Annotated in this window: 109 protein-coding genes and 1 pseudogene (1 of these 110 only partly in view); 51 read left to right on the top strand and 59 right to left on the bottom strand. The window is 67.3% G+C overall.

Annotated elements, in window-relative coordinates; all coding sequences use genetic code 11:
* Positions 1-562, top strand: the 3' portion of a protein-coding gene (locus LC066_RS09625) for a glycosyl transferase family protein (protein ID WP_224898298.1). It extends 407 nt beyond the left edge of the window; 562 of the gene's 969 nt are visible here — the last part of the coding sequence; its start codon lies beyond the left edge, outside the window; its stop codon occupies positions 560-562.
* 4 nt (positions 563-566) lie between these two features.
* Here the strand turns inward: LC066_RS09625 and glmM are convergent, their stop codons facing one another.
* Positions 567-1,907, bottom strand: coding sequence for a phosphoglucosamine mutase (glmM, locus tag LC066_RS09620; protein ID WP_224898296.1), 1,341 nt, complete (start codon positions 1,905-1,907; stop codon positions 567-569).
* A 293-nt stretch (positions 1,908-2,200) separates the two neighbouring features.
* Here glmM and LC066_RS09615 point away from each other — a divergent pair, with 293 nt between their 5' ends.
* Positions 2,201-3,697 (top strand): phosphomannomutase/phosphoglucomutase, encoded by a 1,497-nt coding sequence (locus LC066_RS09615; protein WP_222475597.1) that lies wholly within the window; start codon positions 2,201-2,203, stop codon positions 3,695-3,697.
* Between the two features lie 444 nt (positions 3,698-4,141).
* Here LC066_RS09615 and LC066_RS09610 read toward each other — a convergent pair whose 3' ends face one another.
* The 5 genes from LC066_RS09610 to LC066_RS09590 all read right to left on the bottom strand — a co-directional run bounded on the left by LC066_RS09610 (position 4,142) and on the right by LC066_RS09590 (position 10,169).
* Positions 4,142-5,248 carry a flagellar basal body P-ring protein FlgI gene (locus LC066_RS09610; RefSeq protein WP_224898294.1) on the bottom strand — a complete coding sequence of 369 codons (1,107 nt, stop codon included), beginning with the start codon at positions 5,246-5,248 and terminating at the stop codon, positions 4,142-4,144.
* Positions 5,245-6,255, bottom strand: coding sequence for a flagellin (locus LC066_RS09605; protein WP_224898292.1), 1,011 nt, complete (start codon positions 6,253-6,255; stop codon positions 5,245-5,247). Before LC066_RS09605 ends, LC066_RS09610 begins: the two co-directional genes overlap by 4 nt.
* A 3-nt stretch (positions 6,256-6,258) precedes the next feature.
* Complete coding sequence (gene flgK / locus LC066_RS09600; RefSeq protein ID WP_224898290.1) at positions 6,259-7,716, bottom strand: flagellar hook-associated protein FlgK; 1,458 nt, start codon at positions 7,714-7,716, stop codon at positions 6,259-6,261.
* Positions 7,717-7,793: 77 nt separating this feature from the next.
* Complete coding sequence (locus LC066_RS09595) at positions 7,794-9,095, bottom strand: flagellar hook protein FlgE (protein ID WP_224898288.1); 1,302 nt, start codon at positions 9,093-9,095, stop codon at positions 7,794-7,796.
* Between the two features lie 117 nt (positions 9,096-9,212).
* Positions 9,213-10,169: a GlxA family transcriptional regulator gene (locus LC066_RS09590; protein ID WP_224898286.1), complete on the bottom strand. Its 957-nt coding sequence runs from the start codon at positions 10,167-10,169 to the stop codon at positions 9,213-9,215.
* A gap of 94 nt (positions 10,170-10,263) precedes the next feature.
* Here LC066_RS09590 and LC066_RS09585 point away from each other — a divergent pair, with 94 nt between their 5' ends.
* From LC066_RS09585 to LC066_RS09565, 5 genes are all read left to right on the top strand, one after another.
* Positions 10,264-11,514, top strand: a complete 1,251-nt coding sequence (locus LC066_RS09585) for a sarcosine oxidase subunit beta family protein (protein ID WP_224898284.1) — start codon at positions 10,264-10,266, stop codon at positions 11,512-11,514.
* A gap of 7 nt (positions 11,515-11,521) precedes the next feature.
* The gene (locus LC066_RS09580) at positions 11,522-11,797 is read left to right on the top strand and encodes a sarcosine oxidase subunit delta (RefSeq protein WP_224898282.1); all 276 of its coding nucleotides are present in this window, start codon (positions 11,522-11,524) and stop codon (positions 11,795-11,797) included.
* Complete coding sequence (locus LC066_RS09575; RefSeq protein ID WP_224898280.1) at positions 11,794-14,757, top strand: sarcosine oxidase subunit alpha family protein; 2,964 nt, start codon at positions 11,794-11,796, stop codon at positions 14,755-14,757. Before LC066_RS09580 ends, LC066_RS09575 begins: the two co-directional genes overlap by 4 nt.
* On the top strand, positions 14,750-15,319 hold the full coding sequence (locus LC066_RS09570) for a sarcosine oxidase subunit gamma (protein ID WP_224898278.1): 570 nt from the start codon (positions 14,750-14,752) through the stop codon (positions 15,317-15,319). Before LC066_RS09575 ends, LC066_RS09570 begins: the two co-directional genes overlap by 8 nt.
* Before the next feature lie 65 nt (positions 15,320-15,384).
* Positions 15,385-16,446, top strand: coding sequence for a dipeptidase (locus LC066_RS09565; protein WP_224898276.1), 1,062 nt, complete (start codon positions 15,385-15,387; stop codon positions 16,444-16,446).
* Between the two features lie 275 nt (positions 16,447-16,721).
* On the opposite strand, the gene LC066_RS09560 is transcribed toward LC066_RS09565, so the two are convergent.
* From LC066_RS09560 to LC066_RS09550, 3 genes are all read right to left on the bottom strand, one after another.
* Positions 16,722-18,653, bottom strand: coding sequence for a polysaccharide biosynthesis protein (locus tag LC066_RS09560; protein WP_224898274.1), 1,932 nt, complete (start codon positions 18,651-18,653; stop codon positions 16,722-16,724).
* Positions 18,650-19,270 carry a sugar transferase gene (locus tag LC066_RS09555; RefSeq protein WP_224898699.1) on the bottom strand — a complete coding sequence of 207 codons (621 nt, stop codon included), beginning with the start codon at positions 19,268-19,270 and terminating at the stop codon, positions 18,650-18,652. Before LC066_RS09555 ends, LC066_RS09560 begins: the two co-directional genes overlap by 4 nt.
* 92 nt (positions 19,271-19,362) lie before the next feature.
* Positions 19,363-20,283 carry an NAD-dependent epimerase/dehydratase family protein gene (locus LC066_RS09550; protein ID WP_224898272.1) on the bottom strand — a complete coding sequence of 307 codons (921 nt, stop codon included), beginning with the start codon at positions 20,281-20,283 and terminating at the stop codon, positions 19,363-19,365.
* 172 nt (positions 20,284-20,455) lie between these two features.
* On the opposite strand from LC066_RS09550, the gene LC066_RS09545 reads away from it, so the two are divergent.
* Positions 20,456-21,292 (top strand): flagellar motor protein MotB, encoded by an 837-nt coding sequence (locus tag LC066_RS09545; protein ID WP_222475556.1) that lies wholly within the window; start codon positions 20,456-20,458, stop codon positions 21,290-21,292.
* Positions 21,293-21,442: 150 nt separating this feature from the next.
* Here LC066_RS09545 and glnT read toward each other — a convergent pair whose 3' ends face one another.
* The 8 genes from glnT to LC066_RS09505 form a co-directional block, all read right to left on the bottom strand.
* The gene (gene glnT / locus LC066_RS09540) at positions 21,443-22,759 is read right to left on the bottom strand and encodes a type III glutamate--ammonia ligase (RefSeq protein ID WP_224898270.1); all 1,317 of its coding nucleotides are present in this window, start codon (positions 22,757-22,759) and stop codon (positions 21,443-21,445) included.
* 133 nt (positions 22,760-22,892) lie between these two features.
* Positions 22,893-24,218, bottom strand: coding sequence for an FMN-binding glutamate synthase family protein (locus tag LC066_RS09535; protein ID WP_224898269.1), 1,326 nt, complete (start codon positions 24,216-24,218; stop codon positions 22,893-22,895).
* A 10-nt stretch (positions 24,219-24,228) separates the two neighbouring features.
* Positions 24,229-24,912 (bottom strand): GXGXG domain-containing protein, encoded by a 684-nt coding sequence (locus tag LC066_RS09530; RefSeq protein ID WP_224898267.1) that lies wholly within the window; start codon positions 24,910-24,912, stop codon positions 24,229-24,231.
* Between the two features lie 3 nt (positions 24,913-24,915).
* Positions 24,916-25,800, bottom strand: a complete 885-nt coding sequence (locus tag LC066_RS09525) for a class II glutamine amidotransferase (RefSeq protein ID WP_224898264.1) — start codon at positions 25,798-25,800, stop codon at positions 24,916-24,918.
* A 164-nt stretch (positions 25,801-25,964) separates the two neighbouring features.
* The gene (locus tag LC066_RS09520; RefSeq protein WP_085888884.1) at positions 25,965-26,612 is read right to left on the bottom strand and encodes a helix-turn-helix domain-containing protein; all 648 of its coding nucleotides are present in this window, start codon (positions 26,610-26,612) and stop codon (positions 25,965-25,967) included.
* A 348-nt stretch (positions 26,613-26,960) separates the two neighbouring features.
* Positions 26,961-27,845, bottom strand: a complete 885-nt coding sequence (gene purU, locus LC066_RS09515; protein WP_224898262.1) for a formyltetrahydrofolate deformylase — start codon at positions 27,843-27,845, stop codon at positions 26,961-26,963.
* A gap of 24 nt (positions 27,846-27,869) precedes the next feature.
* Positions 27,870-28,772: a bifunctional methylenetetrahydrofolate dehydrogenase/methenyltetrahydrofolate cyclohydrolase FolD gene (folD, locus tag LC066_RS09510; protein WP_222475543.1), complete on the bottom strand. Its 903-nt coding sequence runs from the start codon at positions 28,770-28,772 to the stop codon at positions 27,870-27,872.
* Positions 28,773-29,271: 499 nt separating this feature from the next.
* Positions 29,272-30,426 carry a CaiB/BaiF CoA transferase family protein gene (locus LC066_RS09505; RefSeq protein ID WP_224898260.1) on the bottom strand — a complete coding sequence of 385 codons (1,155 nt, stop codon included), beginning with the start codon at positions 30,424-30,426 and terminating at the stop codon, positions 29,272-29,274.
* A gap of 181 nt (positions 30,427-30,607) precedes the next feature.
* On the opposite strand from LC066_RS09505, the gene lhgO reads away from it, so the two are divergent.
* Positions 30,608-31,801, top strand: a complete 1,194-nt coding sequence (lhgO, locus tag LC066_RS09500; protein WP_224898258.1) for an L-2-hydroxyglutarate oxidase — start codon at positions 30,608-30,610, stop codon at positions 31,799-31,801.
* Between the two features lie 250 nt (positions 31,802-32,051).
* Positions 32,052-33,053 carry an Ldh family oxidoreductase gene (locus tag LC066_RS09495; RefSeq protein WP_224898256.1) on the top strand — a complete coding sequence of 334 codons (1,002 nt, stop codon included), beginning with the start codon at positions 32,052-32,054 and terminating at the stop codon, positions 33,051-33,053.
* Here the strand turns inward: LC066_RS09495 and LC066_RS09490 are convergent.
* Complete coding sequence (locus tag LC066_RS09490) at positions 33,050-33,745, bottom strand: sulfite exporter TauE/SafE family protein (RefSeq protein WP_224898254.1); 696 nt, start codon at positions 33,743-33,745, stop codon at positions 33,050-33,052. The genes LC066_RS09495 and LC066_RS09490 overlap by 4 nt on opposite strands.
* A 98-nt stretch (positions 33,746-33,843) precedes the next feature.
* Here LC066_RS09490 and rraA point away from each other — a divergent pair, with 98 nt between their 5' ends.
* Positions 33,844-34,332: a ribonuclease E activity regulator RraA gene (gene rraA, locus LC066_RS09485; protein ID WP_222475526.1), complete on the top strand. Its 489-nt coding sequence runs from the start codon at positions 33,844-33,846 to the stop codon at positions 34,330-34,332.
* 20 nt (positions 34,333-34,352) lie between these two features.
* On the opposite strand, the gene LC066_RS09480 is transcribed toward rraA, so the two are convergent.
* The 4 genes from LC066_RS09480 to LC066_RS09465 form a co-directional block, all read right to left on the bottom strand.
* Positions 34,353-35,417, bottom strand: coding sequence for a 4-oxalomesaconate tautomerase (locus LC066_RS09480; protein ID WP_224898252.1), 1,065 nt, complete (start codon positions 35,415-35,417; stop codon positions 34,353-34,355).
* Between the two features lie 107 nt (positions 35,418-35,524).
* Positions 35,525-36,199 (bottom strand): 4-carboxy-4-hydroxy-2-oxoadipate aldolase/oxaloacetate decarboxylase, encoded by a 675-nt coding sequence (locus tag LC066_RS09475; RefSeq protein WP_224898250.1) that lies wholly within the window; start codon positions 36,197-36,199, stop codon positions 35,525-35,527.
* A 3-nt stretch (positions 36,200-36,202) separates the two neighbouring features.
* Positions 36,203-37,180 carry a VOC family protein gene (locus LC066_RS09470; RefSeq protein ID WP_224898248.1) on the bottom strand — a complete coding sequence of 326 codons (978 nt, stop codon included), beginning with the start codon at positions 37,178-37,180 and terminating at the stop codon, positions 36,203-36,205.
* A gap of 21 nt (positions 37,181-37,201) precedes the next feature.
* Positions 37,202-37,933: a PIG-L deacetylase family protein gene (locus tag LC066_RS09465; RefSeq protein ID WP_222475505.1), complete on the bottom strand. Its 732-nt coding sequence runs from the start codon at positions 37,931-37,933 to the stop codon at positions 37,202-37,204.
* Between the two features lie 238 nt (positions 37,934-38,171).
* On the opposite strand from LC066_RS09465, the gene LC066_RS09460 reads away from it, so the two are divergent.
* On the top strand, positions 38,172-39,344 hold the full coding sequence (locus LC066_RS09460) for a LysR family transcriptional regulator (protein ID WP_224898246.1): 1,173 nt from the start codon (positions 38,172-38,174) through the stop codon (positions 39,342-39,344).
* 128 nt (positions 39,345-39,472) lie between these two features.
* Positions 39,473-39,967, top strand: coding sequence for a MarR family winged helix-turn-helix transcriptional regulator (locus tag LC066_RS09455; protein WP_224898244.1), 495 nt, complete (start codon positions 39,473-39,475; stop codon positions 39,965-39,967).
* 65 nt (positions 39,968-40,032) lie between these two features.
* Here LC066_RS09455 and LC066_RS09450 read toward each other — a convergent pair whose 3' ends face one another.
* The 6 genes from LC066_RS09450 to LC066_RS09425 all read right to left on the bottom strand — a co-directional run bounded on the left by LC066_RS09450 (position 40,033) and on the right by LC066_RS09425 (position 44,340).
* Positions 40,033-41,466, bottom strand: coding sequence for an NAD-dependent succinate-semialdehyde dehydrogenase (locus LC066_RS09450; RefSeq protein ID WP_222475500.1), 1,434 nt, complete (start codon positions 41,464-41,466; stop codon positions 40,033-40,035).
* 287 nt (positions 41,467-41,753) lie between these two features.
* Positions 41,754-42,140 (bottom strand): dihydroneopterin aldolase, encoded by a 387-nt coding sequence (locus LC066_RS09445; RefSeq protein ID WP_224898242.1) that lies wholly within the window; start codon positions 42,138-42,140, stop codon positions 41,754-41,756.
* Positions 42,133-42,465, bottom strand: coding sequence for a YciI family protein (locus tag LC066_RS09440; protein ID WP_222475496.1), 333 nt, complete (start codon positions 42,463-42,465; stop codon positions 42,133-42,135). Before LC066_RS09440 ends, LC066_RS09445 begins: the two co-directional genes overlap by 8 nt.
* Positions 42,465-43,304 carry a class III extradiol dioxygenase family protein gene (locus LC066_RS09435; RefSeq protein WP_222475495.1) on the bottom strand — a complete coding sequence of 280 codons (840 nt, stop codon included), beginning with the start codon at positions 43,302-43,304 and terminating at the stop codon, positions 42,465-42,467. The genes LC066_RS09440 and LC066_RS09435 overlap by 1 nt, the downstream gene beginning before the upstream one ends.
* Positions 43,304-43,642 (bottom strand): extradiol ring-cleavage dioxygenase, encoded by a 339-nt coding sequence (locus LC066_RS09430; protein ID WP_085888867.1) that lies wholly within the window; start codon positions 43,640-43,642, stop codon positions 43,304-43,306. The genes LC066_RS09435 and LC066_RS09430 overlap by 1 nt, the downstream gene beginning before the upstream one ends.
* Positions 43,642-44,340 carry an alpha/beta fold hydrolase gene (locus LC066_RS09425; RefSeq protein ID WP_224898240.1) on the bottom strand — a complete coding sequence of 233 codons (699 nt, stop codon included), beginning with the start codon at positions 44,338-44,340 and terminating at the stop codon, positions 43,642-43,644. Before LC066_RS09425 ends, LC066_RS09430 begins: the two co-directional genes overlap by 1 nt.
* A 195-nt stretch (positions 44,341-44,535) precedes the next feature.
* Here LC066_RS09425 and LC066_RS09420 point away from each other — a divergent pair, with 195 nt between their 5' ends.
* The 6 genes from LC066_RS09420 to LC066_RS09395 all read left to right on the top strand — a co-directional run bounded on the left by LC066_RS09420 (position 44,536) and on the right by LC066_RS09395 (position 50,902).
* Positions 44,536-45,282: a GntR family transcriptional regulator gene (locus tag LC066_RS09420; RefSeq protein WP_224898238.1), complete on the top strand. Its 747-nt coding sequence runs from the start codon at positions 44,536-44,538 to the stop codon at positions 45,280-45,282.
* Between the two features lie 144 nt (positions 45,283-45,426).
* Positions 45,427-46,833, top strand: coding sequence for a vanillate/3-O-methylgallate O-demethylase (gene ligM, locus LC066_RS09415; RefSeq protein ID WP_224898236.1), 1,407 nt, complete (start codon positions 45,427-45,429; stop codon positions 46,831-46,833).
* A 178-nt stretch (positions 46,834-47,011) separates the two neighbouring features.
* Positions 47,012-47,998: a TRAP transporter substrate-binding protein gene (locus LC066_RS09410; RefSeq protein ID WP_222475487.1), complete on the top strand. Its 987-nt coding sequence runs from the start codon at positions 47,012-47,014 to the stop codon at positions 47,996-47,998.
* 9 nt (positions 47,999-48,007) lie between these two features.
* Positions 48,008-48,520: a TRAP transporter small permease gene (locus LC066_RS09405; protein ID WP_222475485.1), complete on the top strand. Its 513-nt coding sequence runs from the start codon at positions 48,008-48,010 to the stop codon at positions 48,518-48,520.
* On the top strand, positions 48,517-49,821 hold the full coding sequence (locus tag LC066_RS09400; RefSeq protein WP_222475483.1) for a TRAP transporter large permease: 1,305 nt from the start codon (positions 48,517-48,519) through the stop codon (positions 49,819-49,821). Before LC066_RS09405 ends, LC066_RS09400 begins: the two co-directional genes overlap by 4 nt.
* A 166-nt stretch (positions 49,822-49,987) precedes the next feature.
* Positions 49,988-50,902, top strand: a complete 915-nt coding sequence (locus LC066_RS09395; protein WP_224898234.1) for a methylenetetrahydrofolate reductase — start codon at positions 49,988-49,990, stop codon at positions 50,900-50,902.
* Positions 50,903-50,928: 26 nt separating this feature from the next.
* Here LC066_RS09395 and LC066_RS09390 read toward each other — a convergent pair whose 3' ends face one another.
* From LC066_RS09390 to LC066_RS09380, 3 genes are read right to left on the bottom strand one after another with little or no spacing between them, the layout of a single operon-like run.
* Entirely contained in the window at positions 50,929-51,420 is a 492-nt protein-coding gene (locus tag LC066_RS09390) for a permease (RefSeq protein ID WP_224898232.1), read from the bottom strand.
* A complete protein-coding gene (locus LC066_RS09385; protein WP_222475477.1) occupies positions 51,417-51,989 on the bottom strand; it encodes a hypothetical protein in 573 nt (190 codons plus the stop codon). Before LC066_RS09385 ends, LC066_RS09390 begins: the two co-directional genes overlap by 4 nt.
* 8 nt (positions 51,990-51,997) lie before the next feature.
* Positions 51,998-52,816, bottom strand: coding sequence for a sugar phosphate isomerase/epimerase family protein (locus tag LC066_RS09380; protein WP_224898230.1), 819 nt, complete (start codon positions 52,814-52,816; stop codon positions 51,998-52,000).
* A 244-nt stretch (positions 52,817-53,060) separates the two neighbouring features.
* Here LC066_RS09380 and LC066_RS09375 point away from each other — a divergent pair, with 244 nt between their 5' ends.
* The 7 genes from LC066_RS09375 (at position 53,061) to LC066_RS09345 (ending at position 59,351) form a co-directional block, all read left to right on the top strand.
* Complete coding sequence (locus LC066_RS09375) at positions 53,061-53,681, top strand: TetR/AcrR family transcriptional regulator (protein ID WP_222475473.1); 621 nt, start codon at positions 53,061-53,063, stop codon at positions 53,679-53,681.
* A 98-nt stretch (positions 53,682-53,779) separates the two neighbouring features.
* Complete coding sequence (locus LC066_RS09370) at positions 53,780-54,958, top strand: ABC transporter substrate-binding protein (RefSeq protein WP_222475471.1); 1,179 nt, start codon at positions 53,780-53,782, stop codon at positions 54,956-54,958.
* Positions 54,959-55,042: 84 nt separating this feature from the next.
* Entirely contained in the window at positions 55,043-55,912 is an 870-nt protein-coding gene (locus tag LC066_RS09365) for a branched-chain amino acid ABC transporter permease (RefSeq protein ID WP_224898229.1), read from the top strand.
* A 4-nt stretch (positions 55,913-55,916) separates the two neighbouring features.
* Positions 55,917-56,903 (top strand): branched-chain amino acid ABC transporter permease, encoded by a 987-nt coding sequence (locus LC066_RS09360; RefSeq protein ID WP_224898227.1) that lies wholly within the window; start codon positions 55,917-55,919, stop codon positions 56,901-56,903.
* Positions 56,900-57,661, top strand: a complete 762-nt coding sequence (locus LC066_RS09355) for an ABC transporter ATP-binding protein (RefSeq protein WP_224898225.1) — start codon at positions 56,900-56,902, stop codon at positions 57,659-57,661. Before LC066_RS09360 ends, LC066_RS09355 begins: the two co-directional genes overlap by 4 nt.
* A complete protein-coding gene (locus LC066_RS09350) occupies positions 57,654-58,367 on the top strand; it encodes an ABC transporter ATP-binding protein (RefSeq protein WP_224898224.1) in 714 nt (237 codons plus the stop codon). The genes LC066_RS09355 and LC066_RS09350 overlap by 8 nt, the downstream gene beginning before the upstream one ends.
* A gap of 15 nt (positions 58,368-58,382) precedes the next feature.
* Positions 58,383-59,351 carry a dipeptidase gene (locus LC066_RS09345; RefSeq protein ID WP_224898222.1) on the top strand — a complete coding sequence of 323 codons (969 nt, stop codon included), beginning with the start codon at positions 58,383-58,385 and terminating at the stop codon, positions 59,349-59,351.
* 90 nt (positions 59,352-59,441) lie between these two features.
* Here the strand turns inward: LC066_RS09345 and LC066_RS09340 are convergent, their stop codons facing one another.
* Positions 59,442-60,773: an NAD(P)/FAD-dependent oxidoreductase gene (locus LC066_RS09340; protein WP_222475459.1), complete on the bottom strand. Its 1,332-nt coding sequence runs from the start codon at positions 60,771-60,773 to the stop codon at positions 59,442-59,444.
* A gap of 494 nt (positions 60,774-61,267) precedes the next feature.
* Here LC066_RS09340 and LC066_RS09335 point away from each other — a divergent pair, with 494 nt between their 5' ends.
* Positions 61,268-62,068 (top strand): DeoR/GlpR family DNA-binding transcription regulator, encoded by an 801-nt coding sequence (locus tag LC066_RS09335; protein ID WP_224898220.1) that lies wholly within the window; start codon positions 61,268-61,270, stop codon positions 62,066-62,068.
* Positions 62,069-62,161: 93 nt separating this feature from the next.
* On the opposite strand, the gene gyrB is transcribed toward LC066_RS09335, so the two are convergent.
* The 9 genes from gyrB to rpsT form a co-directional block, all read right to left on the bottom strand.
* Positions 62,162-64,579 (bottom strand): DNA topoisomerase (ATP-hydrolyzing) subunit B, encoded by a 2,418-nt coding sequence (gene gyrB, locus LC066_RS09330; RefSeq protein WP_222475455.1) that lies wholly within the window; start codon positions 64,577-64,579, stop codon positions 62,162-62,164.
* Between the two features lie 192 nt (positions 64,580-64,771).
* The gene (locus LC066_RS09325) at positions 64,772-65,377 is read right to left on the bottom strand and encodes a glutathione S-transferase family protein (protein ID WP_224898218.1); all 606 of its coding nucleotides are present in this window, start codon (positions 65,375-65,377) and stop codon (positions 64,772-64,774) included.
* Between the two features lie 79 nt (positions 65,378-65,456).
* The gene (locus LC066_RS09320) at positions 65,457-66,077 is read right to left on the bottom strand and encodes a LysE family translocator (protein ID WP_224898216.1); all 621 of its coding nucleotides are present in this window, start codon (positions 66,075-66,077) and stop codon (positions 65,457-65,459) included.
* Positions 66,074-66,508, bottom strand: coding sequence for a VOC family protein (locus tag LC066_RS09315; protein ID WP_224898214.1), 435 nt, complete (start codon positions 66,506-66,508; stop codon positions 66,074-66,076). The genes LC066_RS09320 and LC066_RS09315 overlap by 4 nt, the downstream gene beginning before the upstream one ends.
* Complete coding sequence (gene recF, locus LC066_RS09310; protein ID WP_224898212.1) at positions 66,505-67,617, bottom strand: DNA replication/repair protein RecF; 1,113 nt, start codon at positions 67,615-67,617, stop codon at positions 66,505-66,507. The genes LC066_RS09315 and recF overlap by 4 nt, the downstream gene beginning before the upstream one ends.
* 79 nt (positions 67,618-67,696) lie before the next feature.
* Complete coding sequence (gene dnaN / locus LC066_RS09305; RefSeq protein ID WP_222475424.1) at positions 67,697-68,815, bottom strand: DNA polymerase III subunit beta; 1,119 nt, start codon at positions 68,813-68,815, stop codon at positions 67,697-67,699.
* Between the two features lie 305 nt (positions 68,816-69,120).
* Entirely contained in the window at positions 69,121-70,221 is a 1,101-nt protein-coding gene (locus tag LC066_RS09300) for an NAD(P)-dependent alcohol dehydrogenase (protein ID WP_224898210.1), read from the bottom strand.
* A 188-nt stretch (positions 70,222-70,409) separates the two neighbouring features.
* The gene (dnaA, locus tag LC066_RS09295; protein ID WP_224898208.1) at positions 70,410-71,864 is read right to left on the bottom strand and encodes a chromosomal replication initiator protein DnaA; all 1,455 of its coding nucleotides are present in this window, start codon (positions 71,862-71,864) and stop codon (positions 70,410-70,412) included.
* A gap of 539 nt (positions 71,865-72,403) precedes the next feature.
* On the bottom strand, positions 72,404-72,667 hold the full coding sequence (rpsT, locus tag LC066_RS09290; protein WP_085888847.1) for a 30S ribosomal protein S20: 264 nt from the start codon (positions 72,665-72,667) through the stop codon (positions 72,404-72,406).
* 404 nt (positions 72,668-73,071) lie between these two features.
* Between rpsT and LC066_RS09285 the strand changes: the two genes are divergently transcribed.
* A complete protein-coding gene (locus LC066_RS09285; protein ID WP_224898206.1) occupies positions 73,072-74,184 on the top strand; it encodes an NAD(P)/FAD-dependent oxidoreductase in 1,113 nt (370 codons plus the stop codon).
* 83 nt (positions 74,185-74,267) lie between these two features.
* On the opposite strand, the gene LC066_RS09280 is transcribed toward LC066_RS09285, so the two are convergent.
* Both LC066_RS09280 and mutM read right to left on the bottom strand, forming a co-directional pair.
* Positions 74,268-75,044, bottom strand: a complete 777-nt coding sequence (locus LC066_RS09280) for an enoyl-CoA hydratase (protein ID WP_222475410.1) — start codon at positions 75,042-75,044, stop codon at positions 74,268-74,270.
* 66 nt (positions 75,045-75,110) lie between these two features.
* Positions 75,111-75,962 (bottom strand): bifunctional DNA-formamidopyrimidine glycosylase/DNA-(apurinic or apyrimidinic site) lyase, encoded by an 852-nt coding sequence (gene mutM / locus LC066_RS09275; protein ID WP_224898204.1) that lies wholly within the window; start codon positions 75,960-75,962, stop codon positions 75,111-75,113.
* Between the two features lie 165 nt (positions 75,963-76,127).
* On the opposite strand from mutM, the gene ubiE reads away from it, so the two are divergent.
* Both ubiE and ubiB read left to right on the top strand, forming a co-directional pair.
* A complete protein-coding gene (gene ubiE / locus LC066_RS09270; protein WP_222475406.1) occupies positions 76,128-76,868 on the top strand; it encodes a bifunctional demethylmenaquinone methyltransferase/2-methoxy-6-polyprenyl-1,4-benzoquinol methylase UbiE in 741 nt (246 codons plus the stop codon).
* 3 nt (positions 76,869-76,871) lie between these two features.
* Entirely contained in the window at positions 76,872-78,404 is a 1,533-nt protein-coding gene (gene ubiB, locus LC066_RS09265; RefSeq protein ID WP_222475404.1) for a 2-polyprenylphenol 6-hydroxylase, read from the top strand.
* 70 nt (positions 78,405-78,474) lie between these two features.
* Here the strand turns inward: ubiB and LC066_RS09260 are convergent, their stop codons facing one another.
* The 3 genes from LC066_RS09260 to LC066_RS09250 form a co-directional block, all read right to left on the bottom strand.
* Complete coding sequence (locus tag LC066_RS09260) at positions 78,475-79,323, bottom strand: phosphotransferase family protein (protein ID WP_224898202.1); 849 nt, start codon at positions 79,321-79,323, stop codon at positions 78,475-78,477.
* A gap of 376 nt (positions 79,324-79,699) precedes the next feature.
* Complete coding sequence (locus tag LC066_RS09255; protein ID WP_224898200.1) at positions 79,700-80,371, bottom strand: flagellar hook capping FlgD N-terminal domain-containing protein; 672 nt, start codon at positions 80,369-80,371, stop codon at positions 79,700-79,702.
* Between the two features lie 38 nt (positions 80,372-80,409).
* Positions 80,410-80,988, bottom strand: a complete 579-nt coding sequence (locus tag LC066_RS09250; RefSeq protein ID WP_224898198.1) for a flagellar hook-length control protein FliK — start codon at positions 80,986-80,988, stop codon at positions 80,410-80,412.
* A gap of 2,305 nt (positions 80,989-83,293) precedes the next feature.
* On the opposite strand from LC066_RS09250, the gene LC066_RS09245 reads away from it, so the two are divergent.
* The 6 genes from LC066_RS09245 (at position 83,294) to LC066_RS09220 (ending at position 87,307) form a co-directional block, all read left to right on the top strand.
* Positions 83,294-83,641: a rod-binding protein gene (locus LC066_RS09245; RefSeq protein WP_224898196.1), complete on the top strand. Its 348-nt coding sequence runs from the start codon at positions 83,294-83,296 to the stop codon at positions 83,639-83,641.
* The gene (locus tag LC066_RS09240; protein WP_224898194.1) at positions 83,638-83,997 is read left to right on the top strand and encodes a flagellar protein FlgN; all 360 of its coding nucleotides are present in this window, start codon (positions 83,638-83,640) and stop codon (positions 83,995-83,997) included. Before LC066_RS09245 ends, LC066_RS09240 begins: the two co-directional genes overlap by 4 nt.
* Positions 83,998-84,344: 347 nt before the next feature.
* Positions 84,345-85,628: a flagellin gene (locus LC066_RS09235; RefSeq protein ID WP_222475385.1), complete on the top strand. Its 1,284-nt coding sequence runs from the start codon at positions 84,345-84,347 to the stop codon at positions 85,626-85,628.
* Between the two features lie 82 nt (positions 85,629-85,710).
* Positions 85,711-86,091: a flagellar biosynthesis regulator FlaF gene (flaF, locus tag LC066_RS09230; RefSeq protein ID WP_222475377.1), complete on the top strand. Its 381-nt coding sequence runs from the start codon at positions 85,711-85,713 to the stop codon at positions 86,089-86,091.
* The gene (flbT, locus tag LC066_RS09225; protein WP_222475369.1) at positions 86,088-86,492 is read left to right on the top strand and encodes a flagellar biosynthesis repressor FlbT; all 405 of its coding nucleotides are present in this window, start codon (positions 86,088-86,090) and stop codon (positions 86,490-86,492) included. Before flaF ends, flbT begins: the two co-directional genes overlap by 4 nt.
* The gene (locus LC066_RS09220; protein WP_224898192.1) at positions 86,492-87,307 is read left to right on the top strand and encodes a DUF1217 domain-containing protein; all 816 of its coding nucleotides are present in this window, start codon (positions 86,492-86,494) and stop codon (positions 87,305-87,307) included. Before flbT ends, LC066_RS09220 begins: the two co-directional genes overlap by 1 nt.
* A gap of 62 nt (positions 87,308-87,369) precedes the next feature.
* On the opposite strand, the gene LC066_RS09215 is transcribed toward LC066_RS09220, so the two are convergent.
* Positions 87,370-88,779: a FliI/YscN family ATPase gene (locus LC066_RS09215; RefSeq protein WP_224898190.1), complete on the bottom strand. Its 1,410-nt coding sequence runs from the start codon at positions 88,777-88,779 to the stop codon at positions 87,370-87,372.
* A gap of 85 nt (positions 88,780-88,864) precedes the next feature.
* On the opposite strand from LC066_RS09215, the gene LC066_RS09210 reads away from it, so the two are divergent.
* The 9 genes from LC066_RS09210 to LC066_RS09170 are packed head-to-tail and all read left to right on the top strand — an operon-like array spanning position 88,865 to position 93,474.
* Positions 88,865-89,254, top strand: a complete 390-nt coding sequence (locus tag LC066_RS09210) for a FlgB family protein (protein ID WP_224898188.1) — start codon at positions 88,865-88,867, stop codon at positions 89,252-89,254.
* A gap of 2 nt (positions 89,255-89,256) precedes the next feature.
* Positions 89,257-89,646 carry a flagellar basal body rod protein FlgC gene (gene flgC / locus LC066_RS09205; protein ID WP_085888830.1) on the top strand — a complete coding sequence of 130 codons (390 nt, stop codon included), beginning with the start codon at positions 89,257-89,259 and terminating at the stop codon, positions 89,644-89,646.
* A 23-nt stretch (positions 89,647-89,669) separates the two neighbouring features.
* Entirely contained in the window at positions 89,670-89,975 is a 306-nt protein-coding gene (gene fliE, locus LC066_RS09200; RefSeq protein ID WP_085888829.1) for a flagellar hook-basal body complex protein FliE, read from the top strand.
* Between the two features lie 18 nt (positions 89,976-89,993).
* Entirely contained in the window at positions 89,994-90,260 is a 267-nt protein-coding gene (locus LC066_RS09195) for a flagellar biosynthetic protein FliQ (protein WP_222475353.1), read from the top strand.
* Between the two features lie 2 nt (positions 90,261-90,262).
* Entirely contained in the window at positions 90,263-90,973 is a 711-nt protein-coding gene (locus LC066_RS09190) for a flagellar hook-basal body complex protein (protein WP_085888827.1), read from the top strand.
* 31 nt (positions 90,974-91,004) lie between these two features.
* The gene (gene flgG / locus LC066_RS09185; RefSeq protein ID WP_222475349.1) at positions 91,005-91,790 is read left to right on the top strand and encodes a flagellar basal-body rod protein FlgG; all 786 of its coding nucleotides are present in this window, start codon (positions 91,005-91,007) and stop codon (positions 91,788-91,790) included.
* 20 nt (positions 91,791-91,810) lie between these two features.
* Positions 91,811-92,224, top strand: a complete 414-nt coding sequence (gene flgA / locus LC066_RS09180; RefSeq protein WP_224898186.1) for a flagellar basal body P-ring formation chaperone FlgA — start codon at positions 91,811-91,813, stop codon at positions 92,222-92,224.
* The gene (flgH, locus tag LC066_RS09175) at positions 92,221-92,964 is read left to right on the top strand and encodes a flagellar basal body L-ring protein FlgH (RefSeq protein ID WP_222475345.1); all 744 of its coding nucleotides are present in this window, start codon (positions 92,221-92,223) and stop codon (positions 92,962-92,964) included. Before flgA ends, flgH begins: the two co-directional genes overlap by 4 nt.
* 9 nt (positions 92,965-92,973) lie before the next feature.
* Positions 92,974-93,474, top strand: coding sequence for a flagellar basal body-associated FliL family protein (locus tag LC066_RS09170; protein WP_222475343.1), 501 nt, complete (start codon positions 92,974-92,976; stop codon positions 93,472-93,474).
* A gap of 322 nt (positions 93,475-93,796) precedes the next feature.
* On the opposite strand, the gene LC066_RS09165 is transcribed toward LC066_RS09170, so the two are convergent.
* The 9 genes from LC066_RS09165 to fliL all read right to left on the bottom strand — a co-directional run bounded on the left by LC066_RS09165 (position 93,797) and on the right by fliL (position 103,435).
* Positions 93,797-94,261 (bottom strand): hypothetical protein, encoded by a 465-nt coding sequence (locus tag LC066_RS09165; protein ID WP_224898184.1) that lies wholly within the window; start codon positions 94,259-94,261, stop codon positions 93,797-93,799.
* A complete protein-coding gene (locus tag LC066_RS09160) occupies positions 94,261-95,349 on the bottom strand; it encodes a flagellar biosynthesis protein FlhB (protein ID WP_222475333.1) in 1,089 nt (362 codons plus the stop codon). Before LC066_RS09160 ends, LC066_RS09165 begins: the two co-directional genes overlap by 1 nt.
* 11 nt (positions 95,350-95,360) lie before the next feature.
* A complete protein-coding gene (locus tag LC066_RS09155) occupies positions 95,361-96,125 on the bottom strand; it encodes a flagellar biosynthetic protein FliR (protein WP_224898183.1) in 765 nt (254 codons plus the stop codon).
* Complete coding sequence (gene flhA / locus LC066_RS09150) at positions 96,118-98,211, bottom strand: flagellar biosynthesis protein FlhA (RefSeq protein WP_224898182.1); 2,094 nt, start codon at positions 98,209-98,211, stop codon at positions 96,118-96,120. Before flhA ends, LC066_RS09155 begins: the two co-directional genes overlap by 8 nt.
* Positions 98,212-98,515: 304 nt before the next feature.
* Positions 98,516-100,687 (bottom strand): hypothetical protein, encoded by a 2,172-nt coding sequence (locus LC066_RS09145; RefSeq protein WP_224898181.1) that lies wholly within the window; start codon positions 100,685-100,687, stop codon positions 98,516-98,518.
* 287 nt (positions 100,688-100,974) lie between these two features.
* On the bottom strand, positions 100,975-101,847 hold the full coding sequence (gene motA / locus LC066_RS09140; protein WP_085888817.1) for a flagellar motor stator protein MotA: 873 nt from the start codon (positions 101,845-101,847) through the stop codon (positions 100,975-100,977).
* Positions 101,848-101,889: 42 nt separating this feature from the next.
* Entirely contained in the window at positions 101,890-102,555 is a 666-nt protein-coding gene (locus LC066_RS09135) for a MotE family protein (RefSeq protein WP_224898180.1), read from the bottom strand.
* A gap of 7 nt (positions 102,556-102,562) precedes the next feature.
* A complete protein-coding gene (locus LC066_RS09130) occupies positions 102,563-102,913 on the bottom strand; it encodes a hypothetical protein (RefSeq protein WP_085888816.1) in 351 nt (116 codons plus the stop codon).
* A gap of 24 nt (positions 102,914-102,937) precedes the next feature.
* Positions 102,938-103,435, bottom strand: coding sequence for a flagellar basal body-associated protein FliL (gene fliL / locus LC066_RS09125; protein ID WP_224898179.1), 498 nt, complete (start codon positions 103,433-103,435; stop codon positions 102,938-102,940).
* A 131-nt stretch (positions 103,436-103,566) separates the two neighbouring features.
* Between fliL and fliF the strand changes: the two genes are divergently transcribed.
* From fliF to fliP, 4 genes are all read left to right on the top strand, one after another.
* A complete protein-coding gene (gene fliF, locus LC066_RS09120) occupies positions 103,567-105,171 on the top strand; it encodes a flagellar basal-body MS-ring/collar protein FliF (RefSeq protein ID WP_224898178.1) in 1,605 nt (534 codons plus the stop codon).
* Positions 105,168-105,764: an ABC transporter ATP-binding protein gene (locus LC066_RS09115; protein WP_224898177.1), complete on the top strand. Its 597-nt coding sequence runs from the start codon at positions 105,168-105,170 to the stop codon at positions 105,762-105,764. The genes fliF and LC066_RS09115 overlap by 4 nt, the downstream gene beginning before the upstream one ends.
* Entirely contained in the window at positions 105,757-106,038 is a 282-nt protein-coding gene (locus LC066_RS09110; protein ID WP_085888812.1) for a FliM/FliN family flagellar motor switch protein, read from the top strand. The genes LC066_RS09115 and LC066_RS09110 overlap by 8 nt, the downstream gene beginning before the upstream one ends.
* Before the next feature lie 300 nt (positions 106,039-106,338).
* Entirely contained in the window at positions 106,339-107,025 is a 687-nt protein-coding gene (gene fliP / locus LC066_RS09105; protein ID WP_224898696.1) for a flagellar type III secretion system pore protein FliP, read from the top strand.
* A 252-nt stretch (positions 107,026-107,277) separates the two neighbouring features.
* Here fliP and LC066_RS09100 read toward each other — a convergent pair whose 3' ends face one another.
* Positions 107,278-108,189, bottom strand: a complete 912-nt coding sequence (locus LC066_RS09100) for a rhodanese-related sulfurtransferase (protein WP_224898176.1) — start codon at positions 108,187-108,189, stop codon at positions 107,278-107,280.
* A gap of 204 nt (positions 108,190-108,393) precedes the next feature.
* Between LC066_RS09100 and pncA the strand changes: the two genes are divergently transcribed.
* A complete protein-coding gene (gene pncA / locus LC066_RS09095; RefSeq protein ID WP_224898174.1) occupies positions 108,394-108,990 on the top strand; it encodes a bifunctional nicotinamidase/pyrazinamidase in 597 nt (198 codons plus the stop codon).
* A gap of 73 nt (positions 108,991-109,063) precedes the next feature.
* Here pncA and LC066_RS09090 read toward each other — a convergent pair whose 3' ends face one another.
* Complete coding sequence (locus LC066_RS09090; RefSeq protein ID WP_224898172.1) at positions 109,064-109,762, bottom strand: hypothetical protein; 699 nt, start codon at positions 109,760-109,762, stop codon at positions 109,064-109,066.
* Positions 109,763-110,090: 328 nt separating this feature from the next.
* Between LC066_RS09090 and pncB the strand changes: the two genes are divergently transcribed.
* A complete protein-coding gene (gene pncB, locus LC066_RS09085) occupies positions 110,091-111,383 on the top strand; it encodes a nicotinate phosphoribosyltransferase (RefSeq protein ID WP_224898170.1) in 1,293 nt (430 codons plus the stop codon).
* Between the two features lie 293 nt (positions 111,384-111,676).
* Here pncB and LC066_RS09080 read toward each other — a convergent pair.
* A pseudogene (locus LC066_RS09080) lies at positions 111,677-111,783 on the bottom strand (IS5/IS1182 family transposase); the annotation flags it as partial.

The following is a 111,783-nucleotide window of genomic DNA, read 5'->3' as shown; positions in this document are numbered from 1 at the left end:
CGCGGCTTCGGTGACGGACGCAGGCGCCCTGCTGGCCGACCACGGCATCGCCTACCTGCCGCTGGAGCAGTTTCAGCCCGGCCTGCTGGCGCTGATGCAATTGCGGGACAAGCTTGGCGTGCGCAGCTGCGTGAACACGGTGCTGCGGGTGCTGAATCCGGCGCGCGCGCCGGCCTCCGTCCAGGGGGTCTTCCATCCGCCCTACCGGGAGCTGCAGGCCGACGCGGGCCGTCTGCTGGGGCAGGACAACCTGACCGTCATCAAGGGCGGCGGCGGCGAGTTTGAACGCAACCCGGGCAAGGAGATTGCCCTCTTCGGCCTGCGCGAGGGCGCGCCGCTGGACCGGCTGGCGCCCGCGCGGATGGCGGAGACGGGCAAGCTGAACCGGGGCTGGACCGATCCGACGCTGCTGGCGCGGCTGTGGTCCGGCGACTGGGCGGATGATTTCGCCACCGAGATCGTGCTGGGCACCGCCGAACTGGCGCTGGATACGCTGGGGGTGCCCGACCCGAGTGGCGAGGCGCGGCGCCTCTGGGCCGCCCGCGCGCAGGTCCCGGCCTGAGCGGTCAGCTCGCCGCGCGGACCTCGTCCACGATGCTGTTCAGAACGCGGTCCAGTAGCTGCATGTCCTCGGCCTCCCCCATGACGCGGATCAGGGGTTCGGTGCCCGACTTGCGGATCAGCAGGCGCCCGCCCTTGCCCAGGGCCTTCTCGCCCTGGGCAATGGCCTCCTGCACCGGGTCGGTGTCCAGCGGCGCCTTGCCATCGGCATAGCGCACGTTGATGAGCTTCTGCGGCACCGGCTGGAACACGTTGGACAGGTCACTGGCGGACCGGCCCGTCTCGACCATGGCCGACAGGAATTGCAGCGCGGCCAGCAGCCCGTCGCCGGTGGTCGAATGGTCGGTCATCACGATATGGCCAGACTGTTCGCCGCCGAGGTTGAAGCCGCCCTGCTGCATCCGCTCGACCACGTAGCGGTCACCGACGGCGGTGCGTTCCAGACCGATACCGCGGCCTTCCAGATAGCGTTCCAGCCCGAGGTTCGACATCACCGTGGCCACTAGGCTGTCGCCCGCCAGGATGCCGGCCTCTTTCCAGCGGGCGGCGATCAGGCCCATGATCTGGTCGCCATCGGCCACGCGGCCGGTCTCGTCGATCAGGATCACCCGGTCGGCGTCACCATCCAGGCAGACCCCCAGATCGGCACGGGTTTCGCGCACGCGGCGCGCGGCCTGCTCGGGATGGGTGGAGCCGCAATCCTCGTTGATGTTGAACCCGTTGGGTTCGACGCCCATGGGGATGACCTCGGCGCCCAGCTCCCACAGGACGGCGGGGGCGGTGCGGTAGGCCGCGCCATTGGCACAATCCAGCACCACGCGCAGCCCGTCCAGGCGCGTGCGGCGCGGCAGGGTAGCCTTGGCATATTCCACATAGCGCCCGCGCGCGTCCTCGTAGCGCTTGGCGCGACCGATGTTTTGCGGTTGTGCGGGGGGCACGCCCTCGGCCATCAGCCGCTCGATCGCATCCTCCGCCTCATCCGACAGCTTGAACCCGTCAGGGCCGAAGAACTTGATCCCGTTGTCCTCGGCCGGGTTGTGGCTGGCGGAGATCATCACGCCCACGTCGGCGCGCAGGCTGCGGGTCAGGTAGCCGATGGCGGGCGTCGGCACCGGGCCCAGCAGGAAGACGTTCATGCCGGTCGAGGTGAAGCCCGCGGTCAGCGCGTTTTCCAGCATGTAGCCCGACAGCCGCGTGTCCTTGCCGATCACCACCCGGTGGTCCTGCTTGTCGGTACGGAAATACCGCCCCGCCGCCGCCGCCAGTTGCAGCGCCACATCGGCCGTCATCGGCCACTTGTTCGCCTGTCCGCGCACCCCGTCGGTGCCGAAGAGCCTGCCTGCCATCTGCTGCCCCACTTCCGTTCAGTCCCGCGCCTGTCCCCGGCGCGCCTCGCGCACGGGCCGGGCCCGCCGCATTTCGCTTGTTTTGCAGCTATAGGCGCCGGGGCGGGGGGTGTCCAATCGCGCGGGGCCTGAAATTCCGCCGCTGCGCCCCCTTTCCCGGCGGTCATCCGCCGCTAGTTTTTCGTTTCGGTAACAAACCACCGGTCGCCCGGGATCTGCGTTGATCCCCCCGCCGGCCCTCGCTACCACTTTGAGGCGACCTCTTTCGTCTCTTTTCAAACGGATGACTTGGCATGACCAAACCCCTTTCCACCGTCACCCCCAATACCTGGGAATTCCTGCGCGATCCGATGATCAAGCCGACCGGCTTCCGGGAATACGACGCCCGCTGGAAATACCCCGAAGAGATCAACCTGCCCGGCATGACGGCCCTCGGCCTGGGCCTGGGCACGCAGATGATGAAGCGCGGCCTGCCGCCGGTGATCGCCGTCGGCAACGACTACCGCGACTATTCGCTGACCATCAAGAACGCCCTGATCCTGGGCCTCGTGCAGGCCGGGATCACGGTGAAGGACATCGGCCCCTGCATCACGCCCATGGCCTATTTCAGCAGCTTCCACCTGGGCGGCTGCGCCGTGGCCATGGTCACCGCCTCGCACAACCCGAACGGCTGGACCGGGGTGAAGATGGGCTTCGACATGCCCCTGACCCACGGCCCCGACGAGATGGCCGAGCTGAAGGACATCGTGCTGGAAGGCAAGGGTGAGGCCCGCGAGGGCGGCAAGGTGGAATTCGTCGACGGCGTCTGGGACGCCTACATGGACGATCTGCTGGGCGATTTCAAAATGTCCCGCAAGCTGAAGGTGGTCTGCGCCACCGGCAACGGCACCGCCTGCGCCTATGCGCCCGAGCTGTTCCGCCGCATGGGCGTCGAGGTGGTCGAGAGTCACAACACGCTCGACTATACCTTCCCCAACTACAACCCGAACCCCGAAGCCATGGAAATGCTGCATGACATGGCCGACAGCGTGAAGGCCTCCGGCGCCGATTTCGCCCTCGGCTTCGACGGAGACGGCGACCGCTGCGGCGTGGTGGACGACGAGGGCGAGGAGATCTTTGCCGACAAGGTGGGCGTCATCATGGCCCGCGATCTGGTGAAGCTCTACCCCGGTTCGACCTTCGTGGCGGACGTGAAGTCCACCGGCCTCTTTGCCAGCGATCCCGAGCTGGTCGCGGGCGACGCCAAGGCGGATTACTGGAAGACCGGCCACAGCCACATGAAGCGCCGGGTGCACGAGCTGGGCGCGCTGGCGGGCTTCGAGAAGTCGGGCCACTACTTCCTGGCTGAACCCATCGGGCGCGGCTACGACGACGGCATGCGCGTGGCGGTCGAGATTTGCAAGCTGATGGATCGCAACCCGGACATGAAGATGTCGGACCTGCGCAAGGCCCTGCCGGTGACCTATTCCACGCCCACCATGTCGCCCTATGCGGCGGATGAGGAGAAATACGACATCCTCGACCGGATCGTGCAGAAGCTGGTGGCCAAGGCCGAGGCCGGCGACAGCTTCGCCGGCAAGGCGATCAAGGAAGTGGTGACGGTGAACGGCGCTCGCGTGATCCTCGAAAACGGCTCCTGGGGGCTGGTGCGCGCCTCTTCGAACACGCCGAACCTGGTGGTGGTCTGCGAAAGCTCCGACAGCGCGGAGGAGTTGCGCGCGATCTTCGAAGAGGTCGATGCGGTGATCCGCACCGAGCCGGGCGTGGGTGACTACGACCAGACCTTCTGAGGTCCGGGTGACCGGGGCATCTGCGGATCCCCGGCACATTCATTGGCCCCTGGCGGTGGGCCCTGGGGTCGGACCGATGGTCCGGCCCCTATTTCGTTGCCGCCCCGGCGGGAGACGACGAAAGGACCATGGAGGTAGTCCCCCCATGCCACCCTTCGGCTATCCAGATGATCGGGGGTCACCGGGAATTGGGCTGCTGCCGGGGGTGATCTCGATGTCACCCGTGCCAGGTTCCCTAAGCCCTAAGCCCTAAGCCCTAAGCCCTGCGTGCCTTGCGTTTCGCAGGGCATGGCCATGACGTCAGAGGATGGGGGAGGGCGCATGGACCACCCCGGATCGTCTTGTCGCCGCAGTGCGCTCTGCTGGGCGGTCGCGCGACGTCGACCTCAAGTCGGTCGCAAGCGTCCCGGGCCTCCTTCACCGCTCTGCCTCAGTGCGGCCTGGCTATCGCACAATGAACTCCGCATGCAGGGCCCCGGCGGCCTTGATGCTTTTGAGGATGTCGATCATGTCCCGTGGCGCCACGCCGAGCGCGTTCAGACCCGCAACCACTTCCGACAGGGAGGTGCCCTCGTCGATCTCCGCCAGGCCGATGCCCGGCTCCTCGATGATGTCGGCATTGGTGCGTGGCACGACCACGGTTTCCCCTTCGGCGAAGGGGTTGGGTTGAACCACCACCGGGTCCTCCTCGATCCGCAGGGTCAGGTTGCCCTGGCTGACGGCGACGCGGCTGATGCGGACGTCATCGCCCATGACGATCGTCCCGGATCGCTGGTCGACGACCACGCGGGCCTTGCGCTCGGGTTCCACCAGGATGTTTTCCACCTGGCCCAGGGCATGGGCGGGAGAGGGGAGCCCGGTGGCCAGAATATCGAGGCGCACCGTGCCCGAATCCAGCATGCGCGCCGCGCCGGTGCCGAAGGCGCTGTTGATCGCCGTCTCGATCCGGGCGGCCGTGGTGAAGTCAGGCTCGCGCAGGGCCAGGCGCAGGGAGGACAGGGCCGAGAGCTCGAAATCGACCTCCCGCTCCACCCGGGCGCCGGCCGGGATGACCCCGGCGGTGGGCACGCCTTGGACCACCTGCGCCGCCTCGCCCTCGGCGGCGGCGCCGCCGGCGATGATCGTGCCCTGGGCCACCGCGTAGATCTGCCCGTCGGCCGCGTTCAGGGGCGTCATGATCAATGTCCCGCCCAGCAGGGAGGAGGCATCGCCGATGGCCGAGACGGTCACGTCGATCTGTGACCCGGCGCGGGAGAAAGGGGGCAGTTCCGCGGTGGCGAAGACGGCGGCCACGTTCTTTGGCCGAAACTGTTCGCCGGTGATGTTCACCCCCAGCCGTTCGAGGATGTTCGACATGATTTCTTCGGTGAAGGGGGCGTTGCGGATCCCGTCACCGGTGCCGTTCAGCCCGACGACCAGCCCGTAGCCGACAAGGTCGTTGCCCCGCACCCCGTCGAATTCGACCAGGTCCTTGATGCGGATCGGCCCGGCGGCGAGGGGGGCGGCCAGCAGGGCGAGGCACAGGGTCAGGGCGGCGCCGAGGCGGATCATCGCAGGTAATCCGTCAGCGACAGGCGCGAGAGCTTCACCGTCAACGCATAGAGCGCTTCCAGCTGGAACTGAACGTCCTCCAGCTGTGTCGCCGTTTCATAGGGGTCGACCGCCAGCAGTTCGGACTGGGCGATCAGGTAACCGGCGCGTTCCGACACCACCCGGGCCGAGGCCTCCTCCGCGCGGGTCTGGGCATAGCCGAGATCGGCGCGCAACTGCACGATGCCTTCCTGCTGGAAGGAGAGGCCCTCCCCCGCGGCCTTCATCATCTCGACCTGCAGGGCGCTGTCGAAGCCAAGGGCCGGATCCGAGGCCAGCGCGGCCATGGCGGTGTGTTTCATCAGCTCGCGCAGGCCTGGATCGTCGGCGCGCAGGTCCAGGTCGACGGTTTCGCCCTCTCCCAGCAGGAAGGGGCGCAGCGAGGTGGTGCTGCCCTGGTAGGCCACCGTCTCGAAATCGCCGCCGGGGCCGAACCAGGTGTCCAGCACGCCCTGGACCCCTGCCAGGTCGGTCTGACCGGCCAATGCCGTGCGCAGCTCGTCCAGGATCTGTTCGGAGGAGATCAGCGGTGAGGTGTCGCTGTCGATGCCGGAGAAGATCGCGCGCCCGGCCACGGTGGTGTTCAGCGCGTTGACCATGCTTTCCATGTCTTCCGTCGCGCGGGTCGAGGCACCGATCACCGCCTCGTCCAGGAAGGAGCCGGCCGCGGTCAGGGCGGCGGAGCCGAGGTCCGTGGCCAGGGTCTGGTAGCGGTCCAGCACCTCCTGCATCGTGCCGGTGAAGAGGATCGCCTCGCTGGCGGCGGAATCGTATCCCTCGATCAGGGTGAGGTTGCGTTCGACGTCGGCCAGGTAGGAATAGCTGCCGGAAAGATGGCGGGCGACATCGGCGGTGCGCCCCGAGGCCAGTTCCTGGCTGAGCTGGTTCATCCGGCTCTTCAGGTCGGTGTTCTGCTGGCGCAGCATGAAGCTCTGCGCGAGGTCGCCTATGGTGATGGGGCTTGGCATGGCTCAGATACTCATCAGTCGGTCGAGGAGGTCCTCGATGGTTTGCACCAGGCGGGCATTGGCGCCGTAGGTCTGTTCGATCAGCAACAGGCGCTGCATTTCCTCATCGGTGTCGACGCCGTCGGAGAGCAGTCGCGCCTTCAGCTCCGCCTCGCGGGTGGTGGCGAAACTGAGGCTCTGTTCGGCGAGGTGCCGTTCCGTTCCGGCCATGGAGATCAGCGAGGAGGCCAGGTCCGGCGCGGAAAGGCCCGAGGTGGCGAAGGGGCCGGAGGCGGGGGTGCGTTTCACCGCCAGGGCCGAGAGCATGTCCTGCAGCAGGGCCGCGTCGGAGACCGGTCCCTGGGCGCCCGCATTGATCCCGTCGCGCAGCCGCCAGGTTTCGCCCCCCTGGGTCGGATCGACGGCGGCGTTGATCTGCAGCCGGCCGGCAAGCCCCACTTCGTCGGCGGGCAGGAAGGCCCCGCCGCCATCGGTGAAGAGACCGGCATCGCCAGGCAGAAGCGTCGGATCCAGTGCCGGGTCCTGGAAGCGTTCGACCAGGTCGCGAGCGGTGGAATCGATCCGGGCCTGGGCCTCTTCCGCCAGGCTGTCGCGGGCGCGGAACAGGGCGGCAAGACGACCGCCGAGGATCGGGCTGCGGTCGTCCTCGGTGTCGATGGCGACACCGTTGATCGTCAGCCCCGACAGCAGGCCAGCGTCCTGGGTCATGTTGGCGGTGATCATGTTGGTGCGGGTGAAGCCGAACTCCACCGCTGAGGAGCCGTCGAGCAGGATCGCCCCGCCGGCGGAATAAAGCGCCACGGTGTCATTGGCGCGCGCGACCTCGATGACGGGGATGTACTCCGACAGCTCGTCGATGACCGCCTGGCGATGGTCGATCAGGGAATTCGGATCGCCGCCGGTCATCCGGGCCTTGTTGATGCCGGTGTTCAGATCGGCCACCTGATCGAGCAGGGTATTCATTCGGGTGACGGAACTGTCGATTTCCGCATCCGCCTCCATCCGGATGTCCTGGATGCCGTCGCTGATGCGGCGGAAGACATCCACGACGTCCTGGGCGGCGTAGAGCGTGGTTGTCAGCCGTTCCGACAGGTCCGGGCGCGAGGCCGAGGCGATGAGCGCGCTTTCGAAGTTGGTCAGCCGGCCGGAGAGGGAGGCCCCATCCTCTGGCGTGCCCAGCAGATCCTCGACGCGGGTGTAGAACTGGCTGATCGTGTCGCTTTGCTGCAGGGCGGAATTCGCCTCCCGCCGGTCAGCCACCAGACCGTGATCGACGTGGCGCACCACGCCGTCCACCTGCACGCCGCCGTAGGACCCGGTGGAGCGGGCGGAGGTTTCCAGCGTGCGGCGGGCGTAGCCCTCGGTCATCGCATTCGAGATGTTCGAGGCGGTGACGGAGGAATTGCGCGCGGTCGCGGTCAGGCCGGACAGGGCGTTGGACAGGGCGCCGGAGAGGGACATGGATCAGACCTTCCTGTTTAGTGGGCCTTCCTGTTCACGAGCCGCCGCCTGGGCGACGACCCGGGGTCAAGCTGCTGTTATCGCTTGATGTTGGTGGTTTCCTGCAGCATCTCGTCGACGGTCTGGAAGACCTTAGCGTTGGAGGAATAGGCGCGTTGGGTGCGGATCATGTCGGTCAGTTCACCGGCGACATCGGTGCCCGATTCCTCGCGGGCGTAGGCGACGATGTCGCCGGTCGGACCGTCACCGGCGTCCCAGAGGTAGAAGCCGCCGCTGTCGGGCGTCGGCTTGTAGGTCTGGTAGTCCAGCGACTTCATCCCGTTGACGTTGGTCACATCTGCCAGCGGCACCTGGTAGAGCACCAGCGCCTCACCGCTTTCGAAGAAGGCGCGCACGTAGCCGTTCGCATCCACCTCCACCCCGGTCATGTTGGACACGGCGGAGCCGTCCTTGTTGATGCCCGTGGGTGCGAAATCATCGCCCAGCTGGCTGAGGCCGCCGCCCTCGCCGTAAAGCCCGAGGTCGATCTCGATCGGGCCGCTGGCGACGTTGATGACCACGGTCCCGGTGCCGGTGTCATAGGCGGTGCCGACGCCGGTCAGCGTGGCATCGGCCAGGGTGCCGCCGGCGGTCCGGCTGTCGTTGAAGGTCAGGTCATATTCGCCGACCACCGCCGCAGTGGCGCTGTCGGTGATCTCCATCGACCACATGTTGCTGGCGCCGGGCCCGGTCACATCGGGGGTGAAGACCACCGTCAGCGTCTCGGGCTTGCCCAGGTTGTCGTAGTATTCGATCGTCACCTCCAGCGGGTCACCGCTGGCGGTATCCTCGGTTTCGGTCGCGGGCAGGTTCACCCCCATGTCGATCGCCGTGGTCGGGTTGCCGGCATAGGTCGACGGGTCGATCTGCACCGGCACCAGGGCGCTGGAGGTTTCGCGCGGGACATTGGGGAAGCTGCCGTCCCCATTTGCGGGCCAGCCCAGCAGGACCAGCCCTGTCTCCGTCTTCAGGAAGCCGTCGGCATCCATGCGGAAGGACCCTGTTGAGGTCAGCAGCATTTCCTCGAAGGTGCCGGTGGCGGCAATCTCGGTCGACAGAGCCACAGGCAGCATGCCGCGTTCGCGCACCGCCAGGTCGGTGGGATTGTCGGTGGGCACGATGGACCGTCGCTGGTCGATCAGCCGCATCGTCGAGGCGCGCACGCCACCCGCGGTATAGCCGCCGCCGGAATCGCCCAGCACCAGCGAGCTGAAGTCCGTCTGGACCCGCTTGTACCCGAAGGTGGAAGAGTTGGCGATATTGTCGGCAATGGCCGCGAGACGGGTGGCATTCGTCTGCAGACCCGCGACGCCCGCATTGAGGGACGAGGAAATTGTCATGAATACGCCTTTCTGCTGCATCGACCTTTTGTCGTGCCTCAGGGCTAAGGGCGCGGCCTTAACAGCGGGCTAACAACCGGGCAGACCCCTAAAATGCGCCACACTTCCGCCGGGACGTCAGGATGCCTGTTGCGCGGCCCGGCGGGTGTCGCGCGGCGCCTCGCCATAATGGGCGCGATAGCTGTCGGAGAAGAGGGCAGGCGTGGAAAACCCCGTGATCGCAGCGACTTCACCCATCGGCAGGCGCGAGCTGCGCAGCAGGTCCCGCGCCGTGGCCAGGCGCATTTCGCGGTAGGCGCGGATCACCGACCGGCCAAGGGCGGCGTCGAACTGGCGTTGCAGCTGCCGGGGCGACAGGCCGACCAGGGCGGCGATCTGGCCCAGGTCCAGCGGGTCGGCCTGGTGGGTCTCCATCAGTTCCAGCGCCTCCAGCACGGGCCGCGGCAGGGCGCCGTAGCGGGCGCCGATCCCGGCCTGCTGCGGTGCGTCCGCCGGGCGGATCTGGGTCTGGATGAACCAGTCGGCGATGCGGCGGGCAAAGGCGGTGCCGTGGTCGCGCGCCAGGATCGCCTGCATCATGTCCAGCGGGGCGGTGCCCCCCGCGCAGCTGTAGCGATCCCGGTCGATGACGAAGAGGCGCCGTTCCAGCAGGAAATCGGGCGACAGGGCGCGCAACGCCTCCAGGTGGTGCCAGTGCACGGTGAAACGCCGCGCCGCCATCAGCCCCGCCTGGGCCAGGATCGCCGCCCCGCCGGAGATCCCGCCCAAGGGCACCCCCGCCGCATCCAGCCGGCGCAACCAAGCCAGAAGGGTCGGATCGTTCAGCGCCAGCGGATGGCCCCCCGCCACCACGAAGACCAGATCGAAAGGCCCGCGCGCCCGCGCAAGCGCCGTGGTTTCGATGGTGAAGGGCAGTGACGAGGCCACAGGCCCGCCCTGCCGCGACAGGGGCACGATGTCGTACAGGAGCCCGTCCGAGAACAGGTTCGCCGCCCGCAGCGGTTCCATCGCGGCGGCGGTGCTCATCATCGCGTAGCCGTCGACCAGGACGAAGCCGATGCGCTTGGGGGGCATGGATGACCCTTTTCCGAAATAAATTGACCGTTTTCCGCAGCACACTGCGATGCTCACGCGGCTAGATCAAGGGCGCAGCAGCAAGGAGCAGCAGATGGGATTCTCCGGGTTCCGCGTCATCAAGGAAGCGCTGACCGGCCACAAGGGCTGGGGGCCGCTATGGCGCGATCCGGCGCCGCGGGCGCAGTACGACATCGTCATCGTCGGCGGCGGCGGTCACGGGCTGGCGACGGCCTATTTCCTGGCGAAACTCTATGGCCGGCATCGCGTGGCGGTGCTGGAGAAGGGTTGGCTGGGCGGTGGTAACATCGGGCGCAACACCACGATCATCCGGTCGAACTACCTGCTGCCCGGCAACCAGCCGTTTTACGAGCTGTCGATGCAGCATTGGGAACGGCAGGAGCAGGACCTGAACTTCAACTCGATGGTCAGCCAGCGCGGCATCATCAACCTGATCCACAGCGACGCGCAGCGCGACAGTTTCCGGCGGCGGGGCAATTCCATGATGCTGACCGGCGCGGGGGCCCGCCTGCTGGACCGCGACGAGCTGCGCCAGATGGTGCCCTTCCTGAACTACGACAACGCGCGTTTTCCCATCAAGGGCGGGCTGATGCAGACCCGCGCCGGCACGGCGCGGCACGATGGCGTCGCCTGGGGCTATGCCCGGGCCGCCGACCAGATGGGCGTCGACATCATCCAGAACTGCGAGGTCACCGGATTCCGCATCGAAGGTGGTCAGGTGCGGGGTGTCGAAACCTCGCGCGGCTACATCGGTGCGGGCAAGGTCGGCGTGGCGGTTGCAGGGTCTTCGGGCCGGGTCATGGCCATGGCCGGGCTGCGCCTGCCGATCGAAAGCCATGTGTTGCAGGCCTTCGTCACCGAGGGGCTGAAGCCGGTGATCCCCGGGGTGATCACCTTCGGCGCCGGACATTTCTACATCAGCCAGTCGGACAAGGGCGGGCTGGTCTTCGGCGGCGATATCGACGGCTACAACAGCTACGCGCAGCGCGGCAACCTGCCGGTGATCGAGGATGTGGCCGAGGGCGGTATGGCCCTGATGCCGATGATCGGCCGTGCCCGGCTGCTGCGAAGCTGGGGCGGGCTGATGGATATGTCGATGGACGGCTCGCCGATCATCGACCGGACGCCGGTCGAGGGCCTCTATTTCAACGGCGGCTGGTGCTACGGCGGGTTCAAGGCCACGCCCGCCTCGGGCCATGTCTTTGCGCATCTGCTGGCCACCGACACCCCCCATGACACCGCCACCGCCTTCCGCCTGGACCGCTTCGCGCGCGGCCATCTGATCGACGAACGCGGCGCTGGCGCGCAACCCAACCTGCACTGAGGTCCCGATGCTGATCCCCCATCCCCTTCTGGGCCTGCGAGACGCGCAGGAGTTCACCTATCTCGGCGATGCCGCCCTGCTGAACCGCCCCGACCCGGCGGCGGGCGAGGCGGGTTTCGCCGATTACGTCTACCTGCGCGACAACCCGGCGGGTGTGCACCGCGAGCTGTGGTTCCACGAACAGGGCGACCGATCCTGGCTGGTGGTCACCCGCAACACCCTGACGCATGAGATCCTGGGCGCCGAGCTGGCCCGCGACGTGAAGCTGGGGGGCACCGCATGAGCCGCCTGGACCTCCCGCAAAGCCGCGACGCGCTGATCGACCGCAACCGCCCGCTGTCCTTCACCTTCGACGGGCGGCCCTACACGGGCTTCGCCGGTGACACGCTCGCCTCGGCCCTGATGGCCAATGGTGTGCAGCTGGTCGGGCGCAGCTTCAAGTACCACCGCCCGCGCGGCATCTTCTCTGCCGGATCGGAGGAGCCGAACGCCCTGGTCACCCTGCGCAGCGGGGCGCGTGCCGAACCCAACACCCGTGCCACCATGGTAGAGCTGTTCGAGGGGCTGGAGGCCAGCAGTCAGAACCACCTCGGCGGCGTGCGGCACGACCTGATGGCGGTGAACGACCTGGCCGCGCCCTTCCTCTCGGCGGGGTTCTATTACAAGACCTTCATGTGGCCGCGCGCCTTCTGGGAAAAGCTCTACGAGCCGGCGATCCGCCGCGCCGCCGGTCTGGGCAAGCTGTCGATGGAGGCCGACCCCGACAGCTACGACCGGGGCTATCTGCACCCGGACCTTCTGGTGATCGGTGCGGGCGCGGCCGGGCTGATGGCCGCGCTGACCGCAGCGCGGGCCGGGGCCGAGGTGGTTCTGGCCGACGAGGATGCGCGCATGGGCGGGCGCCTGCTGGCCGAAGGCGGGCTGCTGGATGGCGCCCCCGCGACCGATTGGGTCGCTCAGGTGCTGGCCGAGCTGGCCGCGCTGCCCAACGTCCGGCTGATGCCGCGCACCACGGTCTTCGGGGTTTACGACCACGGCATCTACGGCGCGGTCGAACGAGTGTCGGATCACCTTGCCACTCCCGGCGAACAGGTACGCCAGACCCTGTGGCGCATCACCGCGAAGCGCGCGATCATGGCGACTGGCGCCACGGAACGGCATATCCCCTTTGCCGACAACGACCGCCCCGGCGTTCTGCTGTCTGGTTCCTTACGCGCCTATGCCAACCGCTGGGGGGTGACTCCGCAGGCGCGGGCCACGGATCCGGTGCTGATCTTCACCAACAACGATGACGGCCATCGTACCGCCCAGTCCTTGCTGGCGCGCGGCGTGTCCCTGGCGGGCGTGGTCGACAGCCGCAGCGGCGCGCGCAGCCTGGGCGATTACACCACCCATGCCGGCGCCGTAGTCACCGGCACCAAGGGGCGTCACGGGCTGCGGCGGGTGCAGATCCGCACCGCTGACGGCAGCGACAGCTGGATCTCCTGCGGGGTGCTGGGCGTCGCGGGCGGCTGGAACCCCAATGTGCAACTGGCCTCGCATCATCGCGGGCGCCCGGTCTGGGATGGCGAACGGCTGACCTTCCTGCCCGGCCCCGATGGCCCCGCCGGGCTGATCCCCGCCGGGGCCGCCTGCGGCCATGGCAGCACCATCGCCGCCCTCGCGGACGGGCGCCGCGCGGCGCAGACAGCGCTGACGCAGCTGGACCGCACGGCCGCCGCCCCCGCCCTGCCGCAGGCCGAGGAGGAACCTTCGGCCATCACCGCGCTCTGGCATGTGCCGGGCCAGCGCCGCGCCTGGGTCGATCTGCAGAACGACGTGACGGTCAAGGACATCAAGCTGTCGCACCAGGAGAACATGCGCTCGGTCGAGCACATGAAACGCTGGACGACGCTGGGCATGGCGACGGATCAGGGCAAGACCTCGAACGTCACGGCCCTGGCGGTGATGGCGGAGCTGACGGGCAATGGCATCGCCCGCACCGGCACCACCATCTTCCGCCCGCCCTACACCCCCGTCGCCCTGTCGGTGCTAGGCGGCGGCGACACCGGCGCCAACTTCCGTCCGCGCCGCCTGACGCCGACGCACCACTGGGCCGAGGCCAACGGCGCCACCTTCGTCGAGGTCGGTCAATGGATGCGGGCCCAATGGTACGCCCAGCCCGGCGAAACCCACTGGCGGCAAAGCGTGGATCGCGAGGCACGCGCCGTGCGCGCCGCCGTGGGTCTGTGTGACGTGACCACGCTGGGCAAGATCGACGTGCAGGGGCCGGATGCGGGCACCTTCCTCGACCGGATCTATGCCAACACGATCTCGACCCTGAAACCGGGCCGCGTCCGCTATGGGCTGATGCTGCGCGAGGATGGGTTCCTGTACGACGACGGTACCTGCGCCTGCCTGGGCGACGGGCATTACGTTGTGACGACGACCACCGGCAACGCCGGCCTGGTCTTCCAGCGGATGGAATTCGCCCGCCAGTGCCTCTGGCCCGAGCTGGATGTCACCCTGATCTCCACCACCGACGCCTGGGCCCAGATCGCCGTGGCGGGGCCCAAATCGCGTGCCCTGCTGGAACGGGTGGTGGACGGGTTCGATTTGTCGAACGATGTCTTCCCCTTCATGGCCTGTGCCGAGCTGACGGTCTGCGGCGGGTTGCCGGCGCGGCTCTTCCGGATCTCCTTCTCGGGCGAAGTGGCCTATGAGCTGGCGGTGCCGGCCCGCTATGGTCATGCCCTGATGGAGCGGCTGATGGAACGCGGCGCCGATCTGGGCGTGACCCCCTACGGGACCGAGGCGCTGGCGGTGCTGCGGATCGAGAAGGGCCATGCGGCGGGGGCCGAGTTGAACGGCCAGACCACCGCTGCCATGCTGGGGCTGGGGCGGATGGTATCCGCCAAGAAGGATGCGATCGGCGCGGTGATGTCGCGGCGCGAGGGGCTGGCGGACGACAGCCGCCGCCTGGTCGGCCTGCAACCCGTGGACCCCGGCCAGAAGCTACCCGCAGGCGCCCATCTCTTTGCCGAGGGCGCGGCGCAGGCGCTGGCGACAGACGAGGGCTGGATCACCTCCGCCTGCTATTCGCCCCATGTGGAAAGCTACATCGCGCTCGGTTTCCTCGAGAAGGGCGATCAGCGCCTGGGCGAGGTGATCCGCTGTGCCAACCCGCTGGAAGGACAGGACATTTCCGCCCGTGTCGTCCCGGCTCATTTCGTCGATCCCGAAGGAGGACGACTGCGTGACTGACCTGATTCCCATGGGGGCCCTGGGCACCCCCGACCCCGCCCGCGCCAGCCATGGCGCCCTGACCCTGACCGAGAACACGGCCCTGATGCTGATCTCCGTCGCCACCCGCCCGGGCACGCCTGCGCCGCATCCCCTGGGCCTGCACCTGCCGGGGCCGGGGCTGTGGTCGCAGGGGCAGGGGGCGGCGGCCTTCTGGACCGGGCCGGGTCAGTGGATGATCGAGACCGATGTGCCTGACCATGCCGAACGGCTGCGCGATGCGATCCGCAGCGCGCCAGGCGCCCGGCTGACCGACCAGTCCGATGGTTGGGTCTGTGTCGAGGTGACCTCGGACGCGGGCCCCGCCCCGATCCGCGCCCTGCTGGAGCGGCTGGTGAACCTGTCGCCCGATCAGGTCGCCCCGGGCCATGCCACCCGCACCCTGCTGCATCACCTGGGCTGCATCGTCATCCGTCGGGCGGAGGATCATCTGGCGGTTCTGGCGCCGCGCTCGGCCGCGGGCAGCCTCTGGCACCTGCTGCGCGAAACGGCGTCCCGCCAGGTTCCCGCCGCGACAGCCTGATCCACTCTGGACAGAGGCGGCGCTAGGCGGTTCTGTCGGGGCTGTGTTTTCAGGGAAGTCAGATCATGCATGACAGTGACCGCCAGCCGGGCATCTTCGACGGCCATAACGACCTGATCCTGCGGCTGATCACCGGCAAGGTGACGGCGGCGCAGGTGCGCGACGGGCTGAACAGCGGCCATATCGACCTGCCGCGCGCCCGGGCCGGTGGCCTGTCGGGCGGGTTCTTCGCCATCTTCGTGCCCAGCCCGCCGGAGCATGGCATGTCGATGGAGGACCTGGCGAAACCCAGCTACGACATCCCGCTGCCGCCACCGGTGGAGCGCCCCTATGCCGCCGAGATGACCGATCAGGGCTTCGCCGCCGCCCGCGCGCTGGAGGCGGCCGGGGTCATTCGCATTTGCACGGATGCCGACACGCTGGAGGCCGCACTGGACGGGCCAGAGATGGCCGCCGTGCTGCATATCGAGGGCGCCGAGGCCATCGGGCCGGAGATTGCCGAGCTGGAGGATTTCCACGCGCGCGGCCTGCGGTCCCTCGGGCCGGTCTGGTCGCGGCCGACGATCTTCGCCGAAGGCGTCCCCTTCCGCTATCCGTCCGATCCCGACATCGGCGGCGGGCTGACCGAGGCCGGGCGGCGCCTGGTCGCCGAATGCAACCGCCTGGGCATCCTGATCGACCTGTCGCATCTGAATGCGGCTGGCGTGAGGGAGGTGGCCGCGATCAGCGACGCGCCCCTGGTGGCCACCCATTCCAACGCCGCCGCCGTCTGTCCGCATGCGCGCAACCTGACCGACGATCAGCTGCGGACGATCGCCGACAGCGACGGCATGGTGGGGATCAACCTGGCCACCGGGTTCCTGCGGCCCGACGGGCAGATGACGGCGGACACCCCGCTGGGCATGCTGCTGCGCCACCTCGACCACCTGATCGGCATCCTAGGCGAGGATCGTGTGGGGTTCGGCTCCGATTTCGACGGGGCGATCGTGCCGCAGGCCATCGGCGACTGCGCCGGCCTTTCGGCGCTGCGCACAGCGATGCGAGATCACGGGATCGACGACGCGCTGATGGAGAAGCTCTGTCATCGCAATTGGATGGCGGTCCTGCGGCGCACCTGGAAGGACTGAAGGGGATCGGCCTGGCGGCCGATGCCTCCGGTGGGGATATGTCCGGCAAGGAGAAGAGGGGCGCCCCACTCTCAGCGGCGCATGGCGCCGGCTTCGAGAGAACCGGGGCTCCGGGTGCTGGGGGAGAGCCCATACCATGCCGCGCCCGGCTTGCCCGTGGCGGCTGTGGCCTGGGGATCATGCGCAGCCGTTGCCATCCTGCCGCCTTCTGGGGGGATGGCGCCGGGTAGGTCGCTCGAGTTACCCGAGGGCTTACAGGTCGGCTGATCCGCGGGTTAGCCGCTCTCCTCTCCGCTGGCGGCGCGGCGGGGCTGCTGGCCGCGCGCGACCCATCGGTGCAGGGCCGCGACGGCAGCGGTGTCGTCGCGTGCCTCCAGACAGCGGCGCAGCTCTGTCAGGGCCGCGGCCACCTCTATCTGCGACAGATGTCCCTCGCGGGCGCGCAGGATGCGGGGATGCGGCGTGGGATGAAGCTGGTCCCCGATCAGCAGATCCTCGGTCAGCTTCTCTCCCGGGCGCAGGCCGGTGAAGCGCACCTCGATCTCTTCCGCATCGGGGCCGGGCGGTTCTGCCCCGAGGGGCGCGGGTCGGTCCCGCGCAGCGGTCCCCGGAGGCAGGCGCGGCAGATGGCCCGCACCTCGGATCATGCGGCAGGCCAGGTCCAGGATCCGTTGCGGCGGGCCCATGTCCAGCACGAAGAGATCGCCGCCGCGCGCCCAGGCCCCGGCCAGAAGGGTCAGCCGCACCGCCTCGGCGCAGGTCATGAAGTAGCGTGTCATCCGGGGATCGGTCACCGTCACCGGCCCGCCGGCGGCGATCTGGGCGGCGAAGCGGGGTACGACGGACCCCGAGGAGCCCAGCACGTTGCCGAAGCGCACCATGGCAAAGCGGGTGGCATCGCTGCGCTCCGCTAGGTCCTGCACCACCTCTTCGGCCAGCCGCTTGCTGGCGCCCATCACCGAGGTCGGGCGCACGGCCTTGTCGGTCGAGACCAGCAGCATCCGGCCCACGCCGGCCCGCAGCGCGGCCTCGGCCAGAGTCTGGGTGCCCAGGACGTTGGTGCGGATCCCCGCCAGCGGATTCGCCTCGACCAGGGGGACGTGTTTCAGAGCGGCGGCGTGAAAGACGGTATCGATACGCTCTGACGTCAGCAGGGCCTCGATGCCGGGGCCGTCGCAGACCGATCCCAGCACGGGGCGGATCACGCCCTGGCCCGCTGCCTCCAATTCGATCGCGATGCTGTAGAGGGCGAGTTCTCCGTGATCAAGCAACACCAGCCGCGCGGGGCCGCAGCGCAGCAGTTGCCGGGCCAGTTCCGATCCGATCGAGCCGCCGGCGCCGGTCACCAGGATGCGCCGCCCGGCATAGCTGTCGCGCACCTCCGGCAGGTGCCGGTCGAGGCGGGCGCGTCCGAGCAGGTCCGGCGGGTCCGGTGGCCCGTCCGCACCGCCCCAAAGGTGGGCCGCGAAGCCGGGCAGGGTCTGCACCTCGCAGCACAGGCCGGCCAGTCGCGCCCGGGCCTGGGTCCAGGTGGCGCGGGGCAGGGCCAGGATGATCCGGGCGGGGCTGTGCCGGGCCAGCAGGTCCGCCGCGCGGGCCGGGGCATGGACCGGTAGCCCGGCCAGCCGCTGTCCCTGCTTGCGCGGGTCATCGTCGAGAAAGCCGAGGCAGCGGTGGTGGCGATCGCCCGCCAAGGCGGCGGAGAGTTGCTGTCCGGCCCTCCCGGCGCCCCAGATCAGCAGGCTGTCCGGCGGGCGCGCGACTCCATGGGCCATCAGGGCCAGGCGCAGCAGGATCAGCCGACCGATGACCGTCAGGGTGACAAAGAGGGAGGCCAGTCCCAAGGGCGGTCCCAGGGCCGGGACCACCGCTGTGGCGCTGCTGGCCGTGGGCGTCAGACCCTGCCACAGGGCGACCAACCCGGCCAGTGCGACCGCCAGCGCCAGGCTGCGGGGCAGCCCTTGCAGCGGGTAGGCCTGCAGTTTCCCGCGGTGGAGGCCGAGCAAGACGCAGCCCGCGCCCGCCAGTGCCGGAAGCACCAGCAGCAGTGCCGGGTCACCCGCGCCGGGCCAGGCCAGCAGGCAAGCGACCCAGGCGAGAGTAGCGGCGGCACTGTCCAGTGCCAGCAGGATCGCCGCCTTGGGGCGCGGGCCGAGATCGGTCAGGTGGCGGGCCAGCCGGGACCATGGGCCGCGTCGCGCCGTCATCGCCGACTCCGCCGTCTGCGGCGGGGCCAGAGGGTGCGGGCCAGGATCCAGAGGTCGAGCCGGAGGCTGCGGTGGCGCGCATACCACAGGTCCAGCCGCGCCTTGGCGGGCAAGCAGCGCGCCAGGTAGATCCGTTCTGTTTCGGCGGCGTCGCGACAGGGGTGCAGCAGCGCGGCCTCGCGGGCATGCCAGCGCAGCGTGGCGAGGCCGGTCAGCCCGGGGCGGTTTTGCAGGACGCGGGCAAAGAGCGCGGGCCGGGCGGCGACATGGCTGCGCAGCGGCGGCCGCGGGCCGACCAGGGTGATGTCGCCACGCAGAAGGTTCCACAGCTGCGGCAGCTCATCCAGCCGCCATCGGCGCATGTGGTGGCCAAGCGGCGTGATCCGTGCCGCCTTGTCGCCGCCGGTGACGCCATGGTCATCGGGATCGGGGGTCATGGTGCGGAATTTCCACAGGATGAAGGGCCGACCGGGCGCCTGCATCCTCTCCGCCGGGTAGAGAACAGGCGCGCCGTCGCGCAACCGGATCAGCAGGGTCAGGGCCAGCAGCAGGGGCCAGAGGCAGAGCGTCGCCAGCAGGGCCACAGACAGGTCCAGCGCCCGGCGTCCGGGCGGCAGCGGCGCGGGCCGGGCAGGAGAGGCCTGCGCTTGGCCACGGGCGCGGGAGAGGGGGGAGGCCTTCGCGGGAAACGGCCCGTGCACGCCGGAGGTCATGCGCCGACCTCCGCGCCGTGCCACTGGGCCAGCAGGGCGCTAGGGTCGGCGCTGCCGTGCAATGGGCCGCCCGTCAGGGCGGCAAGGCGCGTGGTGTCCAGCGCCAGCACCGGCAGCGCGGCCGCCGGGGCGGGGCGCCAGAGCACCTCGCGCCCGGCGGCGCGGGCCAGCGCCTCCATCGCGACGGGGGCGGGGCCGGCGAGGTTCAGGTGCGTTGGCATCGCGGCGGCGGGCAGGCGCAGCAGGGCGCCCAGGGCGCGGGCCAGATCCTCGATTCCGAGGTAGGCGCGGCGGGGTCCGCCTGCGGTGGCGCCGGGCCCGTCGAAACGGTCCAGCGTGATCGGTCCGGGACCTGACAGGGCGCGCGACAGGCTGTCGGCCCCGGCGATGTTGCCCAGACGTAGGATCAGGCTGCGCGGGCCTGTGTCGCCTGGGGTATCCCCTGCCGTGGCGCGGCGGGCGTGCCAGGCCGCCACGACGCGTTCCATCTCCGCCTTGGCGGTGCCGTAGGGGCCAAGCGGTGCCAGCGGGCCATCCTCCTGCGCCGGGGCGCCGGTCAGCCCGGCCTGCACGGCCCCACTGGAGGCATGCAGAACCCGGTCGGCGCCGACCCGTTGCGCCAGGTGCAGCGCCGCGCGCGCCAGGGTAGCATTCTGCGCCAGCGCCGTTGCCGGCCCCTCGGTCACGCCCCAGAGCGCAAGGATTGCCCGGGCACGCAGCCCCTCCGGCAGGGCCGCGCCCGGTTGCCATTTCAGGATATCCGCCCCTGACGGCCCGCGGCGGCACTGCCACATGAGGCGCGGCGTCCGGCCCGACGGCGCCAGCTCTGCGCGCAGCGCCTCGGACCGGGCCAGCGCGCCGCGCAACAGGCGGCCCACGCGGCCCGAGCCTCCCAGAACCAGCAGATCGACTGTCACCCTCATCCTCCATCCGATGTGCGCCCATCCTTGGCGCGGCAGAGTTAAGGATCGGTTCCCGCCTGCCTCCCGCGCGCCTTGGACGCGGGCAAATGGGGACAATTGAAGGTGTTAAGGCCGCAGCAAGGGCTGGGGGGTAGCCTGATCCCGGGTGAGAACAGAGGTGGTAAGGATGAGTGGGCCGAGCAACGCCCAGCCGATCATCATCAAGAAGGTGAAGAAGGGCGGCGGTGACGGACATCACGGCGGCGCCTGGAAAGTGGCCTATGCCGATTTTGTCACGGCCATGATGGCCTTCTTCCTGCTGATGTGGCTGTTGAACGCGACGACGGAAAAGCAACGCAAGGGGATCGCGGATTACTTCAGCCCGACGATCCCGCTGAACCGGGTGTCCGGCGGGGGCGACGGCGCCTTCGGCGGCGAAAGCACCTTTTCCGAGATGGCCCTGCCGCAGGTCGGCACCGGGGCCACCTCCCTGAACCCCACGCCGGAGGACAAGGCCTCGGGGCGCGAGGCCGAGGAGGAGGCGGAGGCCGAGCAGCAGCGCCAGCTGGAGGAGATCGAGAAGATCCTGCGCGGCCAGACCGGCGAAAGCGACGTGCATCCCGAAATGCTGCGCCACATCGTGACCCGCGTCACCGACGAGGGCCTGGTGATCGAGCTGTTCGAGACCGAGGATGTGCCGCTCTTCGAGGGGGAGACCGCCGAGCCGACGGCCCTGCTGGAGGAGATGGCGGCGATGCTGGTGCGGGTGACTTCGCTGGTGACCAACGAAATGGCGATGGAGGGGCATGTGCACGCCCGTCCCGTCGTCCTGAACGAGAACCCGGTCTGGGAGCTGTCGACCCTGCGTGCCCAGGAGATGCGCAAGCTGATGCTGCAGCAGGGGCTGTCGGGCAGCCGCGTGTCGCGGGTCACCGGCCACGCGGATCGCGAGCTGGCCGACCGTAACCCGATGGCCGCCCGCAATGACCGGCTGGAGATCATCCTGTTGCGCGACAACGGCTGACGGGGCCGGCCGGTCACACCCTGCGCCCTGCGCGGCAGGGTGTCAGGTGCGCAGGATGCGGCGCGCCCCGGACCTCTGAACCAAAAAAGGCCCGGGGGAGACCCCGGGCCAGTCGTCGGCCGGATCTTGTGGCCAACGGGGAGAGGTCCCTCAGATATCCAGCGTGTTGTCCTTCTCCCAGCGGGAGAAGTGGGACACGAAACTGTTCCATTCCTGATGCTTCATCTTGGCATAGGAGGCGGAGAAGTCGGTGCCCAGCATCGCCTGCAACTCGTCATCCGCCTCGAAGGCGCGGATGGCATCCAGCAGGTTCAGCGGCAGCTTCGGCGCATCGGTGATCTTGTGGCCTTCGGCGTACATGTCGATGTCGTGGCGTTGCCCCGGATCGGCCTTGGACCGGATGCCCGAGAGGCCCGCGGCGATGATCACTGCCTGCAACAGGTAGGGGTTGGCGGCGCCATCGGGCAGGCGCAGCTCGAACCGGCCGGGGCCGGGGACGCGCACCATGTGGGTGCGGTTGTTGCCGGTCCAGGTGACGGTGTTGGGCGCCCAGGTGGCCCCGGACATGGTGCGCGGCGCATTGATCCGCTTGTAGCTGTTGACCGTCGGGTTGGTCAGCGCCGCCAGCGCCTCGGCATGTTTCATGATGCCGCCCAGGAAATAGCCGCCGCGTTCGCTCAGGCCAACCTCACCGATCTGGCCCCCGGCATCTCCGGCAAAGGCGTTCTCCTTGCCCTCCAGATCCCAGACCGAGATATGGGCGTGGCAGCCGTTGCCGGTCAGCCCTTCGATGGGTTTCGGCATGAAGGTGGCGCGGAAGCCATGCTTTTCGGCCACCGATTTGACCATGAACTTGAAGAAGCTGTGGCGGTCGGCTGTGACCAGGGCGTCGTCGAATTCCCAGTTCATCTCGAACTGGCCGTTCGCGTCCTCGTGGTCGTTCTGGTAGGGGCCCCAGCCGAGATCCAGCATGTAGTCGCAGATCTCGCTGATCACGTCATAGCGGCGCATCACGGCCTGCTGATCGTAACAGGGCTTCTCGGCGGTATCGAAGGGGTCCGAGATCACGTCGCCTTCGGGGGTCAGCAGGAAGAATTCCGCCTCGATCCCGGTCTTGACGCGCAGACCCTCCTTGGCGGCCTCGGCCACCAGGCCCCGCAACACGTTGCGCGGCGCCTGGGCCACGTCCTGGCCTTCCATGACGCAGTTGGCGGCGACCCAGGCGACCTCGGGCTTCCAGGGCAGCTGGATCACCGTGGTCGGATCCGGCACGGCCAGCATGTCGGGATGCGCCGGCGTCATGTCCAGCCAGGTGGCGAAACCCGCGAAACCGGCGCCGTCTTCGGTCATGTCGGCGATGGCGGCGGCGGGCACAAGTTTCGCCCGCTGTCCGCCGAAGAGGTCGGTGTAGGAGATCATGAAATACTTGACGCCATTGGCCTTCGCGAAGGCTGTGAGGTCGGTCATAGCTTGTCCTTTCCCTGTCGTGTCGCGGGGGTCTGGCGCCCCGTCTGTCGATCCATTCGTCTCATGTCTTCGCCCGGTCAGCACCTGCCGTGCCGCCAAGGGCGAACGGCGGGGATCGCTCCCCGCCGCCGTCTCAGAACCCGGGTTTGCCCGGCCACCAGTTTGTCCCGGCCAGGGGCACCTGCGCCATGGCGGCGGCCTCCATCGTCAGGGCGCAGAGGTCTTCCGGTTCAAGATTGTGCACATGGCTCTTGCCGCAGGCGCGGGCGAGGGTCTGGGCCTCCAGCGTCATGACGTTCAGGTAATTCCGCAGGCGCCGCCCGGCGGCCTCCGGGTCCAGCCGCGCCATCAGCTCGGGGTCCTGGGTGGTGATGCCGGCAGGGTCGCGGCCCTCGTGCCAGTCGTCATAGGCGCCGGCGGTGGTGCCCAGCTTGTTGTACTCGGTCTCCCACTTGGGGTCGTTGTCGCCCAGGGCCACCAGTGCCGCCGTGCCGATGGACACCGCATCGGCGCCAAGCGCCAGCGCCTTGGCCACGTCGGCGCCGGTGCGGATGCCGCCCGAGACGACCAGCTGCACCTCGCGGTGCAGACCCAGATCCTGCAACGCCTGCACGGCGGGGCGGATGCAGGCGAGCGTCGGCTGGCCCACGTGTTCAATGAAGACGTCCTGCGTGGCCGCCGTGCCGCCCTGCATGCCGTCCAGCACGATCACGTCCGCGCCCGCCTTCACCGCCAGCGCCGTGTCGTAGTAGGGGCGCGCGCCGCCGACCTTGATGTAGATCGGCTTCTCCCAGTTGGTGATCTCGCGCAGCTCGAGGATCTTGATCTCCAGGTCATCGGGGCCGGTCCAGTCGGGGTGACGACAGGCCGAGCGCTGGTCGATGCCCACGGGCAGGTCTCGCATCCCGGCGACCCGTTCGGTGATCTTCTGACCCAGCAACATGCCGCCCCCGCCGGGCTTGGCGCCCTGGCCCACGACCACCTCGATGGCGTCCGCGCGGCGCAGGTCGTCGGGGTTCATCCCGTAGCGCGAGGGCAGGTACTGATAGACCAGCTTCTCGCTATGCCCGCGCTCTTCCTCGGTCATGCCGCCGTCGCCGGTGGTGGTGGAGGTGCCCGCCATGGTCGCGCCCCGGCCCAGGGCCTCTTTCGCATTGGCGGAGAGAGAGCCGAAGGACATGCCGGCGATGGTGATGGGGATCTTCAGCTCGATCGGCTTCTTGGCGAAGCGCGTGCCCAGCACCACGTCGGTGCCGCATTTCTCGCGGTAGCCTTCCAGCGGGTAGCGGCTGATCGAGGCGCCGAGGAACAGCAGGTCGTCGAAATGCGGCACGCGGCGTTTCGCGCCGCCGCCGCGGATGTCGTAGATGCCGGTCGCGGCTGCGCGGCGGATCTCGGAATTGGTTTCCTTTGAGAAGGTCCAGGATTGGCGCGGGTCGGTCTGTGGGGTCTTGTCCATATCGCGCTCCTCAATACTCGTCGGCGTGGTCGATGTTGAAATTGTAGAGCTTGCGGGCCGAGCCATAGCGCTTGAACTCTTCGGGCTTTGCGTCGGCGCCGGCCTTCTCCAGCAGGTCGGCCAGGATCTCCAGGTGCTCGGGGCGCATCTCCTTCTCGATGCAGTCGGCGCCCAGGGATTTGACGGAGCCGCGCACGAAGAGGCGCGCCTCGTAAAGGCTGTCGCCCAGAGCCTCGCCCGCGTCGCCCAGCACCACTAGGTTGCCCTTTTGCGCCATGAAGGCGGACATATGGCCGATGTTGCCATGCACGACGATGTCGATCCCCTTCATCGAGATCCCGCAGCGGGAGGAGGCATTGCCCTTGATGACCAGCAACCCGCCATGGCCGGTGGCGCCCGCGTACTGGCTGGCGTCGCCGTCGATGACCACGGTGCCCGACATCATGTTTTCCGCCACGCCCGGCCCGGCGGAGCCTTCGACGTGCACCGTGGCGTCCTTGTTCATGCCCGCGCAGTAGTACCCGGTGGAGCCTTTCACGGTGACGGTCAGCGGGCCGTTCAGCCCGCAGGCGACCGCATGGCTGCCGCGCGGGTTGATGATGTCATAGGGTTCGGCGGTCTGGGTGCCGGCGGCGCCTTGCAGGGTCTGGTTGACCTCGCGCAGCTCGACTTGCGACATATCGAGGGTGGGCATGGCTCAACGCTCCCAGAAGTAGACGGTGGCGGGTTCGGGTTCCCAGACGCGGGCGGTGTCGATGCCCGGCAGGTCGGCGAAGGCGCGGTATTCGGAGGCGAAGGCGACGTAGTCGTCGGTCTCGGCCATGACGGCGGGCTTGCAGGCGATGGGGTCGCGCACCACACCGAAACCGGTCTTGGTGCCGGTGACGAAGGTGAAGAACCCGTCGAGATCCTTCAGCGTGCCTTCCAGCGCCTCGCCCAGGGTCGCGCCCTCGGCGATGCGGGAACTGATGTAGGCCGCGCCCACCTCGGTGTCGTTCTCGGTCTTGGTGAAGACGCCCTTCTTGGCCAGCTTGCGGCGCATGTCGTTGTGGTTCGACAGGCTGCCGTTGTGCACGAGGCACTGGTCCTCGGCGGTGGAGAAGGGGTGGGCGCCCAGCGTGGTCACGGCGGACTCGGTCGCCATGCGGGTGTGGCCGATGCCGTGGCTGCCGCCCATCTCGCGCAGGCCGAAGCGGGCGGCCACGTCCTTGGGCAGGCCGACTTCCTTGAAGATCTCCATCGCCTCGCCGATGCCCATGATGCGCAGGCCCCGGGCCTCCAGCGCCTCGATGGCGGCGGCCTCTTTCTCGGCGGGCACCAGCAGCACGGCGTGGGTGTCCTTCAGCGTCACCGGGATGGTCACGCCCAGGGTGGTTTCCAGCGCCTCGGCCAACCCGTCGAAGGCGGCGGGGTCATCCGATTGCACGGTGAATTTCAGACCGTCGGCTGCATCCCCATAGATCGCGATCCCGGCGCTGTCCGGGCCGCGGTCGGTCATGGTGATCAGCATATCGGTCAGCATGTCGCCCAGGCGCGGGCGCAGCTCATCCTTCTTCAGGAAGAGGCCAACGATGCCACACATCTTCTCACTCCATCAGCATGGGGGCACCGGCGTCAGGCCAGGCCCCGTCATGCCTTTCCTAGGAGGAGAGGTTATTTCCTGTAAAGAAAATAAATCCCCTTAGGGGAAAATGTCGCGGTCGCGCGTGCAGGGCGCGCGTCGCGGTGCCTAGAATCCGGGCAGGATCACTTCTGCTGCTGCGGGTAGGTGATGATCGACAGGTAGCGGATGGGGAATTCCAGCATCCCCTCCGGCCCATGCGGCGCATCCGAGTCGAACAGGAGCGTATCGCCCGGCTCCAGCCGGTACATGGTGTCGCCGTGGCGGTAATCCAGCAGGCCGTCCAGCATGTAGAGCATCTCGATCCCTTCGTGCTGAAAGACGGGAAAGCGGTCGCTCTCGTTGTTCAGCGTGATGAGGTAGGGTTCGACCACAACGCCCGAGTTGTTCGATCCGATATGGCCCAGCAGGTTGTACTGATGCCCGGCGCGGGTGCCTTCGCGGTCGACCTCGGCACCCTCGCCCGCCTTGGTATGGACGCAGCCACGGGCCTCCTCGTAGCCGGAGAAAAGCTGCACCAGCGGCACGCGCAGGGCGTGGGCCAGGGTCTGGATGGTCGAGAGGGAGGGAGAGATCACCCCGTTCTCGATCTTCGACAGCATGCCGACCGAGACGCCCGCCGCCTGGGCCAGGTCGCTGCCGGTCATCCGCTGCCGCTTGCGCAGCTCGCGGACCTGGCGGCCGATGGCGACCTCCAGGTTCTTCTCGCGGGTTTCGCGCAGGGCATGGGGGTTCTGGCGCAGCTTGGCCGGTTCGTCGGGGGTGTCGGTCACGTTGGGCTCTCCGTTGGTGAGGGACAAGAGAGCATGACGGGGCGCCGGTGAAAAGATGGGCACGCGATGCGGGGCCCTGGCACGGGCTGCAAGCCCGGGCCGCGCCCGACCCTCCCCCCGGGAGGGCGCATGGCGATTGTCGTGGAAAGCGGCACCGACGAAGGGGCTTTGGGGTGCATCCGTAGCGGAAGGGAATCGAGGCGCCCACCCAGGGTCGGGCGCGGCCCTCTGGCCTAGTGCGTCCCTCTCGGATGTCGACGCGACGACATGCGTGTAAATGAAAAGGGCGGGGAAATTCCCCGCCCTCTGCTTTCGGGCCCAAGGCGCCGTCTTGATCACCGCAGGCGATCAGCCCATGCGCTCGGAGGCGTAGCTGCCCGGAGAGGCCGGGAAGACCACGGTCTTGTTGCCGTTCAGGAAGACGCGGTGGTGGATATGCGCGTGGATCGCACGGGCCAGCACCTGGCTTTCCACGTCGCGGCCCAGGGACACGTAGTCCGACGGCGACTGCGCATGGGTGATGCGCACCGTGTCCTGCTCGATGATCGGACCCTCGTCCAGATCGGCCGTCACGTAGTGAGAGGTCGCGCCGATCAGTTTCACCCCACGCTCATAGGCCTGCTTGTAGGGGTTGGCCCCCTTGAAGCTGGGCAGGAACGAGTGGTGGATGTTGATGATCCGCCCCGACATCTTCTGGCACATCTCATCCGACAGGATCTGCATATAGCGCGCCAGCACGATCAGCTCGGCCCCGGTTTCGCGCACCACGTCCATGATGGCGGCCTCGGCCTGCGGCTTGTTCTCCTTCGTCACCTTGATGCAGTGGAAGGGGATGTCCTGGTTCACCACGACCTTCTGGTAATCCATGTGGTTGGAGATCACCGCCACGATGTCGATCGGCAGGGCGCCGATGCGCACGCGGTACAGCAGGTCGTTCAGGCAGTGCCCGAAACGCGACACCATGATGATGACCTTCATCCGCTCGGACGGATCGTGGAATTTCCACGTCATGTCGAACTCGGCCCCGATCGGACCGAAGCCCTCGCGCAGCTCGTCGATGCCCGTGCCTTCCTCGCTGACGAAGGTGACGCGGCTGAAGAACATGCCGGTCTCGGTGTCGTCGAACTGCGCCAGGTCGGTGATGTTGCAGCCCTTCTCGGCCAGGTAGCCCGAGATCTGGGCGACGATGCCGCGCTGCGTCTGGCAGGTCACGGTGAGGGTATATTCGCTCATGGTATGGTCCTTGGGGTCAAAAGGTCAGGCGGTCAGGCCCTCGGGTTCAGGCAGGCCGGCTGCGCGGCAGCAGGCGGTCAGGGTATTGGCCAGCAGGCAGGCGATGGTCATCGGGCCGACGCCGCCGGGCACGGGGGTGATCGCGCCTGCCACCTCGGCCGCGCTGTCGAAATCCACGTCACCCACCAGGCGCGTCTTGCCCTCGCCCTTTTCCGGGGCGGGAATGCGGTTGATGCCCACGTCGATCACGGTGGCGCCGGGCTTCACGTGCTCTGCGCTCAGCATCTGCGGGCGGCCCACGGCGGCGACCAGGATGTCGGCGCGGCGGCAGACCTCGGCCAGATCCTTGGTGCGCGAGTGGGCGATGGTCACGGTGCAGCTGTCACGCAGCAGCAGTTGCGCCATCGGCTTGCCCACGATGTTCGAGCGGCCCACGACCACGGCGTTCAGCCCCGACAGGCTGCCGTGGTGGTCGCGCAGCATCATCAGGCAGCCAAGCGGCGTGCAGGGCACCAGCGCCTTCTGGCCCGTCGCCAGCAGGCCGACGTTGGAGATGTGGAAGCCGTCGACGTCCTTGGCGGGGTCGATGGTGGCCAGCACCTTGGCCTCGTCGATGTGGTCCGGCAGCGGCAGCTGCACCAGGATGCCATGCACCGCGGGATCGGCGTTCAGTTTCTCGACCAGGGCCAGCAGATCGGCCTCGGGCGTGGTATCCTCCAGCTTGTGCTCGTAGGAGTTCATGCCGGCCTCGATGGTCTGCTTGCCCTTGTTGCGGACATAGACCTGAGACGCGGGGTCTTCGCCGACCAGCACGACGGCCAGACCGGGGGTGATACCGTGATCGGCTTTCAGCGTGGCGACTTGCTCGGCCACGCGGGCACGCACATCGGCGGCGAAGGCCTTGCCATCAATGATTTTCGCAGACATCCGTTCGGGCTCCTTGGGTTCCGCGGCGCGTCGGGCGGGCGGTTTGGGTCGGTCCTCGCCGTACCGGAACTTCTGCCGGGAAAACAGCCGCGCGCAGGGCCGGGCGCGACACTTCCGTGCAAAAAGGCGGCGAAATGGGGCGGTTGGTTTCCTTTCGGGAACGCGGCGTTCCGAAAGCGGACGGGCCGCCTGCGCCGGGGCGCGGGGCCGTCAGGGCGTGTGTCGCCGGGCCGCAGGTGCCCTGCACCGCGGTCTGTCGCCTCTGGATCGACATGCTTCCTCCATTCCACCGCGCCCGGGGGCGTCGGTGATCTCCTCTGATGCGGTGTATACATTGCATCGCGGGGGGAGGTCACGCGTTTTGTTGGGAAAGCCGCCGGTGGTGGCGGAAATCCCGTTCCTATAGTGAATTTTCTCCACCATGGGCCCAGTCGGGGCTTCTGGCCGCCGTTCGGTGCGCGCCAGAGCGGCCCGCCGTCAGGGTATTAATGTATACAAATCAGGAAGAGAATCGCCATTCTCCGTCGCCAAGCGCCGGCGCGGCCTTGTCCACCGCCAGGTCGGAGCGGGAGAATTGTACCGGCGTGCGCAGTCCGGCCAGGCCCTCGGGGGCGATTTGCATGCCGCGGGCAACGATCTGGCGGTCTGCCAGGGCCTCCTCCACCGTGTTGATCGGCCCGCCGGGCACGCCGCCGGCCTCCATCGCCGCGATCAGCTCGGCCTTGGGGCGCAGGCGGGTCTTGTCGGAAATCAGCTCGGCCAGCCGGTCGCGGTTGCCGACGCGGGCGGCGTTGGTGGCGAAGTCGGGATCATCCGCCAGCTCCAGCCCGAGGATGCCGCAAAGCGCGCGGAACTGCCGGTCGTTGCCACAGGCGACGATGAAATGGCCGTCGGCGGCCGGAAACACCTGGTAGGGCACGATCGACGGATGCGCATTACCCAGCCGGTGCGGCACCTGGCCGCCCAGCAGGAAGTTCATCGCCTGATTGGCCAGAACGCCCACGCCCGCGTCCAGCAGGCTGAGGTCGACGTGCTGCCCCTTGCCCGAGCGCGCCCGTTCGGCCAGCGCCGCCTGCACGCCGATCACACCGTAAAGCCCGGTGAAGATGTCGATCCAGGCCACGCCGATCTTCTGCGGCTCGCCCGCCGGGTCGCCGGTCAGGTCCATGATCCCGCACATGCCCTGGATCAGGAAATCATAGCCCGGCTGCTTGGCGCGCGGCCCGTCCTGCCCGAAGCCGGTGACGGAGGCATAGACCAGCCCCGGGTTGGCATCCTTCAGGCTGTCGTAATCCAGCCCGAACTTGGCCAGCCCGCCGACCTTGAAGTTCTCCAGCACCACGTCCGCCTCGGCGATCAGCGCCTTCAGTTTCTCCAGCTGCGCCGGGTCGCCGAAATCGCAGGTGATCGAGGTCTTGCCCCGGTTGGCGGCGTGGAAATAGGCGGCCACGGTTTCCTCGCCGCCGCGGCCATCGGGGCGGGTGATGAAGGGCGGGCCCCAGCGACGGGTATCGTCGCCCTCGGGCGCCTCCACCTTGATGACCTCGGCGCCCAGGTCGGCCAGGGTCTGGCCGATCCAGGGCCCGGCGAGGATCCGCGCCAGTTCCACGACCTTCAGCCCCTTCAGGGGCGCGTCACCCGTTCCCGATGTCATGTCATTCCCTCTCGTCATGCCTGCCCCCTACCTAGCGGCCGAAGCCCCCGAGATGAAACGAGTTCTGGTCATGGCATGATGCGTCCGGCGCATAAGCCGGGTGCTCTGGCGCTTCGGCGGGTCAGATGCCATCATCGGGCCGAACCGCCCCCGGAGGGCGTGGACCGTGGAGGGGCAGCACATGATCTTCGACTATTGCATCATCGGCGGCGGCATCGTCGGGCTGGCGACGGCGCGGGCGCTGCTGGCCCGGACCCCCGGCGCCTCGCTGGTGGTGCTGGAAAAGGAGCCGGAGCTGGGTCGCCACCAGACCGGGCGCAATTCCGGCGTGATTCATTCCGGCATCTACTACGCGCCGGGCTCCTTCAAGGCGCGGCTCTGCCGCGAGGGGGCGGCGCGCACCAAGGAACTGTGCCAGCAGCATGGGGTGCCGTACGAGGATCGCGGCAAGCTGATCGTCGCCACGCGGCAGGAGGAGATCCCCCGCCTCGACGCGCTGTACGACCGGGCCGGCGAAAACGGCATCCGGGCGGAGCTGATCGACGGGGCCGAGATCGCCGCGCGTGAACCCAATGTGACCGGTCTGAAGGCCATCCACGTGCCCGAGGCGGCCATCGTGGATTACACGAAGGTCATGCAGGTGATCCTGGCGGAGATCGAGGCCCAGGGCGCCGAGATCCGGTTCGAGACCGCGCCGCGCGCGATCACCGAGGCGGGCGATCAGGTGACCGTCGACACCGGCGGCGAGGTCATCACCGCCCGTCGCCTGGTGGCCTGTGCCGGGTTGCAGTCGGACCGGGTGGCGCGCATGGCGGGGATCGACCCGGGGCTGCAGATCGTGCCCTTCCGCGGCGAATACTATCGCCTGGCGCCGCGCCTCAACGACGTGGTGCACGCGATGATCTACCCGGTGCCGGAACCCGGGCTGCCCTTCCTGGGCACCCACCTGACGCCGATGATCGACGGTTATGTCACCGTGGGGCCGAACGCCATGCTGGGTTTCGCGCGCGAGGGCTATCCCAAGTGGTCGGTGAGCCCCCGCGATGCGGCCCAGATGCTGAGTTTCCCGGGCTTCTGGAAGTCCATCCTGCAATATGTCGGCCCGGGCCTGACCGAGATCGGTAATTCGGTCTTCCGCCGCCGCTACCTGGATACCTGCCGCCGCTACTGCCCGGCGCTGGAGCTGTCTGACCTGACCCCGGAACCCTGCGGCATCCGCGCCCAGGCGATCCTGAAGGACGGCAGCATGAGCCAGGATTTCGTTTTCCTCGATACGCCCCGGATGCTGCATGTCTGCAATGCCCCCAGCCCGGCGGCGACCTCGGCCCTGCCGATCGGGGACCTGATCGCGGAGAAGCTGCTCGGGCCCGCGTAAGGCCCGTCACGCGGGGCGCGACTCCTCTCGGGATACTACTGGCCAACACATAGAGAGGGGTGGGGCACAGCAAAACCTCGGCGGCGCCCCGGGGGCTTTCGAGGGTCAGCCCGATGCGTTTCTCTGTGCCAAAATTCTCCCCGCCGGAGGCATCGCCCGGTCCGGGCGCCAAAGCGGCAGAGGGCATCGGCTTGACTGTCCCGCGCCGAGGCGATCCATTGGCGCCACGTTTCCAGATCGGACCTCTCCCATGACCAGCCGCACCCTGACCCCCGCCGAGGCCCATGCCCTCGTCGTCGACACCCTGACCCGCTGCGGCACGGATCCCGCCAATGCGGTGCCGGTGGCCGAGGCCCTGGTAGGGGCGGAGCTGACGGGGCAATACGGCCATGGGCTGCGCCGCCTGCCGACCTATGCGCGCCATGTCCTGACGGGGAAGGTGAAGGGCCGGGTGCAGCCGACCAGCCAGCGCACGCGCCCCGGCGCCCTGCTGGTCGATGCCCATGACGGGTTTGCCTATCCCGCCCTCGACATGGCGCTGGAGCAGCTGCCCGAGATGGCGCGCGAGAACGGCATCGCCCTGGCCGGGCTGCACAATTCGCATCATTGCGGCGTCGCCGGCCTGCCGGTGGAGCGGCTGGCCCAGCAAGGCTTCCTGGCGATCTTCATGGCCAATGCCCCCGCCGCAATGGCCCCCTGGGGCGGGCGCAAGCCGCTGTTCGGCACCGATCCCATCGCCTTTGCCGCCCCTGTCGCGGGCGGCGATCCGGTGGTCATCGACATTTCCCTGTCGAAGGTCGCCAAGGGCAAGATCATGGCCGCGACCCAGACGGGGGAGGACATCCCCGAGGGCTGGGCGCTGGATGCCGATGGCAATCCCACCACCGACGCCCATGCCGCGATGAAGGGCACCATGCTGCCCATGGGCGAGGCCAAGGGCACGGCGCTGGCGATCATGGTGGAGATGCTGGCCGCAGGCCTGACCGGCGCGCTTTACGCCCATGAGGCCAATTCCTTCTTCGATGTGGAAGGGGACCCGATGGGGGTGGGCCAGGTCATCCTGGCCATCGACGCCACCGTCTTCGGCCCTCATGCCACCACGCGCTTTGCCGACATGGCCCGCGAGATCGAGGAGATGGACGGCGCGCGCCTGCCCGGTCGCCGCCGTCAGCAGATCCGGTCGGAGCTGTCGAGGACGGGCATCGCGGCCGATGTCTCCCTGCTGGAGGAGATCGACGGGCTGGCGCGTTAACCCGCCAGCAGGGTGCTGGCGCCCAGCCAGATCAGCCGGGCCGAGATCAGCACCAACGCCAGGTTCAGCGCCCGGCGGAACTGTCTATCGTCCAGGCGCATCAGCACCCGTTTGCCCAGCACCGTGCCGAGGAACCCCATGGCGATCATCAGCAGGATGAACCCGGCCCAGGGCCCGAAGGCGAAGCCGAGAAAACCGAAGGTCAGGCTTTTCAGGCTGTGCTGGATCGTCATAAGTACCGCGTGGGTGCCCACGTGGGCCTGTCGCGGCAGGGTGAGCGATTTCACGTAGTTGGCGACGAAGGGGCCGGTGGCACCGAAGAACATCGTCAGAAACGACGACGCCAGCCCGGTCAGCCCGCCGGCCTTCGCCAGCCAGGCGGGCGGCTTGCGGAAGACGGACCACAGGACGAAGGCGCCGATGCCGATCTGCACCACTGCCGGTTCCAGCCGCACCGCCACTGATCCGCCGATCGCCACCCCCAGGACGGAGCCCGCGGCGAAGGCCGCCACCACCCGCCATTGCACATGGGTCCGCATCAGCACGGCACGGAAGAAGTTGGACCCCAGCTGTATCACCCCGTGCACCGGGATCAGCGCCAGCGGGGGAAACAGGCTGGCCATCACTGCCAGCAGAAGAACCCCGCCGCCGATCCCCATGGAGGCGGTGATGAAGCTAGACGCAAGGCTCATACCCGCCATGAGAAGCCCGGATTCCACCGGCAATCCATTGAAAATCAGTTCTATGAGGCGTTCCATGCGGCCCAGCTCTCCCTATGGAATTGGTGCAGATGAAGACGACGTGCGACCTGCATGAAGATTACGGCAATGCGATTGAGATCCTGCCCTACGGCCTGACCTCCTACGGGGCAAGGACCGGATTTCAGGGCCCGATCGAAACGCTGAAGTGTTTCGAGGACAATACGAAGCTGCGGGAATTGTCGCGCAGCGAGGGCGACGGACGGGTGCTGGTCGTCGATGGTGCGGGGTCGCTGCACGCGGCCCTTCTGGGCGGGCGTCTGACCCGGCGCTTCGCCGAAAACGGCTGGGCCGGGCTGGTGATCTGGGGCGCGGTGAAGGACGTGACTGAGATCCGCGAGTTGGACATCGGGGTGCTGGCCCTGGGGCATATTCCCCGCCACTGCATGTCGCGCGGCGACGGGCAGGTGGACGTGCGGCTGCACCTCGGCGGCGCCCGGGTCGACCCCTATGGCTACCTCTTCCACGACGAGGATGGCACGGTGATTTTCCCGCCCGAGATCGAACACCCCTTCGGATAAGGGTCGGCCTTCGGCCAGGTTCAGGAAAAGACCCGCCCGTCGAACAGCTTGCGCGCCGTGCGCAGGGTTCCCGCGCCGGTGATCTGCCCGCCCGCGTCGGTCTCGATCAGCACCTCGGCGGCGCCGGAGGGATGCTCGATCCGGAACCGGCCGTCCTCGGGCAGTTGCGCCAGGGCGGCGGCGGGGCTGCCCTCCACCAGGCAGGCGGAGGCCACGGTGACTGCGGCGAAGACCCCGATCGAGGCATGGCAGCGATGCGGGATGAAGCTGCGGGTGCTGATCGCCCCGCCTGCCAGCGGGGCCGAGACCAGTGTCATCTTCGGCACCGATTTCTCCGCCACGTCGCCAAGGTTCATCATGGGTCCGGCCTTCAGGCGGATCGCCTCCAGTCGTTCTTTCAGGGCGCTGTTCGCCTCCAGCTCCTCGCGCGTTTCGGTGCCGGTGATGCCCAGGTCGCTGGCGGCTATGACGACACAGGGCATGCCGTTGTCGATCAGCGTGCAGGCCACGCCCTCGATCTCGTCCGCGCCGTTTCCGGTGGGCAGCATGACGCCGCTGCCGGTCATCGACCCGGCGGTGCCGGTGAACATCAGCGGCACCGGCGCATGGGTGCCGGGGACGCCGTCGATGGAGGCGTCGCCCGTGTAGGTCACCCGCCCGCCCGGGGTCTGGACCTTCGCCACGGCCACTTCGCCGGTGTTGCGCATGTGGATGTGCACCGGGGTCACGTCACCCGCCACGGGCACCAACCCGCGTTCAATCGCGGCAGGGCCGACACCAGCCAGGATATTGCCGCAGCCCTGGGCGTCGGTGACGATGGCCTCGTCGACGAAGACCTGCAGGAAGAGGTAATCCACGTCAGCATCCTCGCGCGTCGGCGGGCCCAGCACCGCAACCTTCGAGGTCAGCGGATCCGCCCCCCCGATCCCGTCGATCTGCCGCGGATCCGGCGAGCCCATGATGCCAAGCAGAAGCGCATCCCGCGCCGCCACGTCGTCTGGCAGATCGGCGGCCAGGAAATAGGCCCCCTTGGAGGTCCCACCCCGCATCCAGAGGCAGGGAATTCCGTCCTGATACTCGGGCATGGCGCCCCTCCCATACTTGGGCTGAAAATACTCTCGGGGGGTCTGGGGGCGGAACGCCCCCAGCCTTGCAACTTGCGCCATCGGTCAAGTCCGATGGTCGCTGCCCTTCAGACGTACTTCAGCCCCTTGGCTTCCAGCCGCGGCCGCATGTCGTAGATGTCGAGGCCCAGCTCTCCGGCGGCCAGGCGCACGCGCTTGGCTTCTTCGGCGTCCAGACGCTTGCGGGTCGCGGCCAGCACGGTCTCGGCGTCTTCGCGGCGCACCACGCAGACACCGTCGTCATCGGCCACCATGATGTCGCCCGCGCGAATGGCCTGGCCGGCACAGACGATGTCGACGTTCACCGAGCCGAGCGTTTCCTTCACGGTGCCCTGGCAGGACACGGCCTTGGACCAGACGGGGAAATTCATCTCCCGCAGGTCGGCGGTGTCGCGCACGCCCGCGTCGATGATCAGCCCGCGACAGCCCCGCGCCTGGGCCGAGGTCGCCAGCAGGTCGCCGAAATAGCCGTTGTCGCAGGGCGAGGTGGGGGCCAGCACCATCACGTCCCCGGCCTGCAGCTGTTCGATCGCCACGTGGATCATCCAGTTGTCGCCCGGCGCGGCCGAGATCGTGACGGCGGAGCCGGCGATCTTCGCTCCCTGCTGGATCGGGCGCATGTAGGCGGCCAGGCAGCCGGTGCGCCCGGCGGCCTCGTGCACGGTGGCGACACCGGCGGCGGCCAGTTCGTCAATGATGGCCTGATCGGCCCGTTCGATGTTCTGGACGACGACATTTGCCATGCCTCAGCCCTCCTTCTTGTCCACGGGCGGGGTGCCGTGGGTGTGGAATGTCTCGATGGTCTTCAGGCCCCAGGCCTGGCCCTTCTTGCGGTCGGCCTCGGTCCAGACGACGGGCTCCCAGCCCGGATCCAGGATCAGCCGCGCGCCGGCATTGGCCAGCTCGATGCGGTTGCCCGCAGGCTCCCAGGCATAGAGGAAGAAGGACCCCTGGATCGCATGCTTGTGCGGCCCCGTCTCGATATGCACGCCGTTCTCCAGGTAGATGTCGGCGGCGCGCAGGATGTCCTCGCGGGTGTCGGTGGCGAAGGTGACGTGGTGCAGGCGGCCATTGCCGCCGCCGCGTTCCTCGGAGCAGACCAGGTCATAGGTCTTGTTGTTGCACGAAAACCAGCAGCCCCCCATGCGCCCGTTGTCCAGCTGGATATACTCGGTCACGCGGGAGCCGAGGCAGGTATCCACCCAGTCCTTGAAGGCCCGCACGTCCTCACCCAGCAGGTTGACGTGGTCGATGCGGCGCGGGCTGATGCCTTGGGCGTGGTAGCGCGAGGCGAGGTTCTTCAGCGCCGAGGCATCCTCGGGCGGGGCCTGGTATTTCACCGTGTCCCAATAGAGTTCAAACACATGGCCGAAGGGATCCTCGAAGCGGTAGGCGCGCCCGTGGCTCTGGTCGCCTTCGACCCAGCCGTGTTTGACGTAATCGCTGGCCTCGATGGCCGCCACCCGCCGCTCCAGCGCCTCGGGCGAGGCGACGCGATAGCCGATGTGGCCAATGCCCGTGGTATCGGCCCGCGTCAGCTTCAGCGAGCAGAACTCGTAATCCTCCCAGGCGCGCAGATAGGCGCTGGTCTCATCCTCGGCGGACAGTTTCAGCCCGAAAACCCGGGTGAAGAAGTCGAGGCTTTCGTCATACTTGTCGGTCAGCACCTCGACATGGCCCAGGTGGGCCAGGTCGGGATGCGGCATCGTTGGAACGTCGGACATGGTTTCCTCCCTCGAACCGCGTCAAAGTTCGTCGACGGTGCGCGGGAAGATCGACTGGAACCCTTCCGCGTACTTGCAGTCGCGCCCGCCGGACATGCCGCCCGAATTGCGCTTGAAGTGGTTGGCGCGTTGCTGGGCGACGCGGGTGTAGTAGTCCCACAGGTGCACCTGGCCGTTCATGCATTCCATCGCCGCGCGCTTCTTGTCCCAGACCGGCGTGATGTCGAGGAAGGTGTCGGGCTTCCATCCCATCTGTTCGGTCTGGTGCGGCTCGAACAGGTAGAGCTGCGGCGCGCCCAGCACGGTCTCGCCAGGGTTGTGGCCCCAGGCCTGGGCGATCATGCGGCACTCCAGGGCAATCTGGGTCATGTACATGTGGTCGGTGTTGTAGGGGTCGTATTGGCTGTGGCTCATCATGAAGCGCGGCTGCACCTTGCGGATCAGGTCGACCAGCTTAAACTTGTCTTCCTTCTCCAGCTGCAGCGGGTAGTCGCCCAAGTCGAAGCATTCCAGATGCGCGGCGCCCAGGGCGTCGGCGGCGGCCTCGGCCTCGCCGCGGCGGATCGCCTTCACCTCGTCCAGGCTCTTGCCCTCTTTCCACAGGCGCGCGCTCTCGCCGCGCTCCCCGAAGCTGAGGCAGGCGACGGTGACATCATAGCCCTTTTCCGCATGCAGGGCGATCGCGCCGCCGCAGCGCCAGACGAAGTCGGCGGCATGGGCGGAGATGATGAGGGCGGTGGGTTTGTCGGACATGGGGGTCTCCTTCGTACAGGCCGCTGTGCCGGGACGGCGCCGGCTGCGGGTCGCGCGAACCTTCACCGATCAGCGCGGAAAACCCAAATTTGAAGAGCGTGGCGCCTGATAAGTTCATGCTATAGCATTTGTGTGCCGAGCGTGGATTGGAATGAATGCCTGCAAATGAAATAATGGACTCATTAATTATGCAATCTCGAATGTACCTTTTTGCAAAAGGCGGTGCCGGAGGCATGGCATGAAATGGAACCTGCGCCACCTGAGGGTGTTTTTGGCGATCACGCGGCATTGTTCCGTTTCCCGTGCGGCGCAGGAATGCAACCTGTCGCAACCGGCTGCGACCCAGGCGGTCGCCAAGCTGGAACGCGACCTGGCGCAGCCGCTTTTCCGGCATATGTCGCAGGGCCTTTTTCCCACCCCAGCGGGGGAGCTGCTGGCGGCGCGGGTCGCCCGTGCCCTGCGCCGCATTGATCGGGCCGCGGCGCCGATCTCGCCGCGGCTGGCGGGGGCGGCCAGCTTTGCCCAGCTGGAGGCGCTGATCGCCCTGCGCGAGACCGAGAACTTCACCCTGGCCGCCCGGCGCCTGGGGCTGTCGCAGCCGACGGTGCACCGGGCCGTGGCCTACCTGGAATCCGAGGCGCGGCGACCGCTGTTCGACCGAACCGCCCAGGGCATCCGGGCAAGCCGCCCGGCGCGGCAGCTGGCGGATGCGGCGCGCCTGGCTTTCGCCGAGCTGGAGCAGGGCGAGATGGAGCTGGCCGAACTTGCCGGTCGCGCGGCGGGGCGGATCGTCGTCGGGGCGATGCCGCTGGCGCGCAGTTCCTTGTTGCCAAGGGCCATCGCCGCGTTTCGCGCGGCCCGGCCCGACACGCTGATCCGGGTCGACGAAGGTCCCTATGCCGATCTTCTGGCCGGGTTGCGGCGGGGGGAAATCGACTTTCTCATCGGCGCTCTGCGTGATCCCCTGCCCATCGGGGACGTGGTTCAGCAGGAGATGTTCGAGGATGACCTGATCGCGGTGGTTGGCCCCGACCACCCCTTGCGGGATCGCCGGGATCTGACGCTGGAGGACCTGGCCGCGCAGCCCTGGGTCCTGGCCCGGCAGGGTACGCCCTCGCGTCGGATCTTCGACGGGTTGTTCCAGGGACATCGCCCACCCGAGAGCATCGTGGAGACCGGCTCCATGATCCTGATGCGGGAGATGCTGCGCGCCTCCGACCATCTCGGCTTCATCTCGCGGCTTCAGGCGGCTGCCGAGATCGACCTCGGGCTGATGGTGCCCCTGCCACTGGACCTGCCCGGAACGCGCCGGCCCATCGGGCTGACAACCCGGCAGGACTGGCTTCCGACAGCCGCCCAGGACGCTTTCCTCAAAGAACTATCCGTGTCGGTACGACAAAAGTCGTATTAGTTTTAGTTAATATCTCAATTGCAAATTGATTTACGTCATTGTGTAATTGGTCATGTGAACAAAACTGTTGTGTGCGCCGCCGTCGGGACGCGTGACGGCGAAATTTTCTGGGGACAAAGTGTATGAGTATGTTTGAGAAAGTGAATACCGGGCCGAACACCGAGGTAGAGGTGTCCAGCGTCGCGCGGAAGCATGTGCTTCTGGATGTGATGGTGCATCTCTTGCGGCGGGCACACTTCCGGTGCGAGTCGCTGTTTCCGGGCGTCTTCGCTGAATACGACATCACGTCGCGCCAACTGGCGCTGCTGGTGGCGATCGGGCAACGGCCGAATTCGTCGCAGAAGACGATCGGGGAGGCCGTGGCGCTGGACGTCAATACCGTCAGCGACACCCTGCGCCGGATGGAGCGCAAGGGGCTGGTGCAGCGTGAAGCCTCGCTGACCGACGCGCGGTCGATCTGCGTGTCGCTGACCCGCAAGGGGTTCCTGCTTCTGGAAAGCGCCGATGAGGACATGCTGCGCCTGGAGAAGCGCGCCTCGATGAACCTCAGCGCGGATGAGGCGGAGCAGCTGAAATACCTGCTGCGCAAGATGCTGAATATCGAGCTGCCGCAGGCCCACTGACGGTGCAGTGCTGACGGCACGGCGCGCGGCGCGCGGGAATTGGGGCCCGCGCGCCGCGTTCTGTCTTAGCCCAGCCGGGTGACGAACCGGGTTTCCAGGTAGCTTTCGATGGCTTCCGAGCCGCCCTCGGTGCCCATGCCGCTGTCACCGATGCCGCCGAAGGGGACCTCCGGCATCGACAGTCCGAGGTGGTTGATCGTCAGCATCCCGGCGCGGACCTCGTCCTGCAGGCGCTGCGCGCGGCGCGACGAGCTGGTCCAGGCGTAGGAGGCCAGGCCGAAGGGCAGGCGGTTCGCCTCGGCGAAGATCTCATCCTCGGTCTTGTAGCGGTTGACGATGGCCAGCGGCCCGAAGGGTTCGTCGTTCATCATCAGCGCATCGGTGGGCACGTCGGTGATCACCGTCGGCTCGAAGAAGTTGCCGGCGTTGCCGATGCGGTGGCCGCCGGTCTTCACCTTTGCTCCCTTGGCGACGGCATCGTCGATCATCGCGGTGATCGCGGGGATGCGGCGGTCATTGGCCAGCGGCCCCATCTGGGTGCCCTCGGCCATGCCGTCACCGACCTTCAGCGCAGCATAGGCCTCGGTGAAGCCGTCGGTGAAGGCGTCGGCCACCCCTTCCTGCACCAGGAAGCGGGTGGGAGAGACACAGACCTGGCCCGCGTTGCGCTGTTTCGCGCCCAGCATGCCCTCGATCGCGGCCTCGACATCGGCATCGTCGAAGATCAGCACCGGCGCATGGCCGCCCAGCTCCATCGTGGCGCGTTTCATGTGCTGTCCGGCGATTCCCATCAGCATCTTGCCCACCGGGGTGGAACCGGTGAAGGAGACCTTCTTGATGACCGGATGGGGGATCAGGTAGCCGGAGATCTCCGCCGGATCGCCGTAGACCAGATTCAGCACGCCGGCGGGCACGCCTGCGTCGACGAAGGCGCGGATCAGCTCGGCGGGGGAGGCCGGGGTTTCCTCGGGCGCCTTCACGATGATGGTGCAGCCGGTGGCAAGCGCGGCAGAGACCTTGCGCACCACCTGGTTGATCGGGAAGTTCCAGGGCGTGAAGGCGGCGACGGGGCCGACGGCCTCCTTGATGGTCAGCTGGGTGACGCCGGGCTTGCGCGCCGGGATCACCTGGCCATAGGCGCGCCGCGCCTCTTCGGCGAACCAGTCGATGGTGTCGCAGGCGCCCAGGATCTCCACCTTGGCCTCGGCCAGGGGTTTGCCCTGTTCGGCGGTCATGATCTGCGCCACCGTGTCGACGCGATCCCGCAGCAGGTTGGCGGCGCGGCGCATGATCTTCGACCGTTCGAAGGCCGCGGTGCGCTTCCATTCGGGGAAGGTGCGGTCGACGGCGGCCAGCGCGCGGTCCAGGTCCTCGGTGCTGGCATGGGCGCAGCGCCCGATTTCCTCGCCGGTGGCGGGGTTCACAACGCCGAGCGTCTTGCCAGAAGCCGCCGGCACCCATTCGCCGTCGATCAGAAGAAGCGTGTCCGGATAGCTCATGGCCCTGTCCTTTCCATATGCGCCTGCACAATTGCGCCTGTTGGCCGCCGCGGCGACCGTATTCGGGTTTGGGCGCATGTGTCTAATATTTTGAGCGACCGCGCAAGACTTCAGGTCACAGGAAAACGGTGAAATCCTTGTGACATGGCTGGCATAGCAGTTCAGCCGCACCCAAGCGGGCGCGGCTGAACTGGAATTGACTCTCTGAATACTGAGCGTGCCGTGCCGCTAACGCGTTGGAAATCGGCGGAACCCACCCTGGAAGGCGGACCATCTGGCCCGGCGGATCAGGCCGAAGTGCGGGCCAGGGTGACCTCGGTTCCGGCCAGCCCATTGGTCAGCGCCTGGGGTTTGCGCAGATGCACGCGGGCCGATTGCACCGGGGCGCGGTCCAGCAAGCGGCGCGCCAGGTGCTCGGCGAAGACCTCGACCAGGCCGATCTGGGTGGCTGCGATGTCCTCGGCCAGTTCGCCCACCAGACGATAATCCAGCGCCTGGTCCAGGTCATCGGCATCGGGGGTCAGCACGTCCATCTCGACGTCGAGGAACAGGGGCTGGCGTTGCCCCTGTTCGTGACCCAGCACGCCGATCAGGGCCTCGACGCGCAAGTCGCGGACGAAGACCTTCGTGCGCACTGCAACCTCGGACCCGACCGGCATCGTCCCGTCAGCCATCGGCGAGGCGGGGCGACATCGGATCGGTAATCCGATGGGCCTGGAAGGTGTCGGGCAGGGGCGTCAGGTCGATCTCGGCCACGATGCCCGCGGCGTTGAACGGATCCCCTTCGGCGAAGGCGCGCGCGTCGGCCGGCGACGCTGCCTCGATGATGCCGAAGTTGCCGATGCCGGCCCCGCTGTCATCCTGCAGGGCAGAGCCGATCAGCACGGAGGCCAGGCCGTTTCCGCCCGATCCGACCCAGGCGCGGTGCGCGGGGCGGTGTTCATCCCGGGCCGCGTCCTGGCCCGGGTGGTGCAGACAGCGCATCAGGAAGAAGGCCATCAGAGATTCTCCAGCACGACCATGCCGGCGCCGGTCATCGAGGCGGGGGCGTGGTAATGCTTCATCTTCAGGTCGACCTTGTCGTCCATGGCCGCGCGCATCACCAACCACATGATCAACTCCGCCCCTTCCGAGCCGAACTGCTCGACATAGTCCTCGCGGGACATGTTGCGGAACTTCTCGTAGTTGTTGGCGATGTTGTTCAGCCAGTCCTCGTCGGCCTCGCGGTTGATGAAACCGGCGCGGCTGCCCTGCAGTTGGTGCGACAGGCCGCCGGTGCCCATGATGACCACGCGCTCATCGCCCGGGAAGCTCTCGATCGCCTCGCGCAGGACCTTGCCCATTTCCCAGCAGCGTTGCGGGGTGGGGATCGGGTACTGGATGGTGTTGACCCAGATCGGCAGCACCTTCACCGGCCAGTTTTCGGGGCGGCCGAAGAACAGCTCCATCGGGACCTGCAGGCCGTGGTCGACCTCGATCTCGCGGCAGACCAGCGGGTCGAAGTGGTTCTCCACCAGCTTGTCGACGAAATGCCAGCTGAGATCCGTGGCGCCCTCGAAGGAAGGGATGGAGCGGCGGCCGTAGCCTTCGTCCACCGGGTCGTAATGGTCGGCCACGCCCACGGCGAAGGTGGGCACGCGGTCGAGGAAGAAGGTGTTGCCGTGGTCGTTGAAGATGACGACCGCGATGTCGGGCTTCTTCTCTGCCATCCATTCCTTGCCGGGAATGTAGCCGTCGAAGAAGGGTTTCCAGTCGGGGTTGTCGGAGATGCCCTTGTCGAGCGCCGCGCCGATGGAGGGTACGTGGCTGGTGCCCACGCCGCCGATGATCTTGGCCATTATTCTTTCCCCAGTCGCTGTTTCAGGAAGTCCGCGTGGTCGAGGCCCGCCTGGGCCGCGCCGATGGCGGTGATCGGGGTCGGGTCGACCGCGGCGATCTTCAGGATGAAGAACAGGTTGCCGCCCATGGCCACCATCCGGTTCCAGTCGCGGGACATGACCGCGTCCTTCTGCTCGGGGGTCAGCTTGTACCGGTCGAGGAAGGCTTCCTCGTCCGCCTTGAAGGCTTCGCGGTTGGCCGGGTCGCCAAGCGCCATGGCCATCTTGTTGATCCGATAGCCGTCGATCGACCCCTTGCGGTCGAACAGCGGTGTCTCGGGGATCTGTGCGTCGGACATCAGAACTCCTCCTCGTGGGTTTTCAGCCAGGCGGTGATTGCGGTCACCGTCTCCTCGGGCCGTTCGACGGGCAGGAAGTGGCCTGCGCCGTCTATCACCTGTACCTCTGCGCGCGGCAGAAGGGCAGCGATCTCGCGATGTTGCTTTGCCGGGGACCATCCGTCCTGGGCGCCCGTGATCAGAAGCACGGGACAGGGGATGTCGGCAAGGTAGGTCTTCACGTCGGGGCGGGCCAGCAGGGCGCGGATCTGGCGCTCATGCACCTCTGCGCCCATTTTCAGCACCATCTCGGTCAGGTCCGTGACCAGGGCCGCGTCACCGACGCGGGCCGGGTCCAGCATCGGCGGGATCCATTCGGCGGCCAGCCGGTCCATGTCCTCATGGCCCAGGGCGACCTTCGCCATGCGTTTGGGTTCTTCGCCCGCCTTCAGGCTGCCGTGGCCGGTGTTGGCCAGGATCATGCCGCGGATGCGGTCGGGGGCCTGGTGGGCCATCTCCATCGCGACGCGGCCACCCATGGAGTGACCGGCGAGGACCAGCGGGCCGGGGTGATCGCGCAGCAGGCGCGCGGCCATGGCGGGGATGCTGGTCTCCTGCGAGACATCGGCATCGGCCACGGGCATCGGCGAGGCCTCGGCCACGGCGCGCCAGACGCGTGCATCGGATAACAGTCCGGGGATCAGCAGCAATGTCGCCATGGCGGTCCTCCTCCTCCACGTCGCATACATTTCATCGTTGGATAGCCGTGTTTTGACGATTCAACAAGGGTAAATCCCCTCCAATGTATACATTGCCGCGGGGAAGGCCCCTGTGTGCCCGAGGCCAGCTGTCAATTGGTTTGCGATGTGGCGCAGTCATGTATACAAATTTTGCGGATGGATCAGGAGACATGAATGGCACGGGAAGCGACCTCGAAAACTCACGCGATGCGCGCGCTGGTGGAATTGCGCAAGCGGATCACAAAGGGCGAGTTGCCGGGCGGCACCCGCCTGTTCGAGGTGGCCCTGGCAGAGGATCTGCAAATCTCCCGCACCCCTGTGCGCGAAGCGATGTCGCGCCTGGCCGAGGAGGGCCTGCTGGAGCGTGCGCCCTCGGGCGGTTTCATGGTGCGCAGCTTCGCCTATGCCGACGTGCTCGACACGCTGGAATTGCGGGGCGTGCTGGAGGGCACCGCGGCGCGGTTGGCGGCCGAGCGCGGCGTGTCGGAGGCGAAGCTGCGCGAGATCACCGAGATCGTGCGCAAGCTGGACGAGGTTTTCGGCGATGACCCCGGCGAGGTGGATTTCGAGGCCTATTCCGAGCTGAACAGCCAGTTTCATGACGCCCTGGCGGCGCTGCCCGGCTCCGCCACCTTCGAGCGGGAGCTGGCGCGGGTGAAATCCCTGCCCTTCGCCTCGCCCTCGGCCTTCCTGCCGAACGAGGGGCGCCTGTCGGCCTTCCGCCGGTCACTGGCCGTCGGGCAGGAGCAGCACCGCGAGCTGGTGGCCGCCATCGCGGCGCGCGAAGGCGCCCGGGCGGAGGCCCTGGCGCGGGAACATGCCCTGGCCGCACGGCGCAACCTTGAATACATTTTCTCCAGCGAACATAGCATGGTCACCACCGTGCCGGGGTTGGAGCTTGTTGCGCCCGCAGAAAAGTAACCGCCCATATAGCCAGTAAAAGCAGGCAATTTCTCGCCTCCCGGTCAAAATTTCCCCGGGCGGCGCGGAAATTTTCTCTTGCTTTTTGCAGCGCGACTCGCGATCTCATGTATACATCAACATGTGAATGGGAGGAGCCTCCACATGGCAATCCAAAGTCTTTCCTCGGTCATCGCTGCCGCGGGTAACCCCGTCGAACTGCTGCGCAACTCGCAAAGCGGCATCTATGTGTACCCGGTGGTCGCGCCCGAATACTCCAACTGGCGCAGCGAACAGCAGGCCTGGCGCGACACCGCCGTCCTGTTCGACCAGACGCACCACATGGACGAGCTGATCGTCGAAGGCCCCGACGCCGAAGCCTTCCTGGCCTATGTCGGTATCAACGGCTTCAAGAACTTCGACCTGAACAAGGCGAAGCACTTCGTCCCCGTTACCCCCGCCGGCCACGTCATCGGCGACATGATCATCTTCCGCGAGCGTGACGACAAATTCGTCCTGGTGGGCCGTCAGCCGACCGCCAACTGGACCAAGTTCCAGGCCGCCATCGGCAAGTGGAACGTGCGCCTGTTCCACGATCCCCGCTCCGATTCGCGCCCCGATGGCGAGCGCGTGCTGCGCACCCACTACCGTTTCCAGATCCAGGGCCCCGACGCCAACAAGATCTTCGACGAGATCAACGGCGGCCCGGTTCCGGACATCAAGTTCTTCAACGTCGACTGGATCAACATCGGCTCCAAGAAGGTGCAGGCGCTGCGTCACGGCATGGCCGGTGCACCGGGTCTGGAAATCTGGGGCCCCTACAAGGATCGCGACTACATCCTGTCGACCATCCTGGAAGCCGCGAAGAAGGTCGGTGTCGACCTGCGCCGCGTGGGTTCGCGCGCCTATTCCACCAACACCGTGGAATCCGGCTGGATCCCCTCGCCGCTGCCCGGCATCTACACCGGCGACGGCATGATGGCCGAGTACCGCGACTGGCTGGGCGCCGACGCCTATGAAGCCGTGGGTTCGGTGGGTGGCTCCTACGTCACCGACAACATCGAAGACTACTACACCAACCCGTTCGAGCTGGGTTACGGCTTCTACATCGGCTGGAAGAAGGACGACTTCATCGGCAAGGAGGCCCTGACCAAGCTCAAGGACTCCCCCTCGAACCGCAAGAAGGTCACCTTCGAGTGGAACCCCGAAGACGTGATGAAGGTCATCGCCTCCAACTTCGAGGAAGGCGTGCCCTGCAAGTGGATCGACTTCCCGCAGCCCAACTACGCCTCCTCCTCGACCGACATGGTCATGCAGGGCGACAAGATGGTCGGCATGTCGATGTTCAACGGCTACTCCTTCAACGAGCGCCGTTGCCTGTCGCTGGGCGTCGTGTCCCAGGACGTGCAGGTCGGTGACGTGCTGACCCTGAAATGGGGCGAGCCGGACGACACGCAGAAGACCTCGACCGAGAAGCACCGCCAGGCGGACATCCGTGTGCGCGTCTCGGACACTCCCTACGCCAAGGAAGCGCGCGAAAACTACGCGGACAGCTGGCGCACCAAGGGCTAAGACGTTTTCGTGTATCCCCGGGGGGTTGTAATCCCCCTCGGGGGTCGCGAGAAAATGATGCCAGCCGCGCGATTTCCGGTCGAAGTCTCGGATTTGTCGCGTATCGTCTGTATGCATCACGGAATACCGGCATGGGGAGGAGCCCGTGCCGGCGTTCGCAAAACCCGGGAGGATTTTCATGAACCGTCTTGCAACTGGCCTGGCCTTCGCCAGCGCCCTGACCTTCGGCGCCGCTGCCGCCCAGGCTGAGGAACTGTCCTTCGCCCACTTCGCAGCCCCCACCCACACCCTGACCGGCTCTGTCATCGAACCGCTGAACGACGGCGTTTCCGCCGACACCGACGGCGAGCTGACCGTGCGCGCCTATCCGGGCGGTGAGCTGGGCAAGGGCCCCCTGGAACAATACGTCCGCGTCGTGCAGGGCGTGGCCGACATCGTGTGGGGCCTGCCGGGCTACACCTCGTCGCAGTTCCAGAAGACCATGATCGCGGAAATGCCGGGCGTGATCCCGGACGGTGAGCCGGGCTATCCGGGCATCTGGGCCGCCATGGATGAGATCAAGTCCGAGTTCCCGGCGACCAAGCCGCTGGCTGTCTGGACCTCCGAACCCAACATCTTCATCATGAAGGACGTCGACGTTCGCACCCCGGCCGATCTGGAAGGCCTGAAGATGCGCGTCGCGGGGTCCACCTCCGCCTCGATGATCGAAGCCCTGGGCGCCACCCCGGTGCAGATGCCCGCCGGTGAGATCTACAACGCGCTGCAGACCGGCCTGATCGACGGTGTTGTCACCGGCGCCTCCGCCGTCACCGACTTCAAGCTGTCGGAAGTGGCCAACAGCTACACCGTGGGCGCGCCGCTCGGCCGTCTGACCTTCTACGTCGTCATGAACCAGGGCCGCTACGATGGCCTGTCGGACGAGATGAAGGCCGCCATCGACGCCCATTCCGGTGAGAGCCTGTCGCAGAGCGCCGAGGAAGCCTGGAACCGCGTGGCCGATGAAACCATCGCGAGCCTTGAGGCCGACAGCTCCAAGACCGTCATCACCCTGTCCGACGAAGAAGCCGCCGCCTTTGGCGAGCTGACCTCGCCGGTGACGCAGGCGACGGTTGACGAGATCGGCGGCCAGGCCGCGCTGGAGGCCATGCAGGCCGCATACGAGTAAGGACCGGCAATGCTCGGAACTCTCAGAAAGATCGCGGACGGGCTTATCGGCCTGTCCGCATTCATCGGCACCCTGGGTCTGGTCTTCGTGACCGGCGTGGTGCTGGTCGACGTGATCGGACGGACCTTCGTCTCGCCGCTGACCGGGGCGCAGGATTACACCCAGATGGGCATGGTCATCATCGTCTTCGGTGGCATGGCCCTGTGCGACAAGCTGGGCGGGCACGTCTCCGTCGACATCTTCGAACGCAGCTTCCCGCCGCGTTTCAACCATGTGCTGGACGTTCTCGCCGCCATTCTGGGCGCCGCGATCTTCGTCGGCATCGCCTATACCGTCTACGACAGCTCGAAACTCTCCCAGATGCTGGGGCTGGCCACCAACATCGTGGCGCTGCCGAAATGGTATTTCCAGTGGGCCCTTTCGGTGATGGCCCTGATTACCGCCCTGGGCATGATCCTGCGCGCGGTGGAACTGACGCTGACGGGCTGGGATGCCCGGGCCGAGAAGGAGATCCGTGAATGAGCGGAGAAATGATCGGCCTCGTCGGCATGCTGGTGCTGCTGGCGCTTCTTGTCCTGCGCTTTCCCGTCGCCCTGTCGATGTTCGCCGTGGGCTTCGTCGGCATCTGGGTGCTGCGCGACCTCAACTCGGCCATGTCGCTGATGGCCTCCGAAAGCTTTACCCTCGCCTCTTCCGCCGAACTGGTGGTGGTGCCGCTGTTCATCCTGATGGGCAACGTCGCCTCCGTCACCGGGATGAGCGCGAGCCTTTATGACGCCGCCTATGCGATTATCGGACGGCTGCGCGGCGGCCTGGCCTCGGCCACGGTGCTGGGCTGTGCGGGCTTCGCCGCGCTGTCGGGCTCGTCCGTGGCCTCGGCGCTTACAATGGGCAAGGTGTCCATGGCGCAGATGGACCGCTTCAACTACGACAACCGGCTGTCCACCGGCGTGGTCGCCGCGGGCGGTACGCTGGGGATCCTGATCCCGCCCTCCACCGGCTTCGTCATCTATGCCATTCTGACCCAGCAGAGCATCGGCCGCCTGTTCCTGGCGGGCGTCCTGCCGGGGCTGCTGATGCTGGCGATGTTCATCGCCGCGATCTCGATCATGTGCTGGATCTGGCCGCACTTCGGCCCCAAGGGTCCCAAGACCACCATGGGCGAGAAGGCGCAGAAACTGATCGGCGCACTGCCCGTGCTGCTGGTCGTCATCCTGACCATCGGCGGCATCTACACCGGCATCTTCTCCCCGACCGAGGCTTCGGCCGTGGGCGCAGGGCTGGTGATCCTGATCGCTTCGCTTCAGGGCAAGCTGACTTTCCGCCGCTTCTGGGAAGCGGCGAAGGACAGCGTGGTGACCACCGCCACGGTGATGCTGATCCTGATCGCCGCCCATATGATCAACCCCTTCCTGGCTCTGACCCACATCCCGGCGCTGGTCGGTGACTTCCTGGCTGGGCTGGACGTGGGGCCGATCGCCATCCTGGCGCTGATCCTGCTGACCTACCTGGTGCTGGGCTGCTTCCTGGAAGGGTTCGCCATGCTGGTGCTGACCATGCCGATCTACTTCCCGGTGATCATGCAGCTGGGTCTGGACCCGATCTGGTTCGGCGTGCTGGTGGTACTGACGCTGGAAATGGGGCTGATCTCGCCGCCCGTGGGGGTCAACGTCTTCATCGTCAAATCGGTGGCGCGCGACGTGCCGCTGGCGCGGATCTTCGCGGGCGTCACGCCCTTCTGGTTCGCGATGCTGGCGACGCTGATCCTGCTGGTGGCCTTCCCTCAGATCGTTCTGATCCTACCTGATACCATGATGCAATGACGATGCGGGGCCTGCGGGCCCCGCGTCTGACCTGCGTCATGAATACATCACAGCGCGACGGATGCTCTGTCATCCGCCGAAAACTTGCGTTTATGCGCGTAGCTCTTGTGGGAATCGTCATATCATGTATACATTGACACAGGGATTACGGAGGAGACTGCAGGATATGATCTCGTTCATCGGACGACGCGACAAAGGGGGCTCCGCCACCGGAGCCGGGCTGCACGAGCTTGTGCAGGGCTATTCCATCGAGGTGATGCCGCGCACGGCAGCCAAGATCGAGGATTTCCGCACCCTGCTGCCCGAGGGCACCCGCGTATACATCGCCCACATCGAGGGCACGCCCATCGAGGAGATGGTGGCCACCGCCAAGCGCCTCGCGGACGAAGGCTTCCCTGTGATGCCGCACTTCCCCGCGCGCATCATCAAGGACAAGGCGACGCTGGAAGACTGGATCAAGCGCTACCAGGGCGAAGCGGGTGTCGATCAGGCGCTGATGCTGGCCGGGGGCGTGGCAGAGCCGCACGGCGACTACCATTCCTCCATGCAGCTGCTGGAAACCGGCCTGTTCGACCAGCACGGGTTCAAGCGCCTGCACGTCGCGGGCCACCCCGAGGGCAACAAGGACATCGACCCTGACGGCTCCACCAAGCTGGTCGATGACGCGATGCAGTGGAAACAGAGCTTCTCCGAGCGCACCGACGCCGAGATGGCGGTCGTCACCCAGTTCGCCTTCGAGGCGCAGCCGGTGCTGGACTGGATCGCCAGCCTGCGCGACGCCAATGTTGACCTGCCGGTGCACGTGGGCATCGCCGGCCCGGCGAAGCTGCAGACGCTGATCAAGTTCGCCATCGCCTGCGGCGTCGGCCCGTCCCTGAAGGTGCTGCAGAAGCGCGCCATGGACGTGACCAAGCTGATGCTGCCCTACGAGCCGACCGAGGTCATGACCGACTTCGCCGAGGCCCGGGTGACCGGTACCCATGCGCCGGCGCAGATCCACTTCTTCCCGCTGGGCGGGATCAAGGCGACGGCCAACTGGGCGATGAAACACGGCGCCGAGCCGGTGAAGGCCGCCAGCTAACCACGCGATCCGCGCGGGCCGTCAGCCTACATGACGGCCTGCGCCACCAACCCCAGGACCACCGGGACCGGCAGCGAATAGAGCAGCCTGACCTTTGTGAACCTGCCCCCCATCATTGGCACCTCGTAGCTCATGATCCGAAGGATCGAATAGATGCACCAGGCCGTTACATAGGCGGTCAGGGCGCCGAAGGTTGCGCCGGCCTTGAGGGCCGAGGCGCCGATCGCGAAGGCCACGAAGGGGCCGCCCGGGGTCAGCGCCCCGAAAACGGAGGCGATCAGCAGCCCGGCGAAGCCCGCGCTGTCGCCCAGGAATCGTTGCACGAAGGCCTCCGGCAGCAGCAGCGCCAGGAATCCGGCGGAGATCAGGCCCAGCATCAGACGCGGCAGCATGAAGACGAAGGTGTCGAGGCTGATCGTCCAGACCGTGCGCAGTTCGGACGCGTGATCGCGCCGGACCCGGGCCAGGGCCCAGAGGGCACCGGCCCAGATGATCGCGCTGCCGATCAGGATGTTCATTCCGCCGCTTCTCCCGTGATCGCCCGGCGCCGCGCCACGTGGCGGATGGCCAGCCCCAGCAGGATTGGCACCGGCAGGGTCATCAGCACGCGCAGGCCGACGAAATGGGCGGGCAGGAAGGACAGCTCCCAGATCAGGGTGCGGTTGGCCGACAGCAGGACCCAGCCCGAGACCATCGCCACCCCCGCCGCGATGTCGGCGCCCGAGGTGATCAGCCCCGCCGTCAGGGCAAAGGTCACCGCCGGCCCGCCGGGGAAAAGCGCCCCGGCCGCGGTCGCCACGGCCAGGCCGCGCACCCCGCTGTCGGGACCGGCGAGCGCCAGGATGCGCTCGCGCGGCAGGACATAGCCAAGGGCCACGGCCAGAAGGATGCCGCCCACGACCTTGGGCAGCAGCATGGCGGCAAAGCCCAGCTCGACCAGCAGGGTATCGGTGAAGACCTCCGGCCCGTGCAGAACCCAGACCGCTGCGCCGCTGGCCGCGCAGATCAGCGCAAGGGTAATCAGCCCGGCGTCGATCTTCTTGCGCTTCTTCGGAGGCGTCTGGGGAGAGGGATCGGGGGCGGACATGCCCCTGCTTACTGTCCCAGCCCCCGGGATTCCAGCCAGGCCATCGAGCGGGGGATGTCCGCGCGGTTGCGCAGCTCCAGGATCAGGCGCGGGTTGGCGCCGGTGGCGGCGATGGCGCGGAACACCTCGTGCCAGCGGATCGTGCCCTCGCCGATGGACCAGTGCCGGTCGGCATAGCCGTCGGCGTCCTGCAGGTGCACATGGCCCAGCAGATCACCCGCCGAACGGACGAAGTAATCCACCGGCTGCGCCCCGGTCGAGCCGTGCGCATAGTGGGCGTGCCCCGTGTCGATGGACAGCTTCAGCGCCTCGGAGCCGAAGCTTTGGACCAGTTCCTTGCGAGCCTCGGGATCGATGTCCTCGATATTCTCCAGCACCAGGGTGATCCCGGCGTTCTCGGCCCGGGTCACGGCGGCGCCGAGGCTTTCGTGCACCCATTCCGTCACCCGCGCCAGCCCGCCGGGGTAGGTGGACAGATTGTGGTGATCCCAGGTGGTGAAGGGCGAGTGGATGACCATGTGACTGCCGCCAAGCGCCTCGCAGATGTCCAGGCCCTGGGCCATGCGGCGGGTCACGACGGCGCGGATCTCCGGGTCCGGATTGGCAAAGCTGAGGCCCCAGAAGGGGCCATGGATGCCATAGCGCCCGGCGAAACCGTCCAGCTGGCGCTTCGCCTCGTCGACCAGCGGCTGCCAGTCGCCGGAGGCCAGCAGGGCCGGGTCGGCGAAGCTCTGGATTTCTAGGTCGCGGTTCTTCTCGAACAGCCAGTCGTGGTAGGTGGCCAGTTCGGGCACCATCAGGGCGGCGCCGATCACGGGAAGGGTCATGGGGTGTCTCCTTGTGCCTGCGACCTGCGCGCGCCAGGTTTCAGCCATGTGACGCGCAGATGACATGATTGCGACAGCGCCGCCGCGCGGCCCGCCCTGAGTGCCCTCTGACCGCTGTGTATGCCCAGATTACGAGCAGTGACGACCCGGCGTCGGGGAAAAACGACGCCCACAGATAGTCCATCACACGTATCGCTTGACTCGAATCCAGAAACAAACCGACCTGTTTGTAAATGGAGGCGACATGACGATCACGGAACGCAGAACCCAGGACCAGCGCAGCGCCAAGACGCGCCGCCTTCTGTTGCAGGCGACGATCGAGTCGCTGATGGATGTGGGCTATGCCAATACCAGCACCGCCGGCATTGCAAAGCGGGCGGGGGTGTCGCGGGGCGCGCAGACGCACCATTACCCCGGCAAGATGGACCTGATCGTCGCCGCCACCGAAGAGATGTTCGCCAACTTCGCCAACGCGCTGGAGGCCCTGGCGACGGAGCTGCGCGCCGGGCGCCTCAGTTATGACGCCTTCTTTGATGCGGTCTGGGACGGGGTTCGCCACGGCGACTGGTTCTATTCCTCGCTGGAAATCATCGTCGCCGCCCGGGGCGACGAGGAGCTGCGCCGCCATCTGGCACCGCTGATCCTTGACCTGCACGAACGGTTCGAGGGCACCTGGTCCCGCAGCTTCGTGGCGGTGGATGCCGACGTGGTCTCCTCCCGCGTGGCACTGAACCTGGTGATGAACGTCTTCCGGGGCATGGCGGTGCAGGCCGTGCTGCGCCGCGACGACGCCTACTTCCACGAAATGCTGGGGGCGCTGAAGGCGATCATCGCCGTGCACGTGCGCCCGGTGAAATCCGGCTGATCAAATAACAAACCAACCAGTCGGTATCTATAGGGATCAACCCCAACAAAAAGCGGCCCGAACCGCAGGACCCAACTGACTTCCAACAGGAGTGAACCATGAAGACTTTCGCAAGCCTGCTGGCCGCCTTCGCCGTTTCGGCGTCGCCGCTGCTGGCGCAGGACGATGCCTGGGAAACCCAGGGCCTGACCGACGATGCCATCACCATCGGCGTGATGGGCCCGTTCTCCGGCAATGCCTCTTCCTACAGCAAGGCGCTGATCGGGATGATGGCCTATTACGACAAGGTCAACGCCGAGGGTGGCGTGCATGGCCGCCAACTGGTCGCGGTGCAGGAAGATACCGCCTGCGACAGCGCCAAGGGCCTGGCTGCCGCCAAGAAGCTGATCTCGCAGGATGAGGTGTTCATGCTGCAGGGCAACTCCTGCTCCGGCGTGGCCGTGGCCCTGCGCCCGACCATCGAAGAGGCGGGCCTGCCCTGGATCGTCGCCCATGCGGTCAGCGATTCCATCTCCGATCCGCTGGCGGCCAACATCTTCCACGGTGTGCCCACGGGTCGCGCCAACGGTCGCGCCATGGCGCAGTTCGTGCTGTCCAAGCCCGACACCACCAACGTGGCGATCATCGAGCATTCCAACGACTGGGCGCACAGCTATTCCAACCCCGCGCGGGATTACCTGGAAGAGCAGGGCGTGACCCCCTCGCTGGAACTGACGATGGAACGTGGCCAGACCGACGCAACCGCCCAGGTTCTGAAGCTGCGCCAGGAACAGCCCGATTTCATCATCGCCGCGCTTTATGAGGCGGAAACCGCCATCTTCCTGCGCGACCTGAAGAAATACGGCATGGGTGACATCCCCGTGATGGGCACGGCCGGGACCGACCTGGAAAACACCCTGAAGCGGACGGGCGATTTCGACACGGTGAAGAACTACTACGTGATCCACTCCTACGTCGACAACCTGGACGGCCCGCTGATGCAGCCCTGGGGCGACATGATCCACGAGTACTACCCCGAGGAAGAGCTCTCGACCTTCTCCTTCGTGTCCATCGGTTCGGCCGAGGCGCTGGTGGCCGCCCTGGAAGCGGTCGGGCCCGAGTTGACCCGGTCCAAGCTGATGGCGGCGCTGGAAGAGGTGCGTGATTTCGACACCGGCATCCTGTCCGACCCGATCACCTGGACCCCCGAGGACCACCAGGGCGTCAAGGGCTCGGCCGTGGCCGGCTTCGTCGATGGAGAGCCGACCGTGCTGAAAGCCTGGGGCCAGCCCTACTGATCCCCGACTGCCGGGCGCGGTGCCTGCCGCGCCCGGGCCTTTTGCCCGGTCGCAACGTCCGGTCGTTCTGAAGGAGCAGACAAGATGCTGATGCAGCTGACCCTGGGGGGATTGTCCCAGGGGATGATCTACGCGCTGATCGCGCTGTCGCTGACGGTGGTCTACCGCTCGACCACGGTGGTGAATTTCGGCCACGGGGATTTCGTCATGGCCGGGGCCTTCCTGTCCTACGTCCTGGTGGTGCTGGCCGGTGTGGCCTTCCTGCCCGCCGCCGTCCTGGCAATGATCGCCATGTTCGTGCTGGGGGTGCTGTTCAACCGCGGCCTGATCCGCCCGGTGCGTGGTGGCCCGCATATCGGCCTGGCCCTGATGTGCATCGCTGCCGGCTACGTGCTGCGCGGCATCGCCCGCATGGTCTGGGGGCGCGAGGTGCTGCCCATGCCAGCCGTCTTCGACATGCAGCCGATCTTCCTCGGCAACCTGGTGATCACCGGCGACGCGGTCTTCATCATCGGCACGGTGCTGGTGCTGCTGCTGATCCTCTTTGGCCTGCTGGCGATGACCGACCTCGGCAAGATGATCCAGGCGGTCTACCAAAGCCCGCGCGGCGCGCGGCTGATTGGGCTGAACGTGGACCGGTTCAACGATTTCTCCTGGGGGATCGGCGCGGCCCTGGGCGCGCTTGGCGGGATCCTGGTGGCGCCGGTGTCGCTGCTGCATCCCGACCTGGGCGCCTCCTTCCTGATCAAGGGCTTCGCGGCCATGACCCTGGGCGGCTTCGGCTCCCTCGGCGGGGCGGTGCTGGGCGGGGTCCTGCTGGGCCTGGCCGAGCAATACGCGGGCGCCTACCTCGACAGCGCGCTGATCGAGATCACCGCCTATGTGGTCATCGTCGCCGTCCTGTTCATCCGCCCGCAGGGCCTCTTTGGCCGCAAGGCCGTGGTGAAGGTGTGACGCGATGAGCCAGACGAAAATGCCTTCTGCCCGTCAACGCCGCCTGCGCAGCTGGCTGTTCTGGGCCGTACCCGCGGTCCTGCTGCTGCTGCCGCTGGCCACCAACCCCTATACCCAGTTCATCGCCAACGGCATCCTGATCTCGGTACTGGTCACCCTTGGCTTTACCTTGGTGATCGGCAACCTGGGCCAGCTGGCCTTTGCCAATACCGCCTTCTTCGGCATCGGCGCCTATGCCTCGGCCATCCTGGCGGCGAAGCTGGGGGTGCCCTGGCTGCTGACCATCCCGCTGGCCGGCGCCTTCGGCGCGCTTGGCGGCTTCCTCGCCTCCTCCGCCGCGCTGCGCGGCATCCGCAGCTATTACCTGGCGATCATCACCCTGGCCTTCGGCGAGCTGATGAGATGGGCCTACCTGCATGCAAAGCCCGTCACCGGCGGCACCGACGGCATGCCGATGCCGCGTGAGACCCTGCTGGGCACCTCGCTGAGCGATGACACGCTGAAGTTCTACATCTTCCTGGCCGTCACCGTGCTGCTGGTGAAGGCCACGCTGAACCTGATGCGGTCGCGCTTTGGCCGGGCGGTGATGGCGGTGCGCGAAAACGAGGTGGCCACCGCCTCGCTGGCCATTCCCACGGCGCGGGTGATCCTGGTCACCTTCATGTGGTCGGGCTTTGTCGTCGGCTGCGCGGGCGCGCTGTTCGCCCGTCATGTGGGCCATGTCTTCCCAGAAAGCTTCGGGATGCTGCACCTGATCGCCTCCTTCGCCATGGTCCTGGTGGGTGGGCTGGGCTCTGTCCTCGGCGCCGTGCTGGGCGCGGTTCTGCTGACCGCCCTGCCGGAATACCTGCGCGCCTTCCCGGGCATGGAAGAGCTGTTCTTCGGCCTGATCGTCGCCGGGGTGCTGGTCGCCATGCCCATGGGGCTGGCCAGCCTGCTGCGCCGTGTCTCCCCCATCTTCGTCGAACGTTTCTACCGGGAGGCCCCATGACCCTGCTTGACGTAAAAGGCTTGTCGGTCCGCTTTTCCGGGCTGACCGCGCTGGATGACGTGTCCTTCACCCTGGAAGAGGGCAACGTGCGCGCCGTCATCGGCCCCAATGGGGCGGGCAAGTCGACCCTGTTCAACGCCATCTCGGGCTATGTCACCCCGACCTCCGGCACCGTCTTTCTGAAGGGGCAGGAACTGACCCAGCTGACCCCGCATGAGATCGCCGAACAGGGGGTGCGCCGCACCTTCCAGAACGGCGGGCTGTTCCCGGCGCTGACCGTGCTGGAGAACGTGATGACCGGGCTGCACGCCCAGACCGAGGGGTCGTTCCTGGACATCCTTCTGGGCCGGTCCGCCGCGCTGAAATCCGAGGCCGAGAACATCCACCGCGCCCGTGAGCTGCTGAAGCTGATGTCGATGGACCATATGGCCGACACCCGGGCGGGCGACCTTTCGGGCGGGCAACAGCGCATCGTCGAGATCGTGCGCACCGTCGCCTCGGACCCGCCGGTGCTGCTGCTGGACGAACCCGCCGTGGGCCTGTCGCCCGTGGCCCGCGCCCAGATGATGGAGATCATCCACCGTCTGGCGGGGGAGAAGGGCGTCGGCATCCTGCTGATCGAACACGCGGTGGAACTGGTGATGGCCGCCGCCGACCGCATCCTTGTGATGGCCGCCGGCGCCCGCATCGCCGAGGGGACGCCTGAGGAAATCCGCGAAGACCGCGCCGTGTTGGAGGCCTACCTTGGACATGCCTGAACCGCTTCTGAAGATCCGCGACCTGCACGTGGGCTATGGCAAGAAACCCATCCTGCGCGGCGCCACCTACGATGTTCTGCCCGGTGAATGCCTGACCCTGCTGGGGGCCAACGGGTCAGGCAAATCGACCTCTCTCAACGCGGTTTGCGGTTTCGTCACGCCGACCTCCGGATCAGTGCTGTTCGATGGCACGGAAACGGCGGGCCTGCCGCCGCACAAGATCTTTGGCCATGGCATCGCCCAGGTCAGCCAGGCGCGGGACCTCTTTCCGGACCTGACGGTGGAGGACAACCTGCGCCTGGGCGCCATGCGGCGCGGCGGCAAGGCGCTGTCGCAGACCCTGGCCCATGTCTACGACCGCTTCCCCCGGCTGGCCGAACGGCGCCGCCAGGCCACCCGCACCCTGTCGGGCGGCGAACAGCAGATGGTGGCGATCGGGCGGGCGATGATGTCCGGGCCCCGGCTGCTGCTGCTGGATGAACCCTCGGGCGGGCTGTCGCCGCAATTCTGCGAGGAGATCGCCCTGATCATCGACGCGCTGAAGGCCGAAGGGGTGACCCTGCTGATGGTCGAGCAGAACCTCAACCTCGCCTTCCGCGCCGCCGACCGCTTCATCGTCCTGCGCGACGGTGCCGTGGTCGACGGCGGCGACGTGCGCGCCATGGCCGGCGATCACGACGCCATCGTGCGCAATATCTATCTCTGAACGAAGGACCACCACATGACCACGCTGCACGACGATCTGATCGTCTTTGACGGTCTCATTATTTCCGACTGGGGCCGCCCGGTGTTCGAGGCGATGCAGGCGGGCGGGCTGACCGCGGCCAACTGCACCTGTTCGGTCTGGGAGAACTTCCGCGACACGATGCTGGCCATCGGCGACTGGAACCGCCAGTTCCAGCAGCACGGCGATCTGATCGTCAAGGCGAAGACGGTCGAGGACATCCGCCAGGCCAAGGCCTTCGGCAAGACCGCTGTCGTGCTGGGCTTCCAGAACACCACCGCCTTCGAGGACCGGCTGGAGTTCATCGAGCTGTTCAAGGAGCAGGGCGTGGGCATCGTGCAGATGACCTACAACACCCAGAACCTGGTCGGCTCGGGCTGCTATGAGGGCACCGACAGCGGGCTGTCGGACTTCGGGCACGAGGTGGTGGCCGAGATGAACCGCGTCGGCATGCTGTGCGACCTGAGCCACGTGGGCCCCAAGACCTCGGAAGAGGTGATCCTGGCCTCGAAGAAACCCGTGGCCTATTCCCACTGTCTGCCTGCGGGCCTCAAGCCGCATCCGCGCAACAAGTCGGACGAACAGCTGCGTTTCATCGCCGACAAGGACGGTTTCGTCGGCGTCACCATGTTCCCGCCCTTCCTGGCCGCGGGCAACAACGCCACCGTCGATGATTACGTCGCTGCCATCGACTACATCGTCAATCTGGTGGGCGAGGAACGCGTGGGCTTCGGCACCGATTTCACCATGGGCTATGGCGCGAAGTTCTTCGAATACCTGAACCGCGACAAGGGCTATGCCCGCCAGCTGACCGAGATCTGGGAGGTCGAGTTCCCCGACGGGCTGGAATCCATCGCCGATTTCCCCAACCTGACCGCCGCGATGGAACGCGCGGGCTGGTCGGAAACCAAGATCCGCCGGGTGATGGGGGAAAACTGGCTGTCGCTGCTCGACCGCGTGTGGTGATCTCCGCGTCAGGGGCAGGCCCCCGGGCGTAGCGCATTGAAAAGCCCCCGTGCCGTGGCGCGGGGGCTTTTCATTCCGGGCGGGGCGCCGTTACGCTGCGCCGCCGGGGCGCAGGCCCTTTGTCTTGAACCGCTCCAGGCTGAAGGGTTCGGGGTCGAAGGTGGGCGTGACGCCACGCACCAGATCCGACACCAGCTGACCGCCCCCCGGGCCAGAGCCGAAGCCGTGGCCGGAATAACCGGAGCTGAGGAAGAGGCCGGGGATTTCCTTCACCGGGCCGATGGCGGGGATCGCATCGGGGGTCGCGTCGATCAGGCCGGCCCAGCTGTGGGTCATCCGCGCGCCGGCGAAAACGGGGAAGGCGCGCGCCAGGTTCTTCAGCGCGTGGCGGTTGTAGTGCTCCATCGGCTGCGGATCGAGGGTGCGGATCTTCTCGAAGGTGGTCTGCTGGTCATGACCCCATTTGCGCGGCATGCCCGCTTCCTTCAGGAACTCGCCGTTCAGCCGCACCTGGATCTCGCGCCAGCTGGACATCAGCGTGGGCAGGTAGGTGCCCAGCAGGCGGAAGCTGTCGGGGGTGATCTGCGCCACGTTCCAGTTGCGCCGCGCCACGGTATAGCCGCCGTCCAGCCGCTTGCGGAAGGCAAAGTCGCCGCCGCCCACGGGCATGTCGCCGGCATCGCCGTCGATCTCCACCCGGGCCACGGTGCCGTGCAGCTTCAGCTGGGGGAAGTTGACGCCCTTGTTGCCCAGGAACATCCGCGACCAGGCCCCGCCGGCGAGGATCGCGCGCTCGGTCCGGATGGTGCCCTTCTCGGTCACCACCTCGGACAGGTGGCCGGCGCTGGTCTCGACACCGCGCACGGCGCAGTTCTCGATGATGGTGGCGCCCAGGCGGCGGGCGGCCATGGCCATCTGCGGCACGGCACGCCAGGGTTCCGCGCGGCCATCATCCTTGGTGTGCAGGGCGAACTTGAACCGGTCGCGGGCAATCGCCGGCAGCTTGCGCGCCAGGGCCGCCGGGTCCAGCCGTTCCGACGCCATGCCGATGCGATCCGCCAGGTCGGCCCAGTCGGCGAACTCCTTCACCTCGCGCGGGGTGCGGCAGACATAGGTGATGCCCGTCTCGCGGAAGCCGGTGTCGATGCCGAACCGCTTGTCCATGCCGCGCCAGATGTCGAGGCTGCCCATGGTCAGCGGCAGCTCCACCGGGTCGCGACCCATCTGGCGCACCCAGCCCCAGTTGCGGCTGCTCTGTTCGCCCGCGATGACGCCCTTTTCGCACAGGACGACCTTCAGCCCCGCCTCGGCGAGGAAAAGGGTTGCGGTCACGCCGGCGATGCCGCCGCCGATGATGACCACGTCAGCCGCGTCGGGCAGTTGCGTGTCCGTTTCAATGCGTTGGAGCACGTCGAGTATCATGGAAAGGGTCCGTTCCTGTCGTCCTGGTCGCCCGACTCGGGCGCCCCCTCGTCGATGAGGGAGTGTTTGCGCGTTCGTGGTAGAGTATGGTAGAAATATGCGCAATAGATTTGTAAACGGCCAGGTATGAGCAATTTGCTGCGCGACTATACCTCTGGCGCAGGGATACCAGGGGATGCGGACCGACAGAGAGGGCGCAGTATGACAGAGGGATCCAGCCGGGTGCCGGCTGAGCGACAGGGAATTGCGCGTGCCGGCCGCCGGACGCAGCGCGTGATGCGCGAAAACGTGCAGAAGGCTGCACGGTTTGTCACAGGTCCCGGTCTTGCCGCGGCGCGTCCGGCTCTGCCGATCGCCCCGCAAGAGCCGGGGCAAGCGCCCCGCGCCGCTGCGGCACCCGCCCGCCTTCCGGTTGCCCGATGGCCTGTCTTTCCGTACCTATCCCAAGGTCCGGGGCGCGCAGGCGCGATGCTGCGTGATGAGAGGGGAGCTGCATGTCCGAATTGCCGCTGAACGAGGAAATGCTGCCGGCCGCGCGGCGACAGCATCTGATCGAGTGGTTCGAGGCCAATCACTCCGGTGCCAGCCAGGATTTGGCGCGGATGTTCGGCATCTCCGTCTCCACCATCCGGCGAGACCTCGACGTGCTGGCCTCCGAAGGGCTGGTGAAGCGCACTCATGGCGGTGCCGTGGCCGTGCGCAACCGCGCCACATGGGAGCCGTCAACGGACGTGTCGCGCCGCACGGCGGTGGAGGAAAAGCAGGCCATCGTGCGCGAGGCGCTGCGCTTCGTCAGTCCGAACCAGTCGCTGCTGATCGACACCGGCGGCGTGGTCTGTCACCTGCTGGCGGATGAGCTGGCCAAGCTGTCGATGCCGCTGACGGTGATCACCAATGACCTCTACGTTGCCGGTGCGCTGACCTATCATGAGAACATCAAGCTGCACGTGCCCGGCGGTACCTGTCGCCCGGGCAGCTACAGCCTGCTGGGCGCCCCGGGCGAGGCGTTCCTGGAAAACATCCGTTGCGATATCTTCTTCATGTCGGCGGCGGCGGTGGACGAGGAATGTGTGTCGGAAACCGCCATCGAGATGAGCCAGATGAAACGCACCATGGTCGCCGCCGCGCGCGAAGTGATTCTGCTGGCCGACAGTGCCCGTTTCATGGAACGCGCCCTGCATCGCACCGTGCCGATCGAGCAGATCACCCGGATCATCACCGACGAGGGCCTGACCGACAAGAGCCGCCAGAGGTTCCCGACCCCAGTGCCCGAGTTCGTCATCGCGCAGATGTAGGCCGCAGCTGCAGACCTTTGTCGGCATCCTATGAAAAAGGACCCGCGGCCAGTTCGGCCCGGGTCCTTTTCGTTGCGCGATCCCGGTGCAGGATCAGAAGTCGAGGTTTTCGACCGACAGGGCGTTCTGCTGGATGAACTCGCGGCGCGGCTCCACCACGTCGCCCATGAGCTTGGTGAACAGGTCGTCCGCCTCGGCCATGTCGTCCACCGTCACGCGCAGCAGGGTGCGGGCGTCCGGGTCCAGGGTGGTTTCCCACAGCTGATCCGGGTTCATCTCGCCCAGGCCCTTGTAGCGCTGGATGGTCAGGCCCTTCTCGCCCTCGGTCAGGATGGCGCGCAGCAGTTCCAGCGGGCCATAGATGACCTGGCTGCGATCCTTGCGGACCAGGGTGCAGGGCACGTTGTAGATCTCCTGCAGGGACTGGGTGAAGGAGCCGGTCTTGCGCGCCTCGCCCGAGCGCAGCATCGGCCCGTCCAGGGTGCGCACCTCTTCGACGCCGCGCAGGATGCGCGCCAGGCGGATGCCGTGATCCTGGGTGATGCGGCCCTGCCAGCCCTTCTCGTATTCCAGCGCGATCAGGTCGAGCCGGGCGGCGACCTTGTCGGCCACGCCCTGCAGGTTGCTGTCCACCGCGCCGGGCACAAAGGCGCCGGCGACGGCGGCCTGTTCCAGGATGTGGCGGGGGTAATGCGTCGGGAAGGCGTCCAGAACGCGCTTCAGCTGACGCGCCTCAGTCACCACGCGCTTCAGGTCCTCGCCGGCCAGCTCGGTGCCGTCGCCGAGGCGCAGCAGCGTGCTGTCGGTGCCCTGTTCGATCAGGTAGTCATCCATCGCCGCCTGGTCCTTCAGGTAGACCTCGGACTTGCCGCGCGATGCTTTGTACAGCGGCGGCTGCGCAATGTAGAGGTAGCCGCCCTCGATCAGCTCGGGCATCTGGCGATAGAAGAAGGTCAGCAGCAGGGTGCGGATGTGCGCACCATCGACGTCGGCGTCCGTCATGATGACGATCTTGTGGTAACGCAGCTTGTCGATATTGAACTCGTCCCGGCCGATGCCGGTGCCGAGCGCCATCACCAGGTTGCCGATCTCCTGGCTGGACAGCATCCGGTCGAAGCGGGCCCGTTCCACGTTCAGGATCTTGCCGCGCAGGGGCAGCACGGCCTGGGTGCGGCGGTCGCGGCCCGTCTGGGCGGAGCCACCGGCGGAGTCACCCTCGACGAGGAACACTTCGGTCTCGGACGGGTCCTTGGAGGAGCAATCCTTCAGCTTGCCGGCGAGGAAGTTCACGTCCATCGCCGTCTTGCGCCGCGTCAGCTCGCGCGCCTTGCGCGCGGCCTCGCGGGCAAGCGCCGCCTCGACGATCTTGCCGACGATCATCTTGGCCTGGTTCGGGTTCTCCTCGAACCATTCCGACAGCTTCTCGCCCACCAGGTTCTCGACCACGGGGCGCACCTCCGACGAGACCAGCTTATCCTTGGTCTGGCTGGAGAATTTCGGGTCGGGCACCTTCACCGACAGAACGCAGGTCAGGCCTTCGCGGGCGTCGTCGCCGGTGAAGTTGACCTTCTCCTTCTTGGCGATCCCGCTTTCCTGGGCGTATTTGCCCAGGGTCCGGGTCAGGGCGCCGCGGAAGCCCGCCATGTGGGTGCCGCCGTCGCGCTGAGGGATGTTGTTGGTGAAGGGCAGCACCATTTCGTTGAAGCTGTCGTTCCACCACATCGCGACCTCGACCCCGATGCCGTCCTTCTCGCCGGTGATGAAGATCGGTTCCTCCATCATCGAGGATTTGGACCGGTCGAGGTACTTCACGAATTCCTTCACGCCGCCTTCGTAGAACAGCTCGGTCTTCAGCGGCTCGGCGGGGCGGTGATCCTCCAGCACGATGCGCACGCCGGAGTTCAGGAAGGCCAGTTCGCGCAGGCGCTTTTCCAGGGTGGCGTAGTTGTATTCGAGGTTCGAGAAGGTCTCCAGCGACGACAGGAAGCGCACCTCGGTGCCCTTTTCGCCGTTGGCATCGCCCACCACTTCCAGCGGGTTCGCCGTCTCGGAATGCTCGAAGCGGACGTAGTGTTCCTTGCCGTCGCGCCAGATGCGCAGTTCCAGCCAGTCCGACAGCGCGTTCACCACGGAAATGCCCACGCCGTGCAGACCGCCGGACACCTTGTAGGAGTTCTGGTCGAACTTACCGCCGGCGTGCAGCTGGGTCATGATGACCTCGGCCGCCGAAACCCCTTCCTCGGGGTGGATCGACACCGGAATGCCTCGCCCGTTGTCGCGCACGGAGACCGAGTTGTCGGCATGGATCACGACCTTCACGAAGTCGGCGTAGCCCCCCAGGGCCTCGTCGATGCCGTTGTCCACGGCCTCGTAGATCATGTGGTGCAGGCCGGACCCGTCGTCGGTGTCACCGATATACATCCCCGGACGCTTGCGGACCGCGTCCAAGCCCTTGAGAACCTTGATGGATCCTGCGTCGTATTCAGGTGGTGTCTGCTCGGCCTCGGCCATGCGTTTTCCCTTCGAATTTCTTGTCGCCAACTTACGTGTTCACAGGGGGAATGTCACGCGAATGACACGCTTTTTTGGCGTTCCCGGCAGGGCCGCGGCGCCGTCTGCGCAGGCCGGGAAGCAGGGCTCTTTCGGGGGTGGTGGCGGGGCTTCCACGCCCCGCCGGTACGCGGCGCGCCAACGCGCCTGCAATCACGCCATCAGCGCCGTTTCGCGGGCGCGTCCCGCGGCGTAGGCGGGACGGGAAAAACAGCGCTCCATCCAGGTGGCCTGTCGGGAGGAAGGCGTCAGCATGCCGAAGATCTGCATGAACTGCAGCGTGCCGGACACCATCAGGTCGGCCATGGAGAAGGCTTCTCCCACTAGCCAGTCGCGCCCCTCCAGCCGCGCCTCGACGGCGCCAAGCGCGCGGTCGAAATTGCCCCAGGCATAGGACTGCGGGCGGGGCGGCAGATCGGCCATCTTCTCCACCATGGCGGGTTCCAGCACCGAGGGGGTGTAGAAGAGCCAGGTCAGGAAGGCGCCCCGATCAGGTTCATCCAGCGCGGGCGCCAGCCGTCTCGGCGCGTAGCGGTCGGCCAGATAGAGCGCGATCGCCGCGCTGTCGGCCATCTCCAGCGCGCCATCCCGCAGCGCGGGCACCTTCCGCAGGGGCGAGGCTGCGGTGAACCCCTCGGGGTGGACCGGCGGGTCGGACCGGAAATCGACCGTGGCCACCTCGTAGTTAGCCTCCACCTCTTCCAGGGCCCAGAACATCCGCCCGGCGCGGCTTTGCGGGGCCCAGTAGAACGTCATCATCGCAGCTTCCTCCAGCGTGAGTCTCCCAGGCAGACTAGCGCGAAACGCGCCGGTCGGGGTGGCGACGCTCTGGCTGTGTTCAGGTGAACGGCAGGATCAGGCCGACGCAGATCATCAGACAGCCGGCGACGATATTGGTCCGCTTCATTCCCAGGTCCGAGGCGATGAGGCGCCGCACGCGGTCGACGAACCCGGCGAAGATCAGGTTGCCGGTGAAGGGCACGGCCATGGACACCAGCAGGATCGCGGCAATGTCGGGCACTGTCACCGTACCGATGTCGACGAAGCTGGGCAGGATGCCGAGGTAGAACAGGATCGCCTTGGGGTTGCCCGCGATGGCCGCCAGCCCGGCGAGGAAGCCCGCCAGGCGGCCCGGACGCGTCAGCCGACTGTCCGCCGTGATCCGCGCGTCTGCCCGGCGCAGGATGCCGATGCCGATCCAGACGAACATCGCCGCCCCAAGAAGGCGCACGACCCAAAGCAGGTTACCCGCCTGCCCCTCGATCCAGCCGAGACCCAGGATCGCCACCAGCGGCCAGATCATGTCCCCCAGGGCCACGCCCGCGGCCAGCGGCCAGACCGAGGCCGCGCCGCCCGACAGGGTGCGCGCCACGATGGCCAGCCAGACCGGCCCCGGCGTCATGAACAGCACGAAGAGCGCGCCGGCATATAGCGCCAGGTCAGAGGCCAACATCGTCATGTCGCCACCGGCAGGGTGAAACGCCCGGTGTCCGGGTCCAGGGTGATGAAGGGGTTATGGGCAACTTCCCAGACATGGCCGTCCGGGTCGGCGTAATAGCCCGAGTAGCCGCCCCAGAAGACCTCTTCAGGCGCTTTCAGCTCCGTGGCGCCCGCGTCCAGCGCCTGGGCAAAGGCCGCATCCACCGCTGCCCTGTCAGAAAAATTCTGAGCCAGGGTCATCGCCCCGGTGCCAAGCGGCGTGCCGGGCCGTCCTTGATCCTCGGCCAGGGCGGCGCGGCCAAAGAGACCCAGGGCCTGCCCGTCCAGCTGGAAGAAGACGATGCCCGGCGTCACCTGTGCCGGCACCCATCCCAGGGCCTCGTAGAATGTGCGGGCACGGTCGAGGTCATCGACCCCCAGCGTGATCAGGGAAACCCGTTGCGGCGTCATGGCGCGCTCCTCTCCTCGGCGTGGCTGGTGCCCGCCTCCTCCGTCACTTCCAGATACTGCGCCCGATCCCCCAGACCTTCAAACAGCTCCGGACCGGTGCCGGTCATCCAGGCCTGGGCGCCCAGGGCGCAGATCTCGTCATAAAGCGCCGCGCGGCGGTCGGCGTCCAGATGCGCCGCCACCTCGTCCAGCAAGAGGATCGGCGGGGCGCCGAAATCACGGGCCAGCCCGCGTGCATTGGCCAGGATCAGGCTGACCAGCAGCGCCTTCTGTTCGCCGGTGGAGGCATCGCGCGCCGGGATCCCCTTCACCGCCCAGAAGGCCTCCATGTCGACCCGGTGCGGCCCCAGCAGGGTGCGCCCGGCGGCCATGTCGCGGCGGCGGCTCTCCTGATAGCCGGTCAGCAGGTCCGCCGCGCTCTGTGCCATCTCGCCCTCGGGGTGGCTCAGCGCCAGCTCGGGGGCGGGAAAGGCGGTCTCGGCCTCCTCGGTGGCCTCGGCCACGAGATGCAGCGCGCGCAGCCGGTTGGAGGTGATCTCCTCCCCCGCCTCGGCCATCTGCCGTTCCAGCGCGGCATACCAATGCGCGTCGCGCACCATGTCCTTCAGCAGACGGTTGCGTTCGCGCATCGCCTTGTCATAGGCGAGGCTGGCATCCGCATGGGTGGGAAAGAAGCTGAGGACCATCCGGTCGAGGAAGCGCCGCCGGCCCTCGGCCGCCTCGATCCACAGCCGGTCCATCGAGGGCACCAGCCACAGCACCCGGGCGATCCGCCCTAGGGCAAGCTGCGCGGCGGCCTTGTCGTCGATGCGCAGGCTGCGGCCCTGGCCGGGCTCCACCTGCATCTCGATTTCATGCACCTGGTGCAGGCTGCGCAGCACGCCCGACAGCTTCCAGCCGATCGCCTCGGGGCGGCGCACCATCTCGTCGGCGGCAGCCCGGCGCAGCCCCCGCCCGGGCGAGAACATCGAGACCGCTTCCAGCACATTGGTCTTGCCGGCGCCATTGGGCCCCCAAAGGGCCACGGGTCGCCCGTCGGCCGCGATCGACCCCCGCCGCCAGGACCGGAAATGCGACAGGTCCAGCCGGGTCAGACAGAGCCGTCCCATGGGCCAGACCCCTTTCTATACGATGGCTGAAAATACTCTCGCCGAAGGCAATCGCGCCGTGGCGCGATCCCCTGTCGCGTTACACACGCATCGGCATGACGACGTAGACGGCGGAGGTGTCGTTGCCCTCGCGCATCAGGGTCGGGTCGCCGGAGGAGTTGAACATGAAGACGGCGTTCTCGCGGTCCACCTGGCTGGCGATTTCCAGCAGGTACTTGGCGTTGAACCCGATCTCCAGCCGTTCGTCGGCATAGGCCACGGCCAGCTCTTCCTCGGCGGCGCCGCTGTCGGGCGCATTGACCGACAGGATCAGCCGGTCCTCGTCCAGCGACAGCTTCACCGCGCGCGAGCGTTCGGAGCTGACGGTGGCCACCCGGTCGACGGCCTTGGCGAACTCGGAGGCGTCCACCTCCAGGCGGCGGGTGTTGCCCGTGGGAATCACCCGCGAATAGTCGGGGAAGGTGCCGTCGATGACCTTCGACGTCAGGGTGATCTGCGGCGTGGCGAAACGCACCTTGGTCTCGCTGACCGAGACGGCGATTTCCATGTCGTCATCGTCCAGCAGTTTGCGCAGCTCGCCCACGGTCTTGCGGGGCACGATCACGCCGGGCATCTCCTCGGCGCCCTCGGGCAGGGCGGCGTCGATGCGGGCCAGGCGGTGGCCGTCGGTGGCGACGCAGCGCAGCACCCGGCCTTCCTCGCTGTCGGTCACATGCATGTAGACGCCGTTCAGGTAATAGCGGGTCTCCTCGGTGGAGATGGCGAATTTCGACTTGTCGAACAGGCGCCGCAGCGTCGGCGCGGGGGCCGAGAAGTTCGAGGTGTATTCCGACGAGGCCATCACCGGGAAGTCCTCTTTCGGCAGCGTCGCCAGGTTGAAGCTGGACCGGCCCGCCTCGACCGACAGCCGGCCGGCGGTGCCGTCGTCGGCCAGAGTCACCATGGCGCCGTCGGGCAGCTTGCGCACGATCTCATGCAGGGTCACGGCCGACACGGTGGTCGCCCCGCCGCGTTCGACCATGGCCGGGGCCTTGTCGACCACCTCGATGTCCAGGTCGGTGGCGCGGAACATGACGTCGTTGCCGTCGGCCTCGATCAGCACGTTGGCCAGGATCGGGATGGTGTTGCGCCGTTCGACGACGGATTGCGCCTGGGCGACGGCCTTCAGAAGCGCGGCACGTTCGATGCTGAATTTCATGGCCTCTTTCCCTGTCCTGGCCCGGGCACGCCCCGGGACCGATAAGCTACCCGTTTCTGCAAGCAGCACAACGGTTTTTCCCGTTTTCGGGCCTCGGAAGGAAGAGGTCAAGCAGCGAGCGCGCGGAAACTCTGCCCTGCGCCATCACGGCAACCCGCAGGGCCTGTCATGCGCCCGGCTCGCCTGGGGATAACCCTGGCCTGCGGTCCGGGGTCGAGGTCTGACCGGCCGGGCGAATCATTCTCCGCCTGCCCGGTCACGTCAGGAATGGGGGCGAGTCGCCTCGCCCCCCTTGGTCGTGCGGATCAGGAGAAACGCAGGATCGGTTTGATCGCCTCGCCGCGCGCGGAGGCGGCGAAGGCCTCGTTGATCTCCTCGAAGGGGAAGAAGGTGATCAGCTTGTCGAAGGGGAACCGCCCCTGCTGCCACAGCGCGATCATCGTGGGGATGAAGACGTCGGGGTTGGCCTCGCCTTCGACCACGCCCATCATGCGGCGGCCGCCGGACATGAAGTGGGTCTCGTTCAGCACCAGCTCCGCCTCGGGGGACGACGCGCCGACGATGGCGCAGGTGCCCTTGGGCGCCAGCAGTTCGACAGCCTGGCGGATCACCTTGGCATTGCCGGTGGTGTCGAAGGCGTAGTTCACGCCGTAGCCGGTCAGCTTCATGATCTCTTCGGTCACGTCCTGGGTCTTGGCGTTGAAGGTGTGGGTCGCGCCCAGCTCCTTCGCCAGCTCCAGCCGGCTGTCGACCATGTCCACGACGATGATGGTGGTGGCGCCCTGCACCACGGCGCCCATGACGCCGGCCAGGCCCACGCCGCCCGCGCCGAAGATGACGATGGACTTGCCCGGCTCGACCGCCAGGGCATTCATCACCGTGCCCGCGCCGGTCTGAATGCCGCAGCCCAGCGGGCCCAGCTTTTCCAGCTCGACATCCTTCGACACCTTCACGCAGTTCGCCTCGTGGCAGACCGAATGGGTCGCGTAGGAGCTTTGGCCGAAGAACATCGAGCCGATGCGTTCGCCGTCCTTGGAGATGCCGCGGGTGCCATCAGGGCGCTGCGCCATGAAGTTCATCGGGTAGGAGTTATGGCAATAGGTGATGTCGTGTTCCATGCAGGCCGGGCAGTGACCGCAGCTGTCGACGGTCATCACCACGTGATCGCCGGGGGCAACCTTGGTCACGGCGCTGCCGACCTTCTCGACCACGCCGGCGCCTTCATGGCCCAGCACGACAGGCAGTTCGGTGCCCATCAGGCCCTCGATCACGGCGGCATCGGTGTGGCAGACGCCGGTGGCCACCAGGCGCACCAGGATCTCGTCATCGCGGATCTCGTCCAGCTCCACCTCTTCGATGCTGAGGGGGGCGTTGAAGTCGCGGGCGACGGCGGCTGAAATCTTCATTGGAAATTCTCCTTCTGGCAGAGGCCATGGCTATTGGGACCACAGGAGGATTTCCAAGTCTATACAGGAGATTGCCGAGACCGCTGTGCGGCGATGCGCGGCCAATCCCGCTGAAACGCGAAAGGGCCGCGCGATGCGCGACCCTGTCGTGGCACTCTGGGGGCCGTGGCTGGCCCGGGCGGTGGTGCTTACGCCTCCAGCGCGCGGCGCAGCAGTTCCAGGTCGTCGGCGATCTGCGCGTCCTGGTTCATCAGCTCCTCGATGCGCTTCACCCCGTGCATGACGGTGGTGTGGTCGCGCCCGCCGAAGCGGCGGCCGATCTCGGGCAGGGAGCGCGAGGTCAGCTTCTTGCACAGGTACATGGCGATCTGGCGCGGACGGGCGAAACTGCGCACGCGCTTGGGGCCGATCATGTCCGACAGACGGATGTTGTAATGCTCGGCCACGCGGCGCTGGATCTCCTCGATGGTGATCTTGCGTTCCGAGGCGCGCAGCACGTCCGACAGGCAGTCCTGGGTCAGTTCCAGCGTGATCTCGCGGCCCACGAGCGAGGCGAAGGCGAAGAGACGCGTCAGCGCGCCTTCCAGCACCCGGACGTTGGTCGAGATGCGATGCGCCAGGAATTCCAGCACGCCGTCGGCCACCTCCAGCTCGGGGTGCTTCAGGCGGAAGGCGGCGACCTTCGACTGCAGGATGCCCAGGCGCAGTTCATAGTCGGTGGGATGCAGGTCGACGACCAGGCCCGACGACAGGCGCGAGGAAATACGGACCGGCAGGTTCTTGATCTCGTTGGGCGCGCAATCGCCCGAGATGATGATCTGCTTGTTGTGGTCGACCAGCGCGTTGAACGTGTGGAAGAATTCTTCCTGGGTCGAATCCTTGCCGGCAATGAACTGCACGTCATCGACCATCAGCACGTCGACGGTGCGGAACAGCGACTTGAAATCCATCATGCGCTTTTCGCGCAGGGCCTGGACGAAGCGGTACATGAACTGTTCGGCGGACAGGTAGACCACGTTCAGATGCGGCTGGGAGGCCTTCAGCTCATGGGCGATGGCGTGCATCAGGTGCGTCTTGCCCAGACCCACGCCACCGTAGAGGAACAGCGGGTTGAACTCGACCTCGCCACCGGAGGCGACCCGGCGGGCGGCGGCATGGGCCAGTTCGTTGGGCTTGCCGACGACAAAGCTGTCGAAGGTGTAATGCGGGTCGAGCGGCGCGGGCTGCAGCATGCGGTCCTGCATCGACAGGGCGTCGGAGCTGGTGCTGCGCGGGGCGGCGCTGCTGACGCCGGAGGTCAGAGTGTCGGCACCGGCCTGGGCCTGCGACTCGGTCCCGGACTCGGCGGTCGCCTTTTCCGCCATGGCGGGGGCGGAGGCGGGGGCCTCTTCGCGGGGCGCGCGCGGCGTGACGGTGAAATCGATGCGGCGCACGGCCGGGTCGATGGCGGTCAGCGCGCGCAGGATCTCATCCTCGAAGTGACGCTGCACATAGGTGCCGACGTAACCCGAGGGCGCCGCCATGGTCGCAACACCTTCGCGCAGCGACAGCAGCTCGAGCGGTGCGATCCAGTTGGTGTAGTTATGTTCGTTAACGGATGCCCGCAGAGATTTCTTCAGCTCGCCCCAGCTCGTCGTCGCCATCTTGTCCTTGTACCCCACTTTACCTCGATCCTCGCATCTCCGGTCGGTCCGAAGCGCGGCGGCCACCTGGTGCCCTGGGGGAAAGGGTGCCCGTCCGCTTCGTGGCCTAGACGAAGCGGCTGCCGATCGTGCCGGCTGGCAATGCTGGACGCATCCCGGGCCGCAAGAGAGGCTCTTGCAGCGTCAGGCGTGCCTGGCGTTATGACCTGGACATGGCCGACAATCGGGACGTCACGGGGCAGCGTTTGTCCCGGACGATCGTCAGCCAGCAGACCCTAGTTCGGGACCGCAATGTCCCCCCCAAGGCGATGTGACTCGCAAGGCTGAAGCTAGCAACTTCCGCGCGACAGCCGCAACAGCACAACGCGCTTGACTCTGGCCCTTGTGGAAAGGAATCGCGACCCTGTTGCCGCAATGCCGCCACAAGCACAGATTGAACGTATACCCCCAATTTCGTGTGCTCTGCCCAACAAAAAGGCGCGGCCGAAGCCGCGCCCTTTGTCGTCAATTGCTTACCCGAAACGGGGAGTGTCCGGGGCTCAGCCCAGGGCCTTCACGCGGGCGGCGAGGCGCGAAACCTTGCGCGACGCGGTGTTCTTGTGGAACACGCCCTTGGTGACGCCGCGCATCAGTTCGGGCTGGGCGGCGCGCAGGGCGGCAGCTGCCTTTTCCTTGTCGCCGGAGGCGATCGCCTCTTCGACCTTGCGCAGGTAGGTGCGGATGCGCGAACGGCGCGCCTTGTTCACCTCGGTGCGGGTTTCGATCTGGCGGGCGCGTTTCTTCGACTGGGGCGTATTGGCCATGGGTCTGGTCTCTTTCTCTGTGTCCGGGGCCGCTGCGCCGTCGCCGAGGTCCGGAGGGATCCGCGACGGCACCCGGGGCGCCGACACAAAAAACCTGCCAGACGACTACAATCCCGTGGCAGGCTGCGAGGGCGTTTTCCCTCACGTTCTCCGGCACAATGCGGCCTCACGACACTGCAGACGCGACCGCGAAGAGGCGCGATCTGTTCTGAAGCCCGGGCAATAAGGCGAAGCGCGGGCGGAGTCAACAGCCCTGGGGCCTGTCGCCGACACAGCGGGCCGGGCCGAGGCGGATCCCGCCCACGCAGGCCGCCCGGGGGAGAATTAACCATTCATTAATACTTGTGCGGGTTGCTGTCGGGGTCGGATCCCCAGGTGGGCTCGGGGTCTGCGGAAAACGGGACATGAGCGAAACGTTCGATGTGATCGTCATCGGCGCGGGTATCGTCGGGATGTCCGTGGCCAGCGCCCTTGCCGGGCGTGCGCGCGTTGCCGTGCTGGAGCGGGAGCTTCGGCCGGGACGTCAGGGGACGGCGCGTGCCGTCTCCCTGTTGCGCCAGTTGCACCGCGCGCCCGAGCTGCGACAGCTGGCGGCCGACTCGGTCCCCTTCTTCACGGCGGAACATGAGGAACTGGCGGGCCGGACGCTGACACGCCCCCGCGGCCTGCTGATCCTCGCGCGCGCTGACCAGGAACGCTTGCTGGACCGGATCGAGGCGCGCCTGGCCGGATCCCATCCGTTGCGCCGACTTGAGGGGCGGGCCCTGGCGGAGCGGCTGCCGGTGCTGCGTCCGGGCTACGCCTGTGCCGCGCTCAGCGATGATCGCACGCAGGACCTGGACGTGCCGTTGATGATGACCCTGCACCAGACGCGGCTGGAAGCGCGGGGCGGGCGCCTGTTCTGCGCCGCGCCGGTCTCTGCCCTGGAGTGGCAGGACGGCACCTGGCGCGTGGACAGCGGTGTCGGCGCGATGCGGGCCCCGGTGCTGGTCAACGCCGCGGGGGCCTGGGCCGAACGGGTCGCGCGGATGGCCGGCGCCCGACCCATCGGCCTGCGCTGCCGTCGTCGCACCGTGCTGGAGCTGGAGCCGGCGGGCGGTCGGGACCTGTCGGAGTTGCCGATGATGGTGGATGCGGATCTGCACTTCTACCTCAAGCCCGAGGGGGATCTCCTGCTGGCCTCTCCGGTCGACGAAACCGTCGTGCCCGGCTGCGCGGCGGAACCCGATGATCTGGACGTGACCCTGTGCCTCGACCGGATTGCGGCCTGTTTCGACATCGAACTGGCCAGGGTGCGCCGGGCCTGGGCCGGGCTGCGCTGCTACGTGGCCGACGGGTTGCCCGTCTGTGGCTGGGCGGAGGACCGGCCGGGCTTTTTCTGGATGTCCGGGCAGGGGGCGACGGGAATCCAGACCTCACCCGCGCTGGCAGAGCTGGCCGTATCGCAGATCCTGGGCGAGGCAGACGACAGCGGCCTGGCCGACCGCCTGTCGCCGCGCCGCCTGCGGCACGGGTGATCGGACGCCGGGGCAAAGCAAAACCCCCGGCCACGGACCGGGGGCTACGTCTTTGTCATGGTGGGGCCGGGGTGGGCAGGCCCTCAGCGGTCGCGGAACTGCGGTTCGCGCTTTTCAAGGAAGGCGGTCATGCCTTCCTTCTGGTCCTCGGTGGCGAACATCGAGTGGAACAGGCGCTTCTCGAACAGCAGGCCTTCGGCCAGGGTGGTCTCCTCGGCGCGGTTCACCGCTTCCTTGACCGCCATGACCGAGATCATGCTTTTCTCGGCGATCTTGGCCGCCGCCGCCATGGCGGTTTCCAGGACCTTCTTGCAGGGCACCACGCGGCTGACCAGCCCGGCGCGCTCTGCTTCTTCGGCATCCATGAAGCGACCCGTCAGGTTCATGTCCATCGCCTTGGCCTTGCCCACGGCGCGGGTCAGGCGCTGGCTGCCGCCGATGCCGGCCATGACGCCCAGGTTGATCTCCGGCTGGCCGAACTTGGCATTGTCGCCAGCGATGATGAAATCGCACATCATGGCCAGTTCACAGCCGCCGCCCAGGGCGTAGCCCGACACGGCCGCGATGATCGGCTTGCGCACGCGGGTGATGGTGCCCGTCGCCTCGGAGAACAGGTCCTCGGAGTAGACATCGACGAAGCTCTTGTCGGCCATCATCTTGATGTCGGCGCCGGCGGCAAAGAACTTCTCGGTGCCGGTCACGACGATGCAGCGGACCTTCGGGTCCTTCTGCGCCGCCTTCAGCGCGGTGGCCAGCTCGCCCAGGAGCACGTCGTTGAGCGCGTTCATCGCGTCCGGGCGGTTCAGCTTCACCAGCGCGATGTGGTCTTCGATCTCGACGATGATCGTCTCGTAAGCCATGGGGTGAGTGTCCCTGTTGCTGAGATGTAGGGTCGATTCCCTATCAGGTTGGCCCCGTGGATCAAGCTATCTTTGGCATTGCGGGCAGTAGAAGCTGGAGCGCCCCGATTGCACCAGCCGTCGAATCGTGGCGGTGCAGCCCGGGGAGCGGCAGGGCAACCCCTCGCGCCCGTAGACATCGAAGCTGTGCTGGAAATAGCCCAGCTCGCCATCGGCCTGGCGAAAATCGCGCAGGGAGGAGCCGCCGGCGGCGATGGCTTCGGTCAGCACCTCGCGGATGATCGGCACCAGGTCCGCCAGCTTCGCCGTGGCGATCCGGTCACAGCGTCGCGCCGGGCTGATGCCCGCCCGGTAAAGGGTTTCACAGACATAGATATTGCCCAGCCCGGCCACGACCTTCTGGTCCAGCAGCGCGGTCTTGATCGGGCTTCGGCGCGGTTTCAATCGGGCCGCCAGGTAGGCCCCGTCGAAGTGGTTGCCCAGGGGTTCCGGCCCCAGCCCGGCCAGCAGAGGATGCGCCTCGGCGCCCAGCGTGGGCATCAGGTCCATGGCCCCGAAACGGCGCGGGTCGTTGAAGGTGATGCGCGCCCCGTTCGACATGTCCAGCACGACATGATCGTGTTTCTGCGCTGCCGGATGATCGTCCACGAAACGGCCCAGCGGGTCGCCCGACACGGTCATCCGCCCCGACATGCCGAGATGGATCAGCAGGCTTTCGCCGCTGGCCAGGTCCGCCAGGATGTATTTCGACCGCCGCCGTAGCTGCAGCACCTTCTGCCCGGTCAGCCGTTCGGCCATCCGATCGGGGAAGGGCCAGCGCAGGTCGGGGCGATTGACGGCGGCCGCCACGATCACCGCGCCCTCCATGGCGGGGGCCAGCCCGGACCGCACCGTCTCTACCTCTGGCAACTCGGGCATGGTGCCCTCCCATTCTCTGGCCGTCCGACATCCACGGGCCCACATCTCCGGGGGCCAAGAGGGGGCGAGGCCCCCTGACCCCCTCCTCACATGCGCGCGGGTCGCATTGCAGCGGCCCCCCTTCGCCCTATAAGGAGAGACAGACAGATAAGGCAGGATGCGACGATGGAAAAGACCACCCATTTCGGCTTCACCGAGATCCCGGAATCCGAGAAGGCGGGCCGCGTGCAGGGCATCTTCGGCTCGGTCGCCTCGAAATACGACGTGATGAACGACGCGATGTCCCTTGGCATCCACCGCATCTGGAAGGATGCGATGATGGACTGGCTCGCGCCGCGTCCGGGTCAGCGCCTGCTGGATGTCGCGGGGGGCACTGGCGACATCTCGTTCAAGTTCCTGTCCCGCGCGGGATCGGGCCACGCCACGGTGCTGGACCTGACCGAACCGATGTTGGTCGAGGGCCGCAAGAGGGCCGAGGCCGCGTCGATGGCCGACAGCCTGGACTGGGTGGTGGGCGACGCCATGGCGCTGCCCTTCGACGACAACACCTTCGACGTCTACACGATCAGCTTCGGCATCCGGAACGTCACCCGCCCGCAGGACGCCCTGAACGAGGCCTACCGGGTGCTGAAACCCGGCGGCCGCCTGATGGTGCTGGAGTTTTCCCAGATCCCGACGCCGGCGCTGCAATGGGCCTACGACCGCTATTCCTTCAACCTGATCCCGCCCATGGGCCAGGTGATCGCGGGCGACCGTGACAGCTATCAGTACCTGGTGGAATCGATCCGCCGCTTCCCCGACCAGGAAACCTTCCTCGGGATGGTGCGCACGGCGGGCTTCGACAATGCGAAGTATCGCAACCTGTCGATGGGCATCGCCTGCCTGCATTCCGGCTGGAAACTGTAAGCGATGCGCGGCCCCCACAACATCTGGCGCCTGGTTCGCACCGGCGCCACCTTCGAACGCTCGGGCGCGATGAAGCTGCTGCTGGACGCCTATGATGCGCCGCCGCTGCTGCGCCTGGCCGCCCGGGTCATCGGCTGGCCGTTCCAGTTCCTCGGCCTGAAGGGCGACCCCAGCCAGCCGCCGCTGCCCGGTGCGCTGACCGCGCTCGGCCCGGCCTACATCAAGTTCGGCCAGATTCTGTCAACCCGCCCCGACGTGGTGGGCCCCGATCTGGCGCAGCAGCTGCGTGTCCTGCAGGACAAGCTGCCGCCCTTCAGCCGTGATGAGGCGATGCAGGCGGTGGAGACCGAGCTGGGCCACCCGGCGGAAGAGCTCTTCTCCGAGTTCAGCGAACCGATCGCCGCCGCCTCCATCGCGCAGGTGCACAAGGCGCGCCTGGCCGAGACCGGCCAGGAAGTCGCCGTGAAGATCCTGCGCCCGGGGATCGAGAAGGCCTTCCGCAAGGACGTGGACGCCTTCTATTTCGCCGCCTGGATGATCGAGACCCTGGCGCCGTTCTCCCGCCGCCTGCGGCCCTCGGATGTGATCGAGCATTTCGACGGCGTGGTCCGGGCGGAGCTTGACCTGCGCCTGGAGGCCGCCGCCGCCAGCGAATACGCGGCCAATACCGAGGGTGACGCGGGGTTCAAGCTGCCGGCGGTGGACTGGTTCCACTCGGGCCGCCGGGTGATGACCATGTCCTGGGTCGAAGGGATCCCCCTCGGCGACACGGACGCCATGGATGCCATCGGCATCAACCGCGCGGAGCTGGGCGAACGGGTGCTGTCCCTCTTCCTGAACCACGCGCTGCGCGACGGGTACTTCCACGGCGACATGCACCACGGCAACTTGAAGGTGGCCGCCGACGGCACGCTGCTGGCCTATGATTTCGGCATCATGGGGCACATCGACGAATACACCCGCCGGGTCTATGCCGAGATCCTCTACGGCTTCATCAAGCGTGATTACCACCGCGTCGCGCGGGTGCATTTCGAGGCCGGATACGTGCCTGCCGACCGCGACGTGGAAGAGTTCGCCCGCGCCCTGCGCGCCGTCGGTGAACCGATCTTCGGCATGGATGCCACGCGCATCTCGATGGGGCGGCTGCTGAGCTATCTCTTTGAAGTCACGGAGCGTTTCGGCATGGAGACGCGGACCGAGCTGATCTTGCTGCAACGCACCATGGTGGTGGTGGAAGGGGTGGCGCGCTCGCTCAACCCGTCGATCAATATCTGGGACACCGCCAAGCCCATCGTGCAGGAATACATCGAGAAAAGCATCGGCCCGCGCGCCATGCTGACCGATCTGGGCCGCACGGTGAAGGTGCTGGGCCGCTACGGGCCCCGCCTGCCGGACCTGGTGGACGAGGTGCTGACGCGCCAGTTGCAGGGACCGCCGAAGCCGCAGCGCCCGTCGCTCTGGTCGCGCCTGGGCTGGGGGGCTGGGGGCCTGGCCCTGGGGGCCGTGCTGGTGCTGGTCGGTGCCGGGCTGAGCTGAGCCCGCGAACTGAGGTCTGCGGGGTCCGTTCCAGACCGGGGCGGGCCCCGTTTCCTTTCCTGGGCGGTGGTTATGGCGCTCGCGCGTCGAAGGCGGCCAGTTCCGCCTCGGCGGCACGAGCATCGGGCGCCGATCCTTCCGCGGCACGGGCCAGGCAATGGGCCGCGATCCGTAGGTGCAGCAGCGGGGCCAGCCCCGAAAGCCGGTCGGTGATGGCCCGGTCGTCGTAGGCGGCCAGGAAGGCCGCACGCTCGGTCTTCGACAGGGGTCGAGCCAGGTAGAGCACCCCCATGGCCGGCGACAGGAAAAGTGCCAGATCGTGGCAGGGATCGCCCCGGGCCGGGCATTGCCAGTCGATCAGACGCGCGCCCGCAGGGGTCATGATGATATTGCCAGGCACCGGATCGCCGTGCAGCCAGGCCTGTCGCGCGGGCGGCAGCGGGCCGGGATCCGACACCTCGGCCAGCGCCGCGCGCAGCCGGGCCTGCCCGGGGCTGTCGCTGGCGGGGGCTTTGGGCAAATCCCGGACAATCGCGGCCCGTAGCGCCATCGGGCTGGTTTCCAGGCAGCGCAGCCCGGCGGGTTGCCTGTCCTTTGGCAGGGCGTGCAGCTGCCGCAGCAGACGGGCCACTGCCTCGGGGCCCTCGCGCCAGGTCGGGCCGGGCAGGTGCCGGTAGAGCAGGCAGGGCCCCAGCGGGCCGTGCCAGTGATCCAGCATCCTGGGGGCCAAGACTGGTCCGGGGCCTGCAAGCGCGGCAAGACAGGCGGCTTCGGTCGCAGCATCATTTGGAAACAGCGGGCTGCTCCGATCGGGCCGGTAGAGCTTCAGCACCCTGTCGCCTGAATTTGCGCCGTCCGATGTGGCGTCGGCCGGCTGGTTGGCCGTCGTTCCGGACGGCCAGCGAGGTGCCTGGCCCATCGGTTGCTCTGTGCAGAGATCCTCTGCCTGGTCCGGACCCTCGCGGGGCAGACGCCAGCACAGGTTGCTGCGTCCGCCGGCAAGGGACTGCCACCGATCGGGGGGCGGAGCCGGGTGGCGTGAGGTCAGATCGGCGTGAAGCTCTTTGAGCAGGTCGGGCGGGCGGGCCATGAAGATCCCTTGCAGAGGTCGGGACAGTCCTAGGCCGCCTGGCCCGGGCGGGGCAAGGGTGCGGCCGGGTTATGGCCGCCAGGGGCGAGGCCTGTCATGCCGGGCTGATCAGCGTGGCACGGCGGGCCATACTGGAGCGGACCCGCGCGGGGTCGTCTCCGGTGCGGGTGACCTGCTGGGTTGCAAGGGCGGCAGAGGGGGCGGCCTAGTCGTCGGGCTGGCGCAAACCGGTGACCAGATCACTCGGCACCAGCTCGCCCGAGGCGGTGACCAGCACGGTCTGCCCGTCCATGATCCGCGCCTCGGTGACCAGCGCGTAGCTTTCCAGTGGATCCGTCGCCAGCAGATCGTCCCCCGCGTAATTCTCCAGCTCGAATGTGTAATTGCCGTGGGGCAAGACCTGGCCCGCGGCATTGCGTCCGTCCCAGCTGACCGTGTCGGCGGTGATCGGAACAGCGGCGCGGTGCACCTCGCTGCCGCTGGCATTGCGCACCACGAGGATGGTGCGGTCGGCCGCGGCCAGCGGGTTGATCGACACGTCCACCGGCGTGCCGGACCAGGCCGCCGGCGCGGCGGAGCGCGCCTCCAGCCCGACCCAGGAGGCGAGGTCGGACATCGACGAGGCGATCATGCGCGAGGAGAGGTCCTGCAGCAGGGTGTTGGTCAGCACCTGCTGTTCGACACCGGAGAAGGTGGCCAGCTGCACCGCGAAATCCTCCGATTTCACGGGATCCATCGGGTCCTGGTTCTGCAGCTGGGTCGAAAGCATCTGCAGGAAGGTCTCGAAATCGGAGGAAATGGCGGTGGCCGTTTCCGGTGTGGTGGCGGGGCGGGCGCTGTTGGCGGCGGCGGCGGTGGCACTGGTGATACTGTCCATGTCGGGTCCTTCGGATGGTCCGGGGAGGGGCGGCGGGCTCAGAGGCGGATGTCGATCCGGTCGCTCGATCCCGGTGAGGGGGCCGGTGCGGCGGCGCTGGCCTCTGGCGCGGGCTGCATCAGGGGGGCTCCGCCGGTGCCGGCGGCCGTGTCCTGACCATTGCCCTGGCTGCCCTGGCCGGGATGACCGCCGGCCTGACGTCCGTTGATGGCAATCTCGATGCGGTCGTAGCCCAGGCTGCGATAGCTCTCCTCCAGGAGCGAGATGTGGCGGCGCATGAGGTCCGAGGTCTCCGCCCGTTCGGCGGTGACATGCAGGGTGACGCCGCCCTCCTCGGTCGACAGGCGCAGGGTGACGCGACCCAGCTCCTCGGGGTCCAGCCGGACCTCCGTTGGGGCCTGGGCAGCCCGACCGGCAGCCTGGGCAATCTGCTGGGCGATCTGTTGCGCCAGGGGGCGGGCCATGTCCGGGCGGGTGGCGCTGGCGGAAAGGCGCAGGGCTTCCCCGGCGGTCTGGGGCAGCTCCCCCGAGGGCAGCGGGCCGTCGCGCTCCCCTGGCAGGTTTTCGACGTCGAGCGTCTGGTCGCCCGGCAGGACCTGCCCGGTCGCCGGGGGCACGGCCGCCGGAGATACGGGGGGTGCGGTGGAGACCACCTGTGGTGCGGCGGGGCCCACGGGAGCGCGCGGCGCCACAGGCGAGCGGGGCCCGTCACGGGGCAGCTCTGCCTCCGGCGCGCGTCGGTCGCGGGGCAGCGGATCCGCCGCGGGGGCGCCGGGGCGCGTTTCCAGGCTCGCACGCTGGAAAGCCGGCGGTGCCTCTTGCACGGGGCGGGGCGCGGCTGCTGGACGGTCTGCGTCGGGGACCGAGCTGCGCCCAGTGTCGGTTTTCACCCGACGCTGACTGCGGAAGAGCGCGCTGGAGAATGGTTCGACGTCTGCGGTGTTGCCTGACTGCGCAGGGGCCATTGTGGCCTTGGCAGGAGGCGCCGGTCGCGTGATTTGCGGCTGGGTCTCGGCCGCGGGCGGTGCCGGTGGCGCGTCTGCGCGGGTGCGCGGTGCTTGGGTCGGCGGCACGGGCGTCGTCCGGTCGGACGCGGGGGGCAGGGTGTCGGCGCCGGCCTTCGGGACGGAGCCGGCAGATGGCGGGGCAGCGGACGGCCGTGTCTCGGCCTGTGCGACCAGGGGGCGGTCCGCCCCGGGCGCGGTCGACTCGGGCTTTGGTGCGGGCTGGGCGGTGGCCGGTGGTGTCATTTCCGACAGGCTGCCAACGGGTTGGCCTGGTTGCGCTAGCGTCGCCGAAGCGGCGGGTGTTGCGGGCGCCGAGGTCACCGGTGCGGCGGAGAGCCTGGCTGATGCCCTGCCTGAGAGTCCTTGCGTCAGGCGATCCGGGTCCCGTTCGAACGCGCTGAGGCGCCGGGGCGCCGCCGGGGTGTCGTCTGATCTCCGCAAGTCCAGCTTCGGTTCGGCGCGATGCGCAAAGGCCTCCGGGGGGCGTTGAGGGCTCTCCGGACCCGCCCTGCGGAAGGACGTGTAGCTATCCTGCGGGGCATCACCCGTGACTGCCTGCGCTCCGGGCGCTGGCCGCGGGCGAGCCATCTTTGATGCGGGCAAAGGTGACTGGTGACGCACCGCATCCGACGTTTCGGATCGCGCGAGGCTCGGCGGGGTGGATGTGCGTCCCAGAGGTTGAGAAACGGTCGGCGGCGGCGAACCCGCGTCCCCGACCGTCCCGCTCAGTTTCCCTGTAGTCAGTTCGGTGGACACGGTCGGTCGTGCGACCGCTTCGGGATGCCGACTCGCTGCAAGGGGGACGTCGCGCATCCGAGGCTCCCCTTGCAGCGATTTCGCGGGCTGGGGCGTCGTGGGGGCGGCCTGGGCCTGGTCTGCCGCTGTGGGGCGCGCGGAGAGGCGCTTCCCCGGTGACGTCGAGCCTGGGGCGGGCGAGCCGGTGCGATTGATGGCAGTCGTGACTGGTGCAAGGCGAGGCCCGGCCGTGTCACGCGGTACGGTGTCCGTCGTTGCCATCTGGGCCGAGGTGATGCCGCTGCGCTGCGGGGGCGTGTCCGCCACGGGCCATCGGGATGGGCCCTGAGCCGGGTCGGTCGTGCCGAGGGTTGAGCGCCGCCCGACCTCGGTCGCAGGAACGGGACGGCTGCGGGGCGACGGGGGTACACCTGCATCCCCCGTAGCGGTGACCTTGCTGCTCCGCGGCACCAGACCCCCTGGATCGATTGCGCTATCGCTCTGCGATGCGGTCGTGGAGGGGGGCGGAGCGCCCGCGCCGCCTTCCTTGGCCGTGAGATGAACGGGCGCCGTGGTCCGTTCGGCGCGAGCGGTGGGTGGCGTGGCGGATTGGTCCTGCGTGGGAGCGGTCCTGGCGGTCATGACCTCGGGCGACTGGGCGCGCGGCGTGTCAGCCGTGCCCATGCCATTGGCCGGGCTGACGGTTATGGACCTGCGGCGATCTTCGGGCACCGGGGGGACATCGGCTTCGGCGGGACCGTCGGTGTGCGACGACGACTCAGGCGCGGCATGCGGTTCCGCCGCGCTGTCAGCGCGGGTCGCCTCCTCGGACTTGGTCCTGTCCTTGTCTGCAGGGGAATTCGGGTCTGCCCCGCCATCCGACCCGGTGCCGCTGCGCGTATCAGGCCGCTGCCCCTTGTCCCGAAGGAGGCCTGCCTCGGCAAAGATCGCGCCGAATCCCCCGTCGTCGTCGGGGCGCGCATCACGCGCGGTGCTTGCACCGTCGCCGGCCGCGCCGCGCGCGGAGAGCGCTGACAGGAGCGCGGGGGGCATAGAGGAAATGGTCATGGCAACCTCCGGATTTCTTCCGTGGCCCCATCCTGTCTCAAGTCCGGTTACCGCATCTTTACCGGTGCAGGACCATTTTCGGGGAAACTCGATCAAATTGGAGGATGTCGCGATGCCCGACCCCCTGTCCGCCTTGCCTACCGTGGGGAGGCCGTCTCCCCTGCCGTCTCCTGCCTTGTCACGCCCGCCGCCCTTCGAATCGTTGCCCGGGCCCCCGGGTGCGGCGCCACGCGACGGCCCCCTGTGGCGAGCCGCTCGCGATCTGGAAACGGGCTTCCTGACAGAGATGCTGAAATCTGCCGGGCTGGGCCGAACACCAGAACAGTTCGGCGGCGGCGCGGGGGAGGATCAATTCGCCTCGTTCCTGCGCGAGGAACAGGCCCGCGCGATGGTCGAGGCCGGTGGTATCGGCCTGGCGAAAACCCTCTACGATTCCCTCACGAAGGAGACGACCCGATGACCCATGATCCCCATCAGGCGCTGATCGACGAACTGGACGCGCTGCTGGACCAGGAGCGCGCGGTGCTGACCGCGGGCCGGCTGGAGGCGCTGCCCGGCCTGCTGGAGGCGAAGGAGACGCTGATCGACCAGCTGAACGCGCTCGATGACATGACGCCGGAGCGGCTGCAGCCGTTGCGCGGCAAGGCGCAGCGCAATCAGGCCCTTCTGGACGGGGCGCTGCGGGGGATCCGAACCGTGGCGAACCGGTTTTCCACCCTGCGAAAGATCCGTAACACGCTGGAGACCTACGACCGGACCGGACGCAAGTCCGCCCTGCTGCAACAACATGATAACAAACTGGAAAAGCGCGCCTGAGCTTGTTCTGGCCCAGGGATGGCGCGCCGCGGCGGGCCATCCGTCACGGGAGGTCCGGGAAAGTCCCCTCGTTTTGTTTCAAATGCCCGAAACGGTCCGTGCCGCAGTTAGGAAAGCGTTAGGATATGGCGCGCATTCTGCCCCTCGCATCCTTCGGGATGGCGCAGGCAGGGAAACCGCGACCGGGATCCCTTGATCGGCAGGTGCCACGTTGTGGCACCTCCGTGATCGGGATCAACCTCGCGGAGTTCCGCGTGCCTGCACCCGTCAGAATGACATTCGATCCGTCCCGTGGGGGGCGGGATGTGTAACGGGCGTAAAGCGCCCAACGACCAAAGGAACACCGCATGTCCAGCATTCTGACGAACACCAGCGCCATGGTCGCGCTGCAGACCCTGAGCAATGTGAACAAGAACCTGACGCAGGTGCAGGGGAACATCTCCACCGGTAAGAAGGTGGCCAACGCCAAGGACAACTCGGCCGTCTGGGCCATCTCCAAGGTGATGGAATCCGACGTGGCGGGCTTCAAGGGGATCTCCGAATCCCTGGGCCTGGGGGAATCCACCGTCGCCGTGGCCCGCTCCGCCTCGGAAACCGTGAACGACCTTCTGACCCAGATGAAGGAAAAGATCGTCGCGGCGCAGGAAGAGAACGTCGACCGCGACAAGATCCAGGCCGACATCGACGCCCTGGCCGACTCGATCGGCGCCACCGTTTCGGCGGCGCAGTTCAACGGCCTGAACCTGCTGTCGAACAAGGAAGCCGAGGCGGGCTCCGGCACCGTCAACGTGCTGGGGTCGCTTGATCGCTCCTCTTCGGGCGTGACCGTCGGCCAGATCGCCGTGACCAAGCAGGACCTCGGGACCGAGGCCTCCGAGGTTGGCGGCACGGCAATCGCCGCGGCCAGCAACAACCTGACCGGCCCGGCCGATTCGACCGCCACGGCGCTGACTGCCGCCGGTACGCCGCCGACCACCACCGTGACCATTGACGATGTCTCGGCCGGGGCCGGCTTCTCGATCGCGCTCAGCGCCGGTGCGGGCAACTTCGCCGCGGGTGTGAACACCACGGACGCCAACGACATCAAGTATGTCGCGCGGGACGGCGATACGATCACCGACGTGGGCGAAGGCCTGGTGAAGGCGTTCAACAAGTATGCCGCCGAAGCCATGGGCGATGACCGCTCGACGGTGGCGGCAACCTTCAACGCGACCACCGGCGTGATTACCTTCACCGGTTCCAGCGTGACCGGCGACAACATCTCTGTCGCGGTCAGCGAATACGCTGCGGCTGGGAACACCATCGGCGGTGGCCTGGAAGAGGTGGCCAATATCGACGTGACCACCGACACCGGCGTCGAGAACGCCCTGGCCGATATCGAAGGGATGATCCAGACCTCGATCGACGCCGCGGCCTCCTTCGGTTCCGTGCAGGGCCGCATCGAGACCCAGTCGGACTTCATCTCGACCCTTGTCGATAGCCTGAAGTCGGGCATCGGCACCCTGGTGGATGCCAACATGGAAGAAGCGTCGGCGCGCCTGCAAGCCCTTCAGGTGCAACAGCAGCTGGCGGTGCAGGCGATGTCGATCGCCAACCAGGCGCCGCAGACCCTGCTGTCGCTCTTCCAGTAAGCGGAGGCCCGAGATGATCGGGGGCGCCCAGGCGCCCCCGGTTCCCTCCGTGACATCCGTATCCTGACTGGAAGGTTCCGCCGTGACCGCACATTCTCAAGCCTTGCGCGCCTACGGGCAGGCCTCGACCCCCACGCGAACCCCGCGCGGCGTCGAGTACGAGGTCTTCGCGCGCATCACCCGCCGCCTTGTGGCCGCCGCTCGTCGCGACCGTCGCAGCGGTTTTCCCGAAATAGCCCGCGCCGTGCAGGATAATCGCCAGCTGTGGACGATCCTGGCCGCCGATGTGGCCGGCGAGGGCAACACCCTCCCGAAGGAGCTGCGCGCGCGCATCTTCTACCTGGCCGAATTCACCTTTGCCCACAGCCGCAAGGTGCTGAACGACAAGGCCGACCTGAAACCACTGATCGAGGTCAATACCGCCATCATGCGCGGGTTACGCGCCGGGGGACCTGGCGCATGAGCGGGCTGGTCCTGAAACTCTCCCCGAAGGAGCGAGTGCTGATCAATGGCGCGGTGATCGAAAACGGTGACCGCCGGTCGCGCCTGAACATCGTCACGCCCAACGTGAACATTCTGCGCCTGCGGGATGCCATCCATCCGGAGGAGGCCACGACGCCTGTGCGCCGGGTCTGCTATGCCGCACAGCTGGTGCTGACCGGCGACGCCAGCGCCGAAGAGACCCGCCTGCCGCTGCTTCGCCGGATCGAGGAGTTGAGTCAGATCCTGACGGATCCTGACAGCCGCAGCTTGCTGGGCAACGCCACGGACGCGGTTCTGGAGGGGCAGTATTACCAATGCCTGAAGGCCCTCCGCGGCCTTCTGCCCCGGGAGGAACGGTTGCTGAACGCGAGGCCGAACTGATGTTCACCCCCGTTGTCCCCTTTACCGGCTATGCCGGCTTCGCCTTCCTGGAACGGACCTACGAAAGTCAGCGCCGGACCTTCGACAAGTCACCGCTGATGACGCGGGATACGGAGTACTTCGAGGCGAATATCGGCAAGATTTCCACCGCGGAGGAACTGGTCAAGGATCGCCGGCTGTTGCGCGTGGCCCTGGGGGCCTTCGGGCTTCAGGACGACATCGACAATCGTTTCTTCATCCGCAAGGTGCTGGAGGAAGGGACGCTGGACGAGAAATCACTGGCGAACAAGCTCTCCGATGACCGCTACAAGGAGCTGTCCGACGCCTTCCTGTTTGATCGTGGCACGCCGCAGACCAAGATCTCGACCTTCGGGGCCGAAATCGCGGAAAAGTTCCGCCGCCAGGAGTTCGAGATCGCCGTGGGCGAACAGGATGAAAGCATGCGCCTGGCGCTGAATGCGGACCGCGTCCTGGAGGAGTTGTCGGACAGCACCGCCTCGGTCGACACCCAGTGGTTCCGCATCATGGGCAACCAGCCCCTTCGCAAGGTGTTCGAAACCGCCTTCGGGCTGCCGGGCAGTTTCGGCCAGATCGACCTGGACCAGCAGGCAGAGGTGTTCCGGGACAGGGCCGAGAAGCTGATCGGGACCGATGACCCCCGGGCGTTCGCCGAACAGGAGAATCGCGACAAACTGGTGCGTACCTACCTCCTCCGGGCCCAGGTGGCCGAGATGCAGACAACGACACCTGGCATGATCGCCCAGACGCTTCTGGCGGGCAGCCTTTCCTTCATGAAGAGCCTTCGCCAGGGCTGATCGACCCAGCTGAAGGAGCCGCTCGATGAGAAAGGACCCATTCCCGGCTGGTCAGGACTTCCTTAGACCGTCCGCGGCACGCGACTCGGGCTGTCCGAATCGGTTCGTGCCTGTGAACGTGTTTTCTGCGCCGGCCCACGCGAGGGTCCGGCGGCCGAGCGGCGCAGGATCAGTTGCAACCGGTTGAAGGACCCGGCGATCCCGTTCTCCTCTTCCTCCGCCAGGAAAGCATCGAGGTCTGGCCAGGCACGGATCGCCTGGTCAAGAACCGCATCGCTTCCAGGCACATAGAGGCCGGCCTGGACCATCATCTCGGACCGGGCATAGGCCGACAGGAGGTGGCGCGCCTCGGCGATCAGGGCGTTTTCCTCCGCCGTTGCCGCCTCGGGCAGAGACCGGGAGACCGAGCGCAGCAGGTCGATGGCCGGGTAGCGGCCACGTTCGGCGATCTGGCGTTCCATGACGATATGGCCGTCCAGGACACCCCGAAGAATATCGGCCACCGGCTCCTCCATGTCGGAGCCAGCGACCAGCACCGACAAGACAGCGGTGATCGTGCCGCTGTCTATCACGCCGGGGCCGGCCCGCTCGCACAGCTGCATGATCTGGTAGGCGGTCGAGGGGGGATAGCCGCGCAGGGCCGGCAGCTCGCCCCCCGCGACGGCGACCTCCCGGTGGGCCTCGGCAAAACGGGTGATGGAATCGGCCAGAAGCAGCACATGCTTGCCTTGATCGCGGAAGTGTTCCGCCACGGCCATGGCCGTCCAGGCGCAGCGCCGCCGCACCAGCGCGGAACGGTCGGAGGTGGCGGCGACGACCACGGCGCGCTTCATCCCCTCGGGCCCCAGAACCTTGTCTGTGAACTCGCGCAGCTCGCGCCCGCGTTCCCCGATCAGCGCGATCACCGCCACGTCGGCCTGCATGCGCTTGGCCAGATGGCCCATCAGGCGCGACTTGCCGACGCCGGAGCCGGCAAACAGGCCGACTCGCTGCCCTTCAACCACGGGCAGGAGGGTGTTGAGGATCGTAGTGCCGGTCTCCAGCCGGTCCCCCAGGCCGCGCCGATCGGCAGGTGGCGGCGGATCCCCCTGCAAGCCGCGCGCCTGACGCCCGGGGAGGATGGGCCGACCGTCCAGCGGTTGTCCATGGGGGTCGATCACCCGACCGATCCAGCTGTCGTCGGGTGCGATTCGCAGCGGTCCGCGCAGCACCACCCGGTCGCCCAGCGAAACCCCCTCGGTGCGGTCGTCGGGCATGACCGTCAGCGCCTCGCGGTCCAAGCGCACGACCTCCCCGTGCAGCACGCCTCCGTCGCTGCGCAGCACCTTCAGGATATCGCCCAGGCGCGCGTAGCGGCCGAGGCCGGTGACGCGCAGAACCTCCGGTTCCACCGCCTCGATCCGACCGACATGGCGGACGGCGGAGAGGTTGCCGATCTCTGCCCGGACCCCATGCAGCACCTTCTGTGACATCGTGCGATCCCTTCATCTGCTGCGAACCATTTCTAAAGGAATCGGGGTTAAGCCTTGATTGAAGCCAATCGAGGGAGAAGCCCCGATGTTCGAAACTCTGGAAGTGTTCCGCATGGCGGATACCATGACGCGCCATGCCGATGTGCGGCAGAACGTGGTGGCCGGAAATACGGCCAATGCAGATACCCCCGGCTACAAGGCGCGGGACGTTGTGCCCTTTGCCGATCTTGTCGAGGGTGGCGCCCCGGCCACGCCGATGCGGGCCTCCCGCGCTCGCCATCTACATGGCGGAGAGGGGTTGGCCACGGCCATCACCCGCCCGCAGCGGGACGGCTATGCCGAACCCAACGGCAACAACGTCTCCCTTGAAAACGAAATGCTGAAGTCGGTCGAAGTGAAGTCGCAGCACGACCGCGCTCTGGCGATCTATCGCTCCGGGCTCAGCCTGATGCGCATGTCCATCGGGCGGAGGTAAGGATGAGCGAGCTGCTGAATTCCATGTCGGTCTCGGCCAGCGGCCTGCGTGCACAGGCACAACGTCTGCGGCACACCTCCGAGAATATCGCCAACGCAGATACGCCGGGCTACCGGCGCAAGACCGTCCCCTTCGAGGCCGCGGCCCGCGGTGAGGGGATTTCCGAGGTGCGCACCGGACGGGTGCAACTGGATCGGACGGAGGTGATGCGGATCTACGATCCCGCGCATCCCCTGGCCGATGAAACCGGCCACTATGATGGATCGAACGTCGATCTGGTGGTCGAAATCGCCGACGCGCGTGAAGCACAGCGCAGCTACGAGGCGAACCTGAAGGTGTTCGACCAGGCGCGGCAAATGTCCGCGGGGCTGCTCGAACTGTTACGTCGATAGAAGGTCGATAAAGGAGGTTCAGAATGGACATTCGTGCCCTGAACGCCGCGCAAAGATATGCGGCCGCACGCCCCGCGACGCTGCCCGCGCCGGGGGAGGAGCAGGGGCCCGGAAAGGGTCTCGGCGCCACGCTCGGCGAAGTCACAAGCGACTTCGCCGAGACCTTTCGCGAAGGTGAGGAGGTGGCCCGCGCCGCGATGGCCGGGAAGGCTGACGCCACCTCTCTGGTCCAGGCCCTCGCGCAGACGGAACTGGCGGTGGAAGCCGCGGTGACCGTGCGCGACAAGGTCGTCGAGGCCTACCAGGAAATCCTGCGGATGCCCGTGTGACGCGGGGCTGAGGTCGGCATGGACCAGGCGGTCTTCTTCGACGCCCTGCGCCAGGGGCTCTGGGTCGCGGTGATCACCTCGACCCCGATCCTGGCGGTGGCCCTGGTCACCGGCCTGGTGATCGGCCTCTTCCAGGCGTTGACCTCGGTGCAGGAAATGACGCTGACCTTCGTGCCGAAACTGGGGGCCATCGTCGTCGTCTTCTGGCTGTCGATGGGGTTCATGTCGCAGACCCTCGTCGCCTTCTTCCAGACCCACCTGATCCCGCTGATCGCCGGAGGCTGACCATGGAAAACGCCACCTACACCACGTTGACCCGCCTCTCGGGGCTGTCGCGCGAGATGGACATCATCGCCAACAATATCGCCAATGCTGCCACCACCGGGTTCCGCAGCGAGGAGATGATTTTTTCCGAGTATGTGCAGGGGATCGAGGCTGGGCCGTCGATCTCCATGGCGCAGGGCAATATCCGGTGGGTCGAATACACCCAAGGCACGCTGACGCCGACGGGGGGGCGGCTGGATTTTGCGATCGAGGGCGACGGGTTCTTCCTGGTGCAGACGCCGCAGGGCGAACGGCTGACCCGGGCGGGCAGTTTCGCCACCTCCAACGCGGGCGACCTGGTTACCCATGATGGCTACCCGGTTCTGGATGCCGGCGGCGCGCCACTGTTCATTCCCCCCGCCGCCGAGATCGGCCTGGGCCGGGACGGCACGATCACCGCCGACGGTCAGCCCGTGGGCCAGCTGGGTGTGGTCAGCCCCGTGGCCGCCGACCGGATGCAGCGTGAAAGCGGCACGATGTTCCGCGCAGACGAGGGGTTTGACGCGGTCGAGGCGCCGCGCGTGCTGCAGGGCTTCCTGGAGGCGTCGAACGTCAATCCCGTGTCCGAGGTGGCGCGCATGATCACCGTCCAGCGCGCCTATGAACTGGGGCAGAGCTTTCTCGAACGAGAAGATGACCGAATTCGCAACCTGTTGAAAACCCTCGCCCGCTAGGCTGTCGCCATGACATGGAAAGGATGACGCAATGAGAGCGCTGAAAATCGCCGCCACCGGCATGGCCGCGCAGCAGATGCGGGTGGAAACCATCTCGCAGAACCTCGCAAACATGTCGACCACGGGCTACAACGCCCGCCGGGCCGAGTTCGCGGACCTGCACTACCAACAGTTCGCCCGCGCCGGCACGGTCAATGCCTCCGACGGGACGGTCCTGCCCACCGGGATCCAGCTGGGTCTCGGCGTGCGCCCCACCTCGGTCAGCATGCTGCTGGCACAGGGGCCGTCGGGCGCCACGGGCGGGGACCTGGATATCGCGATCGAGGGGCGTGGCTACTTCGAGGTGACCCTGCCCTCGGGCCAGGCCGCCTATACCCGCGATGGCGGGCTGAAGCGGACGGGGGAGGGGCTGATCGTCACCTCGGACGGCTACCCCGTCGCGCCGGAGATCACGATCCCGGAAGATGCGCGCTCCATCTCGATCAATGCCGATGGGGAGGTCTATGCCTTCTTCAACGATGCGACCCAGCCGCAGCTTCTGGGCCAGTTCTCACTGGCCGGTTTCACCAATCCCAAGGGGCTGGAGGCGATCGGCTCGAACCTCTTCGTCGAAACGGAGGCCTCGGGGGCGGCGGTCATCACCACGCCTGGCCTCGACGGGCTGGGCACCCTGCGCCAGGGCTACCTGGAGGAAAGTACCGTCGATCCGGTGCGCGAGATCACCGAACTGATCGAGGCGCAGCGCGGTTATGAGCTGAACTCCAAGGTGATTTCGGCCGCGGACCAGATGCTGGGCGCCACGGCGGCCGTGCGCTGATGACCGGGCCGGCGCGGAAATTGGCCGGGGTTTGTCTGGCGCTTTGCCTGGCCGGAACGGCGGTCCGGGCCGAAACGCTGGTGGCGGCGCGCAACCTTCGGCCACAGACGGTTCTGACGCCCCTCGATATCGCCCTGCGCGACATCCAGGTGCCCGGCGCGCTGACCACAGCCGACGGCGTGGTGGGTATGGAAACCCGCGTCACCATCTACGCGGGTCGTCCCATTCTGCCGGGCAACCTCGGCCCGCCGGCCCTGGTCGAACGCAATGGCATCGTCAGCCTGACCTATGACCGGGACGGCCTGGTGATCACCGCCGAAGGCCGCGCCCTTGGCCGCGGCGGTGCCGGAGAGACGATCCGCGTGATGAACCTCTCATCCCGGCAGACGATCAGCGGCCGGATCCAGCCCGATGGAAGTGTGAAAGTGCAATGACCCGTTCCCTGCTGCCCCTCGCCCTTGCCGCACTGGCCCTGTCGGGCTGCATCGACCGGTCGCATCTGGGCAAGCCGCCGAATTTCTCTCCGGATATACATACGCCTGAGTATCGAGCGATGATGGACCCAGCCCGGAAGGGGGCCGATCTGGGGTATGCGCCATACGGCGCTGAACGTCCGGAGGCTTCTCTCTGGCGGCGCGACCGTGGGTCCCTGCTGGGTGACCGGCGCGCGATGAGCGAGGGCGACATCCTGACCGTCGTGATCGAGATCGACGAAAGTGCTGCCATCTCGAACTCTACCGACCGTTCGCGGTCGGGTTCCAACAACCTTGGGTTGCCGCAGCTTCTGGGCATTCCCCAAAGGCTGAGCGGGTTGCTGCCCGACGGGGCCTCCTACGACAATGCGGTCTCGGTCGACAGCACGTCGTCGCATTCCGGCGATGGCTCCGTCAGCCGCAATGAGCAACTGACCCTGCGGGTCGCCGCGACGGTGGTCGACGTGCTGCCCAACGGAGTGCTGGCCATCTCCGGCAACCAGGAGGTTCGGGTGAACTTCGAACTGCGCGAACTTCTCGTATCGGGCTATGTCCGGCCCGAAGATATCTCGCGCCAGAACGAGATCACCTATGACAAGATCGCCTCCGCCCGCGTCAGCTACGGCGGCCGCGGCCAGATCACCGACATGCAGCAACCGCGGATCGGCCAGCAAGTGCTGGATCGCGTGCTGCCGTTCTGAGGCGGACCGATGAAGAAACTCCTCCCAATCCTGCTGATCGTCCTGGGGATCGGTGGCGGTGCCGGCGCCGGCCTGATGCTGCGCCCCGCGCCTGAGGTTCCGGCCGAGGGCGCCGCCGAGGGCATGGAGGCGCCTGCCGAGGAGATGGCGGAGCCCATGGCCGAGCCGCCGGAGGAGGAGCTGACCGACCGGGAATACGTCAAGATGAACAACCAGTTCATCATCCCGGTCATCACGGATGAGAAGATCGGCGCCCTGGTCGTGATGTCGATCAGCCTGGAGGTGGAGCTGGGTGGCCAGGAACTCGTCTATGCGCGAGAGCCGAAGTTGCGCGACGCCTTCCTGCAGGTCATGTTTGACCATGCGAACGTGGGGGGCTTCGACGGGGCCTTCACCAATTCCAACAACCTCGACGTGCTGCGCGCGGCCTTGTTCGGCGTGGCGCGAAAGGTCCTGGGTCCGACCGTGTCGGATGTATTGATCACCGACATCGCCCGTCAGGATGCCTAGCCGGGACCCTGCGTCTGGCCCGCGAGCGTCGGCCTGTCCGCACGCCCGTCATGGCCAACCCTCATTGCGGCCGGTTTGCCGAACTCCATTGCTACCGAATATGCGGCGTTGACGGTCGGGCAGGGTTGCTGCGAGGCTCCGGGCGTGATCGGAGTCCTAACATACGCTCAGGTCCGGATTGCGGGAAAAGCCTCAAATTTCAGGGGGTTCATCTAGCCTTTCAAAGGGCGCGAAGTAACTCTGCCCCGGAATGACCGAGAGGCGGCAGGGGCCCGGTCAGGCCTCGCCCGACACAGCGCCCCCTGTCGCGACCCTCTCCGGGTCAGTTCAGATGATCCCTCCGGGCGCGACCCTTCAGAAGTACCGCCAGATCCTGAAGGCCGGCCAGCTCGCGCGCGAGGGCCGCGCGGCGATCCTCGCTGAGGCTGGCCCCATGGAGCCGGGCGGCGATATCGCGGCGCCCCAGGGCGCGGGTCAGCTGGCCCATACGCTCGCTCTTGTCGGCCAGGACCAGGGCCAGTTCGGCCTGCAGGTTGCTGCGCCGGGTGGAGATCCAGTCGCGCCAGGCGCGGTCCTGGCCGTCGGCGAAGGTCAGATCGCTGCCTGATACCTCGTCGATCTGGTCGAGGAACCGGTCCGCCGCGCGCTTCTCCAGCGCATCAAGCGACAGGCGCAACTGGCGTTCGCGCGCCGCGATACGACGCAGCTGCATCAGTTCGGTTTCGAAGGCCATCGAGGTTGCCTCGGCGACGGGTTCCAGCGCCTTTGTCTTTCGGGAGAGGGGCATCAGATCGTTCCTTTCGCTTTGCGCCGCATCTGGTCCGCGAAACGGATCGCGGCCGCGACGGCGCGGTAATCGGCCGGGGCGATCTGCGCTCCGACCTCGGTTTCGGCATGAAGGCGGCGGGCCGTGGGCGGATCACTGTGGATCGGCACGCCCGCCTCGGTGGCGATGCGACGGATGGCCAGGGCGACCTCGTCCACTCCCTTGGCGACGCAGACGGGCGCGCTGCCCGGGCTGCGGTCCCAGGCCAGCGCGACCGCGTAGTGACTGGGGTTCACGATGACGACATCGGCGCGGGGCACATCGGCCATCATCTGCGCCCTTGCGATCTGTTCACCGCGGGCGCGGCGCTGCTGTTTCATGTAGGGGTCGCCCTCGGAGTCCTTCACCTCGTCGCGGATTTCCTTGTCGGTCATGCGGTTGCGGCGCATGTGCTCGGCCCGTTGCCAGAGCACGTCGATGCCGCCGATGACCAGCGCGATGACAAAGACCAGTGAGAGGAACTCGACACAGAGCCGGGCCAGGGTCGCCACGGCGATTCCCGGTTCCAGAAGAAGGGTTTGCGCCATCTCGGGCAGCTTGGCCGAGACGAAGAGAAACAGCACGAGCGAGTAGATCAGCAGTTTCGCGAAGCTCTTGAAGAACTCGAACAGGCCGGTGCGGCCAAACTTGTTGCCGGCGTTCTTGATGATCGAGATGCGCGAGAGTTTCGGGCGCAGTTTTTCGCCAGAGACGACGAAGGCGCGCTGCGCGATGATCGTGGCAAGGGCGGCCACGGCGGGGACGAGGAAGAAGGGCAGGATCGCCAGGGTGACCGCGCCCATCAGGCCGCCGGTGATCGTGGCACCGGGGCCGTCGAAGAAAAGTGGGGCCAGGGCTTCGGGGCGGTCGACGAGAGTCTGCATCGTGGCCCCTAGCCCCGGCAAGGCGCCGGGGCCGACGGCCATGGCGGCGAGGCAAAGCCCGCCGTAGGCCGCGGCCGTCGACAGGTCGTTCGAGCGGGGCACCTCACCCTTCTCGCGGGCCTTGTCCAGCTTGCGCTGTGTCGGCTCATGCGGTTTCTCGCCGCCTTGCTGTTCGCTTTCCGCCATCTCCGCCCCGCTCAGAACGGGGCCAGGAGGAAGCCGAACAGCCCCTCGGCCCAGGTTGTCAGCAGCGTCTGCGCCAGCAATAGCAGTAGCGCGATGCCGCCGAAGGTGATGACCGGGGCGCCGACGAAGGCCACCATCAGCTGTGGCATGGCGCGGTTGATGACGCCGAGGGTCAGGTTGTAGATGACCGAGATGATGATGAAGGGGGCCGCGAGGGAAAACGCCAGGCGGAAGACCCGGGCGACCAGCGCCGTGCCCCATTGCGCGAGGTCCGCCGCGGCAGGCCAGTTGCCGGCCGGCATCGCCTCGTAGGAGATCAGCAGGTAGAGCACCGCGTGCACGTGCAGCCCGAGGATCATCGCCAGGGCCAATCCGCCGACCACCAGGATGTTGCCGATGGCGGGCATCGGTTCGATCACCATCGGGCCCAGGATCTGGCTGAGCGAGGTTGCCTGGGCGATCATGGATCCCGTGGTTTGCAGCGCCAGGAGGAACAGTCGCAGGCCCACACCTAACGCGAGCCCGGCGACGGTTTCGGTGCCGAGGAAATGGGCCAGTGCGCCGAGGCTAGGCGGTGTCGGCGGCAGCGCGGGCCGAGCGGAGAGGACGATCGCGGTGAGGGCGAGGGCGATCACCAGCTTGATCCGCATGGGCACCGACTGCTCCCCGAAGCCGGGCAGGAAGGAGGTGACCGCAGCGACCCGCAGGAAGACGATCAGCGCCGCCCAGCCCTGGGTGCGGACCATGGCCAGGGCCTCTGCTGCTGGCTCATTCATCGGCAGGCACCACGGAAATGAGGGCTGGGCGGGCGTCGATGCCGATCTCCTCGAAAGACAGCACCGGGTTGGTGATGCCGCGCGCCGTCAGGGCCATGCGCAGGAAGCGGCGCCGTTGTGTGGAGGTGATCAGGGCCGGGTGGATGCCCTGCTCGGAGGCCTCTGACAGGGCCGTGGAGATTGCCGTGACCAGGCGGTTGAACATGTCGGGCGGCAGTGCCACGTCGACGACCCCGCGATCCCGTTCCATCTGGTAGGTGGCAAAGATGTCTTCCCATTCCGGCGCCAGTTGGATCAGAGGCACCGTGCCATCCTCGCGCCTGAGGTCGGCAATCAGCTGGAACCCCAGCCGGTGGCGGACGTGTTCGCAGATGGCCTCGGGTTGCTGGGTGACCTGGCGCAGTTCCCCGACCGCCTCCAGGATCAGGGGCAGGTTGCGGATCGACACCTGTTCGCCGACCAGGAGACGCAGCACCTGGTGCAGCAGGTCCAGCGGCACCTTGTCGGGGATCAGCTCATCCAGCAGCTTGCGGTTGGCCTCGGCCCGCCGCGCATCGGTGAGGTTCGTCATCTCTTCCAGCAGGCGGCGCAGGGACTTCATCGTCAGCAGGCGCGCGAAGTTGCGCTTGATGGTTTCCAGCAGGTGGGTCGCGAGGACTTCGGTCGGGGTGACCAGCGTCAGACCGGAGAGGGCGGCGTCATCCTGGGCCGACTCGTCGATCCAGCGGGCGGGGGCGCCGTAGACCGGTTCCTTCACCTCCTCACCCGCCGGGCCGCCGCGTCCGTCGGTCAGGGCCAGCACGCGAGAGGGGCGCAAGATGGCGCGGGCCTGTTCGACCCCCTGGATGCGAATGACGTAGCTGCCCGAAGGCAAGGCGGGATCGTCCGTGAGCCGGATTTCGGGCAGGATCAGCCCGTAACTTTCGGCTACGTGAAGACGCATGTTCTCGATCCGCGCGTCCAGCCCGGTGCCGGGGTCCAGCACCATATTCACCAGATCGGGGGCAAATTCGACGTGGATGTCGTCGAGGTCCAGCGTGTCGCCCAGCGATTTCTGGCGCGCCTTGGGTGCAGCCTCCTCCGGCGCCTTTGCGGCGTCCTCCGCGCGGGCCCGAGCCTGGCGGACGGCCACCGCCGCGCCAGCCAGCACCAGCCCGCCCAGGACGAAGGGCACGAAGGGCAGCCCGGGCACGAAGCCGAAGAGCAGCATCAGGACCGCGACCGTGGCCAATGCCGCGGGGTGGCGACCCAGTTGGCCCATCAGGGCCATGTCGGTGGCGCCGATGGCCCCGCCTCGGGCCAGCAGAAGCGCGGAGGCGATGGAGATGATGACCGCCGGGATCTGCGTGACCAGCCCGTCGCCCACCGTGAGAATCGCGTAGGTTTCAAAGGCATCGCCCAAGGGCATGCCGTGGACGATCACCCCCATCAGCAGCCCGACCACGAGGTTCAGCAGAGTGATTAGCAGACCGGCGACCGCATCGCCCTTGACGAATTTGGATGCGCCGTCGAGCGAGCCGAAGAAGGTCGTTTCCAACTGTTCCCGCTCACGACGTTCCTTGGCCTGGATGTGGTCGATGGCGCCGGCCGACATGTCGCTGTCAATCGCCAGCTGCTTGCCCGGCATGCCGTCCAGAGCGAAGCGCGCACCAACCTCGGCCATGCGGGCGGCGCCCTTGGTGATCACCATGAAGTTGACGATCAGCAGGACTCCGAAAACCACCAGGCCAAGAAAGACCGAGCCGGACATGACGAAATCGGCAAAGCCCTGGATCACGTCACCGGCTGCATTCGTTCCCGTATGCCCCTCGCCGATGATCAGTTTTGTGGAGGAAACGTTCAGCGACAGCCGCAGCATCAGGGAGGCCAGCAGCACCGTCGGGAAGGCAGAGAAATCGAGCGGTTTCTCGACAAAGAGCGTGACGGTGAAGATCAGGATGGCCAGGGCGAAACTGGCTGCCAGCCCGACATCCAGGATGAAGGCCGGAACCGGCAGGATCATCATCACGATGATCGCCATCAGCGCGAGGGCCAGCAGGATCGTCGGCTGGAACAGCGGGCGGGACTGGGATGCGGCAGCGGTCATTCGGACCTGTTTCCTGCGGGGGCGGCCCCCGGCCATTCTGGCGAAGTAGTTCCCCACGTTTATTCCGCGAAATGGTTGAGGCTTCGCAAAGATCTGCGTGGCGCTGCGGGGATCGGCCTCACGTCAGGCAGACATCGCAACACCCTGCCGGGCGGTGTCATCATCAATGCCGAGGGGACGCCGGGACGACGACAACCGGGTATGGCCGTGGCGCATCGGGGGCGCGACTGGTCTCCGCCTGCCGGTGAACTTCGGGCAGGTCGCCACCAAGCAAGGAAACGCTACGGCCGGCGGGCGACGCGGTTCAGGGATCGACCTGTTCCGGCACGTTCAGCGTCGACAGGAGGTCGCGCAGGGCGGAACGTGTCTCGTCGCTCTGATCCAGAACCTCCCGGCTGGCGGCCAGGGTCGGCGGGCCAAGCTCGGGCAGGTCCACCGGGGTTTGCTGGACCACCTCGGCAAGGCGCGCCTTCTCTGCCTGGGCGTCTGCCAGCGCTTGCCAGTCGCGTGCGAGCCAGGCCGCCTCGATCGCCGCCTCCGCCTCGCCCGCGGCGGAATAGAGGGCGCGGGCCGTCGCAAAATCCTCCCGCGCGAGCCGGGCGGCCGCGCGGAGCTTGTCCGCCGCCGCGCCCGACAGGCCTTCCAACTCGGCCTCGGCCTTGCGCGGCAGGTTCATGTCCAGTGCGACCTGCGCAAGCAGAAGGCGGCGCGCCTCCTGGGCGTCTGATCTTGCCGGCGGGGCCGCGGTCAGCAGCTCTTCCGCGGTTTCCGGTAGACCCAGGTCCAGCAGCCGCGCCGCCAGGGCGTTGGTGGCGGCAGATCCTGCGGTCTCGGCCATTTCGCGACCCTGGGCGAAGTAGAGGCGTGTGAAGATGGCGTCGCTGGCCTTTGAAGCCAGGCCTTCGGCCAGGGCACTGGACAACTCAGCCCGGGTGCCCTCGTCGAAACGGTCACGCTCGCTTTCGTACAGGGTGAAGGCGGCTGGAAAGTTCTCCAGCGCGGCCTGGGCCAGCACCTCGGCGCGGGCCAGGTCGGTCGCGAGCGGACCATCGCGATACTGGCTGCGATAGCTTTCCAGAAGGCCGATGATCTCAGTGTCGACGCGGCCGCCATGGGCCAGCGTTTCATTGGTGTAGTGCAATAGCGCTTCGGGCGAGATGTCGCTGTTGCCAGCGATCAGCGGCGCGAAGTCGGCGCGACTGGGCGGGCCGTCGCCGCTGGCCAGCTTGGCGGCGGCCAGGGCCTGTCGTGGCGAGGTGTCCAGCAAGTCGCGTTCCACGATCCGCAGGATATCCCGGGCGAAATCCCCCTCTTTCGCGGCCATGAAGCGATTGGCCAGCAGCGGACCGGCCACCGCCTTGAGCGCTCCGGGCATTGCCATCAGGCTACGCTTGATCGCGGCGGCATCGAAATCGCTGCCGGGGGGGATCGCCTTCGGCGCCAGCGCGGCCCAGAGCGCCGCATCGGTGTCGCAAGTCAGGCGCCCGTCGAAGGGGCTGGGCTCCGGGTCGTGGCCATACTCGAGGATTCGCGCGACCGAGGCCATTTCCGCCGCTTCCAGTGGTGGTTGCTGCACCGTCTCCAGCACCTGCCGCGCCTCGGCTCCGAAACCGTGGGAGAGATAGAGCTGCGCCAGCGCGTGATACGCGTCGACATCGTCGCGGTCGAACTCTCCTGTCAGGGCGGCGCGCAGCCTGGCGAGTTCGCGGAGGAAATCCAGGTCCTCGATGGCGACGAGGGGGGGCATGTGCAGGGCGCAGGGGTTCCCGGACAGAATGATGCGGCCGTCGCCGGTCGCATTCTCCGGGGCGAAGGTGCTGGGGGTGGCTGCCAGCCCCGGGTCGGGGCTGACGCCATCGGCCAGGGCGCCGGTGACCTGGCGTTGTGCCTCGCTCAGCGCGGCGGCCTGGCGTGCATCGGCGGCCAGCAGTCCCTCGGTCGCGGCGCTGCCGATGGCGGCCAGCAGGCTCTCTTCCAACTCGCGGGTCAGGCGGGCGGTCTCCGGGTTTGGGGCGGGGGGCGCAGTCAGGCTCTCGACCGTCTCCGTGACCTCGCCTCGTCCGGGCGGGCCTTGCGGCAGGTCGACCGGCGCCAGGCGCAGGGGGGCTTCGTCCGGGGCATCTTCGGTTTGGCGCGCGGGCGCGTCGGGCACCCGTGCGGATGCGTTGCGGGGCGGCGCGGCGGCCGCGATCGACACCGGCCCCGGGCGCAGCGGGTTGATGGAGGGCAGGTCGAACGCGAGGGGTGCAGGAGCAGTTTCAGTCGGTGGGCGCCGGTCGGGCAGACCCGTGATCAACGGCTGGGGCACCGGCGCCGTCGGGCGGTCGGGAGCCGGTCCGGGCAACGGAAGGTCCTCTGTCAGGGCGGGGCCGTCGAGAATGTCGAGAATCAGCAGGTTTCCTGAGGTGACGGAGGTTTCGACCGGGCAATCGCAGGCCAGGTCGAGGCGCAGCGCCGGCCCCTGCTGGAGGGTCACGCTCGTCAGGCGATCCCGCCCGATCCTGTCGAATACCCGCGACGTGTCCACTGGCCCCATCGGGCCGGAAAAACGCAGGATTGCGCGCCCGGGCATTGCCTCCACCGACGGAACCGTGCCTTCAGGCAGTGGCAGGGTCAGCCGGGTGAAATTGGCATGATCGCCGGATCGCAGGATGGCCTGGGCGCGTGCACCGCCCGACAGGGCCAGGAGAACGAGAGCGGCCAGCCCCAGGAGGACCGGCGCGCGCCGTCGCCGGCGAGTTGGAAGAGGGGGGACTTGTGCCCTCATGCGGCCCCGCTGCTTTTCACGTCCTTCAGCGCCTCTTCCAACTCGGAGAAGCTGGGCCGGCAATGGGAGGGCGTGTTCTGGCGTCCGACCTCAATGCAGATGTTGGTGGCGTGATTGTGCAGGTTGGCCACCAGGACTTCACGGATCAGCTGGTAGAAATGCGCATCGTCGTCGATCACGGTTTTCAGCCGGCCGGCGAAGGGGCCGACAAAGCCGTAGGCCAGGAACACCCCAAGGAAGGTGCCGACCAGGGCGCCGCCGATCATCCCGCCCAGCACCTCGGGCGGCTGGTCGATGGCGGCCATCGTCTTGATCACCCCCAGCACCGCGGCAACGATGCCGAGCGCCGGAAGCGCGTCCGCCATCGCCTGCAGGGCGTGGCTGGAGTGCTGGGCGTGGTGGGCGTTCGCCTCCATCCGCTTCTCCAGCACCTCTTCCACCTGGTGAGGGTCGTCGTAGTTCATCGAGGCAGAGCGCATCGTGTCGCAGATCAGCGCGATCGCTTCCTTGTCGCTGAGGATGCGCGGGTATTTGGAGAAGATCGACGAATTCTCGGGATCCTCGATATGCTCCTCGATCGCCACGGGATTCTGTCGGGCCAGGCGGATCAGTTCGAAGAGCAGGCACAGCAGATCGCGGTAATCGTCATGCTTCCATTTCGGGCCCTTGAAGACCTTGCCGACATCTTTCAGCGTATGCTTCACCGCCGCCATGTCGTTGGAGATCAGGAAGGCGCCGACGGCCGCGCCGCCGATCATCATCATCTCGAAGGGAAGCGACTTGATGATGATGCCCATCTTGCCGCCGGCCAGGATATAGCCGCCGAAAACCATGGCGAAGATGACACCGATGCCGACAAACCCGATCATTTCTGCTGCCCCGATTCCACTAGTTGGCCCTCATGCTAGGGGTCATTCCTTTGGAACCGATGAATTTCGGCCCGCCAGGATCACGCTGATCGCGTAGGCCCTTTCAGACGACAGCCCCGCCATGACCGCGGCTGCGGCTGCGGGCTGCATCCGGGCCAGGAAGCCGGCGGAAAATTCCGGGTCCATGGTTTCGAACAGGGCGGCGGCCTGTTTCGGCTTCATGCTTTCGTAGACGGCGGTCAGCTGACCAAGGTCGTTCTCCGCCGCGCTGTCTGCCAGTGCCAGGGTCGCGCGCAGGGCGGATTCGGCTTCTTCGAGCTGGGCGAGCTTTTTGTCGATCTCCTCATCCGCGATGGCCAGAGCAGTCATCCGGTCGCGCAGCTGCGTCTCACGTTGCGTCAATCGTGCCTCGCGGGCCTCGAAGGCCTCCAGCATGGCCTCGATCTCCGGCGGCTGGTCACAGCCTGCGGCGGCGACGGCATCGCCCGTTGTGGGCATGTCCGGACCGTCCAGCGCCATGACTTCGTCCGAGTGCAGGGCCACACGTATCGCCGCCGAGGTCAGCAGGAGCCCGGCGATCAGCGCGAGTGTTCCGCGTCGGGGGCGCGCCCGGCGGCGTTTGCGCCCGCCCGCTGGTGCTGTGGCGCCCGGGGTGCCTTTGGCGCGCTTGCGCCCGTCCGGGGCGCCCGGTTTCGCAGCTTTGGCCATGGCGCCCTCAATGCGTCTCGTTGTGGCGGGCGAAGACCGCGGGGGCCTCATCCTGCGCCTGTTTCTGCGCGGCAACCTCCAGGTCGTGCATCGAGGCCACCAGCAGCTCGAGCCGTTTGGCGACCCCTTCGGCACGGTCTGTCAGCTGTTGCAGAGAGGCGCTCGACTCACCGGCGGCGCCCTGGGCCGATTGCAGGGTCTTCGACAGATCGTCGACCTGCGCCGACAGCACGGCCACAGCCCCGCCGACGCCGTTTTCCAGATCGTTGAAACGTGACAGGCGACGGGCCAGGATATAGCAGTAGAACCCGGCCCCTAGGGCGCCAGCGACCAGCAGGATATCGGCGATCAGTTCCATGGCGTCAGCTCCATTCCGGTCTCCTCAGTTCAGTACGAATTCCACGATCAGCAGGTCGCTGACCGCGTCCGGCCCGGTGATCACCTGGATCCGGCGCAGCATCTGCGCGCGAATCCGGACCAGGGTCGCCGGGTCCTCCAAGTCTTCCATCCGCAGGGCGCGCAGGTAGCCGTTCAGCACGTCCACGATGCGCGGCAGGACCTTGCGTACGTTGTCTTCCTGGTTGCTGGGCACCTCGATATTGGCGGTGAACCGCAGGTGCCGACCTTCCGAGGCGCGGCCCAGCGAGATCGTCATCGGATCGAGCGGGATGAAGGCCACGTCAGGCGCGACGAAGGGTTTTGCCGACTCGCCCCCGGCGCCCGCCATCTCGGCCTCGTCGCTGCCCAGGATCATGCCGCTGTAGATCGCGAAGAAGGCCCCGCCCCCGCCGCCGAGCGCCAGCACCAGCGCCAGGATCAGCGGCAGCTTCGAGCCCTTCTTCGGCGCCTCTTCCTCGATCTCTGTTGTGGCCTCGGCCATGGGTTCCGAACCCCTCCGTCGGAAAACTCGTTAGGGCGGTTTTAGCGCTCAGGCACTAACCGATTATTAAGCCCGTTCGGCCCATTAAGGGGCAGACACCGGCAGAAGGCCGGATGGACGGGAGAGATGGTTTGCAACAGCTTCTGACGCTTTGGAGCAACCTGGATATGCGGCGCCGGGTGACGGCGATCCTGGCAGCGATGGCCATGTTTGCCGCCGTGCTGGGGCTGGCGAATCTGGCCTCGAAACCCTCGTTGTCGCTGCTCTACTCGGGCCTCGAAAACGGCCAGGCGGGGGAGATCGTGAGTGCGCTGGACCAGCGCGGCGTAGTCTATGACGTGCAGGGCGGGTCGATCTATGTCGAGGGCGCGCGCCGGGATGAGCTGCGCATGACGCTGGCCTCCGAAGGGCTGCCGCGCAACTCCTCCCAGGGGTATGAGCTGCTCGATAACCTGTCTGGATTCGGCACCACCAGCCAGATGTTCGATGCCGCCTATTGGCGGGCGAAGGAGGGGGAGCTGGCGCGCACCATCGCCGCCTCGCCGCAGATCGCGGCGGCGCGCGTGCATATCGCCCACCAGGGCGCCACGCCCTTTCAGCGCGATCTGAAACCGACCGCCTCGGTGGCGCTGACCGCCTCGGGTGAGGTCTCGGCCGCCCAGGCGCGTGCGCTGCGTTACCTCGTGGCTTCTGCCGTGGCGGGGCTGGACCCGGACGACGTGGCGGTGATCGACGATTCGGGTGAACTCATTGGCTTGGCGGATGAAGCCACCGGCTCGACCACCGCGCAGGACCGCGCGGAGGAGCTGAAGCAGAAGGTGCAGCGCCTGCTGGAGGCGCGTGTGGGCTTGGGCAATGCCGTGGTCGAGGTTGCGGTGGAAACGGACAACGAAAGCGAGTCGATCCGCGAGCGGCGCTTCGACCCGCAGGAGCGCGTGGCGATCTCCACCGAGACAGAGGAGGCAAGCAATACCTCGCAGAACTCCGGCAGCGGCGATGTGACCGTGGCCTCCAACCTGCCGGACGGCGACGGGGAGGGCGGCGGCACGTCCTCTTCGCAGCAGAGCGAAACGCGGGAGCGGGTGAACTACGAGGTGTCGGAGGTGAATCGCGAGGTGCTGCGCGCTGCCGGGGCGATCCGGCGGCTGACGGTGGCGGTGCTGGTCAATGGCACCGAGGCCGAGGGCGCCGACGGCACCGCCGTCTTCGAGGACCGGCCCGAGGCCGAGCTGGAGGCGCTACGCGACCTGGTCGCTTCGGCCGTGGGGTTCGACGAGGCGCGGGGCGACGTCATCACCATCAAGTCAATGCAGTTCGAACCTGTGGCCGAGCTTGGCACCCTGGCCGCGCCCGGATTTCTCGACCAGATCCATATCGACGTGATGTCGCTGATCCAGATGGCCGTCCTGGCGGTCGTTGCGCTGATCCTCGGTCTCTTCGTTGTCCGCCCGCTGCTGGCGCGGGGCGCCGAGGTGCCGCTGCTGACGGCCGGTGGCGGGGAGGCCCCGCTGGACGGTGAAATCGACGACGACTACGAGCTGCCGGAGCTTCCGGGCCTCGGTGGCTTCGGCGGGGATGATGATGGCGGCGGCTTCCCGATGATGACCGATTTCGACGGCGGTGGCGGTGCTGAGGATGATCCGGTGGCCAAGTTGCAGGCGTTGATCGAGGACCGCCGCGACGAGACGATGGAGATCCTGCGCTCCTGGCTGGAAGAGGATGAGGAGCGGGCATGAAACCCATCGCCCGCATCCTGGAGGATTTCGGCCGGCCCGACGCCACTGCGCCGCCGGGCCTGTCGGAGGAGGAACTGGAAACGATCCGCCTCGAAGCCTTCGAGAACGGCTACAAGGCCGGCTGGGATGACGCGGCCAAGGCCGGGCAGGAGGAGCAGGCGCACATCGGGGCAGACCTGGCGCGCAATCTGCAGGACCTCTCCTTCACCTATCACGAGGCGCATTCGCACATGCTCGCCTCGGTGAAGCCTTTGCTGCAGGAGATCGTCGGGAAGATCCTGCCGGAGGCGGCCCGGGACACGCTTGGCCTGCGGGTTGCCGAACAGCTGGAGGCGCTGGCCCGCGAGCGGTCCGCCACGGCGGTGGAGATTTCGGTTGCCCCCGAAAATCGGGCGGTGATCGACGGGCTGGCTGAACAGGACTTCGGCTTCCCGGTGCAGGTGCAAAGTGACGACACCCTTTCCGACGGGCAGGTCTTCCTGCGGTTCGGAGAGGAAGAGACGGAGATCGACCTGGACGCGGTGACGGATGGCATCCGCGCCGCCCTGGCCGGGTTCTTCGCGGAACAGGAAAGGATGGAACACCATGGATGACAGCGCCGAGACCCCGAGCCGGGGGAACCCCTTCACCGTGGTCCCGATCGAGATCACGATTTCGGTCGGAAAGGCGCGTCCGCTGATCCGCGACCTGCTGAAACTGACGCGCGATTCCGTGCTGCCGCTTGACCGTCGGGTCGAGGACCCGGTGGAGCTTTACGTGGGCGACCGGCTGATCGCCCGGGGAGAGCTGGAGGAGATGGAGGGCGACAATGCCGGTCAGCTGGCCGTGCGCCTGACCGAGGTTTCGGACCTGTCGGGGGAGCTTTAGGTCATGGCACAGGGGCGCAGAAGGCGCCGCTTTCCACGCCGCGCCCCGCCCGCTGGTCTGCGCGCGGACGCTAGTCGATGCGGGTCGGACCCGGTGGCGCCAGGGCAGCGCCTGGGTGGCGCACTTGGACGAACGCCGTCACGCCGCTGGCCCGCAGTCGTGATGCGGTGCCGGCCCACGGTCGATGCTCACCGTGCGACCGGTGCGAAACAGACCCTTGCCCGCGTGTCCTCCCCCGCGCTTAGCCGCACCTTGCCGTCAGGCTTCACCTCCCTGTCTCTGCTGCTGGTTCTGCTCGTCATGGCTGGCCCGGCTGGCGCCCAAGATCTGACGCTGGATCTGGGCGAGGGCGAGTCGCTCTCGGCGCGCGGCATCCAGATGATCCTGCTGATCACGGTGCTCAGCCTGGCGCCGGGCATCCTGATCACCATTACCTGCTTCCCCTTCCTCGTCACCGTCCTGTCGATCCTGCGCCAGGCGCTCGGCCTGCAACAGGCCCCGCCCAACATGCTGATCGTCTCGCTGGCGCTGTTCCTGACCTGGTTCATCATGGAGCCGGTGATGACCGAAAGCTGGTCGGCGGGCATCTCTCCCCTGATCGAGGAACGGCTGACGGTGGAAGAGGCCCTGCCGCGCGCCGTCGATCCCTTCCGCGGTTTCATGGCCAACCGCATGGACGTGGAAACCTTCGAGGCGATGGCGGCCCTGCGCCCCGATGCCGACCAGATCGAGACCGGGCCGGAGGCGCCGCTGTCGGTCCTTGTCCCGTCCTTCATGCTGTCCGAGATCGCCCGCGCCTTCCAGATCGGTTTCCTCCTGTTCCTGCCCTTCCTGATCATCGACCTGGTGGTGGCGGCGGTGTTGATGTCGATGGGCATGATGATGGTGCCCCCGGCCATCGTGTCACTGCCGTTCAAGCTGTCCTTCTTCGTCATCGCCGATGGCTGGACGCTGCTGGCCTCCAGCCTGGTACGCAGCTACGGCTGAGCGTCGGCAGGGTGGAGCGCAACCCCGCATCCGGCTCTCTATGCGCCGGACCGCACGGGTGTTGATCCGGGGCGAGTGGGGAAGGCGCGAACTCATTGCCGATTGGTGGCGAACGCAAGGCGGAGCTCACACCGGCAACCCCCAGTGCCCCGCTCCAGCGAAGTCACCCGTCAGGGCCGGGCACTGCCGCCGCGGGCGAAGACCGAATGGCGCGGCGCCTCCGCCAGGGCGGCGATCGCTCGGGCCAAGGCCCTAGTCGTCCAGCTCGGTCAGGTGCGTCTCGCCGCGTGCCTTGGCCAGGGCGATCTGCTTCTGCCGCTCGCGGAACCGCGCCTTGTCGGCCTCGGTGGTTTCCTCGATGCACAGGTGGCAGGACACACCTTCCTCGTACTCGGGGCGGTCGCGGTCCTCGGGCAGAATCGGGCGGCGGCAGGCATGGCACAGGATATGCGGCCCTTCGGTCAGCCCGTGCCCCACGGACACCCGCCGGTCGAAGACGAAACACTCGCCCTGCCAGGTGCTGTCCTCTGCCGGGACCTCTTCCAGGTATTTCAGGATGCCGCCCTTCAGGTGGTACACATCCTCGACCCCCTGACCCATCAGGAAGTTCGTCGACTTCTCGCAACGGATGCCGCCGGTGCAGAACATGGCGATGCGCTTGTTGTGAAAGCGGTCCTTGTTCTCCTCCCACCAGGCGGGGAACTCGCGGAAGCTGACGGTCTGCGGATCCACCGCGCCCTCGAAGGTGCCGATGGCGACTTCGTAGTCGTTGCGGGTGTCGATGACGGCCACATCGGGGCTGCGGATCAGCTCGTTCCACTCAGCCGGTTCGACATAGTGTCCGACGGCGGCCAGGGGATCGACATCCGGCTGGCCCATGGTGACGATCTCTTTCTTCAGCCGCACCTTCATCCGGGCAAAGGGGCGCTCGCTGGCGGTGGACAGCTTCCATTCCAGGTCTGCACAGCCGGGCAGGGCGCGAATATGGGCCAGAACGGCGTCGATGCCGGCCGCGGGGCCGGCGATGGTGCCATTGATCCCTTCGCGCGCCAGCAACAGCGAGCCGCAGATCTTCTCGCGCTCGCAAAGCGCCAGAAGGGGGCCGCGGATCGCGGCCGGATCATCGAAACGGGTGAAGTGATAAAGGGCGCAGACGGTGAACATGAGGCGCGGATTAGCGCCCCGCCGCCTGTCGGGCAAGGCCCCTGGCGCCCCTGCGGCAATAGCGCCCGTTTCGCGGGCAGCGGTGGCCGCGGCCTGCCGGGTGCTGACCTACGGGGCCGCGTGACCTGATTGACCCCCGCCGGGTCAGGGGCGAAGCTGCGCGCGAGATCGCGGGGCTGCCCGCGCCGCAGAAGGAGATACCCCATGACCGAGGCCCTCATCGTGATCGACGTGCAGAAGGATTTCTGCCCGGGCGGCGCCCTGGCCGTGGCCGAGGGCGATCAGATCGTCCCCGGCATCAACGCGCTGATGGCCGAAAGCCCGGTTGTGGTCCTGACCCAGGACTGGCACCCGGCGGGCCATTCCTCCTTCGCCTCCACCCACCCCGGGGCCGAGGTGATGTCGATGACCGAGATGCCATACGGCCCCCAGGTCCTCTGGCCCGATCACTGCATCCAGGGCTCCGACGGGGCGAAGTTCCACCCGGACCTGACCGTGGATCGGGCCGACCTGATCATCCGCAAGGGGTTCAACCCGGCGATCGACAGCTATTCCGCCTTCTTCGAGAATGACCACGTCACGCCCACGGGGCTGGAAGGCTACCTGCGCAGCCGCGGCATCTCCGAGCTGGTGATGGTGGGCCTCGCCACCGATTTCTGCGTCAACTACAGCGCCGTGGATGCGGCGAAGCTGGGGTTCAAGGTGACGGTGCGGCGGGATCTGTGCCGCGGGATCGACATGGACGGCTCGCTTGCCGCGGCTGAAATTGCCATGGCAGAGGCAGGCGTCATCCTCGCCTGATCCCGCGGCTCCGCGCCGCCCTTCCCCGTGAAACGGGGGTCCCATAAGGGCGGCAAGCGGGTCTCGGGGGCGGTCAGGGGCCCAGCCGGGCCGTGATCCGCGCCATGGCATGGGCGATCTCCACGCCCAGGCCGTTTTCCATGATGTGCCAGATCGTCAGCGCCAGCAGCCAGGCGACCAGGCCGGCCCCCAGGGCGCAGACCTTCTGCAGTGGGCTCAGCCGGGCCAGTTGCGCGCCGGCCCTGGAAGACACCTGGCGAAGGCCGTTGCGCCGGCGGCGGCGCAGGCGCGCCCGGGTTCGCCTGGCCAGCTCATTCGGCGGCGCCAAGTCCGGGTTCATGTCCGGCATGGGCGGCACGGGATCTGAGTCCCGGCCGGCGAGGACACCGACCGGCTGCGGCAGCGGGCTGGCGTTCAGGTAGCCATCGGTGAAATCGCTGATCGAGAAGCCGCCCCAGTTGCTGGTCCGCAACCGCCCGCGCGAGTTGCGCAGGTTGGCGGCGAACCGGGCGATGGCGGCGTTGCGCGTCTCTTCGTCAATCGCGCGAAAGCGTCCCGGTGGCAGGTCGCTGACCCAGCTGGTCAGGCCGAAACCGGATTCCAGGAACAGCTCCTGTACCTCGCGATCCGCGGCACGCAGGGCGTCGGCGACCCGCCGGTCGCGGAAAAGGGCGATCTGTTGTCCCGACAGATCGCCCTTTCGGCCCTCGGTACGGGCCTTCCTCTGCGCGGCCAGCGGCAGAACTGAATGCATGTCGAAATCATAGTTCATCGGGGCATCCCTTCGGCGCCAAGTCTGAACAGGTCTGAAACTGTGTCGTGGAACACCACTTGTAATAACGTGCTGTTAACTGTGATCCCCTTGTCCGGTGGAATTGCGGCAACCCCGGGACACGACCGGGGCCGGTGCGGGGCCGTTTGGCGGCGGGTTGCGGGCCGGTGTTGGGCGGAAATCGGGCGGGAGTGGGGCGGCGGACGGACCCGCTGTCGCAGGTCGCGCCCTGGAATTGCCCGGAGGCGCCGGGCGATCCGCCGTCCCGCCGCCCTTGCATTCCAACCCCCTCCCCTGCTTTATCGTCCCGATATCCAGGGAGGGCCCCATGGTCGACATCGCAACCCGCGTCCACAATCACAAATGGAAGATCGACCCGATCGTCCGGTCCCTGATCGACACGGATTTCTACAAGCTGCTGATGTGCCAGTCGGTCTTCCGCAACAAGCCCGAAACGACCGTCACCTTCTCTCTCATCAACCGCTCGGCCGACGTGCCCCTGGCCAAGATGATCGACGAGGGCGAACTGCGCGAACAGCTCGACCATGTCCGCTCCCTCTCGCTCACCCGGGGGGAGAGCACCTGGCTGCGCGGCAACACCTTCTACGGCAAGCGCCAGATGTTCCGCTCCGATTTCATGGAGTGGTTCGAGGGCATGCGCCTGCCGCCCTACACCCTGGAACGCCGCGGCGACCAGTATGAGCTGACCTTCGAGGGCAAGTGGCATGAGGTCATGCTGTGGGAGATCCCGGCGCTCGCCATCCTGATGGAGCTGCGCGGCCGTGCCGTGCTGCACCAGATGGGAAAGTTCGAGCTTGAGGTCCTTTATGCTCGCGCCATGGCGAAGCTGTGGGAGAAGATCGAGCGGCTACGCGCCCTGCCGGACCTGAAGATCGCCGATTTCGGCACCCGGCGGCGGCACAGCTATCTCTGGCAGGACTGGTGCGTGCAGGCGATGACCGAGGGGCTGGGCGAGGCCTTCATCGGCACCTCCAACTGCCTGATCGCCATGAAACGCGACCTGGAGGCCGTGGGCACCAACGCCCATGAGCTGCCCATGGTCTATTCCGCCCTCGCCCCCGACGATGCGGCGCTCGCCCGTGCCCCCTACGACGTGCTGGCCGACTGGCACGAAGAGCATTCCGGCAACCTGCGCATCATCCTGCCCGACACCTACGGCACGGCCGGTTTCCTGGAGAACGCCCCCGACTGGCTGGCCGGCTGGACCGGCATTCGCATCGACAGCGGTGACCCGGCGACGGGGGCCGAGACGGCCATCGACTGGTGGAAAAGCCGCGGCGAGGACCCGACCGAGAAGCTGGTCATCTTCTCGGACGGGCTGGACGTGGCGAAGATCGAGGAGCTGTCGCACCAGTTCCACGGCCGCGTGAAGGCCAGCTTCGGCTGGGGCACCCTGCTGACCAACGATTTTAGGGGGTTGGCGCCGAACGATGCCCTGGCGCCGTTTTCCCTTGTCTGCAAGGCAGTTGCGGCGGACGGGCATCCCACGGTGAAGCTGTCGGACAACCCCGAGAAGGCTATGGGCCCTGCGGATGAGATCGCCCGCTACAAGCGGGTCTTCGGCGTTGGGGAGCAGGAGCGGTTTGAGGTTGTGGTTTAGTGCGCTCTCAGAGGTCTTCGCCTTCTTGTGGCCTTCGTGGGCTTGAATTTGAAATTCGAAAGTCGAGCTTCCGTCGAAAGAATTTCGACGCTGTATCCTAGCTCGGACATATATTTTCCAACGGAAATTAAGGAGTAGTCGGTTAGGCTAATGCCCTCCGCCTCAGTAATTTCAGGCCATTCGTTTCTCGCGTCCTGATACCAAGATTGTGTCCAAAGTCGATCGGTTTCATCGAAACGCGCGAAGGGTGCTAATGGTTTGAACGAAGCGTCGACGCGATCTAGGGTCAGGACTCATAGCCAGTAAATAACGAGGGCTGCGAGGGCGATGGCTGACAGGAAGACTTTCGGGCATCTGTCGTATCGGGTCGCCACACGCCGCCAATCCTTCAGCCTGCCGA

It is taken from the genome of Pseudooceanicola marinus (assembly GCF_020177265.1).
Lineage (GTDB): Bacteria > Pseudomonadota > Alphaproteobacteria > Rhodobacterales > Rhodobacteraceae > Pseudooceanicola > Pseudooceanicola marinus_A.
The sequence above is the reverse complement of the archived record's forward strand: the minus strand, read 5'-3'. Positions and strand labels throughout refer to the sequence as shown.

Bases quoted from the DNA above. Each gene is read 5' to 3' on its own strand.
- glmM (WP_224898296.1), bottom strand. From the start codon at position 1,907: ATGGCAGGCAGGCTCTTCGGCACCGACGGGGTGCGCGGACAGGCGAAC.
- LC066_RS09615 (WP_222475597.1), top strand. From the start codon at position 2,201: ATGACCAAACCCCTTTCCACCGTCACCCCCAATACCTGGGAATTCCTG.
- LC066_RS09610 (WP_224898294.1), bottom strand. From the start codon at position 5,248: ATGATCCGCCTCGGCGCCGCCCTGACCCTGTGCCTCGCCCTGCTGGCC.
- LC066_RS09605 (WP_224898292.1), bottom strand. From the start codon at position 6,255: ATGCCAAGCCCCATCACCATAGGCGACCTCGCGCAGAGCTTCATGCTG.
- flgK (WP_224898290.1), bottom strand. From the start codon at position 7,716: ATGTCCCTCTCCGGCGCCCTGTCCAACGCCCTGTCCGGCCTGACCGCG.
- LC066_RS09595 (WP_224898288.1), bottom strand. From the start codon at position 9,095: ATGACAATTTCCTCGTCCCTCAATGCGGGCGTCGCGGGTCTGCAGACG.
- LC066_RS09590 (WP_224898286.1), bottom strand. From the start codon at position 10,169: ATGCCCCCCAAGCGCATCGGCTTCGTCCTGGTCGACGGCTACGCGATG.
- LC066_RS09585 (WP_224898284.1), top strand. From the start codon at position 10,264: ATGGGATTCTCCGGGTTCCGCGTCATCAAGGAAGCGCTGACCGGCCAC.
- LC066_RS09580 (WP_224898282.1), top strand. From the start codon at position 11,522: ATGCTGATCCCCCATCCCCTTCTGGGCCTGCGAGACGCGCAGGAGTTC.
- LC066_RS09575 (WP_224898280.1), top strand. From the start codon at position 11,794: ATGAGCCGCCTGGACCTCCCGCAAAGCCGCGACGCGCTGATCGACCGC.
- LC066_RS09565 (WP_224898276.1), top strand. From the start codon at position 15,385: ATGCATGACAGTGACCGCCAGCCGGGCATCTTCGACGGCCATAACGAC.
- LC066_RS09560 (WP_224898274.1), bottom strand. From the start codon at position 18,653: ATGACGGCGCGACGCGGCCCATGGTCCCGGCTGGCCCGCCACCTGACC.
- LC066_RS09545 (WP_222475556.1), top strand. From the start codon at position 20,456: ATGAGTGGGCCGAGCAACGCCCAGCCGATCATCATCAAGAAGGTGAAG.
- glnT (WP_224898270.1), bottom strand. From the start codon at position 22,759: ATGACCGACCTCACAGCCTTCGCGAAGGCCAATGGCGTCAAGTATTTC.
- LC066_RS09535 (WP_224898269.1), bottom strand. From the start codon at position 24,218: ATGGACAAGACCCCACAGACCGACCCGCGCCAATCCTGGACCTTCTCA.
- LC066_RS09530 (WP_224898267.1), bottom strand. From the start codon at position 24,912: ATGCCCACCCTCGATATGTCGCAAGTCGAGCTGCGCGAGGTCAACCAG.
- LC066_RS09525 (WP_224898264.1), bottom strand. From the start codon at position 25,800: ATGTGTGGCATCGTTGGCCTCTTCCTGAAGAAGGATGAGCTGCGCCCG.
- purU (WP_224898262.1), bottom strand. From the start codon at position 27,845: ATGAGCGAATATACCCTCACCGTGACCTGCCAGACGCAGCGCGGCATC.
- folD (WP_222475543.1), bottom strand. From the start codon at position 28,772: ATGTCTGCGAAAATCATTGATGGCAAGGCCTTCGCCGCCGATGTGCGT.
- LC066_RS09505 (WP_224898260.1), bottom strand. From the start codon at position 30,426: ATGACATCGGGAACGGGTGACGCGCCCCTGAAGGGGCTGAAGGTCGTG.
- lhgO (WP_224898258.1), top strand. From the start codon at position 30,608: ATGATCTTCGACTATTGCATCATCGGCGGCGGCATCGTCGGGCTGGCG.
- LC066_RS09495 (WP_224898256.1), top strand. From the start codon at position 32,052: ATGACCAGCCGCACCCTGACCCCCGCCGAGGCCCATGCCCTCGTCGTC.
- LC066_RS09490 (WP_224898254.1), bottom strand. From the start codon at position 33,745: ATGAGCCTTGCGTCTAGCTTCATCACCGCCTCCATGGGGATCGGCGGC.
- rraA (WP_222475526.1), top strand. From the start codon at position 33,844: ATGAAGACGACGTGCGACCTGCATGAAGATTACGGCAATGCGATTGAG.
- LC066_RS09480 (WP_224898252.1), bottom strand. From the start codon at position 35,417: ATGCCCGAGTATCAGGACGGAATTCCCTGCCTCTGGATGCGGGGTGGG.
- LC066_RS09475 (WP_224898250.1), bottom strand. From the start codon at position 36,199: ATGGCAAATGTCGTCGTCCAGAACATCGAACGGGCCGATCAGGCCATC.
- LC066_RS09470 (WP_224898248.1), bottom strand. From the start codon at position 37,180: ATGTCCGACGTTCCAACGATGCCGCATCCCGACCTGGCCCACCTGGGC.
- LC066_RS09465 (WP_222475505.1), bottom strand. From the start codon at position 37,933: ATGTCCGACAAACCCACCGCCCTCATCATCTCCGCCCATGCCGCCGAC.
- LC066_RS09460 (WP_224898246.1), top strand. From the start codon at position 38,172: ATGAAATGGAACCTGCGCCACCTGAGGGTGTTTTTGGCGATCACGCGG.
- LC066_RS09455 (WP_224898244.1), top strand. From the start codon at position 39,473: ATGTTTGAGAAAGTGAATACCGGGCCGAACACCGAGGTAGAGGTGTCC.
- LC066_RS09450 (WP_222475500.1), bottom strand. From the start codon at position 41,466: ATGAGCTATCCGGACACGCTTCTTCTGATCGACGGCGAATGGGTGCCG.
- LC066_RS09445 (WP_224898242.1), bottom strand. From the start codon at position 42,140: ATGGCTGACGGGACGATGCCGGTCGGGTCCGAGGTTGCAGTGCGCACG.
- LC066_RS09440 (WP_222475496.1), bottom strand. From the start codon at position 42,465: ATGGCCTTCTTCCTGATGCGCTGTCTGCACCACCCGGGCCAGGACGCG.
- LC066_RS09435 (WP_222475495.1), bottom strand. From the start codon at position 43,304: ATGGCCAAGATCATCGGCGGCGTGGGCACCAGCCACGTACCCTCCATC.
- LC066_RS09430 (WP_085888867.1), bottom strand. From the start codon at position 43,642: ATGTCCGACGCACAGATCCCCGAGACACCGCTGTTCGACCGCAAGGGG.
- LC066_RS09425 (WP_224898240.1), bottom strand. From the start codon at position 44,340: ATGGCGACATTGCTGCTGATCCCCGGACTGTTATCCGATGCACGCGTC.
- LC066_RS09420 (WP_224898238.1), top strand. From the start codon at position 44,536: ATGGCACGGGAAGCGACCTCGAAAACTCACGCGATGCGCGCGCTGGTG.
- ligM (WP_224898236.1), top strand. From the start codon at position 45,427: ATGGCAATCCAAAGTCTTTCCTCGGTCATCGCTGCCGCGGGTAACCCC.
- LC066_RS09410 (WP_222475487.1), top strand. From the start codon at position 47,012: ATGAACCGTCTTGCAACTGGCCTGGCCTTCGCCAGCGCCCTGACCTTC.
- LC066_RS09405 (WP_222475485.1), top strand. From the start codon at position 48,008: ATGCTCGGAACTCTCAGAAAGATCGCGGACGGGCTTATCGGCCTGTCC.
- LC066_RS09400 (WP_222475483.1), top strand. From the start codon at position 48,517: ATGAGCGGAGAAATGATCGGCCTCGTCGGCATGCTGGTGCTGCTGGCG.
- LC066_RS09395 (WP_224898234.1), top strand. From the start codon at position 49,988: ATGATCTCGTTCATCGGACGACGCGACAAAGGGGGCTCCGCCACCGGA.
- LC066_RS09390 (WP_224898232.1), bottom strand. From the start codon at position 51,420: ATGAACATCCTGATCGGCAGCGCGATCATCTGGGCCGGTGCCCTCTGG.
- LC066_RS09385 (WP_222475477.1), bottom strand. From the start codon at position 51,989: ATGTCCGCCCCCGATCCCTCTCCCCAGACGCCTCCGAAGAAGCGCAAG.
- LC066_RS09380 (WP_224898230.1), bottom strand. From the start codon at position 52,816: ATGACCCTTCCCGTGATCGGCGCCGCCCTGATGGTGCCCGAACTGGCC.
- LC066_RS09375 (WP_222475473.1), top strand. From the start codon at position 53,061: ATGACGATCACGGAACGCAGAACCCAGGACCAGCGCAGCGCCAAGACG.
- LC066_RS09370 (WP_222475471.1), top strand. From the start codon at position 53,780: ATGAAGACTTTCGCAAGCCTGCTGGCCGCCTTCGCCGTTTCGGCGTCG.
- LC066_RS09365 (WP_224898229.1), top strand. From the start codon at position 55,043: ATGCTGATGCAGCTGACCCTGGGGGGATTGTCCCAGGGGATGATCTAC.
- LC066_RS09360 (WP_224898227.1), top strand. From the start codon at position 55,917: ATGAGCCAGACGAAAATGCCTTCTGCCCGTCAACGCCGCCTGCGCAGC.
- LC066_RS09355 (WP_224898225.1), top strand. From the start codon at position 56,900: ATGACCCTGCTTGACGTAAAAGGCTTGTCGGTCCGCTTTTCCGGGCTG.
- LC066_RS09350 (WP_224898224.1), top strand. From the start codon at position 57,654: ATGCCTGAACCGCTTCTGAAGATCCGCGACCTGCACGTGGGCTATGGC.
- LC066_RS09345 (WP_224898222.1), top strand. From the start codon at position 58,383: ATGACCACGCTGCACGACGATCTGATCGTCTTTGACGGTCTCATTATT.
- LC066_RS09340 (WP_222475459.1), bottom strand. From the start codon at position 60,773: ATGATACTCGACGTGCTCCAACGCATTGAAACGGACACGCAACTGCCC.
- LC066_RS09335 (WP_224898220.1), top strand. From the start codon at position 61,268: ATGTCCGAATTGCCGCTGAACGAGGAAATGCTGCCGGCCGCGCGGCGA.
- gyrB (WP_222475455.1), bottom strand. From the start codon at position 64,579: ATGGCCGAGGCCGAGCAGACACCACCTGAATACGACGCAGGATCCATC.
- LC066_RS09325 (WP_224898218.1), bottom strand. From the start codon at position 65,377: ATGATGACGTTCTACTGGGCCCCGCAAAGCCGCGCCGGGCGGATGTTC.
- LC066_RS09320 (WP_224898216.1), bottom strand. From the start codon at position 66,077: ATGACGATGTTGGCCTCTGACCTGGCGCTATATGCCGGCGCGCTCTTC.
- LC066_RS09315 (WP_224898214.1), bottom strand. From the start codon at position 66,508: ATGACGCCGCAACGGGTTTCCCTGATCACGCTGGGGGTCGATGACCTC.
- recF (WP_224898212.1), bottom strand. From the start codon at position 67,617: ATGGGACGGCTCTGTCTGACCCGGCTGGACCTGTCGCATTTCCGGTCC.
- dnaN (WP_222475424.1), bottom strand. From the start codon at position 68,815: ATGAAATTCAGCATCGAACGTGCCGCGCTTCTGAAGGCCGTCGCCCAG.
- LC066_RS09300 (WP_224898210.1), bottom strand. From the start codon at position 70,221: ATGAAGATTTCAGCCGCCGTCGCCCGCGACTTCAACGCCCCCCTCAGC.
- dnaA (WP_224898208.1), bottom strand. From the start codon at position 71,864: ATGGCGACGACGAGCTGGGGCGAGCTGAAGAAATCTCTGCGGGCATCC.
- rpsT (WP_085888847.1), bottom strand. From the start codon at position 72,667: ATGGCCAATACGCCCCAGTCGAAGAAACGCGCCCGCCAGATCGAAACC.
- LC066_RS09285 (WP_224898206.1), top strand. From the start codon at position 73,072: ATGAGCGAAACGTTCGATGTGATCGTCATCGGCGCGGGTATCGTCGGG.
- LC066_RS09280 (WP_222475410.1), bottom strand. From the start codon at position 75,044: ATGGCTTACGAGACGATCATCGTCGAGATCGAAGACCACATCGCGCTG.
- mutM (WP_224898204.1), bottom strand. From the start codon at position 75,962: ATGCCCGAGTTGCCAGAGGTAGAGACGGTGCGGTCCGGGCTGGCCCCC.
- ubiE (WP_222475406.1), top strand. From the start codon at position 76,128: ATGGAAAAGACCACCCATTTCGGCTTCACCGAGATCCCGGAATCCGAG.
- ubiB (WP_222475404.1), top strand. From the start codon at position 76,872: ATGCGCGGCCCCCACAACATCTGGCGCCTGGTTCGCACCGGCGCCACC.
- LC066_RS09260 (WP_224898202.1), bottom strand. From the start codon at position 79,323: ATGGGCCAGGCACCTCGCTGGCCGTCCGGAACGACGGCCAACCAGCCG.
- LC066_RS09255 (WP_224898200.1), bottom strand. From the start codon at position 80,371: ATGGACAGTATCACCAGTGCCACCGCCGCCGCCGCCAACAGCGCCCGC.
- LC066_RS09245 (WP_224898196.1), top strand. From the start codon at position 83,294: ATGCCCGACCCCCTGTCCGCCTTGCCTACCGTGGGGAGGCCGTCTCCC.
- LC066_RS09240 (WP_224898194.1), top strand. From the start codon at position 83,638: ATGACCCATGATCCCCATCAGGCGCTGATCGACGAACTGGACGCGCTG.
- LC066_RS09235 (WP_222475385.1), top strand. From the start codon at position 84,345: ATGTCCAGCATTCTGACGAACACCAGCGCCATGGTCGCGCTGCAGACC.
- flbT (WP_222475369.1), top strand. From the start codon at position 86,088: ATGAGCGGGCTGGTCCTGAAACTCTCCCCGAAGGAGCGAGTGCTGATC.
- LC066_RS09220 (WP_224898192.1), top strand. From the start codon at position 86,492: ATGTTCACCCCCGTTGTCCCCTTTACCGGCTATGCCGGCTTCGCCTTC.
- LC066_RS09215 (WP_224898190.1), bottom strand. From the start codon at position 88,779: ATGTCACAGAAGGTGCTGCATGGGGTCCGGGCAGAGATCGGCAACCTC.
- LC066_RS09210 (WP_224898188.1), top strand. From the start codon at position 88,865: ATGTTCGAAACTCTGGAAGTGTTCCGCATGGCGGATACCATGACGCGC.
- flgC (WP_085888830.1), top strand. From the start codon at position 89,257: ATGAGCGAGCTGCTGAATTCCATGTCGGTCTCGGCCAGCGGCCTGCGT.
- fliE (WP_085888829.1), top strand. From the start codon at position 89,670: ATGGACATTCGTGCCCTGAACGCCGCGCAAAGATATGCGGCCGCACGC.
- LC066_RS09195 (WP_222475353.1), top strand. From the start codon at position 89,994: ATGGACCAGGCGGTCTTCTTCGACGCCCTGCGCCAGGGGCTCTGGGTC.
- LC066_RS09190 (WP_085888827.1), top strand. From the start codon at position 90,263: ATGGAAAACGCCACCTACACCACGTTGACCCGCCTCTCGGGGCTGTCG.
- flgG (WP_222475349.1), top strand. From the start codon at position 91,005: ATGAGAGCGCTGAAAATCGCCGCCACCGGCATGGCCGCGCAGCAGATG.
- flgH (WP_222475345.1), top strand. From the start codon at position 92,221: ATGACCCGTTCCCTGCTGCCCCTCGCCCTTGCCGCACTGGCCCTGTCG.
- LC066_RS09170 (WP_222475343.1), top strand. From the start codon at position 92,974: ATGAAGAAACTCCTCCCAATCCTGCTGATCGTCCTGGGGATCGGTGGC.
- LC066_RS09165 (WP_224898184.1), bottom strand. From the start codon at position 94,261: ATGCCCCTCTCCCGAAAGACAAAGGCGCTGGAACCCGTCGCCGAGGCA.
- LC066_RS09160 (WP_222475333.1), bottom strand. From the start codon at position 95,349: ATGGCGGAAAGCGAACAGCAAGGCGGCGAGAAACCGCATGAGCCGACA.
- LC066_RS09155 (WP_224898183.1), bottom strand. From the start codon at position 96,125: ATGAATGAGCCAGCAGCAGAGGCCCTGGCCATGGTCCGCACCCAGGGC.
- flhA (WP_224898182.1), bottom strand. From the start codon at position 98,211: ATGACCGCTGCCGCATCCCAGTCCCGCCCGCTGTTCCAGCCGACGATC.
- motA (WP_085888817.1), bottom strand. From the start codon at position 101,847: ATGATCGGGTTTGTCGGCATCGGTGTCATCTTCGCCATGGTTTTCGGC.
- LC066_RS09135 (WP_224898180.1), bottom strand. From the start codon at position 102,555: ATGGCCAAAGCTGCGAAACCGGGCGCCCCGGACGGGCGCAAGCGCGCC.
- LC066_RS09130 (WP_085888816.1), bottom strand. From the start codon at position 102,913: ATGGAACTGATCGCCGATATCCTGCTGGTCGCTGGCGCCCTAGGGGCC.
- fliL (WP_224898179.1), bottom strand. From the start codon at position 103,435: ATGGCCGAGGCCACAACAGAGATCGAGGAAGAGGCGCCGAAGAAGGGC.
- LC066_RS09115 (WP_224898177.1), top strand. From the start codon at position 105,168: ATGAAACCCATCGCCCGCATCCTGGAGGATTTCGGCCGGCCCGACGCC.
- LC066_RS09110 (WP_085888812.1), top strand. From the start codon at position 105,757: ATGGATGACAGCGCCGAGACCCCGAGCCGGGGGAACCCCTTCACCGTG.
- fliP (WP_224898696.1), top strand. From the start codon at position 106,339: ATGGCTGGCCCGGCTGGCGCCCAAGATCTGACGCTGGATCTGGGCGAG.
- LC066_RS09100 (WP_224898176.1), bottom strand. From the start codon at position 108,189: ATGTTCACCGTCTGCGCCCTTTATCACTTCACCCGTTTCGATGATCCG.
- pncA (WP_224898174.1), top strand. From the start codon at position 108,394: ATGACCGAGGCCCTCATCGTGATCGACGTGCAGAAGGATTTCTGCCCG.
- LC066_RS09090 (WP_224898172.1), bottom strand. From the start codon at position 109,762: ATGAACTATGATTTCGACATGCATTCAGTTCTGCCGCTGGCCGCGCAG.
- pncB (WP_224898170.1), top strand. From the start codon at position 110,091: ATGGTCGACATCGCAACCCGCGTCCACAATCACAAATGGAAGATCGAC.